Genomic DNA, 83,904 nt, shown 5'->3' with positions numbered 1-83,904 from the left:
TTCCCCCCCCTTTTTTCTTAATTGCTAACCACCCCCGCGTCCGGGCGCCCGACCCGGCCGGCGCGGCCGCGGCCGCCGGCCGAGACGGAACATCCCCGCGTCCGCGGGGCCGACCCGGGCAGGTACGCGGACGCGGAGTGGCGGCAGGGAACATCCCCGCGTCCGCGGGGCCGACGGTGTAGAGCATGGCGAGCGCGCGGGCGACGGCGGAACATCCCCGCGTCCGCGGGGCCGACGGGGTCGACGACGTCCGGGTGGTGCCGGTCGTCGGAACATCCCCGCGTCCGCGGGGCCGACGGAATGTAAAGCCGTCCGGCGAGGAAGGGCGGCGGAACATCCCCGCGTCCGCGGGCCGACCGGTAGTCCAGCTCACACAACGCCCTGACCATGGGAACATCCCCGCGTCCGCGGGGCCGACCTGTACGCCGCCCACACGTTCGGCGACCACTGGGGAACATCCCCGCGTCCGCGGGGCCGACGGCGACCCGAAGTCGATCCTCGCGAACAACATGGGAACATCCCCGCGTCCGCGGGGCCGACATCTCCTCCGCCACCCTCCGGTGGCCGCCCAGGGGAACATCCCCGCGTCCGCGGGGCCGACTGGATGGTCGATCACGCCCAGATGGTGATCGGGGGAACATCCCCGCGTCCGCGGGGCCGACGCTTCCTCGGCCGTCGTCGGATAGGGCGCGATCGGAACATCCCCGCGTCCGCGGGGCCGACAACTCCGGGAGCACGTAGTCGGTCGCGTGCCCCGGAACATCCCCGCGTCCGCGGGGCCGACCCTCTTCGGGGGGTTGAGGGTCAGCGACCCACCGGAACATCCCCGCGTCCGCGGGGCCGACGCCACGCCGACCTTGAGCACCGCGTTGGCGGGCGGAACATCCCCGCGTCCGCGGGGCCGACATGCTCAGCGTCCCGATGGCGAACTGCTCTGGCGGAACATCCCCGCGTCCGCGGGGCCGACTTCGCCGGGCGCTTGGGCCACAGCCTCTTGACCGGAACATCCCCGCGTCCGCGGGGCCGACGGAGTAGTAGTCCTGCAAGCAGTCCAGCTCGTCGGAACATCCCCGCGTCCGCGGGGCCGACTCGCATGGTTGCCGGTCCCTGATCTGCGGATTTGGAACATCCCCGCGTCCGCGGGGCCGACTCGCATGGTTGCCGGTCCCTGATCTGCGGATTTGGAACATCCCCGCGTCCGCGGGGCCGACTTACTCATGTCTATGGCCGGGCATACGTGGGCAGGAACATCCCCGCGTCCGCGGGGCCGACGCGTACGACGGCGATGAGCCGCTCACCCTCAAGGGAACATCCCCGCGTCCGCGGGGCCGACCGAGCCGGACCGACCTCACGGCCCCAGGGCCCCGGAACATCCCCGCGTCCGCGGGGCCGACTGAGGAAGACAAGATTCCTGTCACCCTCAACCATGGAACATCCCCGCGTCCGCGGGGCCGACGTCCGCGCCACGAACACCGGCCGCCGCGGCGACGGAACATCCCCGCGTCCGCGGGGCCGACACGTTCCTGAGGCTCCTGAGGGCCCTAGGGATCGGAACATCCCCGCGTCCGCGGGGCCGACCGGCCGCGAGAGTCCGTTCTCTCCGTCACCTGGGGAACATCCCCGCGTCCGCGGGGCCGACACCCGGGACGTCCATGTAAGCGCGGTCCCCGAGGGAACATCCCCGCGTCCGCGGGGCCGACATCCGGACGCCGGCCCACACCACCTCGCCCAGCGGAACATCCCCGCGTCCGCGGGGCCGACGTACTCGACCCCATGACCGGCCAGCCGGTGAGAGGAACATCCCCGCGTCCGCGGGGCCGACGCCGGGCGGGCCCGGCAGCCGCCGCACACCCGTGGAACATCCCCGCGTCCGCGGGGCCGACGCGTTCGGCCGGGCCGCGCTGAAGCTCGTGGAGGGAACATCCCCGCGTCCGCGGGGCCGACGCCGAGGCTGCCTACGGCGAGCTGCAGGCCGGGGGAACATCCCCGCGTCCGCGGGGCCGACCTCGCCCGCGACCTGTGCGACGTCCTGGCGGAGGGAACATCCCCGCGTCCGCGGGGCCGACTCGACCGCGGGCGCCGTCTGCACCCCGGTCAACGGAACATCCCCGCGTCCGCGGGGCCGACCAGGGCTTGCACCAGGCGGACAAGCCGTCAAAGGGAACATCCCCGCGTCCGCGGGGCCGACGTGCAACAACACGCACCAACCCGAAAAGGGGGAGGAACATCCCCGCGTCCGCGGGGCCGACGACAGGCCGGCAGGTGGCCAAGCTGCAGGAGTGGGAACATCCCCGCGTCCGCGGGGCCGACTCGTCCAGCGGGATGCCGAGCAGCTCGGCGACAGGAACATCCCCGCGTCCGCGGGGCCGACTTGTCGAACCCGGTCGCGGCGATCGTCATCAGGGGAACATCCCCGCGTCCGCGGGGCCGACTCCCTGAACGCTCAGGAGTTCGCGCGCGATTGGGGAACATCCCCGCGTCCGCGGGGCCGACGGTGGGCGGACCGCCGTCACCGTCGTCGGGCCGCGGAACATCCCCGCGTCCGCGGGGCCGACGCCCTGACGGATGATCTCCTCTGACTGACGGATCGGAACATCCCCGCGTCCGCGGGGCCGACCTTGCCCGCCGCCCACCAGGCCAGCCGGAGGCCGGAACATCCCCGCGTCCGCGGGGCCGACCACCCCACAAGGGTGGGCTCTTGGGTCTTCCCGGGAACATCCCCGCGTCCGCGGGGCCGACCCGGCCGCGAGGCCAGTGGTGGAGCGTGGCACGGGAACATCCCCGCGTCCGCGGGGCCGACCGGCTCTGCGTCGATCAGCTCCTGACAGCGCCGGGAACATCCCCGCGTCCGCGGGGCCGACTGCAGGCGGGAGGTCGGGCTCGACGAACACCGCGGAACATCCCCGCGTCCGCGGGGCCGACGAGCGTGAAGGCGACGTCCAGGCTCAAGTTGAGGGAACATCCCCGCGTCCGCGGGGCCGACTGGTCGCCGACAAGTTCAGCTTCCCGCGCCTGGGGAACATCCCCGCGTCCGCGGGGCCGACCCGCGTTTCTCCGTCGCCGCGTCGATGCTGGACGGAACATCCCCGCGTCCGCGGGGCCGACGAGCGGCAGAGCCTCGCCCTGGACACGGCAGTCGGAACATCCCCGCGTCCGCGGGGCCGACTCCTGGTGGTCATGCGCGGGTCTCCTCAGGGTCGGAACATCCCCGCGTCCGCGGGGCCGACGTCCGTCTCTGGGGTGATGGCGGCGAGGGCGGCGGAACATCCCCGCGTCCGCGGGGCCGACCTCGGGCCCGCGCCTTGATCTCTATAAGAACAAGGAACATCCCCGCGTCCGCGGGGCCGACGTCGCCCGGCTGACGGTGCGAGGCGACCCCGACGGAACATCCCCGCGTCCGCGGGGCCGACTCCTTGGCAGCCTGCGTCTCAGCAGGCGCGTCCGGAACATCCCCGCGTCCGCGGGGCCGACACTTGCTGACCTGGGGCGTTACCGGGCGGGCCTGCCGATTTCCTTCGGGTGTGTAACAGCAGCCTGCTCTGTCACCAGTCTGTGCCCCTCCTCGAAAGTCGCCACCTGCTAACGCTGAGGTGTAGCCGAACGATATCGCGGATGTGTCCGCCCACTCTGTTTTGTCGGTGGCGCTGTCTAGGCTGCGGGCTTGATGGAAGGAGGTGTGATGACGTGGTATGACGTGCTTGGATACAACCAGACCCTGATTGGGCAACTTGGGGCGCTTTGGGGGAAATCGCGCCTTAAGGCAGGTGGCAGGACAAATCTTCTGCTCTCGCACCTCTTGGACACGGCGGCGGTGGCGGAGCGGATTTGGGATGGCTATCTGCCGCCATCAACGAAGCATGTCTTGAACGAGCTTTCGGGCGAGCGAGGAAAGACGTTTTTCACCTGGATATGCGGCGTGCATGACTGCGGCAAGGCGACGCCGGCGTTCCAGCGAGTGGACGCTGAGGGAGCGGCAGCCGTCCGGCAGGCCGGGCTGCGCTGGGACGAGGCGAGGGTCCAGCGGGCTCGATGGCGGCACGACAAAGCCGGGGGAACCCTCGTACGACGTCTGTTGCGGGACGCAGGCTGGGCGCCTGAGCAGATCGATTGGCTGTGGCCACTGGTTGCCGGTCATCACGGCACGGTGCCTTCGGTGGGCACACTGGAGGGACTGCGGACCGCGCGAGGTGAACCTCAAGGCAAGGGGCTGGCCTGGACGCAGGTGCAGTCGGCGGTGGTGGATGTCTTCACGCGGTTGGTCGGGTTCGCCGATCTGGCCGACGTGCAGCCGCAGCAGGTCCCCAGCCGAGCGGTGCAGTTGCAGCTCAGCGGCCTCGTAGTGATGGCTGACTGGATCGCCAGCGACGAAAGGCATTTCCCTGGCGTTGACGATCTGGCCGACGTGACGATGCAGGGGGCCAGAGACCGCGCGGCGAAGGCATGGGAACGCCTTGGACTACGGGGTGGCTGGGGAAAGTTGGCGCTGCCTGCCCCCGAAGTGTTCGCTCACCGATTCGGCCAATCGCCTCGCCGGTCGCAAGAGCTCGTCCTCGACGTAGCGCGGCGGATGCCGAGGCCTGGCTTGCTTGTTGTCGAGGCGCCGATGGGCGAGGGCAAGACCAAGTCAGCGCTGGGCGCGGCTGAGGTGCTGGCCGCGCGGTTCGGCGCCGATGGCGTGTTCATGGGGATGCCGACGCAGGCGACCAGTGATCCGATGTTCAGCCAGGTCCGCGCCTGGTTGAACAAGATCGACCCGGAGCTGGCCGGTCAGGTGGCGCTGTTGCACGGCAAGCGCATGTTCAACAAGGAATGGCAGAGCCTGCTGGACGGTTCGGACTCCGACCCTGACAGCTACTTCGACGGGATTGAGGAAGACGACCTGTACGGCCTGGCCGACTCGCCCTTCGGCGGCGAGCGGATGGCGGAGCGGCAGGCGCCGGCGGAATGGTTCTTGGGCCGTAAGCGCGGACTGCTCAGCCCGTTCGTGGTGGGCACCATCGACCAACTGCTGTTCGCGGCGACACGGACAAAACACGTGATGCTGCGTGCCGCCGGGCTGATGGGCAAGATCGTGGTCCTGGACGAGGTCCACGCGGCCGATGTGTACATGTCGCAGTTCTTGCTGGAGGGTTTGCGCTGGTTGGGGCAGGCAGGGGTATCGGTGGTACTGCTGTCCGCGACGCTGCCACCCGCCCAACGCCGCTCCTTGGCCGCGGCCTATCTCGCCGGGGCGGCATCGACGGAGACGTTCGACATCGAGAAGTTGCCGACGCCACAGGGATATCCCAGTGTCACCGCTGCATGCCTCGTCGATGGACAGGCGGTCTACGACGTAGCCGACACGAAGCAGTGGCGACCGGATCTGCACGTGAAGGTGACCGTCCACCCAGAGACGCCCAGTACGAAGCAGGAAGAGGCGAGCGGGCAGGCCGAGGCTGCGATCGCCGATCTGTTGCAGGACCGGCTCGCGCAGGGCGGATGCGCTCTGGTCATCCGGAACACCGTGCCGCGGGCACAACGTCTCTACAAGGCATTGCGCGACCGGTTCGGCGACCATGAGGTGCGCTTGCTGCACGGACGCATGACCGCGCGCGACCGGGCGGAGGGCACAGAGCAGTGCCTGCAACTTCTGGGCCCGCCGGGCAAGGACGGACCGAGGCGGCCTGATCGCCTGATCCTGGTCGCGACGCAACTGGCGGAGCAATCCTTCGACGTGGACGCAGACGTGCTGGTCACCGACCTGACGACAATCGACCTGCTGTTGCAACGGCTCGGTCGGATCCATCGTCATGACGGAGTGCCACGCCCGTCGCTCGTACGTCAGCCAGAAGTGATCGTGACGGGGTTCGCGCCGAGAGGTGAGGACGCGCCGTGGATTCTCAATGCGAGTGAAGCCATCTACCGCCGCTACCTGCTGCTGCGTACGGCCGCCTTGGTCTGCGCAGCCGACGGTGGTGAATGGTCGGTGCCGAGCCAGGTGCTGCAGCTGGTTGAGCAGGTGTATGGCGAGGCTCCTGACGTGGTCCCGCCCGCCTGGAGCAAGGACGAGCAGCAGGCCCGCGAAGAGTGGGTGTCCGAGCAAGAGAACAGGGCCCGAAGCGCAGAGCACTTCTTGCTCACCCAGGCCGGTGAGCACACGAAGGCCACGCTGGACGGTCTGCACCATGGCGCAGCTCCCGGCAGCCTGGCCGAGCACAAACTTGAAGCGGTGGTACGGGACGGCGAGCGCAACGTCGAGGTGATCCTCGTGCGCCAGGACCAGCGGGGGTATCACACCATGGCGGGCAGATGGCTGGGGGTCAACGGCGAGGTCGTTTCAGACGACGTCGTGGAAGAGGCACTCGGCGCCACGGTCCGGCTCCCCTCCAAGCTGACCGAGCCGGCCGAGCGGGACCTCGCACCGCTGGACGGCTGGCGAAGCCACCCCTGGCTGAAACACAGCAAGGCGCTGATCCTGGCAGCAGAGACTCCCACCATCCTCGGCGAGTACGAGGTGCAGTATGACGACGAACTGGGACTACTCGTGGACGGTGGCCCTCGACGCCCCACCCGAAAACATGCATGACACATGGGCGCGCGCCGGACGCCCTGAGACAGGGGCGCAATGAAGGCGGCCCGGCTGGTGGAGGCTTGATCCCCGCATTGCGGGGCCGATATGTGCCCGAAACACGACCACGGGCCATCCCCGCGCCATGAAGGTCGAAGGGCCAAGCGACTCCACTCTACGGATTCGCCAGACGGAATGACGTCAGATGTGGCACGCTCCAATCCGCACCCTCTAAACACGACCAATTAGAGGAGCTAGGAATGTCCGGTTATGACTTGATTGATTCGCCATGGTTGCTTCCACGGCCATGCGGTGAGACCGCTCAAAAGCCTTACTCATTGCGTGAGACGCTGCTCCAAGCTCATCTTCTCGATGCGCTGGAAGTGGACGTTCCTACGCAAACTCCCGCGCTCATACGTCAGGTACTTCTGCCCGTTGTCGTGGATGCTTTGGGACGCCCTTCCGATCGCAAGGAATGGGCACGCCGTTTCGCTAATGGACGTTTCACCGATATCGAGCAAAAGGCGATCAGCGCCTACCTGGACGAGCATCGATCCCGCTTCGACCTGTTCGATCCAGAGGCCCCATTCGCCCAGGCCGCCGGGCTGCACACGGCCAAGCAGGAGACGAAGGGGACGGCCCTGCTGGTCGCCACCCAGGCGTCCGGGAACAACGTGCCGCTCTTCTCGTCCCGCACGGAGGGGGACCCGCTGCCCTTGACGCCTGCCGAAGCAGCCCGGTGGTTGCTGCACGCGCAGTGCTGGGACACCGCCGGCATCAAGTCCGGTGCGGCGGACGACGGCATGGCGAAGGCCGGCAAAACGACAGGCAATGTCACTGGCCCGTTGGGTGCGCTCGGAGTGGTCGTCCCGATGGGCCGCACCTTGTTCGAGACGCTGATGCTCAACATCCCGATCGGTACGCAGGCGGCCGACGATCTGCCGCAGTGGCGGCGTGCCCCGATGTCAGGACAATGGACGACTCGGCACGCCACCGGACTACTCGACCTGTGGACCTGGCAGGCACGCCGGATTCGCTTGATCCCCGAAGACACCGAGCACGGCCTTCGAGTCTGTCGAGTGGTGCTGTGCGCAGGCGACAGGCTGCAGGCTCTCCCGGAATGGGAGCCGCACACCGCGTGGTCCTTCGTCAAAGATCCGAAGAGTCCCACGGGCACGCAGCGTCGGCCGCGTCGGCACCTCCCCGGCAAGGCCGCCTGGCGTGGCATGGAAGCGCTGCTGGTCGCGGAACGGCAGGACGGTGACGACGGAACCGAGACTTCGCGGCTGCTGAGCCAGCTCGCCGATCTTCAGGCCGAGGGCGCTCTTCCCTTCGACTACCCGCTGCAGGTGCAGACGATCGGCATGGTCTACGGCACCCAGTCCGCCGTCGTGGAGGATGTGCTGTTCGATTCGATCCCGCTGCCGATCGCCGGGCTACGAACCGAGACCGACACCTACACCACGCTGGTCGAGGTGACCGAGCAGGCAGAAGATCTGGCCAAGGCGGTCAATGGCCTGTCGGCCGACCTGCGACGTGCGCGGGGAGCCGACCCGATCCCCTGGAACAAGGGGCAGCGTCCCGGCGAGTTCGTGCTGCACGCGTTGGACCCCCTGGTGCGACGCTTCCTGGTCGGGGTTCGGACCAGTGCCGATGACCCGGACCAGTTGGAGCGGGGGCACACCGCCTGGGAGCAACTCGCGTACTGGAAGACCCAGGACGTGGCGGAGAGGCTGCTCGCCACGGCCACCGGCAGCGAGTTCGCCGGGCGTGTGGTGAAGAAGGACAAGACGGAGTACGTCTACCGGCTCGCCTCCGCCGAACAGAACTTTCGCCAGCAGCTACGTGCCGCCCTCCCCCGATGGGCCCAGTCCGTACGCGATCGGCCGGACGACGAGCCTGGAGAACTATCCGCCTGACGGGCCCCAGCCAGTCTGAAGACGAGGACAACATGACCTCTCCCAACGATCACATCGTCCGATACTGGACCCGATACGTGGCCGCTGACGGCACCTGGCGCAAACAGGGCCCGCCACCAGGGGAGGACCTGGCCGCCTTCCGTGCGGGCCTGGGCCGTCCAGCCGGCACGGTGCCGGCCCTCTGGCCGTACTACACCACGCCCATCGACGACCGGCTCGCCAAGCAGGGCAGGGTGTCACACGAGCTGGCCGCCGAACACGCCGCGCTCGCCCTGTTCGGCCTGCACCAGCAGTCCCGCTCCGACCCCATGCATCGTCCTGACGTGCGGCTGGGGCAGGCTCTTCGGCGGCTCCACAAGCAGTCGGAGCAGGACAAGGGCTTCGTCCGGGAGGCGGTGGATCGGCGGGTCGACGCCGCCGCCTCAGCAACCCAGGTGTCGGCCTTCCTCACCCACCTGCGTGGCCTGATCTCGCAGCTACGGACCGTCGGCGTGCCGCTCGACTACGACTGGCTGCTTCGTGACATCCGCGCCTGGCAGCGGCCCGACACCCGGCAACTCGCCCGCCGTCGGATCGGGCTCGATTACTACGGCTGGCAGCCGCCCGCGAAGACGCCTGCGGATCCGACAACCGCCCCCGCATCCAGCCCGCAGTGACCAACACCCGATTCATCCCCTGATTCGATCCGGAGCCCTCCATGGACAAGCGTCTGTACGTCGATGTGCACATCATCCAGACCGTCCCGCCCGCGAACCTGAACCGAGACGATCAAGGCAACCCGAAGGAGGCCTACTACGGCGGGCATCGCAGGGCCCGGGTCTCGTCACAGGCATGGAAGCGTGCCACCCGCACCAGCTTCGCCGAGCACACTGACGAACAGGATCACGCAACGCGGACCAAGCGGATAGCGGCCGAACTCGCCACCCGGCTGGCGAAACGTACCGGCCTGGAGATCGAACAGGCCACTCGCCTGGCCACCGCCCTGCTGCAGCCGTTGGGCATCAAGCCCGGCAAGAAGGCCGGTGACACCGCCTACCTGCTGTTCTTCGGCTACCGGCAGCTGGAGGACATCATCGACCTGGTCGCCGACCAAGCCACCGACCTGATCGCCCTGGAGGACGAGGAGCTGGCCAAGTCGGTAAAGGACCTCCCGGTCGCCGCGAAGCTCCAGCAGGGCCATCCGATGGACGTGGCGTTGTTCGGACGGATGGTCGCCGACATCCCCGCCCTCAACGTCGACGCCGCCGTCCAGGTCGCGCATGCCCTGTCCACGCACGCGGTGGACCTGGAATTCGACTACTACACCGCCGTGGACGACGAGAATCTCAGAGAAGAGACCGGCGCCGGCATGATCGGGCAGATCGGCTTCAACTCCGCGACCCTGTACCGGTACGCCACGGTCAACGTACCCAAGCTGATCGAGAATCTCGGCGATGACGAGGCTGCCCTGACCGCGGTCCACGCCTTCGTCGAACACTTCGCCCGCTCCATCCCCTCCGGGCACCAGAACTCCTTCGCCCACCGCACGCTGCCCAGCCTTGTCGCCGTGGTGGTGCGCGAGGACCAGCCGGTCAACCTCGTCTCCGCCTTCGAGAAGCCGCTCCTGCCCGAGGAGGACGGCGAGGGCCTGGCCGCGGACTCAGCCGTCCGCCTGGCAGTGGAACACGACCGCGCCATCCGGCAGTGGGGCGATACTCCCGCTCACGTCGCCGTCTGCCATACGTTCGACCCCGACCAGCACACCGGGGAGCGGCTTACCACGATCTTCGGCGCCAACACTTCCTTCCCCACACTGGTCGCGGACCTCCGCGCCAAGCTGGCTGAGCGCATCCAGCAGGCCCGATGACCGCCACTCAAGCCACGCTGGTCCTGCGCTTGGCGGGCCCGCTGCAGTCCTGGGGCGACCGCAGTACGTTCAACCGGCGTGAGACCCGCCCCGAACCCACCAAGAGCGGAATCCTGGGGCTACTCGCAGCCGCTGCCGGTCGGGCGCGAGAAGATCGCCTGGACGACCTGCTCGGCCTCCAACTGGCCGTGCGCGTCGACCAGCCTGGCAGCCTGCTGCGCGACTACCACACCGTCAGCGACTACAGAGGACGCCCCCTTCCCCAGGCAGGGGTGTCGGCGAAGGGCGTGCAAAAGCCCACGTCGCCGGCCAAGCACACGCACGTCACTCAGCGCTTCTACTTGCAGGACGCGGTGTTCCTCGCGGTGGTGCACGGTCCTGCCGGTCTTGTGGAGACGTTGGCCGAGGCCGTCCAACGTCCGGCCTTCCCCCTCGCGCTGGGGCGCCGTTCCTGCGTCCCCACCCAGCCGCTCTTTCTCGACGTACGGCCGGACCCCATGCTGGACGTACTGAACACGGTGCCCTGGCAGGCCACGGACACCGCCCGACAGATCTACGCCCGCGACCGGGGACGACCTTCCACCATCGATCTGGCCGCCACCTGGGACGATCCCGCCGGAGAAGACTCGCTCACCGACGTCCCGTACTCCTTCGCTCCACGCGAGCGCCGCTTCAGCAGCCGCCGCGTCCGGCACCAGTGGATCACCATCCCGACCGGATTCGCCAAGGCCGACCGCGCTGGGGACGGCCCCCGAAACCACGACCCGTTCGCTCTCCTGGGTTGGTGACCTGAGACATGACCTACCTGTCCCGTATCAGGATCAACCCGCTCCGCGAGAAGAGCCGGTTGCTGCTGGCCAGCCCGCACGCCATGCACGGCGCTGTCATGTACGGCATCCCTGATGCGCCGACCGAGCAGCGCATTCTGTGGCGGCTGGATGCCGACGATCCCCGTCGGCCGATGTTGTTCGTCCTGACCGGCACTCGGCCCGACTGGAGCCATCTCGTCGAGCAGGCCGGCTGGCCCGACGCCGACGGCACGCACGCCGCCATCCGTGACTACACGCCGCTTCTCGCCCAGATCGCAGTGGGTCGCGAATTCGCCTTCCGGCTCACCGCGAACCCGGTGCAGAACACCTCCAACCCCGTCAAACCCACGGAGACCCAGCTCGAACGAGCTGTGGAGGCCAAACGGCGTTCCTTCCGGATCGGTCACCGCACGGCGGACCAGCAGCTCGGCTGGTTCCTCTCCCGTACCGAACGGTGGGGCTTCGAGGTTCCCCCTTCGCGCACCGACCCGCCGGGACTTGGCCTGGAGCCTGGAGAGGGAGAGCCGGCGACGCCACGCGAAGTACGCATCACCGCTCGCGCACGTCGCTCCTTCCGAAAGAAGAACAACGGCGGCAACCCGGTCGTCCTGCACACCGCCACCTTCGAGGGGCGGCTGCGCATCACGGACACCGCCGCGTTCACGGACCGGCTTCTGCACGGGATCGGGCCGGCCAAGTCCTACGGCTGTGGCCTGCTCACCCTTGCGCCTCTCCCCGGTCTCCGGCAGGAGAGGTGATGGCTGACATCTGGTGGAAGGCACACCCTCACGATTTGCATCGCATCGCCGACCGCGTCTCAAGCGTTTACATCGAACGCAGTCACATCGACCGCGACGAGAACGCCGTCGTCGTCATCAACAAGAGGGACACCGTCCGCATCCCTGCCGCGATGGTCGCCGTCATGCTCATCGGGCCCGGCACCCGCATCACCCACGGCGCGGTTCAGCTTCTGGGTGACTCCGGCACGGCGGTGTGCTGGGTCGGCGAGCAAGGCGTCCGTCTGTATGCGTCTGGACTGGGGCCCAGCCGCGGCGCGGGCCTTCTCTACCGTCAGGCCTGGCTCGTCACCCGTCCCAAGGAACGTCTCGCCGTCGCCCGCGCCATGTACGGCATGCGTTTCCCCGGCGAAGACGTCTCCGCGATGACGATGCAGCAATTGCGCGGTCGGGAAGGCGCTCGCGTCCGCAAGCAGTATCAGCACCACTCCCGTCGCGCCGGCGTTGCCTGGAACGGCCGCGACTACCGCCCTGGGGATCCCTTCGCGACCGGCGACGATCTCAACCGCCTGCTGTCAGCCGCGAACACCGCCCTGTACGGCATCTGCCACGCCGTCATCGTCGGTCTCGGCGCCAGCCCTGGTCTCGGCTTCGTCCACACCGGCTCGGCCACCTCCTTCGTGATGGACATCGCAGACCTGTACAAGGCCGAGTACACCATCCCTCTCGCGTTCGACCTCGCCGCCAAGGGCTTGACCGAAGAGCGTGACGCTCGCCTCGGCCTCCGGGACCGAATCGCGGAAACCAAGCTACTCGGCCGCATTGTCCGCGACATCAAGGCCCTACTTTCTCCAGATGGCTCCGAAATTCCAGAGATCGAGGTCAACGAACTCTGGGACGAGAAGGTGGGCGCCGTAGCTGGAGGCGTCAACTGGGCCGGAACCGAGGAGTTCCCGGAGGATCCTCTCTTCGTCGAGTTCGCGCAGGCCACTATGGGCGAAGAACACATCGCCGTGATCGGCCCAGAGTTTGACGACGAAGCCCACGACCGTCCTCGACGTCGTAACGGAGCGGCCGACACATGACCGTCATCGTTCTCGTCGCCGCTCCAGAAGGCCTCCGCGGTCACCTCACTCGCTGGATGGTCGAGGTCAACGCCGGTGTGTTCGTCGGCAACCCCAGCAGACGCATCCGCGACCGCATCTGGACACTCCTCGCCAACCGCATCGGCGACGGACAGGCCGTACTCGTCGAACCGGCTGCGAACGAACAGGGCTGGGCGATACGTACTGCCGGGAAGGATCGTTGGTACCCCGTCGACTTCGACGGATTGATTCTCTCGGCCCGGAATCGACGATAAAGCCGCAGCTCAGCAAGTGTCCGCCCCGCACGCGCGGGGATCCTCCGGCAGATCACAAGACCTATTTGGCTCTATCTGCGTCCGCCCCGCACGCGCGGGGATCCTCCCAGCAGGCCAACGATAGCGATCACGATGAGTTCGTCCGCCCCGCACGCGCGGGGATCCTCCGGCGCGGGACTTGCCGTCTCCGGAGTCCGCGATGTCCGCCCCGCACGCGCGGGGATCCTCCAGCACCGACGACGTCGTAGTCGTCCGTCGTCATGTCCGCCCCGCACGCGCGGGGATCCTCCGCGCGGCACCGCCGTCGAGACGTGCACGAAGACGTCCGCCCCGCACGCGCGGGGATCCTCCGCAGTACGCCGACGCATTGGTCCGGGGACTCTCGTCGGCCCCGCACGCGCGGGGATCCTCCCAGGGATCGCATGCGCATGTCGGTGCTGTCCCAGTCGGCCCCGCACGCGCGGGGATCCTCCTACCTGGCGCGCTGCGCCCGCATCGCCTGACCCGTCGGCCCTGCACGCGCGGGGATCCTTCCGCGCACGAGGTGATGGACATCATCGCCTACGCGTCGGTCCCGCACGCGCGGGGATCCTCCCGTGTCACCCTTGCGTACGGTGTACGTCCGCACGTCGGCCCCGCACGCGCGGGGATCTTTCGGGCGTCGAAGGGTCTGACGAGGTTACGGCGGCGTCGGCCCTTCACACGCGGGGATCTTCCGCTGCCGGAGACGAACTCGTCGGCCCTGCACGCGCAGGGTTCTTCCGCGGTCTTCGGCCTTGGGGTCCAGGTGGGAGGAGTCGGTCCCGCCCGCGCGGAAATCTTCCCCGGAATCGGCCGTCCCAACGGAGCTCGTGCGCGTCGGCCTCGCATCGCGCGGGGATCCTCCCCTGTACGGCACCATCGCCGACGCCCTCGCGCGGTCGGCCCCGCACGCGTGGGGATCTTCCTGCGGTGACGGTGGCCATGACGATCCGGGCGACATCGGCCCCGCACGCGCGGGGATCTTCCCTGGGTGGTCGTGGAGTTGTCGGTGCTGTAATAGTCGGCCTCGCACGCGCGGGGGTCATTCTGGTCAGGGCGGCGGCTGCCTTACGCCAAGAGGTCGGCCCCGCACGCGCTGGGATGTTGCCTATAGCAAGGACATGGCCCGGCTGACGATCCAGTCGGCCCCACCGCGCGGGGATCTTCCCCTTCTTTCCCCAGAGTTGATTACCATCCGGGTCAGGTTCGTACGTACGGCGATCTTCCCATGACGAGCAGGTCGGGCCCGCCCGCGCGGATCGCTCCGGCTCAGTATGCGTGCGAGTTGCAGAAGCGCATGTTGACCCCGAATACGAGATCGGTCGGCCACGCAGTCGCCGGGGAGTTGTTCGGCCATCAGGCCGTCGACGGTGGGCGGGAATGTAGGGAGTGCTCTTGGAGAGGAGTCACGGGAGCCAATTTGGGGAGCCACCGGCTTGCGACTCCTTCAGTCGTTCCGCCTCCTCCTTGGAGCCTTCCAAGAGGTAGGAAGCACCCCGATCGACTCACATCGACCTACCCGGACCTACCTGTCTTCCTTCGCATCGAAGGGGTCAGGGGTTCGAATCCCCTCATCTCCACCCAGGGCCGTTCTTGAGACGGCCAGACTGAAGTTGACGGGATCCCGTCTGATCATCGCGATCAGGCGGGATCTTGTCGTTTCAGGAGTTTCCGAATCGGGTTCGTCCTGGTTTGGGAGCCGCGGAGCGGGTGTCCGGGGAGGCCCGGGTGGTGTCTGGTCGTTGGTGGAGGTCGGAGTTCGCGTCGCTGGGCATGGCGATGCCGGCTCCGGGCTGGGTGCTGCGACAAGGTGATCTGAATTGCGCGTTATGGGATGGGTGATGGCCGGCTCCGGCCCGTGAGTGGCGTGCGGTTGAGGTGCTCTGCTGGGATCTCGAAGGTCTCGGCGGATGCGTCGGGCTCGTCTGGGGGCTGGTGGGTGTGGCGCCAGGCGTCGAGGAAGTGGTCGTTGGCGACGGTGACGAGCAGGGCGACCAGGATGGTCTGGGCGACGCGGCCGTGGGCGAGCCGGTTCTTCGGGTCACTCAGGTCGAGGTCGTGGCCCTTGAGGCGGCCGTTCAGTCCCTCCGTCATCGCTCTGACGGTGGAGTACGTCCCCCGCCACGATGGGCTGAGGTAGGCCAGGTCCTGGCGGAATTTGTCGAGGTGGCCGAGGTCGTCGGGGTGCAGGGTGATGGTCTGCTGGTGGCAGATCTTCGGCAGTTCGCGGGTTTTGTGGTCGGGTGCCGGGGGCAGCACGCGGGGTTTGGCCGCGGGGTGGGCGGCTCTCTGCCGGGCGTCGGTCAGGTCGACTGCGGTGGCGCGGATGGGCCCGCGCTCGTGGAGGCGGTCGAAGTGGGGGCAGGTGACCGATGGGGAGGTGCCTGCTGCCGGGCATTGGAAGCGGAGGGTGCCGCCTGTATTCGCGCTTTGCTTGAGACGCAGCAAATACGGCTCTCGCGCGGCGATCAGCGCGGTGAGTTCCTCCGACGGGGCGCGGATGGCGGCGTCGTCCAGGCCGGTGGTGGCCTGGGCGAGCCTGTCGGGCATCAGTGGGCAGGCAGGGGAGCCGTCGATGAGCAGGGCGCCGTGGGCGCTGCCCTGCACTCCCCGCTGATCCACTTTGTAATCGAGAGCGAGTTTGTAGCCGAGTTCGCGTGCGGGCCGGGCGAAATGATCGGCGGCCTGATCGGTGTAGGCGCGGTCGACGACGGCGAAGGCGGCGGGCAGGCCGAGCCCGGCCAGTGGGCGCAGAGTGGTGATGGCGTCGGCGCCGATGTGTTTGTGTGGGGTGTCGAGGACCAGGCCGAGCGCCAGCTGCGGGAAAGAGCCGGGAGTCGAGCGGGTGCGGGCGGCGACGGTGAGGGTGGCGCTGTAGCCGTACTCGGGTGGGCCGTTTCCGGCCGAGTGGTGCCAGCCCGCGGTGATCTCGGTGGAGGCGATGAGTTCTCCGGTGGAGCGGCGGGCGCGGGGTGGGCGGGCGAAGACCGGGGCGGCGGTGGTATCGATGCCGACGTCGCCGCGGAAGTGACGGAGGTAGCCCCGGCCTTTGGCCCAGCGCACCGGGGTGAGCACCAGCGCGGTGACGATGTCCTGCAGCAGTTCCCGCTTATGCGAGTGTGCTGGGTCGTCATTCTCCCAAGCGGTGGCCAGCGCGTCGGCCTGGTGCTGGGGCAGACGGGTGCGCCGATCGTGGCGGGCTGGATCCAGCACGGTGGTCAGCCGGTCAAAGGCCCGGTAGAAGCGGCGGGAGGAGGCGAGCACCTGGTGGATATCTTCGGGGTTGATGTCGGGCAGGCCGAGCCGGTGGCGTGCGGCGGCGGTCAGACAGAACGCGGCGATCCGCCAGGCCTCGACGAGCGTGGTCTTGCCGGTGTGGTTGATGGACAGCAGCAGGCAGGTCAGCACCGCGGCGATGGGCAGCCCGGGCGGGCCGGGCCTCTGGCCGAGTTCGGCGTGGATCAGCGGCATGATGCCGGAGTCGTCCAGCAGCCGGACGTAATGACTGACGACGGCGTCGGGAATCTGTGCCGTCTGCTTGGCAGGAGGCCGGGGCCGGGTGGCTCGGGCTCGGGTGGTGCGCGGCGGCCAGGCGCGTGGCTTCGCCGTACTCAACGGGCCTGTTCGTCGGGCCTGCCGCGCAGCAGCGCGACTGCGGTGGGCTGGTCCAGGGCGGGGACGAGATGTTGGTAGCGGGCCAGTGCGGAGGTGCTCATTCCGGCCGCGGCGGCCACCACGCCCAGGTCGATGCGGGCGCTCAGCAGTTCGACGATCCAGGAGGAGCGCAGTCGGCGCACCGACAGGGTGGGCAGGCCAGCGGTCGGGGTGTGGCGGGCTGTCCAGGAGCTGAACAGGTTCTTGGCGTGACGGGCGGCGCGCCGGGGCCGGAAGATGAAGGCGTCGCCGGGCCGGTCGGCGGCGTGGGCCAGGATGTCCTCCCAGGTGGCGCGGCAGACGATCAACCGGTCTGTGCCGGGGACGGCGACCACGACCGCGCCGCAGTCCAGGATGCGCAGATGCCCAGTGCGGACGGCGGCCACTTCTCCAGAGGTCAGACCGCAGCCGAAGGCGAGCGCCATCAACGACAGGGCGTCGGTGCGCGCCTGGCCGGGCAGGCGTTCGGCCCAGCCGCGAAGGCGGCCGAGCTGGGCCGGCGAGTACGGCGGGCTGACCTTCTTGGGGGCTTTCATCGGCGGCGGCGCCTGTTCGCCGCGCTCCAGCCAGGCCAGCGTGGCGCGCATGTGCCGCAGCCAGCTGCGATAGGTCTGCGCCGAACTCGGCGCCAGGTCGGTGCAGCCGGTCAGGACGAACGCGTCGATCGTCTCGTGCCGCAACCACACCTCCGGGTCATCCGGCAGACCGGAGCGGTGACACCACACGGCCAGACGGGTGGTCGCGGTGAGCAGCCGTTCCACCCGGTAGGGGGAGCGGTCAGCGCTGGCGGCGACCAACATCCGCACGTGCCCAGCGATCTGTTCCCATTCCGGCGGCGCCTGCTGCGGCCGGTAGCCGGTGATCGTAGCCGAGGTTTCCGCGTCGAGGGTCACACCCCACCCATAGCGGCAGAACAACCTGCCGTTACTGAGCGCGACGACATCCACCGAAAGGAGCCGTTTGTCATGGTCGGAGGACGCGGGCGGTCCCGCTCTCCCCGGGAGTTGGCCGACCACCCGGAGAACTGGCCCCACGCGGACCTGTCCGGCCACCCGGCCGCTGCTGTCGTCCAGGCCATCGCCGCCGCCCTGCAGCAGGTGATGGCCGAGCAGGGCTTGAGTTTCCGTCGGCTGGCCGAAGTCAGTGGAGTGAACCGGCAGACCGTCAACGACGTGGCTGTCGGGCGATGCTGGCCAGACGTGGCCACCATCGCCCAGTTGGAGGCCGGCCTGGCCGTCCGGCTGTGGCCCATCGAGCCTCTTCCGTCCCGCTCCTGCGGGGGAAGCTGACGAGCGGCGAGCACGTCTTCGCCCTGCTGGGGGCATCGTCGATCCTTCCCGCCATGTCCGCCTCATCGGCGGGCATGGCGAAATGCGGGCTCGACGCCTCTCCCCAAGACACCTCATCCGGGTTACTCTCGGGAATGCGGGAGCCACTGTCAGTTAGAACCTGGAGGGTGCTCACGCAACCCCGGGTGCCGCCGAGGGCCTAATCTCGGCGGCACCCGCTTCAGTCGGTCACGATGCCGAAGCCGTGCCCCCCTCCCAGGCCGGGGCGTTGCCGTTCACGCCCGAGGCGATCGCGTAGGTGCCGCCCTCGCAGCGCACCAGCCACCCGTCGGCGGCCAGGCGCAGCAACCGCGAGCGCATCGACTCCACCTTCCCCCGCTCATCCGGCTCGCCCAGTGCCACGACCACATCCCGCACCCGCATCGGCCGCTGCGCCGTGGCCAGCAACGCCACCGTCTGCCGGCGCACCCCCCGCAACACCGGCAGCGCCGCCACGTCCCCCGGCTTGCCTTCGCTGTCCTGCGCCGGTTGCGCCGGGTCGCCTCCCGCGGCCTTCGCCTTGTGCCCGCCATCGAGCTCGCCATCGTGCTCGTCGTCCTGGGTCGACAGGGCCAGCAGTGTTTCGCGGGTGATGGACAGACGCCGCAGTTCTTCCTCCGTTGCAGCCAGCTGCTCGCGCAACTCGGCCGTCTTCTCAGCGGCAGCCGCCTCGGCCAGGGCCAACCGTTCCAGCAGTGACGTCACATCCGCCTCCGCGAAAGGACGCAGATGCGCCCGTCCGATCCGCTTCACGCCATGTGGCCCTACAACTCCACACTGTAAGCGGGGAAGTGCTGGCAGTCACTACCACAATCAAGATCAACACCTGTTCGAAGCGAGGTGGCCAGACGGATCACTCGTTTCACGTGCCGGGTCCACCGCTGGATCACGAGGCGGTGGCAAGGAATCGCGCGACCGCGCCCAGCCACGCCTCCGGCTGATCGATGTGCGCCATGTGCCCCGCCTCCTCCAAAACGACTGAATCCGTGCAGGGCGTCAACGGCACCAACGAGGCCGGAAACGTCATGTCATAGCGTCCGTGAAGCAAGAACAGCGGCACCCCCGACAACCGCTCAACAGCGTCGGGATGGCGGGCCGAAGGAAACCGGCCCTCCTGCCAGGCCCGCAGATAGCTGCTGGTGAAGGTCACCTGCTCCAATCGTTTGAGGTAATCGGGGAGCGACTCCTCCCGCCAGACGTCCAACGGAGCGGTCGAAAACGCCTCGGCCCGTGTCAGGTCTGCCCCTTCCAGGGGCGAGGTGTCCCAGATCGACGGGTGGGCGGCGTTGCGGCGCTCGTACTCCTCCCATCCCTCAAACGCGTCCGCCGGCACCGGCAGAACGCTGCTGGAGGCAACGATCAGGCGGCGGACCAGGTGGGGAGCCTGAATAGCCAACCGCTGCGCGATGAGACCGCCATAGGAGAAGCCGAGCACGTCCACCTGTGACGCGCCGATGAGTTCGACGAGATCGGCCACCATCGCGTCGGGAGTGAGCGGCTCGGTGACAGGAGAGCGGCCGCACCCGCGCAGGTCGGGGAACAGCAGACGATGCTCGCCGGCCAGCCTGTTCAGCGGCTCCACCAAATAGCTGTGATCCCAGTCGGGGCCACCATGGATGACCAGCAATGTGTGATCCGCGGGCCCGTCGAACTCTCGTACGTAAAGACGCATGCCAGGATGCTAGTCACCGGGCAGGCGGGCTGGGAAACGATCAATGCCGACCTGGGAAGCGATCTTCGCCAGGGCGTCATCGTCGCTGTTCAACCACACTTGTGAACGCCCCACCCAGGTCAAAGGCCGCTTCCCGATTGTGGGAGGCGGCCTTTTGCGTTGCTGGGTGACCAGCTGGGCGACTATGCCTCACGGGGTGGCTGCGGCCTGCCATCCGTCGTATTGGCCGTGGTGGCGAGCCGCCAGGTCGTCGAACAGGTTGCCTGTCTCCCGTACGAAGTCGGGTGAGATCACGGCGTTCGCCTCGCAGGTCACCGGCCAGCTGTCAGGAGACTCCGGGGAAGGCTTCCCGACCTCGGGGCGCAGGCCATAGCCGGCGCCATGGGCCTCCTTGGCGATGCTCTGAGCGGCGTCAAGGGTCGGGGCGTACAGGTGGAAGATCACATGACGAGGCTGCTCAAGATCAGCCCCTGCCTTGGTGAGCTGATGCATGACCATCAGGTCCTTGTGTTTGATACCGAGCTCCGGTGACCGCTCTTCCAGATTGACCTGCTCTTGCTTCTTTCTCCGGAACGGCCGCATGCGACATCCTTCGTATCCTTGTTCGGATTGGTGATCATAGTGATGCCGGGAAGATCCGGTCCATCACCTCTGCTCCTTCCAAGGCATTGGGCGGAACTGCTTGCGGTAGACGGTCTCGGTGACGGTGGTGGTGCGGTGGCCGACCAGTGTGAGATGGCTTCGATGGTCGTGCCTGAGTCGGAGAGCAGTGAGACCAAGCTGTGCCGGATCTCGCGGGGCGTCCATTTCGGGGCAGCCGTGTCCTTGGAGATCAGAGGTACATGCCGTCAGCGGAAGGCTGCGGTGTTGCGGTTGGCCCAGTCGGCGAAGGTGGCGGGGGCGCGGCCGAGGATCTTCTGGACGTCGGGGCTGACGGTCTGTTCGCGCAGGGTGGGGGTGCCGAGGATGTCGAGGGTGGTGTCGGCCACCGGGGCGGGCATGAAGGTGAGCATCTGGGCCAGGGCCTCTTCCCGCGTCTGGTCGATGAAGGCGACGGGCTCGCCGATCGCGTCCCCGATGGCGGCCGCGCGCTGGCGTGGGGTGGTTGGCGTGGGGCCGGTCAGCTCGTAGATCGCCTTCGTGTGGCCCGGCTGGGTCAGGGTGGCGGCGGCCACGGCGGCGATGTCGTCGGGGTCGATGACCGGGAGGCCGACCTCGCCGAAGGGCGCGGCGATCGTGCGGGTCGCCTTGACGGACGATGCCCAGGCATAGGCGTTGGAGGCGAAGCCGCCGGGGCGCAGGATGGTCCAGTCGGTACCGGACTCCATGACGACCTGTTCGAAGGCGGCGAAGGCCCGCCCGTGTGACAAGGAGTCCGGGCGGGTGGCCACTCCCTGGGAAGAGAGCAGGACGATCTTCCCGGCGTCCGCGAACTGGGCGACGACCCGGGCGGGGTCGCCGGCCATCATCAGGTCCCCGCCGACGAGGAGGAAGACCGCATCCGGCGCGGAAGGCATGTCGGCGGACGACTGGGAGAGGTCGGCGGCGACCGTGCGGACGCCGGGCGGCACGTCGCCATTGGTGATGCGGCGGGAGACGGCGGTCACTTCATGGCTCTCCTCCGCGAGGATGCGGACCAACGTGCGGCCGACATTCCCTGTGGCTCCCGTGACAACGATCATGATGAACACCTCGATGAGAGAGTTAGTTGGCTGACTGACTGATGAGAACGTAGCACGACTGGCGCTCCGATAGTTAGTCAGGTGACTGACTTTTAGGAGTCTGTCCGAGCTCAGGAGATGGCGCCGAGGGAGGGCTCGTGAGGGGCGGCGGTTGAAGACGTGCACCAGCAGGGCGCTGAGGGTGCCACAACCTCGCGGCGAAGCCGTGTTCGAGGACTGTCGCGCACACCGAGCGGGGGAGGGACGGTGTTGGTTCGGCCGGTTTGTAGCGAGCAGGTGAGGGCGCTCGGCCTGCCTTTGAAGTGGCTCACTGGCCCGGGTGTGAGTGCGAAGGGGGCAAGCCGGCCGGGGACGCTCGGCTCGGGTGGAGGGATCGTCGTAGTGGCCCTCGCCGGAGCGGTAGTTGCGCTTGCCCGCCGGTCGGTCAGCTGGGAGGTGTGGAGTGGCGGGCGCGGTGGCGGCGTACTGCGTCTCTGTTGGCGCACGAGGGGGAGCAGTAGCGCTGACGTGCGGTGCGTGAGGTGTCCGCGAAGATCGTGTCGCAACCGGTGGCAGCGCACCGTCCGAGCCGGTCCATGCCCCGGCTGACGAGGTGCATCGCCGTGCCGACCGAGATGAGGGCGAACAGCACCGCGCCGAGCGGCTGCAGGTCGTCGCGATAGTGCAGGTGCCAGCCGTGGGCGTGGTCGGTCAGCCGGGGGTAGGCGGCCGACCGGGCCAGCATCTCGTTGACCAGCTTGGCCTTCTCGCGTTCGCCCGTGGCGTCGACGACGTTCGTCCAGGCGGCGATGACGGCGAGGGTCTGGTCGAGATCCGACGGTTCGACCGGGCGTTCCAGCACCAGACCGGCCGTGCGGCAGCGGTGGGCGAGTTCGTCGGCGCTCGCCGGTGGGCGGTTCGCCAGTTCCGCGGCGAAGTTCACCACGTCCGCGCCGTAAGGGTTGAGGTGCACAAGGTCATTACATCAGCCTGTACGTCATGACGCGAACAGCAACGGAGCAGGATGTTCCGGAACTCGTCCGCCTCCGGGCGCTGCTCTTCGACGACCTCGGCGACGACTTCTTCCACCCCGCGGACGCCGACGACGACTGGCGCGACGCGCTGGCCCGGATCTTCAGGCAGAAGCTGGCCGAACCCGACTGCCGGATCCTGGTCGTGGACGGCGACACCGGCCTGGCCGCCTGCGGCATCGGCACGATCGAACAGTGGTTCCCCGGCCCCCACTCCCGCAACGGGAGGATCGGCCACGTCATCGGCATGGTCACCGACCCGTCGTACCGGCGGCGCGGGCACAGCCGGGCGATCATGCTCGGTCTGCTCGACTGGTTCCGCGACCGGGACGCCGTCCGGGTCGATCTCACCGCCTCCCGCGAGGCGGAACCGCTCTACCGGCGACTCGGCTTCGCCGACCACCCCGACCCCCTGTTGTGCTGGAAGCCGTGAGGGCGTCGCGATACCGCTGGATGATTCTGGGGGCCGCGACCTTCACGCAGGCCGCGGCCGCGTTCTTCGTGCAGGGCATCGGCGCGATGAGCGTCCACCTGCAACGAGACCTGAGGCTCAACACGACCCAGCTGGGCCTGCTGCAGTCGGCGGCTCAGCTGCTTCCACTTGCCGGACTGCTCGTGGCGGGACGGCTGCTGGACCGCCACGACGAACGCTGGGTCGTCGGGATCGGCGCTCTCGTGGTCGCCGCCGCGCTGGCCGCCGGCAGCGCCGCTCCGGGGTACGTCTCCTTGGTCGTCGTCCTGCTGATCGTCGGGGCCGGGTACAGCGCCGTTCAGCCGGGCGGGAGTAAGTCGGTGGCGTCCTGGTTCGATGCTTCGCAGCGTGGTCTGGCCATGGGCATCCGTCAGGCGGGGCTTCCGCTCGGCGGCGTCCTCGCCGCGTTCGCGCTGCCCGCGCTGGCGACGCGCTTCGGCTGGCGATCGACGCTCGTGGCCGGCGCGCTCGTCGCATTGTCGGGCGCCGTCGTCTTCATGACCTTCTGCCGCCGCCCACCGGACCGCCGCCCACCGGACCGCCGACCACCGGACCGGCGTGCGGTGCCGGCCGTGTCCCGCGTGCGGCTGGGGCGGCTGCGCGAACCGTACCTGAAGAAGATCGTCCTGTCCGGCACGAGCATGGTGTCGGTGCACAGCGGCGTGGGCGTTCTCACCGTGCTGTATCTGCACGAGGTGGCGTCCATGGACGCCGCCTCGGCGGCCCTGGTTTACGTCGCGGTCCAGTGCGCGGGCGCGCTGGGCCGCATCTGCCTGGCGGCGTGGAGCGACCGGCACAGGTCCGGCCGCTACGCCTGCGTCCTGACCTGCCTGGCCGCCGTGATCATCGGGATGACCGTGCTGGCCACCCCCGTCGGCCGATCCTCCGTCGCGGCGTGCCTGCTGTTCGTCTGGCTCGGCTTCTTCGGAATCGGCTGGTACGGCCCCTGGGTCGCCTACGTCGCCGAATCGGCGCCGCCGGACCACACCGGATCCGTCCTCGGGCTGGCCATGGCCGTCAGCCAGGTGGCGATCGTCCTGGCGCCGCCCGTGCTGGGCCTGCTCACGGATCTGACCGGCAGCTTCGCGCCGGCATGGGCGCTGCTCGCCGCGCTGACCGCGGCCACCATGGCGGCGACCGCCCGCTCGTGACCAGTTCGGACGGCCGCGTCCTCCTGCCGGAGCGTCACCAGGGCAGTGGGCCGTCCTCGCTGAAGAAGCCGCCGGTCGGGCCGTCCTCGCCGAGGGTGGCCAGGCGCACCACCACGGCCGCGCCCTGCGCCGGGGTGAGGAAGCCGCTGTGGCCGTTGATGTCGGTGTCGACGTAACCAGGGGCGGCGGCGTTGACCAGGATGTTCTCTTTGCGCAGCTCGTTCGCGTACTGCAGGGTCAGCGCGTTCAGCGCGGCCTTGGACGGCGAGTAGGCCGCTGACGGTAGCCCCGACAAGGGCCCGTCGACCTCGGCGGTCAGCGCCAGCGAAGCGGCGTGGCTGGAGAGGTTGACGATCCGGGCGGCGGGGGATCGCCGCAGCAGCGGGAGCACCGCGTTGGTCACGTTGATCACTCCGAGGACGTTGGTGTCGAACACCTCGCGGACCAGCTCCACGTCCACGGCGCTGGGGACGCGGTCGAGGGCGTCCTGGGGCGCGGCCTGGCCCGATCCGGTGACGCCGGCGTTGTTGACCAGCACGTCGAGGCGGCCGAAGCGGTCGTCGATCCAGGAGGCGGCCGTCTGGGCGGTGGCGGGGACGGTGACGTCCAGTTCGAGCGCGTGTGCGTCGCCTCCCGTGGCGCGGATCGCCGCCGCGGTCTCCTCGCCGCGGCCCGCGTCACGGGCGCCGATCAGGACGGTCACCTCCTGTGCGGCCAGCAGTTCGGCGACCGCGCGGCCGATTCCCTTGTTCGCGCCGGTGATCAGGGCCACCTTCGGCTGTGACGTGTGCTCGTTCATGGGTTGGACTTCCTTTCGTACTGGGCGGGTGGTGTCCATGGAGACTCCGCTCCCCGGGATCCTGTGACGCTGTGACCGTGTGGTGTGCGTCACCTCCGCGTGAGTGGTGAGCCGGCTCGTCTCTACGCCGTCAGCCGGCGCACGGGGGACACCTCGCGCAGGTGGACCAGCACGTCGAACGCGGCGGGCAGGGAGGCGACGGCGAGGTGTTCGGCCGCGTCCCTGGAAGGGTCGTAGACGCCGCTGATGACGCGGACTTTCATCGGGCCGTCCATCCCGCCGGCACGCAGGTCGAGCCAGTGGGCGGCCTGGCCGGTGGCGCCGAGGCGGGCGTCGAGCCAGTCGGAGGGCGGTTCCGGGACGGTGACGGCGCCGAGGTCGCCGTGGTGGAAGCCGATCGCCGCGGAGACGTAGCCGGTGCCGTAGTGATCGCGCAGCACGCTGCCGACGGTGGGCTGGGGGCCGCGTCGATGCGCCAGGCCCAGGGTCGCCGGAGCCGCGGCGGTGTGCGCGATGCCGTCCCAGTAGGCCACGCGGCGGCCGGTCCGGTGCTGGTGGCCGACGATCGTGCCGGCCCAGGTCCGGGCGTCGCCGGCATAGTCGTCGCGGCCGGCGACGCTGCGCCGGTGGAAGTCCGCGATGAGGCGCATGCGCTCCAGGACGGGGTCGCCGGGCAGTTGCTCCACGATCGCGAGGGCGTCGCGGGCGTGTTCGGCGAAGGGGCGGCCCGGGTGCAGGCCTCTGGCCCGCTGCACGTGCTCGTCGATCTCATGTGCGGTACGGATCGGCTCCAGGTGCGCGGCCAGTTCGGCCAGCCGGTGCGGGGCGGCCCGGCGAACGTGCTCCATGACGGCGTCGTAGTCGGCGGGCCGCGCCTGGGCGGGTTTGACGCCGAAGATCCGGACCTGGTCGTCCGGGTGGTCCTCGTTGGAAACGCGGACCCACTCCAGCGCGGCAGCCATCTCAGCGGTGCGCCAGGGCCGCCAGGCGCCGGCCAGCGCGGACGACGCGGTGCCCGCGCCGCCGGTGACGTACGCGTCGAGGGCCGCCCCGACGGAGGCGTCGTCCTGCACGGCCAGCGCACGGAAGCCGTGCCTGCGGACGAGGCGGCGGAAGAGCTGGTCGCGCACCTCGAAGGTCTCGTGGGCGAACCTGGTGGACTCGCCGAGCCCGGCGACGGTCGCGCCGGTGGCGATCGCGTCGGCCAGGTCGTCGAGAGCGGTCTCTGACATCACGGAGGTCATGCCGGAACTCCTTGGCGGATCGGTTCGAGCGCCCGTGACCAGGCGACGACGTCGTTCAGCAGGGCGGTGAGGGCGGCGTGCTGGTGCGGGGCGGGAGTGAGGTCGCCCGGCTCGGTGGGGGCGGAGAAGGTGAAGTCGTGGTGCAGGGACAGCGCCACCTGGCTGCGTACGGTGGCGACCTTCAGCTCGGCCAGGATCAACCGGAGGTGTTCGACCGCGCGGGTCGCGCCGTGCAGGCCGTAGCCGACGAAGCCGGCCGCCTTGTCGTGCCACTCGGCGTAGACGAAGTCCAGGGCGTTCTTCAGGGCGCCGGGGATGGAGTGGTTGTACTCCGGCGTGACGAACACGAACCCGTCGTAGCCGGCGATCGTCTCCGCCCAGCGGACGGTGTGCGCGTTGCCGTACAGGCCGGACGCCGGCGGATGCGGCTCGTCCAGCAGCGGCAGGCCGAAGTCGGCGAGGTCGATGATCTCGAAGCCGGTCGCCGGCTGCTCCCGCGCGGCGACCTCGGCCACCCACTCGGCGACGGCGCGGCCGCGGCGGCCGGGGCGTGTGCTGCCGACCACGATGCCGATCTTGGTCATTGACGTCTCCTTGGTCGAAGGGCGTTACATCGATCGGTGTAGAAGCTACGCCGATCGGTGTAATGAATGCAAGTGTCGGTGTAATCGGCTAGGGTCGGGGAGCGTGACCGAGAGAAGGAAGCCGGTCGGCCAGCCGGACAAGCGCCGGGCGATCATGGCCGGGGCGCTGACCCTGTTCGCCCGCGACGGCTACATGCGCGCCGGGCTCGACGCGATCGCCGCCGAGGCGGGGGTGTCCAACCGCACCATCTACAACCACTTCACCGACAAGGCCGAGTTGTTCCAGGCGGTGATGCAGGAGAGCACGCAACGGGTCGCGGACACCATGGTCGACATCATCGACCGCCACCTGACCAAGGTGATCGATCTCGAACGCGACCTGATCGACTTCGGGCTGGCCTGGCTCGGCGTGCTGACCTCCGACCTGGCCCCGCACTTCGCGCTCATCCGCCAGGTCAACGCCGAGACCGAGCACATCCCGCCGGCCGCGCTCAAGCTCTGGCAGGAGACCGGCCCCGGCCGTACCCGGCGCGAACTGGCCGAACGCCTGCGCCGGATCGCCGAGCGCGGCGCCCTCACGATCGACGACCCCGCTCGCGCGGCCGGGCACCTGATGCTGCTCATCTCCGCCGACAACCTCACCGACCGGGCGGACCTGCACAACGAGGACGCGCTCCGGCAGATGGTCGCCGCAGGAGTTTCCACCTTCCTCTACGGCCATGCGGTCGGACGGGCCGCCGGGAAAGGGGCTTCCGAGTAGCCCGAATGCCGTCTTCGATGTCCAGGTGTCCAAGGAGGGGTGTATGCCGACTTTCGTCCCTGCTCGTGACGGGGAGCGCATGCCCGTGCGTTCGAACGGCCAGGACTGGCTGGTGTCCTGGCACCCGGTCGACGACCCGCAGGAGGGCAGGTCCAACGGCGCCGCCGGGGTCTGCGTGACGGCCGCCGATGAGCTGGTCCTCATCAGTCACGACGGCGAGCACTGGGGTTTCCCCGCCGGGCGGCCCGAAGGAACGGAGACGATCGAGGAGACCCTGCGCCGGGAGATGCTCGAAGAAGCGTGCGTCACGGTCATCGGCAGCCGCCTGCTCGGGTACTCCCGCAGCGAATGCGTGCGCGGGCGCGAACTCGGTCTGGTCCTCGTCCGCTCCTACTGGCGTGCGGACGTCCGGCTTGAGGAATGGGCGCCGGAGTTCGAGATCCGGCACCGGCGGGTGGTTCCGGAGTCCGAGGCGAAGAAGTACGTCCGCGATCCCGACCTGGCCGCGACCCGGATCTCCTTCCGCGCTCTGGACGAAGCCGTCGCCTAGGAGAACGCGGCGGCGCAAGGACCGCCGCGTTCCGGTGGAGGACGGGGGTCAGCCGGCGGTCTCCTCGTCGCGCGGGAAGAAGGGCAGCTCGATGCGTACGCGGTCGGCGGCGGCGAGGATCTTCGCCGCGTCGTCGACCGGCGGGTGGATCGCCTGGTTGATCCGTACCTTGATGTCCTTGCCGTCGGCGCCCGAGGCCATCACCCTGCGGTCCCAGCCCCGGGTGAAGATCCCGCCGGCGTCGCCGAGGTCCAGGCAGGTGACGTACGGGCCGGGGATGAAGTCGCGCGGCGGCACACCGAGCAGGTCGGCCGCCGCGTTGTACCCGGCGACCTTGCCGAGCGGAGTGGCGTGCTGGCACGCCTGCATGACCGTGTGCTCGGCGTCGAACGCCGCCGCCGCGGTGTCCCCGGCGGCGAACACCTCGGGGAGCGCGCGCAGCCACCGGTCCACCGGTATCCGGCCGAGGTGGTCGAGCTCGCCGGAGATCTGCCGGGTGAGCTCGCTGGCCCGCATCCCCACCGACCAGACCACCGCGTCCGCCTCCACCTTGGTGCCGTCGGACAGGACGGCGTACCCTTCGCCGACCTCGGTCACCGTCGTCCCGAGACGGCGTTCGACACCCAGCTCGTCCAGTGCCGCCTCGATCTCCGGACGCGGGCCGGGGCCGAGCTGGTGCGCGACCACCGGCGACCGGTCCACCAGCAGCACCCGGCCCCGGACGGCCAGCGCGGTCGCGGCCTCCAGGCCGGTGAACCCGGCGCCGACGACCACCGCCGTGAAGTCCTCCCGGTCACGCAGGAAGCCGGTGAGCCGCCGGGCCCCGTCGAGGGTGTCGATGTCGAAGAGCCGTTCGGCGCCGGGCAGGTCGCGGGACCGTACCAGCCGGCTGCCTGCCGCCAGCACCAGGCGGTCGTAGCCGATCTCCACGCCGTCGGCCACCACCGTGCGGCGGCCGGTGTCGATCGTGCTCACCGAGGCGCGCAGGTGCCTGACGCCGATCGGCCCGAGGATCCTGCGCAGCTCCACCTTGGCCAGGTCGGGCTCCGGCTCGTACAGGCGTGGCCGCAGCACCAGGTGCTCGTTCGGGGCGATGAGCGTGATGCGCAGGTCAGCGGCGCCGCCCGCCCGTTCGCGTGCCAGCGCCGCGCCCGCCGCGCTCCACACGCCCGCGAAACCGCCACCGATGATCACAACGTGTGCCATTGTGTCGTCCTCTCTCAGTCTCGCCCCTGGTGATCCGGGGGCGGCAGGGAGACAAGACAGCGGGCTCAGATGTGACCGATGTGGGGGAACTTTTCGGGATTGGCCAGTCTGCGCAACGTCGTGATCCGTCCGTCGGCGATCTCCACGGTGTCGAGCCAGACCAGTTCGCCGCCGCGGTAGGTCGCCAGGGCCGGCTGCCCGTTGACCTCGACGATCTGGAACGCGTCGGGACGCCTGATCTCGATCTGCCGGACCGCCAGCAGGGCGATCGTCCCGGCGCCGTGGACCGGCCTGCGCGCGGCGGTCACCCTGCCGCCGCCGTCGGCGACGTAGACGGCCTCGGGGTGCAGCAGCTCGACCAGCTCAGCCAGGTTCCCCGCGTCGGCGGCCGCCTTGAACGCCCTGAGCAGGCGTTCGGTCTCGGCCTTGGACGCCCGGGGCCGCTCCTTGACCGCGGCGACCCGCGCCCGCGCCCGCGAGGCGAGCTTGCGGCCGGCGGCGGGCGTGCTGCCGAGCACCTCGGCGATCCGGGCGAACGGGAAGTCGAAGACGTCGTGCAGCACCAGCGCGACGCGCTCGGCCGGGGTGAGCGTCTCCATGACCACCAGCATCGCGGTGCTCACCGACTCGTCCACGAGCACCTGAGCGGCGGCGTCGGGCACGGTCAGCAGCGGTTCGGGGAGCCAGGGCCCGACGTAGGACTCCCGCCGGACCCGCGCCGACCCGAGCACGCTGTAGGACGCGCGGGCGGCCACGGTCACCAGCCAGGCCCGCAGGTCACGCACGCCGGACAGGTCGGCCGCGGCGGCACGCAGCCAGACCTCCTGCGTCACGTCCTCGGCCTCGGCGACGCTGCCGAGGATCCGATAGGCCGCCCCGAACACGGCGGGGCGATGCGACCGCCAGTCGGCCGGCGCACCGCTCGGCTCCACGCTCCGCCCCCAGCCCTACTCGGATCGGTGTTCGACCGCCGATTCTAGGGTCCTGCCGCGACCAGGGGGCAGACCGGCGTGTGCTTCGCCGATACTCCCGGACCTGGTTGACGCGGTTGGCCGCCCTTCGCAGGCCGGTGGGATGGAAGCCGGCTGTTGAAGTGAATACCAAGAATGACGTGGGGATGGCGTTCAGGAATGTTCTGGAATCGGCATTTCTCTTGCCTCCTCACTGCTCTTTGCCGCGTCGGTCAGGTGCGGCCCTTTTAGCCTGGGCTAAAAGGCATTGTGGCGTGTGTTCCAGGTGGGGCAGGCTCTCCGTCATCGGGGCGAACAGGGCCCGGTGAAATGTCGCCGTGGTTCCGCACGGCCGGAGAGGACGAGAAATGTTCGGAACGGGAAAGCGGACGAGGAAACTGCTCGCCACGGCGGCCGCCACCTGCGCGGCTCTGACGATCGTGGCCACTCCCGGCCCGGCCGCCGCGTCGGCGTCGGCCTGGTGCCAGTCGAGCTACCTGGTCTACAAGTACTGGAAGTCGGACGGCACCATCGGCCGCTGGAGCCAGAACTGCAGTGGTGACCACTCGCTCAATTCCAAGGGTTACAAGCTGGAGCCCGGCGGCTGGTCGGGTTACATCGACTACAGCGATGGCACCTGGGATTACTTCTGTGATTTCCAGGACAAGTGGCTGGGCAAGCGGGTCGTCAATATCACGATGGCCGCCGCGAAGATCGAATACTGCATCAAGTAGTGACGCGGCAGGCGAGCCGGGCGGTCACCTGGTGGGGCGCAGGCCGTCCAGCAACACGGTGAGGTAGGCGTCGGCGAGGGCCGGTGAAGGGGCTGGGCGCGGGCGACGGCCAGGGCGGTCCGGCCGAGAAGCGTCGTGACGACGGCGGGGTCGATGTCGGGGCCTGGACCAGGACGAGCGGGGTGTGCGGGTCGCCTTCGAGCACGCGCCCGCCCGCACGTTCGACCTGGTCGTCGGCGCCGACGGCATGCACTCCCACACGCGGCGGCTGGCCTTCGGGCCGGAGGAGGAGTTCGTCCGGCACAAGGACCACTACTTCGCCTTCGCCGACGCCGACGCCGCGCTCGGGGAGGACCGCTGGGTCACGATGTTCAACACGCCGGGCCGCATGGCCGGCATCTACCGGTCGGGCAACCACACGCGGGCCAAGGCGTACTTCGTCTTCCGCTCGGCGCCGCTGGACTACGACCACCGGGACGTCGCCGAGCACAAGCGGCTGGTGAGCCGGACGTTCGGGGGCGAGACGTCCTGGCGTACCCGGGAGCTGCTCGACTCGGCCCTGGCCGACCCCGGCTTCTCCTTCGACGCGCTGGGCCAGGTGCACATGGACTCGTGGTCGGAGGGCCGCGTCGTGCTCGTCGGCGACGCCGCCTGGTGCGCCTCGCCGGCTTCGGGGGCGGGCGCGGAGCTGGCCCTGGTGGGGGCGTACCGGCTGGCGGGGGAGCTCGCCGCCGCCGGTGGTGATCACCGTGTCGCCTTCGCGCGGTACGAGGCCGTCCATCGTCCGCTGGTGGCCAGGAGGCAGCAGATCGGCCCGAACGTCCGGCTCATGGTGCCGCGAACCGAGGGCGGCCGAGGCGTCCGGGACACCCTGGCCCGCCTCCCGATCCTGAAGGCCATGGGAGCGGTGGAACGCCACGTCCAGACCAGGAACACCCGTCCCTTGCCGGACTACACCCGGTCCGGTAGCGCGGCCGGGAGCAGGCGGTCGGGGGTGGGGTCACTTCGGGCCGGTCAGGCGGCGTTCGCCTGCTGTGGTGAGGACGAAGACCTGCCAGTTGTAGTACGCGTAGTACGCGCGCGGGTCGCGGCGCATCTGCCGGGCGTGCAGGAGGACGGCGTCCACGTACGTCTGGGACGGGTTGTAGGCGTGCAGGGCCCGCCGGTAGTCGCGGGGCGCGCCGCTGGCGTGGAGGTAGTTGGCCGCGCCCATGACGGCGTCCCGGGGGTTCTGGACGTCGCCGCCCAACCCGTACGCGCGCCAGGTCGCCGGCATGAACTGCATGGGGCCCTGGGCTCCGGCGTGGCTGTCGGCGCGGACCCGTCCGAACTTGGTCTCGACGAACATCACCGACGCCAGCACCTCCCATTCCACCCCGAAGCGGCGCTCGGCCCGCTTGAAGTGGCCGAGCAGTTCCGCGGCCGGGCGGGCCGCCTGGACCTTGAACACGGCGGACGGCTTGATGGGCCGGGTCAGGGCGAGCAGTCCGCGCAGGGCGCTGACGTTGTCCTTGGCCTGGGCCGCGAGGGCGGCGGGCAGGCGGGCGAAGGCGCGGTCAGCCAGAGCGCGGTGGCGGGCGGCGTGGCGGTAGAGGCGCTGCTGGTAGAGGGCCAGGAGTTCGACGTCCCGCGGCGGGGCGCCCGTCGAGGGGCGCCAGCGGTCGATGGCGGCGTTCAGGGCGGTGGTCGTGTCGCGGAGGGCCGTCGCCAGGCGGGCGGGGTCGGTGGGGAGCGGCGCGCCGGGGGCGGGGAGCGCCTGGCCGGCGGAGGCGCCGGCGCTCGCCGTCGCCGCCGGGGCGGCGTCCGTCGCCTTCGCGGAACCCGAGGAGGGGACGGAGGACGAGGCGGGGGAGGGTGAGGAGGGGGCGGCGGTCGTGGCCGTGGCGCCGCATCCGCTCGTCCCGGCGACTGCCGAGCTCACCAGCAGGAGACAGGCGAGCGTACGTCCCCGGCCGGTGCGGGGCTTCGGCGGGCGGGCGCGGAACGGGCGTCGGAGGTCGTCCATGGTCGGCCAACCTACCGGCATCACGGCTTCATACCGGACATCTGACCCCGTATCGCTCCAGTGGGCGGCACCCGGCACCTGGGATGCGTACGCTTCTTCCAAGGCGGCGGCGTGGCCGGGGATCGGCCGGGTAGAAGAGGAACCACCGGGAGGTGAGCGGCATCGACGGCGGAGCAGACGAGACGAGCTGGCGAGGGCCCCGGCTGCGGGCGGAGACGAGACAGGCGGACGGGTGCCTGGTCATGGGGTTGAGCGGGGAGCTCGACTTCATGCAGAAACCCGAGTTCCGGCAATGGGCGCTCGGCGTCGTGACCGGCGGCCACGACGACGGGAACAGCGGGAACAGCGGGAACGGCGACAGTGCGGCGCCGATGGTCGTGCTCGACCTCAGGGGCATCGAGTTCTTCGACTCGACAGGGCTGTCCGTCGTCATCGCGCTGTGGCAGCGGGCGCGTGACGCCGGCGGCGATCTGGCCGTGGCCGCGCCGCCGCCGATCTGCGCCAACATGATGCGGCGTACGGGGCTGGCCGACCACATCGCCATGGGCGACACGGTGGCCGCCGCGGTGGCCGGGGCGGCGACCCTGCGCCGCACGAGAGGCGACACCGCCGGCCGGGCCGCGGCCGGCTGAACCGGCCGGCCCGGTCACAGCGGGCGGAAACGGGGGTCAGTCCTGGGTGGAGGAGCGCTGGGTGACGGCGGCCGGGGCGCCGGTGAGGTGCTCGTACGTGCCGCTGACGTCCAGCAGCCGCTCCAGCACCCGGGGGCGCTGCTCCAGGTGCAGCCGGGTGCCGGCCGTCACGGCGTGCTGGTGGATCATCAGCAGCGCCGACAGGCCGCTGGAGTCGCAGAAGTGCAGGCCGTCGAAGTCGAGGTGCAGGTCGGTCAGGCCGCCGTCGGCGAGCGCGGCGAGGGCTGTGGTCAGGAGCTCTCGCGCCGTGTTGTAGTCCAGGTCGCCGGTGATGGCGACGCGCAGCACCCCCGGGTGGGGCGTGGCCTGGACGAGGGTCAGCGGGTCGGGGGCGAAGGCGGTCATGCGATCTTTCCGTGGCCGGGGAGCGGGGTTGCGTCGGTCGGGGAGGCCGCGGCGCGCACGGCGTCGCGCCCGTGGGTGATCAGGGCCGAGGCGCGCGGGAAATCCTCCAGCCGCCTGCCCAGCAGGTCGAGAGCCGGCAGCAGCGTGCCCGCCGGGACGCCGCGCGCGGTCAGGACGCCGGCCGTCCAGGTGAGGAACCGGGTGAACAGCCCGGGGTCGTCCACGTAGAGCGCGGCGGCCAGGAACTCGACGATGTGCAGGATGTCCTCGGCGGTGTGCCGGCGTTGCTGCGGCGTGTAGTCCGCCATCGCCGGGACGCGTTCCTCCAGGCCGCCCATGACGTCCCTGACCAGGCTCCGGGCCGACCGGCTGACCATGGTGTACTCCTGGTCGTCCAGGTGCGGCAGGTCGTCCACGGCCTGGCGCGGGGCGACGGGGCGGGGCAGCGGGCCGGCGGCGAGCCGGTCGGCGGCGGCGGCGCCGTCGGCGGCCCAGGCGTCGGCGCCGAGGAGGCGGGCGTAGAGGCCGTCCGGTCCGAACGCGGCGCCGCCGGCCATCACCGGCGTGCCGGTCGCCTGGCAGGCGGTGATGGCGGCGTGGGCGCCGGGCAGCCGGGTGGGGATGGAGCTGGACAGCGCCACCACGTCGCAGGCCGTGCGGTGGAGGTGGGTGATGAGGTGGGGCGTCGGCACCTGCGCGCCGAGGTAGTCGACCCGCCAGCCGCGCAGCCGCAGTACCTCGGCCAGGATGCGGGCGGGCATGGCGTGCCACTCGCCGTCGATGCAGGCGACGGCGATGCGCCCGAGTGCCGGGCCGTTCGCGGCGGCGGCGCGGGCGGCGGGGTGGTGGGCGAGCGCGGCCAGCACCCGCTCGTTGACGGCGGTGGCGGTGTGCTCCTGCGCCACGGTGATCTGGTTGCTCTCCCACTCCTGGCCGACGCGGGCCTGTACGGGGGCGACCACGTCCAGCAGCAGGGTTTCCAGCGAGATGTCCTGGTCGAGCGCGGCGAGCGCGGCGTCCGTGGCGGCGTACTCGTCGCCGGCGACAGCGGCGTCCCAGAGTTTTTCGCGCCAGGCGGAGAGTCCGTCTGCGTGCGTCATGCGGTGAACCTTCCCCGTCCCTGTCCTCCCACCGCGCTCAGATGTGCCCCGCGCGGCGCGGTGATGGCGATGACGGCCATGTCATCGTGATCGCCACCCCCTACCCACTGGGACGACAACATCTCCACACGTTCCGTGATCGCCTCGGGCGGCATGCCGCCGCACTGCCGCAACTCCTCCTGCAGCCGCTCGTCGCCGAACATCTCGTCGCCGAGCGGGCCGCCCATGGCCTCGGTGATGCCGTCGGTGTAGAGCAGGCAGGTCTCGCCGGGTTCGAGGACCACGGTGTCGGTGACGCTCGTGACGCGTTCGAGCATGCCGATGAGGGTGCCCTTGGTGCTGGCCACGTCGACGCGCCCGTCGCCGCGCACGACGAGCGGCGGCGCGTGCCCGGCGCTGGTGACCCGGAGCAGGACGCGGTTGCCGGCCCGCTGGATCGAGGCCAGGACGAGCGTGACGAAACGGGAACGGTCGCCGCCCTTGATGAGCACGCCGTTGAGCAGTTCGAGCACGCGCTGATGGTCGCCGGCCATCGGCAGCAGGGCCTGCAGGGTGTGCCGGATCTTGCCGGTGAGCACGGCCGCCTCCAGGCCCTTGCCGGCCACGTCGCCGAGCACCACCAGCGACTCCTGGCCGGGCTCGGCGGGCGGGTGGAGGTCGTAGAAGTCGCCGCCGACGCGGGCGGTGTGCTCCGAGGGACGGTAGCGGGCGGCGACCTCGACGCCGTGCAGGCTCCGCGCGCGGGGCGGCAGGAGCTCGCGCATGAGGGTCTCGGTGATGCCGGCCTGCTCGGCGTACAGGCGGGCGGCCGACATCGCGGCCCCCGCGCGGGCCGCGAACAGCCGCGCGAAGACCTCCTCGCCGTCGGAGAAGGACGCCTGGCCGCTGCCGCGCAGCAGCACGAGCGCCCCGGCCGGGACGCCGTGGCCGGGCAGCGCGGTCACCACCATCGAGCCGATCTCGTCGAGCCCGTCGCGGGCCAGCCAGCCGGGGGCGGCGGCGGGGTCGATCCAGCGGGAGGGCAGCGGCGGGTAGCCCTGCAGCGCCTCGGCCAGACCCGGCACGGCCTCGGGATCGACGGCCAGCTCCTCGCGGACGACGACGCCGTCCGGCCCGCAGTACGCGATGGGGTGCCGGCGCCGGTAGGGCGGCAGGATGACCAGCGCGGCGTCGGCCAGGTGGCGGGCGGCCAGCCGGGCGGTCACCTCCAGGCAGCGGTCGAGGTTGAGCGAGGACAGCAGTTCGCTGGAGGCCTTGTCGAGGAACGACGTCCGCTCGCGTTCGAGGTGCAGGGCCTGGGTGGCGCGGTCGAGGTCGGTGGTGTCGGCCAGCCACCAGGCGATCACGTCGCCGTCGCGGACCGGACGCGCCTCGAACGTGGCCGCCCCGATGGAACCGCGCACGGGAAGGACAGTCTCGGGAAGGGCGACGTCAGGGAGAGGGGTGGTGGCGGTGTGGGCGCGGGAGAGCCAGGCGGGAGCGCTGTCCACCAGCGCCGCGCCGGGGACCGCCCCGGGCAGCAGCCGCAGCGCCGCGTCGTTGGCCTGGACGATGACACCCGCGGTGTCCACCACCAGAACCGGGTAGGGGGCGCCACGCCACACGGCCCCGGTCTCGTCCTGTCCCGGACTGCTCGTCAGACCTCTCAAAACAACGAGCCCGCCGCGACGGGCCCTGCCTCCCTGAATCGTGGTTGCTTGTGCACCTTCTTCTCCCCACTGTAGCCGAGGCCCGCCCACCGCCCCAGCCGCGGACGGCCCGGCCGAGCGGGGCGGTGCTCGGTTGCGCGCCGGGCCCCGCAGACGCGGCGGACGCGACCGCCGGCGCGGCGGCGTACGTGGTGCGCGGCAAGGTGGTGAACTCGGCCGGCCGGTCCAGGACGATGACCCCGGTCGGCCCGCAGGTCACCGCCGACTTCGAGCAGAGCGGGACCAACCAGCGGATCAGGCTGGAGGTCAGGTTCGGCTGAACCGGCCGAGCCGCGAAGGGGCGGACACGGTGGGCGGCGGACCGATATAATGATCATGCATCCCGGCGGGCAGGCGCTCCCGGGATCTTGCATGTCATGTCCTCCACACCTCATCGCACGCTGCTCGCCGCGGCCGTCCCGCTGTTCCTGTCCATGAGCGCCGGGATCGTCGCCCAGCTGGTCACCACTTCCCTCCTCGGCCGCCAGGCCACGGCCCAGCTGGCGGCCTTCGCGCTGGTCAACGCTGTGCTCACCCCCGTGACGGCCGCGGTGTCGGGCGGTCTGCGGGGGATGGCGCCGTTCGTCGCCGCCTGCCGGGATCGTCCGGCGGAGGCGCTGCTCGTCCTGAAGGACGCGCGGTGGCTCACCGCCGGTCTCGGCGCGGCCGGCGCGGGGGTCATGCTCGGCGTCCCGGTGATCGCGCGGATCGGCGGGGCGCCGGGCGAGGTGGTGGCCGAGTTCGGGGCGTTGCCGCCGCTGCTGGCGCTCCAGGTGCTGCTGTACTCGGCGGGCAGCGGCGCCGGCGGCGTGCTGGTCGCGCTCGGACGCGGCCGCCTGGTGCTCTGGTCGAGCCTGTCGAGCACGGCCACGGGGGTGGTGTTGCAGCTCGCCCTGGTGCCGCGGATGGGCGTCCAAGGGAGCGGGGTGGCGCTGGTGGCGTCCACCGCCGTGGCCGTGGCCGTGTCCAACACGCTGCTGCTGCGCCTGCCCGAGCTGGCCGGGCGGTCGCCGTGGCCGGGCCGCCCGCGGTGGCGGGAGATCCTGCGGATGGCGCGGGTGGGCGTCCCGATGTCGGCCACGCTCGTCCTGAAGTTCGCGGTCATGGGCGGGGTGACGTACGCCGCCGCCCGGACCGGGGCGCAGGGGGCGGCCGCGCACGCGATCCTGCTGTCGCTGCACGGATTCCTCGGGCTGGCCGCCGTCGCGGTCGCGCAGGCCGCGACGCCGGAGATCGCCAGGGCGGCCCTGCCGGGCGAGGCCCGCAGGCTGAACCGGGCGGCCCTGACGATCGCCGCCGCCGGTGTGCTGGCCGGCGGGCTGGTGCTGGTCCTGCTGGGGAAGGCGGTGCTCGGGCTGTTCACCTCGGACGCCGCCGTGCTCGCCGTCGCCGTCGGGCTGGTGCCGTTGTCGGTGGTGCACGCCCTGGCCGACCACTGCGCGATCGTGATGTCGGCCGGGCTGACGGCGCTCAGGCGGTCGTCCTGGACGCTGGGGTCGGCCGTGCTGGGGAACGGCCTGCTGGCGTCCGTGGCGGGTCCGGCGGCGGGGGCGTGGGGGCTGCGGGGCCTGTGGCTGGCGTTGATCGCGGGTTCGCTGCTCGTCGTCGCGACGCAGACGGCCGGATTCCTGCACTACAGCGCGCGCCAGCAGGAGTTCAGCGCGCGCTAGAAGGGGGAAGGGGGCTCCGGCGGGCGGAGCCCCCTCGCGTCAGGGGCGGTCCTGGGTCAGGACGCTGGACAGGAACGCCCTGGTCCGCTCGTGCCCCGGGTTGGCCAGCAGCTCGGCCGGCGGGCCGCTCTCGACCACGACCCCGTCGGCGAAGAAGGCCAGCCGGTCGCCGACCTCCCTGGCGAAGGCGATCTCATGGGTGACCACGACCATCGTCATGCCGTCGGCGGCCAGGCCGCGCATGACCTCCAGCACCTCGTCCACCAGCTCGGGGTCGAGCGCGGACGTGGGCTCGTCGAACAGCATCAGCTCCGGGCTCATCGCCAGCGCCCTGGCGATGGCGACCCGCTGCTGCTGGCCGCCGGAGAGCTGGTGGGGCCGCTTGTGCGCGTGCGCGGCCAGGCCGACGCGCTCCAGGTGCTCCATCGCGGTCGCCCGCGCCCGCTCCGCCGAGACCCCGAGGACGTGGACGGGGGCGCAGGCCACGTTCTCCAGGGCGCTCTGGTGGGCGAACAGGTTGAACCGCTGGAACACCATGCCGATCCGGCGGCGGAAGACGGCGAACTCCTTGGGCGTCCACGGCCGGTAGCGGCCGTCGCGCAGGCTGTGCCCGACCTCCTCGCCGAGCACCCGCAGGCTGCCGCCGAGCACCGGCTCCAGCCCGTTGACGCAGCGCAGGAAGGTCGACTTGCCCGATCCGGACGGCCCGATCACGCAGCTCACCTCGCCCGGCGCGACGGTGAAGTCGACGCCGTTGAGCACCTGCGTGTCGCCGAAGCCCATGCGCACGCCCGTGGCGTGCACGACGGGGCTCACGCCGCCGCCTTCGGCAGGATCCGGGCCGCGAGCCCGCCGCCGCGGACCAGCCGTACGGCCTCGGAGCCGAACCGGCGTTCCAGGCGGCCCTGGAGGAAGGTCGCGACGGCGGTCATCAGCATGTACCACAGGCTCGCCACGATGAGCAGCTCCATGATCAGGTTGTTGGCCTTGTAGATCTGGCTGGCGTTGGTCATCAGGTCGTGCCCGGCCACCACGTAGACCAGCGAGGTGGTCTTCAGCATGGAGATGAACTCGTTGCCGGTGGGCGGGATGATGATCCGCAGCGCCTGCGGCAGCACGATCACGCGCATGCGCTTGGCCGGGGTCATGCCCAGCGCGTACGCGGCCTCGGTCTGGCCGTGGTCGACGGCCTGGATGCCGGCCCGCACGGTCTCGGCGAAGTACGCCGCCAGGTTCAGCCCGAGCCCCAGCATGGCCGAGGTGAACCCGGTCATCACCTCGTTGGTGTCCCACTTGACGCCGATCATGGTGAACGGCACCTTGAGCACCAGCTCGGGGAACAGGAAGGCCAGGTTGTACCAGAAGATGAGCTGCACCAGCACCGGCGTGCCGCGGAAGAACCAGATGTAGAGCGTGGCCAGCCCGCTGAGCACCGGGTTGTGCGACAGCCGCATGATCGCCACGGCGACGCCGAGCACCAGCCCCAGCACGGTCGCCAGCACCGAGATCTCGATGGTGACCCAGACCCCGGCCAGGATGCGGTCGTTGAACAGGTATTCGGCGACCTTGCCCCAGTCGAGGCGCGGGTTCACCACGACCAGGTAGACCAGCCAGCCGGCGATCGCCGTCACGACGGCCGCGGCCGCCAGGCGGCCCCAGTGGCGCGTCCTGGCGACCGGGACATGCTCCCCGGACGGCCCGGTGAAGGGTTCCGTGCGCATGGTCACTTACCGCCGTTGACGACAGCGGACTGGACGGCCAGCTTGTCCAGGTTCCACGCAGTCAGCAGCTTGGCGTACTCGCCGCCGGTGATGAGGGAGTCGAGCGCGCCCTTCACCGCGTCGACGAGCTCCTTGTCGTCGGGCTTCATGCCGATGCCCCACGGGCTCTCGGTGCCCTCCAGTGCCATCGCCTCGACCTCCAGCTTGGGGTCGGCGGCCTTGCTGGCGGCCACCACGTAGTCGGTGATGGTGGCCTGTGCCCGCCCGCCGGTGACCTGGATCAGAGCCTCCTGGTCGCCGGGGAACTTCAGGATGTTCACGGCCGGCTTGCCGGCCTTCTTGCAGTCGGCGTCGTACTGCTCGGCCAGCTCCATGGACGAGCCGTTGTCGACGACGGACACCGTCTTGCCGCACAGGTCGGCCGGGCCGCCGATCTTGGCCGGGTTGCCCTTCTTGACCAGCAGACCGGCGCCGGCCTGCACGTAGTCCACGAACGTGACCTGCTTCTGCCGCTCCGGCGTGTCGCTCATCGAGGAGATGACGAAGTCGTAGCGGCCGGTGAGCACGCCGGGGATCTGGGAGTTGAACTCCTCGTCGGAGATGGTCACCTTGGCGCCGAGCTTCCTGGCGATGGCCCTGGCCAGCGCCGGGTCGAAGCCGATCGCCGTCTTGCCGTCGCTCGCGTACAGCTCCATGGGCGGGTAGCCGACGGACGTGACGACCTTCAGGCCCTGCGTCTTCAGGCGGGCCGGCGCCTTGGCGGCGAGCGCCTGGTCCGGGGTGATGGCGTTGATCACGTCGGCCGCCTTCTCCTCGGTGGGGGCCTGGTCGAGCGTGACCGCCGCCGCGCCGCCGTCCGCGGGGGCGGCCTTGCCGCCGTCGTCCAGGGACTGGGCGCCGCACGCGGTGGTGGCGGCCAGCAGCGCGCCGGCGGCGAGGGCGGAGAGAGTGCGGATGTTCACGAGGGGGTGCTCCTTCAGGATCGCTGCCAGCGGACTTCGCCGCCGACGACGGTGGTGAGGACCTGGGTGCGCAGCACCGCCGCCGGCGGCTCCAGGTACGGGTCGGTGTCCACGGCGATGAAGTCGGCGAGCATGCCGGGCGCGAGCACGCCCTTGCGGTCCTGCTCGCCGGCCGCGTACGCGGCGCCGAGGGTGTGCGCGGTGATCGCCTCGGCCATGCTCAGCCGCTGCTCGGGCTGCCAGCCGCCGGCGGGCGTGCCGTCCTGCCGGGTACGGGTGACCGCGGCGTACAGGGCGGCCCACGGGTCGGGGCTCTCCACCGGCGCGTCGGAGCCGAAGGCCAGCGCGACCCCGGCGTTGAGCATGCCTCGCCAGGCGTAGGAGGCCAGGTCGTGGCCGGCGAGCAGCGAGTCCACCAGGGCGATGTCGGTGGTGCAGTGCACCGGCTGCATCGAGGCGACGACGCCCAGCCTGGCCATCCTGGTCAGGTCCTGGGGGCGCAGGTGCTGGGCGTGCTCAATGCGGTGCCGCAGGCCGGCGGTGGGCCCGATCGCCTCGTAGGCGTCGAGGACCAGCCGGTTGGCGCGGTCGCCGATGGCGTGCGTGGCGACCGCGATGCCGGCCGCCGCCGCCTTGCTGAAGATCCGCACGAGGTCTTCGTACGGGGTGACCGCGATGCCGGTGTTGTCGTGCTCACCGGCGAACGCCTCGTGCATGTGGCAGGTGTGCGAGCCGAGCGCGCCGTCGCTGAACACCTTGACCGGCCCGGTGCGGACCCAGTCGTCGCCCTGGCCGGTACGGCGGCCCTCGGCGATGGCGGCCTCCAGGGCGACCGTGGGGATCGCCTTGTGCACGCGGATCTTCAGCTCGCCGGCGTCGCGCAGCTCCAGGTAGGCGGCCCGGCAGTCCTCGCCGTCGATGTCGTGCACGCTGGTCAGCCCGAACGACAGCAGCTCCTCCTGGCCGGCGCGCAGCAGGTCGCGCAGGTCGCCGGAGACCATGAGTGCGCGCAGCGGGTAGGAGGCGGACTCGCGCAGGATGCCGGTGGGCTCCCCGTACGCGTCCCTGACGATCTCGCCGCCGACCGGGTCGGGGGTGGAGGCGTCGATCCCGGCCATCCGCAGGGCGGCGGAGTTGGCCCAGACGGTGTGGCCGTCGACGTTGGGCAGCGCCACCGGCAGGTCGGGGCAGACCGAGTCGAGGGCCTTGCGGTCGGGCTGGACCGGCGGGTTCCAGATGTTGCTGTTCCACCGGCCGCCGAACAGCCACGCGCCCGGCCGCAGGGTCGCCGCGTGCTCGGCCACCTTGGCCAGGGCCTCGTCCAGGGAGCGCACGTCGCGCAGGTCGACCGCGCCGAGGCTCTGGGCGTACTGGGCCGTGTGGATGTGGGCGTCGTACAGGCCGGGCAGCACGGCGGCGCCGTCGAGGTCCACCAGCTCGGCTCCCGGGCCCGCCGCCGCGCGCACGTCGGCCTCGGTTCCGACGGCGACGATCAGCTCGCCGTCCACGGCCATGGCCTGGGCGGCGGGGGCGCCGTTGGTGCCGGTGCGAATGGTGGCGTTGCGGTATACGCGCATGTCATGGATCTCTCAGGGGTTTGGGGTGGGGTGGTGCGGCTCACTGTAGAAGTGGCGGAAAGAAGTAGGAAGCGATATAAACACGACATTTAGCAGCGCTGAGGGCAAGGAACGCTTATGCTCAAGCCAGAACATCTGCGCACACTGCGTGAGGTCGTGCGTCTGGGGTCGTTCGCGGCGGCGGCGAACCGGCTCGGTTACACCTCCTCGGCCGTCTCCCAGCAGATGGCCGCCCTGGAACGGGAGACCGGCGTGCGGCTGTTCGACCGCTTCGCCCACAGCGTGCTGCCGACCAGCGCGGCGGAGGTGCTGGCCAGGCAGGCCGAGACCGTGCTGGCCGACATCGAGCGCATGGTGGCCACCGTCCAGGCGGTCCACCGCAACAGCGAGCCGCAGATCCGGCTCGGGCTGTTCCCCAGCTTCACCGGCGTGCTGGCCGACGTCATGCGGCGGATGGAGCCGGAGGACCGGGCCGGGATCCGGCTGTCGGTCGCCGAGTCGTCGCAGCTCATCGCCCGTCTGGGCAGCGGCGGCGAGATGGACGCCGCGGTGGTCTACCAGGTCGGCAACACCGGGCTGTCGTGGCCGTCGGTGCTGAACAGGCGGTGGATCGCCGAGGACCGGTACCGGCTCGTCCTGCCCAGGCTCTGGCCGGACCTGTCGCCGTACCGGGCCGAGCAGCTCGTGGACCTGCCGTGGATCATGCACCATCCGGCCAGCAGCGACGCCACCCTCTTCGAGGCCCTGTTCGCCCACTGGAGCCTGCACCCGCGGGTGGTCTGCCACTCCGACGACTTCAAGATCACGCTGTCGCTGATCGGCGCCGGCGTGGGCGCGGCCCTCATCCCCGACCTCGCGCTGCGCGGCCACGGCGAGGACGTCGTGGTGGTCGACGTGCCGTGGCTCAACATCAGCCGCAGCATCTTCACCCTGGTCCACCCCGACCGCGAGACCGCCCGCCTGCAGTGGCTGCTGGACGAGCTGACCGTCTGAACCGCCTCTCGACGCGGCCGGGGCCCATCTGCCAGCATGTGCCGGATCATCCCCCCGGGCCGCGGCCACCTGGCGTCGCCGTGCCCGCGCAAGGCTAAGGAGATCCTCCACCGTGGAACGCGAGGCGGCGATCGCCCAGTCCGCCGAGGCAATCCGCCTCCACAGCGGGCACCACATCCTCATCGAGGCCGGCCCCGAGCCCGTCCTCGACCGCCTCGGGCGCGCCGGCCGCCGCACGCCGGACGGCCCCCTGCGGAACTGGACGTACGTCGTCAAGGACATGATCGACGTGGCCGGCCTGCCCACCACCCGCGGCTCCGCCCTGTACGGCGCCGAACCGGCCCTGACCGACGCCCGCTGCGTCGAGCTGCTGGACGCGGCCGGCGCGCTGCTGGTCGGCAAGGCGAACATGCACGAGTTCGCCTGGGGCGTGACCAGCGAGAACCCGCACTGGGGCGACGTCGGCAACCCGCGCCACCCGCACCTGACCCCCGGCGGTTCGAGCGGCGGCACCGCCGCGGCGCTCGCGGCCGGGATCGCCCGGTTCGGGCTCGGCACCGACACCGGCGGCTCGGTGCGCATGCCCGCCGCCTGCTGCGGCGTGGTCGGCCTGCGCCCGCGCTCGGGGGCCGTGCCCGCCGCCGGGGTGGCGCCGCTCGCCCCGGCCTTCGACGTGGTCGGCCCGATGACCACCTCCGTCGCCGACTGCGCCCGCGTCTGGCAGGCGCTGACCGGCGAGGCCGTCGAGCCGCCCGACTCGCTGGCCGGGCTGGTCGTGGGTGTCGCGGAGGGCTGCGACCAGGCCGGGGACTTCGCCGAGCTGGGCGCGCGGCTGCGCGAGGTGGCCCTGCCCGCCGAGGTGCTGGAACCGTACTGGACGATCGTGGGCGCGCAGGCGCGCCGGACCCACGAGGGCACCTTCCCCGAGTGCGCCGCCCGCTACAGCCCCGGGGTACGGGCCAAGCTGGCCGCCGCCGGCGGCGTCGGCCACGAGGAGTACCGGCGGGCCGTCGAGCGGCTGGCGGCGCTGCGGGCCGCGTTCGCCGCCGCCGTCGAGGGCATCGACCTGCTGGTCATGCCGACGCTCGGCGCCCCCGCGCCCCGGGTCGGCTGCGACGAGGCCCGGGTGCGCGGCGAGGTCGGCCGGATCACCGCGACGGTGTCGGCGCTCGGCCTGCCCGCCCTGGCCGTCGGCGACCTGCAGCTCGTCGCCACCAGCGAGGCCGCCGTGCTCCGGGCGGGGACGTGCAGGGAGGCCCGCGGCGGGACGATCCCCGAGCCCCGCTGACCCCGAGGATCCGCTGGTCAGGCCGCCCGGGGCAGGCTCCACGGATCCACCGGCACCACCTCGGCGCACCGGCCGTACGGGTCGAGCAGCCGCCCGTACAGCTTCGACTGGCGCAGCACGATCTGCCGGTCGGCCACGGTCACGTGCGGGAAGCGCTCCTCCAGCCGCACCACCAGCGGATGCAGGTCGGCCACGCCGTGCAGGCCCACCGTCAGCAGCATGTTGCGCGGCCCGGCGAGCGCCGCGCACGTACGCGTCTCCGGCCAGCCGAGCAGCGCCCGGCCGGTCTCCTCCAGCAGCGCGTCGGGCATCCGCAGCCACAGCAGCGCGGCCGAGTGCCAGCCCGCGTGCGAACGTGCCAGGTCGCAGCGGAAGTCGAGGTCGCCGGTGGCCACCAGCCTGGTCAGCCGGCGCTGCACCGTCCGCTCGGACGTGCCCACCGCCCTGGCCAGCTCGGCGTAGGGCGCGCGGCCGTCGGGCAGCAGGGCGGTGAACAGCCGCCGGTCGATCTCGTCCATCTCCCTGGTCGACTCCGGCGCGGCCGGCCGCCTGGCCAGGGCGGCGGCGGTGCGCGGCGGCAGCACCCGCAGCCGCCAGCGGCACGACGCCTCGAACACCCGCGTGGCGACGTGCGTGCGGACCTTGGCCACGCCCGGCACCCGGGGCAGCGCGGTGAGCACGTGGTCGGCCAGGGCCGGCATCGACGGGGCCACGGCGATCACGAACAGGTCGTGCCCGGCGGCGACGTGCTGGACGGTGATCAGGTGGCGCTCCCGCGCCAGCGCCGCCGCGACCTCGGCCGCCGCGCCGGCCGCGCAGTCGATCTCCAGGAACGCCATGCTCAGCGCGTGCATCTGGCGGGGGCCGAGGGCGACCGTGGTCCACGCCTCGCCGGTGCTCGTGAGCCGCTGCCAGCGCCGCGCCGCCGTCACCGGGTCGGCCCCGACGGCCGCCCCCACCTCCACCCAGCTCGCCCGCGGACTGATCTGCAGGGCGTCGATGAGCTCAAGGTCGGACTCGGCCAGCAACGACGGCGGCTGCACGCCGGAATCCTGCACTGATCCTCCCCTGATGTCCGATTGCTGCGTTCCAGCGGTCGGGACACCCTATACCGGGATCCTGGGCCCCGACCGCCGTCAGGCGCAGCCATCGGGAAGGGAGACCCGCGGATGACCTCGCTCGGCCGGGCCAGGATGGTCGGCGTGCTGGGCGGCATGGGCCCGGCCGCCACCGTCGACTTCTACGGCAAGCTCGTGGAGGAGACCGCCGCCACCGGCGCGATCGGCGACCAGGAGCACGTGCCGGTCGTCATCTGGGGCGACCCCCGCGTCCCCGACCGGTCGACGAGCCTGCTCGGGCAGGGCGAGGACCCGACCCCGCAGTTGCGGCACGGCGTCGGGGCGCTCAGACGGGCCGGGTGCGAGGTGCTGGCGGTGCCGTGCAACACCGCGCACGCGTTCGTGCCGCGCCTGGCCGAGGAAGCCGGGCTGGAGCTGGTCAGCATCGTCGAGGTCACCGCCGCCGCCCTCGCCGCCGACGGCGTCCGCGCCGCCGGGCTGCTGGCCACCACCGGCACGCTCCGCGCCGACCTGTACGGCCCCGCGCTGCGCCGGCACGGCGTGACCCCGATCGAGCCGGACGAGCCCGGCCAGCGCGAGGTCATGGCCGCCATCGCCGCCGTCAAGGGCGGCCGCGCCGGCCGCGAGCACGCCGACGCGCTGGCCGCGCAGGCCCGGTCGATGGCCGCGCGCGGCGCGCGGCGCGTGGTGGCGGCGTGCACGGAGGTGCTGCTCGCCCTGGACCCGGCCACGGTCCCGGTCCCCGTCGTGGACCCGGCCCGCCTGCTGGCCCGCGAGGTCGTCCGCGTGGCGCTGGCCGCGCGCGCCTGAACCGGACTTCTTTCACTTCCGCCTCTCAAGTCACATCCAAGCCACTTCCAATCTCCGGATGGTGGGCTTGGCGCATGAGCTGAGGACGTGCCCGCACGTCCGCGAGCCGGGGGGCTCGCAGCTCGATGTGAAGGGAGGTTACGACCATGAGCAAGAAGATCGTGAGTCTGGACGATCTGGGTGACGAACTGGCGGTGATCGAGGAGGCCGATCTCGGCCTCGTCGCGGGCGGCATGCCGATGCAGCGCTGCTACGGCACCAACGGCAACCCGCCCACCGACTGGGTCTCCGACTACTGACAGAGACGATTCGCGGTCGCGTGGGAGGGGAGCCCGCTCTCCTCCCGCGCGACTGGGGGGACACGTGCTACTGATTCTGAGCGAGCCCGGCGACGCGACCGTCGACCTGGTGCTGCCCAAGCTGAAGGCCCGGGGCGCGGACGTCCTGTGGTGGGATCCGGCCGAGTACCCGTCCGCGGCCGGGCTGACCGCGCGCTTCGGCGCGGACGGTGAGGAACTGGCCCTGACCAGGGACGGGCAGGTCTTCGACCTCTCCGGCATGACGGCCGTCTGGACCCGGCGCCCCGGACGACCGCGCGCCGCGGACGACGTCACCGCGGAGGACCTGCGGGCGCGGGTGGGCGAGCTGTCGGAGTGGTTCACCGACGGCTTCTGGGACCTGCTGGACGCGCGCTGGCTGCCGGCCCGTCAGCCGGTGCTGCGCAGGGCGCACAACAAACTGGTCCATCTGGCCCTGGCCCGGCGGCTGGGCTTCGCCGTGCCCCGGACGGTGATCACCAACGACCCGTCCGAGCTGGTGCCCGCCTACGAACACGCGGACGGGCGGCTGATCGCCAAGGCGATGGAGCACACCGTGTTCGAGATCGACGGCGGCGCGCACGCCGTCTACACGACCGTGGTCACCCGGCGGTCGCTCGGCGGCCGGGGGCGGATCGTCCACGAGCCGGTCATCCTCCAGCCGTACGTGCCCAAGGCGGTGGAGCTGCGGGTCACCGTGGTCGGAAGGCAGGTCTTCACCGCCGAGATCGCCTCCCAGGACTCGCCGCGCACCCGCGACGACTGGCGTCACTACGACTTCGCCCGCGCCCGCCACAGCGTGCACCGCCTGCCGGACGACGTCGCCCGCCGCTGCGTCGACCTGGTCGCCGCGCTCGGCCTGTCCTTCGGCGCGATCGACCTCATCCTCACCCCCGGCGGGGAGTACGTCTTCCTGGAGATCAACCCCAACGGCCAGTGGGCCTGGATCGAAGACCTGACCGGCCTGCCCATCAGCGACGCTGTCGCCGACTGGCTGACCGCCGGAGAAACGGACGCGCAATGACTCAGCTCTCCCTCGGGCCGGCCCTGGAAAGCGGCGTGAACCTGCTGCACGGGCTGACCCGCCGGCGTTCGGCCGTGGAGGAGGCCCGCCGCACCGCCGCCGCCTGGGCCCAGGCGCACCCGCGGCTCGGGGCCCAGCTCGTGACCAGCCCGCGTCCCGGCTCGCCGGTCGTCGACTACGACCTGCTGCTCGACCACCCGTCGGGCGGCACCATCATGCTCGGCGTGCAGGCCGAGGACGGCACGTCCTGGCTGGTCGACCACTCGACCCACTGGGCCGCCGGTCACGTGCTGAGCGTGGACGGGACGCACGTGTCGGTGTCCGAGGCGATGCTCATGCTGCGTTCGCTGGCGCGTCCCGGGATGTCGCCGCAGGAGGAGCTGGTCCGGTTCTGCGTGCTGCGCAACGCCGCCCAGCAGGAGGAGGTCGGCCTGGCCGACGTCCAGGCCGCCGCGGACGGGTTCCGCAGGCGGCGCGGGCTGCTCGGCCACGACGCCATGATGGAGTGGCTGGACCGGATGGGCATGACCGCCGAGGCGTTCCACGACCACATGACCATGACCGCCAAGGACCAGCGGTTCCGCGCCCGGAAGCGGGCCGAGCTGGCTCCGGCGTACCTCGACCGCCATCGTGACCGGTTCGCCCAGGTACGGGCGGCCTGGGTGCTGTCGGACGACCCGGTCGAGGCGGCCGAGCTCGACGGGCCGCTCGCCGGCCGCTGGGACCTGCGGCTGACCAGGGCCCGGACGCGGGCGGGCGAGTTGCCCGTACCGCTGCGGGAGGTGCCGGCCGGTGGCGCCGCCGGCCCGGTCCCCTACGAGGAGGGCTTCCTGACCGGCCAGGTCGTCGAACGGCAGGAGGCCGTGGCGGACGCGGCCACGCTGAAGGCCGCCGGCCAGGCCGCCTTCGAGGAGTGGCTGACCGGCGCCGCCCGGGAGGCCCGGATCACCTGGCACTGGCTCTGACGCGTCCGGCGCCCGCAGCGCCGGACCATTTGAAGTGATTTCTCCGGGCATGTCGGTGCCTTCCGGTACTGTGCCGCAGGTGCGGCGGATGATCACCTCTCGGGGTTTGTGGTGGGCGCTCGCGGCGGCGGCCGTGGCGGTGGCGGCGGTCGTGTTCGTCCGCCGCTCGCGAACGCCGTACCCCGCCCTGCCCGGCGAGCGCCCGGCTCCGCAAGGACCGCCTCCCGAGCAGGACGGGCCGCCGCCGTGGCCGCCCGTCCCGATCCTCGGCACGCCGACGAAGGCGGACCTCGAGCGCTACGCCACCAGACCGGCCGGCTTCTTCGACCACCCCGCCGTCGCCGCCTTCTTCGCGGACCGGCAGCCCCTCGACGGCCCCACCCGGCGGCGGCTGAACCGCTGGGCCATGGTGGCATTGGCGGTCGTCCTGCTGGCCGGGGGCGCGCAGGTCCTGGAGTCGGCGGTGTTCTCCAAGGGAGGGGACGCCGCGACCGAGGCCGAGCACCCGCCCTGCGCCCAGGCGTACGCGGACGCCGGCGTCCGCTGCGCGACGGACCTGGACGTCGAATGGGGACGAGCCGCGGAGCCGGTTCCGGTCGAGCAGCAGCGCGCCGAGTCCCAGGAGCCGCCCCTCGCCCAGGAGGCCGTGGACGCCGACTGCACCCCACGGACGGCCGAGCCGCACGTACGCGCGATCAACCCCAAGGTCACCCGCGCGGTCAACCGGCAGTGGCGGCGGATCGAGACCTGGCTCAAGGCCAACGCCCCCAAGAGCTACCGCACGCTCGGCGGGCCGGGACGGGCGAGGACCATCGCGGTCGCCGAGGCGCAGACGGGCCTGTCCTTCCCCGACGACCTGCGGGCCTCGCTGCTGCGCCACAACGGTTCCGCCGGCACCGAGGCGACCTGGCCCTTCGGTTTCCTGGGCAACGTGAACGCGACCATCCGCCAGATCCGTGACGAATGGCGCACCCTGTGCAAGATCGACGCCACCGACGACTCGGACGACCCCCGCACCGAATGGTGGGACGGACGCATGATCCCCGTCGGCTCCGACGGCACGGGCAACAACCTGGTGATCGACTCCGTGCGCCGCGACGTCGGCGAGACCGACCACGAGGGCGACATGAGCTTCACCCCCGGCGGGATCCGCATCCGCTCCTACCACGCCCTGCTGAAGGCGACCGCCGACGCCCTGGAGACCGGCGGAACCGTCGGCTACTGGAAGCCCGAGGCGGTCGCCGGCGAACTGCAGTGGCACATCCCCTGACCCGCCCACCGCCGTCGACAGCGCCGCGCCCGGGTGTCACGATGCAGGGATGATCACCCCCCAGGTCATCGCTCCCTCCGCGCAGATCGTGGCCAGAAGGCTGGTGCTGGCCGGCGCGGCGGGGATCGTCCTCACCGTCGCCCTCTTCGCATGGGCCGCCCTGACGCCGGACCTCATCCCCTCGTTGGGGGCGCGCTACTGCGGCGAGTACACCGGCTGCATCGGCTACCTCTTCCTGACCTGGGAGTACGGCCGGTGGGTCGCGCTGGTCGCCGCCTGGCCGTTGCTGCACCTGCTCCGCGTACGCCCGGCGTGGCAGGCCACCCTGATGGCCGCGCTGTACCTGGTGGCCATCTGGCAGGTGGCGCTGCTGCTCATGCCGGCCGACTTCGTCATCGGGTTCTACCTCATCGTCCTCAGCGGCGTGATCGCCTTCCCCGCGGCGGCCTGGACGACCATGCCGCACCTGCCGCGCGCCATCCGGTTCGTCACCGCCGGCATCGCCCTCGCGGTCTGCGTCGTCACCTGGTCGTTCGTTCAGTGACGCGCAAGCGGGCCCGCCGCCCGCTCCTAGTGATCGCCAAGACGTCCCCAAGTGCCTCCTGCGACCGTGAGTGCGCGACATTCACCACGACAGAGGGGGGACGTTCCCAGATGAACGACTTCGAGACCGGCGCCCGCGAGCTCGACGACAACGAGCTCGCCGCCGTCACCGGCGGCATGTGGGCCAACTACGACTGGATGAACTACGACTGGCGCGACGCCGTCATCGACGCCCTGCCGTAACCACGCGGCACGCCGCCGGGGCCGCCTCACCCAGGGGCCCCGGCCTCACGCCCGATCAGGGCCGGCCCATCGTCCGGACCAGGACGGTCGCGGTCGCCGTGGCCACGACCTCGCCGCCCGGGCCGAGGAGCTCGCCGGCGAGGAAGCAGACGTCCTTGCCGCGCCTGACCACGCGCCCCCGCCCGACGAGCCGCCCGGGCCGCGCCGGCCGCAGGAACTGCACATGGAGGTCGAGGGTCGGCGCGAACTGGCCCTCCGGCAGCGTCGCCACCAGCGCGGGCCCCAACGTGTCGTCGAGCATCGCGGCCAGGAAGCCGCCCTGGACCACGCCGACCGGGTTGGCGAACTGCTCGCCCGCCCGGAACGCCACCTCGATCGTGCCCGCCTCCGGATCGACCTCGACGAGCTCCCAGCCGAGCAGCGCCGCCGCCGGCGGCGGCGCGACCCTGCCGGCGACCATGTCCCAGAACATCCCGCGCCTGTCCGCGTGCGTGGTCATGCCCGCCATTGAACAGCCCGCCGCCGACAGTCCGGCGGCCATGGGCTAGGACCCCAGCTCGGCGAGGAACCCGGCGACCGGGCCCAGCGTGATCAGGCCGCTGCCCGCTCCGGCCAGCTCCGCCGCGGCGGGGGCGAGCGCCCGGCGGGCCCGGTCCGCCGCCCGCCGGTCGCCGACCGCGACGGCGGCCCGCGCGACCAGGCACCACATGGCCTCCAGCAGCAGGTCAGGGGGCGGCTCCGGGATCCGGCCGACCGCCTCGGCGGCCTGCGCGCCCCGCCCCTCCGCCAGCAGGACGAGCGGCCGCACCCACGGCTCGTACGGCCCCCACTCCACGTCGCCCCCATCGGCCTCGCCCAGGACCGGCAGGCCGTGCCGCACCCGTACGGACAGCAGCGCCAGCGGCAGCAGCCCCCGCCGCAACCCCGGCATGCCGACGTCGTCCAGCCGGGCCGCGGCCGCCCGGTAGGCCGCCTCCTCCTCGGCCGCCGGAACCCGTCCGCCGGCCGCCTCCCGCACCACCCGGTACCAGTCGGTGAACAAGCTGACCAGCGGCAGCTCGTTCCGTTCCGCCAGCCGGTCGGCGGCGGACGCGTGCCGGTCGGCGGCGCCGAAGTCGCCGAGCGCCCCCAGCGCCTGGACGCGCACGAGATGCCCCAGCACCTCGTACGTGACCAGCCCGTGCCGCGACGACAACGCGACCAGCTCGGCCCCGATCCCGTCCCGGTAGGAGGCCAGCCCCGCCCGCTCGAACGCCTGCATGAACACCCCGTTGAGCGCGAACGCCAGCAGCGCCGGGTCGTCGAGGCGGCGGGCGATGCGCTCGGCCTCGGCGGCGGCCAGCGGGCCGCGGGCCGACCGGACGCCGCGCGACTCGACGGCGATCGTGGCCAGCAGCCGCGCCCGCGCCGCTTCGGGCGCGCCGGGCGGCAGGCCGGCCAGGGCCCGTTCCGCCGCCGCGACGACCTGGGCCGCCTGCCCGGGGTCGTCCGACCGGGTCCAGATCGCCGGGACGTCGTAGGCGCCGATCACCCGGGCGGTCAGCTCCGGGTCGCCCAGTTCCTCGGCCGCCGCGATCGCCGCCGTACGGTGGCCGCGGGCCGCCTCCAGGCCGCCGCCCCCGGTCACCGCGAGGTTGCGCAGCAGGCCGACCGTCGACTCCAGCCGCGCCCGCGCCCCGGCCCCCACCGTGCGGTCGTACGCCTCGGCCGCCTGCGCCCACACCCGGGCCGTGGCGTCGGCGGGGGCGGCCAGGCCGCGGTCCTGGTGCAGGATGTCCGACTCCAGGCGGCGCAGCGGGGGCCCGGGGTCCACGCCGAGGTGCTCGGCCAGCAGCGTCCGCGCCCGGCGCAGCACCGCCAGGGCGTCCCCCTGGCGTCCGGTGCGGTAGAGGGCGAGGGCGAGCAGCCGCCAGGCGTCCTCCCGCCAGGGGTGCTCGGCGACGTGCGAGTCCAGGTCGGCGACGGTCTCGGCGGCCCGGCCGAGCGCCAGTTGCGCCTCGGCCCGGCGTTCGACGGCGTGCAGCCGCAACTCGGTCAGGCGGGCACGTTCGGCGCGCGCCCAGTGCTCGTCGGCGAACTCGGCGTAGGCCGGGCCGCGCCACCAGCCGAGCGCCTCCGTCAGCCGGGCCGGTTCCGGCGGGCCGGCGGTCACGGCCTGTTCGAAGCGCCAGGCGTCGACGGCGTCGGGCGCGGCGCGCAGGGCGTACCCCGGGCCCTCGGTGACCAGCAGCCGGGCGGGGGCGCGCGGCGGGCGCGCGGGCTCCAGCGCCCGGCGCAGGGCGGCCACGAACGTGCGCACCGCGCCCACCGCGTCCGGCGGCGGATCGTCCCACAGGTCCGCCACCAGCCGCGTCACCGGGACGACCCGGCGCCGGGCGACGATCAGACGGGCCAGCACGGCACGGTGCCGCGGCCCCTTCAGCGGGATCGGCTCACCCTCGTCGTCCCAGGCCGCCACCGGCCCCAGCACCCCGAACACGCTTCCCATCCTTCCTGCTCACCGGATGCTCATCCGCCCCCGGCACGCTGGTAATCGACCCGGTCACCCATCGAAGGAGGGCACCTCATGACCACCATCCCCGGTTTCGAGCACCGCCGCGTCCCCGTCGCCGACGGCGTCACGCTGCACGCGGCCGTCGGCGGCTCGGGCAGCCCGATCGTGCTGCTGCACGGCTTCCCGCAGACGCATCTGATGTGGCGGCACGTCGCCGCCGACCTGGCCGCGGACCACACCGTCATCTGCCCCGACCTGCGCGGTTACGGCGCCAGCGACAAACCGGCCGAGACCGGCCCGGACGTCTACTCCAAGCGCACCATGGCCGCCGACGTGGTGGCCCTGGCCGCGGCGCTCGGCCACGAGCGCTTCGCCCTGGCCGGGCACGACCGCGGCGCGCTGGTCGCCTTCCGCGCCGGCCTCGACCACCCGGCGGCGATCACCCACCTGGCCTGCCTCGACGTGCTGCCGACCCTCGACATGTGGGACGTCATGCGCGGCGTCACCGCCTCCGTCGGCTTCCACCTCTTTCTCATGGCCCAGCCGCCCGGCCTGCCCGAGCAGCTCATCGGCGCCAGCCCGGACGCCTTCTTCGGCTACTTCCTCGACCTGTGGACCAACGACCCGGCGGCCATCCCGGCCGAGGTCAGGGCCGCCTACCTGGACGCCTGCCGGGCCGCCGTGCCGTCGATCGTGGCGGACTACCGCGCCTCGGCCGGGATCGACGTCGAGCACGACCGCGCCGACCTGGCCGCGGGCAACCGGCTGGGCATGCCGGTGACCGTGCTCCAGCAGGACTGGGGCGCCGCCCTCGGATACGACGCCGCGGCGCTGTGGCGGGCCTGGGCGCCCGACCTGCGGCACGACACGGTCACATGCGGACATTTCATGGCCGAGGAGTCTCCCGCCGAGATCGCCCATGCGCTCCGGGAGCTCATGGCCCGGTAGCCGCCCCTCCTGGTCGGGGGCCGTCTCGTAACTTAAAGTAATTGACATGTCACGGTAAGTTATTCGACAATGGCAGCGCCAATGAGGTCGTCCTTCCGGCGGGAAAAGTACGGGCCGGAAAGCCGAGTACGCGACGGAGTAGAGGCGCTCGCCAGCATGTTGCACGCATTCATCGTCGGGATGGGCAGATCCGGCGCAGGGCTGCATCTGCCGTCCCTGGCCAAGGTGCGCGAGGCGGCCCCCGGGCTGCTGGCGCCCGACCCGGTCGTCGTCCTCGACCCCCTCCTGCCGCCCGGCGGGGTGCGGGGAACGGTGACGGCCGGGTCGCCCGAGGAGGCCGCCGCGCTGGCGCCGCCCGACCGCACCGTCGTGCACCTGTGCACCCCGCCGCACGTCAGGGCCGGGATGCTGGCCCGGCTGGCGCCGCTCGGCTACCGCAAGTTCATCGTGGAGAAGCCGCTCGCGCTCGACCTGGTCGGGCTGGCCGCCGTGGCACGGGTGCGCCGGCGCTGGGACCTCGACCTCACGGTCGCCACCCACTGGCTCGACAGCACGCTCACCGGCCGGCTGCGGGCGGCGATGCGCGCCGAGGAGTTCGGCCCCCTGCGGCACATCCGGGTCGTGCAGAACAAGCCCAGGTTCACCCGCAGCGCGGCGCGTCCCGACGCCACCACGGCCTTCGACATCGAGATGCCGCACGCGCTCGCCGTGGTGCTCAGCCTGGCCGGCGGCGCCCGGATCTCGGAGGCGTCCTGGGAGGACATGGTCACCGAACGCCTCCGGCTGCCCCGGCTCGGACGGGCCAGGCTGCGGCTCGACCACTACTCGGGCGTGCGCACGGAGATCGACTCCGACCTGACCTCGCCCGTCCGGGAACGCCGCATCACCCTGCACTTCGACCGCGGCACCCTCACCGGTCACTACCCGTGCAGCGACGCCGACCACACCGCCCAGCTCAGGGTGGCCACGGCCGAGGGCGAACGGCGTACGGTGTTCACCGACGACGCCCTGCCCGCCTTCCTGCTGGCCGCCTACCGCCGCTACGCCCGCGCCCGCCGCTCGACCGGCGCGCTGCCCGTCCAGGTCGACGCCGTGCGACTGCTCACCGAGGCCAAGCACCTGTGCGCGGCGCACGAGCCGGGGCGTGAGGAGGCGCCGCGTGCAGGCACCACCTCCTGAGCTGGCCGGCATCGGCGACGAGGCCGCCCCCGATCTCGACGGCCAGCTCGCCGCCGTGGGGGAGCTGGGCTGGAACCGGCTGGAACTGCGCACGGTCGACGGCGTGCCGGTCGCCGCGCTCGGCGAGCAGGCGTTCCGGCGCGCGGCGCGGCGGCTGCGCGAGGCGCGGGCCGAGGTCGTCGCGGTCGCCTCGAAGATCGGCGACTGGTCGCGGCCGGTGACCGGCGACTTCGCGCTCGACCTGGCCGAGCTCGACGTGCTGGCCCGCCGCTGCCCGGTGCTCGGGACGCGGCTGGTGCGGATCATGTCCTTCCCCTCGGGCGGCCTGCCCGAGCCCGAGTGGGGGCGAAGGGTCCGTCACCGGCTGCGCGAGCTGGCCCGCCGGGCCGAGGACGCCGGGCTGCTGCTGGTCCACGAGAACTGCGCCGGCTGGGCGGGCGACCGCGCCGACCGCATGCTGGACCTGGTCACCGGGATCGGCAGCCCGGCGCTGCGGCTGCTGTTCGACATCGGCAACGGCGTCGCCCACGGCTACCCGGCGGCCCCGATGCTGCGCGAGGTCGTCCCGTACGTCGCGCACGTCCACGTCAAGGACGCCGTCACCGGCCCCGGCGGCGAGGTCGTCTACGTGCTGCCCGGCGAGGGACGGGCGGGCGTCGCCGAGTGCCTGCGCCTGCTGTCCGCCCACGGTTACGCCGGCGCCCTATCCATCGAGCCGCACCTGCGGTTGCGCCCCCACCTCGACGACCCGGGCGCCGGCGACCGGGCCGCGTTCGTCCGGTACGGGCGGGCGCTGGAACGGCTGGTGGGGCAGGTCGATGGACGTTGACGCCGTGCCTCTCGACGCGGCGGAGCGCGACCTGCTGCTGAGGCTGCTGCGGCTGCCCACCGCGGGCCCGCTGGAGACCGGACCGGCCGGGCCGCCGCCGCGGCTGCGCGAGGCCCAGGAGCAGTACGCGCGGGCCGCCGCGGCGCTCGGCTTCCGCACCGTGCGGCACACCTCGGTGCGCCCGGCCGAGCTGGACCGCGCCGACGTCCCCGCGCCCGTGCGCGAGGCCCTCGACCTGCCCGGCTTCCTGGACGGCCAGCCCAGTCTGGTGCTGCGGCTGGGCCCCGGCCTCCCGGCGTCCCGCACGGTGATGTTCAACGTGCACCTCGACACGGTCGCCGGCGGTGGACCGGCCCGCTTCGACGGCGAGCGCTTCCACGGCCGCGGCGCGATCGACGCCAAGGGCCCGGCCGTCGCGCTGCTGGCCGGGCTGCGGGCGGCGCGCGCGTGCCGTCCGGCCATCGGGCGCGAGGTCGGGGTGCTGATCCAGGCCGTGGCGGGCGAGGAGGGCGGGGCCATGGGCGTGCTCGGCACCCGCCCGCTCGTCGAACGCGGCTACGTCGGGCGGCTCAACGTCTTCTGCGAGCCCACCGGCGTACGGTTCCTGCCGCGCAGCACGGCCGCCGCCACCGCGCGGATCGTGGTGGACGGCGACCACGCCGTGGACGACCGCCCGGCCGCCGGGCACAACGCCACGGTCCTGCTCGGCTTCCTGGCCCAGCACCTGGCCAGGGCGCTCGACCCGGACACCGTGTGCGTGGCGGGCCTGCACACCGGCACCCGCCACAACCAGGTGTACGGCCGCGGCTCCCTCCTGCTCAACCTGCCCTACGCCACGCCCGCCACCGGCCGCCGCCTGGAACGGGGCCTCGCGCGCGCCCTGGACGACGGGCTCGCGGCCTTCGCGGCGGCCTTCGGCGGCACCGCCCTGTTCGCCAGGACCGCCCGCGACGCCAGGGCGGTCACCCGGCTGGAGTGGCGCAAACGCGGCCTGCCGGTGCTCGACGACCGCGACGCGTGGGGGCACGCGCTCCTGCGCGACCGGGCCGGGATCCCGCCCTGGCCCGCCGGAGAACCGGCGTTCACCTGCGACGCCATCTGGATGGCGGGCGTCGGGGGCGCCTGCACGGTCGTCCTGGGGCCGGGCGACCTGGCCGGCAACAACGCCCATGCCGAAGGGGAGTTCGCGCGGGCCGCCGAACTCGCCGGGTTCGCCGCCGCCGTGGCCCGGCTGATGATCGCCTTCACCGACGACAGGATTGGACGAGGAGCATGAACCCCACCGCCTCACCCGCGACGGACGCACCGCCCGCGCAGCCGTACCCGCCGGTCCCGGCCGTCGCCCGGCCGGCGCGGGTCGCCGTCCGGGTGCGCCACGACGACCTGCTGGACTTCGTCGCCGCCGTGTTCACCACCCGCGGTCTGGCCCCGGAACGCGCCCGCGAGGCTGCCGCCGCGCTGTGTTACGGCGACCTCGTCGGCATGACCTCGCACGGCCTGGCCAACCTGACCCGGCTCTACCTGCCGCTGTTCGACGAGGGGCGGGTCGATCCGCTGGCCGAGCCGTCGGTGCTGGCCGACCGGGGCGCGGCCGTGCTGCTCGACGCCGATCGCGCCCTCGGGCTGTGGGCCGCCGGCCTGGCCATGGAGATCGCCGCCGGCCGCGCCTCGACGTACGGCGTCGGCCTGGTCTCCGTACGCGGGGGCACCCATTTCGGCTGCGCCGGGCACCACGCGCTGCGCGCGGTCGAGTACGGCATGGTCGGCGTCGTCGCGAGCAACTGCGGCCGCCAGCGCATCGCCAGGCCGCCCGGCGGCGCGGTGGCGATGCTGGGCACCAACCCGATCAGCGTCGCGGCCCCCGCGGGCGGGCATCCGCCGTTCGTGCTGGACATGAGCACCACCGCCATGCCCACCGGGCGGGTCAGGCAGGCCGCGCGGCACGGCGAGGCGCTGCCTGAGGGGGTGCTGGCCGGCGACGACGGCGCTCCCGTGACCGACGCGGCGGCCTTCGACGAGGGGCGGGCGCACCTGCTCTGGCTGGGCGGCCAGGCGGGACAGTACAAGGGCTTCGGGCTGGGGGTGGCGGTCGAGGTGCTGGCCGCGCTGGTGTCCGGCGCGGGGCTCGGCGCCCACCCCGACGCCCACGACGGCGACGGCGGCCCGAGCGGGCGCGACGACGACATCGGCTTCCTGGCCCTGGCCGTCGCGCCGGGGGCGTTGCGCGAGGGTGTGGAGGGCGACGCGGCCACGATGTTCGGGGCGCTGCTCGGCTGCCCGCCCGCCGACCCCGTCTCGCCGGTGAGCTATCCCGGCTGGCACGAGCATCGCCGGGCCGAGGAACACCGGCGCTCGGGCGTCCCGCTCGGCACGGACCTGTACGACGAGCTGGCCGCCCTCGCCGCCGCCACCGGACTCGACGCCCCCGCCCCGGTGGTGGCGCGGTGAGCGCCCGGCTGCGCGTCGCGGTCATCGGGCTCGGCGTGATCTCGCGGTTCTACCTGGCGGCCCTGCACAGCTCGTCCGGGCTGCGGCTGGCCGCGGTGTGCGACACCGATCCGCGCGTCCTGGAGGGGCACCGCGTCCCCGGCTACCGCGACCACGTCCGGCTGCTGGAGGAGGAACGGCCCGACGCCGTCGTGGTCACCGTCCCCAACGACCTGCACGCCCGGGTCTGCGCCGACGCGCTGGAGCGGCGCATCCCGGTCTGCGTGGAGAAACCGCTCGCCCTCGACGCCGCGCAGGGCAGACGGCTCACCGACCTGGCCGCGAGCTCGGGCGTGCCGCTGTTCACCGCCTTCCACCGGCGCTACAACTCCGCCGTCGGACGGCTGCGCGCGGCGTGCGCGGGCGCCCGCGTCGAGGAGCTGACCGTGCGCTACCTGGAACGCATCGAGGAGCACGCCGGCGACGACTCCTGGTACCTGGACGTACGCCGCTGCGGCGGCGGCTGCGTCGCCGACAACGGGCCCAACGCCTACGACCTGGTGGACCTGCTGCTCGGCCCGGCGCACGTCGTCTCCGCGCACGTCGACCGGGACGCCGCGGGGGCCGACCGGCAGGCGGACGTCGAGCTGCGCGCCGGCGCGGCCCGCGCGCGGATCCTGCTCGACTGGTCCTACCCGGGCGAGCGCAAGGACCTGGAGGTGCGCCTGGCCGACGGCCGCACCCTGTACGCCGACATGCTGGCCGGCCACTCCGGTTTCAAGAACTCCCTGTGGCACGAGTACGAGGGCGTGCTGGCCGCGTTCGAACGCTCGGTGCGCTACGGCACCCCCGACGGCGAGGGCGGCCTGCCCGCCCTGCGCTTCGTCGAGGACGTCTACCGCCTGGAGAAGGCCGGCGCGGGACGGGGTGCCGCGTGAACCCCGACGAGGACGGCCCCAAGACCGCGGTCACCGGGACCCTGCTGAAGGTGCTGGTGCACCGCAGGCAGGACCGCGGCATGCGGCTCGAACCGTACGCCAGCCGGTGCGTGCGCGCCGGCGAGGTGCACGAGCTGGTCGCCACCGACCACACCGAGACCGACGCGGGCGCCAGGATCGACCGGGTCGCCTTCCTGGGCTTCGCCGAGATCGTCGCGGCCGGCGTGCTGGACCGGGGGGACGAGGTGTGGATCGGCGGGCGCCGGGTCGGGGTGCTGCTCGGCTTCGACGGCTGCCACCTGCCCAACCACTACAACGTGCTGATCCACAGCGATCCCGCGGTCACCGGACGGGAGCTGGGACTCATGCCGGGCGAGCCGCTGGTGTTCAGCCAGGCCCTCCCGGACGAACCCGACGAGGGCGGCGCCCGCGTCTTCCGCTGGCCCCTGCTGTAGAGACGCTCGGCCCTGCTGGAGAGACGCCGGAGAAGCTTTCGATTACTTTCCGTGACCTCTGGTTTACCTTCAGTCACTCAGGGTAATCTGTTAATTGCGCACAGTAGTGGGAACCACTCGTTTTCGAGCCCACTAGAGGTCGCGTCCTTCCCCCCGATGATCCCCACCACGGCGGGCGGGCGCGTGTCACGAAAGGACAGACAATGGCTGCGGGCACCAAGACGACCAGCCGGCTGGAAGAGCGCTTCCGGCTCTGGGACAACGACGGCTCCGGCGCGATCGAGCGCTCCGACTTCGAGGACGAGGCCGACGGCATCATCGAGGGCCTGGGCGTGCAGGGGACGCCGCAGGCACACCAGCTGAAGCAGGCGTACCTGGCGATGTTCGACCACCTCGCGGGGGCGGTGGGCGCGTCGCGGCTCGACCAGGAGCAGTTCGTCCAGGCCGCCGAGCGCGAGATCATCAGCAAGGGTGACGCCGGGTTCGCCCAGGTCGTGCGCCCGACCATCCAGGCCATCGTCAACGTCCTCGACCGTGACGGCGACGGCGAGGTCGACTCCTCCGAGATGGCCAAGTGGTTCGCGGCCATCGGGCTCGACGGCCACGTCGCCGACGAGGCGTTCCGGCAGATGGACACCGACGGCACCGGCAGACTCTCCGTCTCCGAACTGGTCGACGCCGTCCGCGACTACCACCTCGGCAAGAACGACATCCCTCTGCTCGGCAGGTGACCTAGGCCCGAGCAGGCCGAAGGGTCGCCCAGAGCCGCTGTCTCCGGGGCGGCTCCGCCGAGGGAGCCGTCCGGGGGCCTTGTCCCCGGGCGGCTCCGCCCGAAGAAGGGGCCGTCCGGGCCGCATCCCCGGGCGGCCCCGCCGCCACCATCGCATCCAGGACGGGAACCTTGGAGAAAACGCTCTCCCCGCCCGGGGGATCGCCGCCCCGCGCCGCCGCCGCTCCCATCCCCTTCTTCTCCCAGGCGGCGACGTTCGACCGGCTGTGGAAAGAGATCCGCGCCGGGTGCGTCGACGTGCTGGACCGCGGCAAGTTCTCCCACGGCGCGAAGGTCGCCGAGCTCGAACGCCGGCTCGCCCTGTGGACCGGCGCCGCGCACGTCGTCGGCGTCAACTCCGGCACCGACGCGCTGGTGCTGCTGCTGCGCGCGGCCGGCCTGCGCCCCGGCGACCAGGTCGTGGTGCCCGCCTACAGCTTCATCGCGACGGCCAGCTCCGTCGTGCTGGCCGGCGGCGTGCCGGTGTTCGCCGACATCGAGGAGCACGGCCACGGCATCGACCCGGCCTCCGTCGAGGCCGTGGCCGGGCCGCGCACCACGATGGTCATGCCGGCGCACCTGTTCGACCGCCTGGCCGACCTGCGGGGCGTGTGCGAGGTCGCCCGGCGGCGCGACCTGACCGTGCTGGAGGACAGCGCCGAGGCCATCGGCATGCGCCTCGACGGCACCCACGCCGGGCTCGTCGGCGCGGGCGGCGTGCTGTCGTTCTTCCCGTCCAAGACCCTCGGGGCCATCGGCGACGCCGGAGCGCTGCTCACCGACGACGACGGCATCGCCGAGACCGCGCGGGCGCTGCGCCACCACGGCCGCGGCGGCCGCACCCTCGACCACTTCCCCGGCATCGCCAACCCCACGATCCTGCCCGGCTGCAACAGCAAGATGGACGACCTCCAGGCCGCCGTCCTGCTGGCCAAGCTCGCCCGGCTCGACGCCGACATCGCCCGCAGGTCCGAGCTGGCCACCCGGTACGACGCGCGGCTGCGCGACGTGCCCGGCGTGCTGGCCGTGCCGGGCGCGGCGCCGCCGCACCCGGGCGGCAACCGGGTCTGCTACGTCTACCTCGTCGAGGTCGAGTCCCGCGACGCCCTGGCGGCGCACCTGGCCGCGGCGGGCATCGGCACCGAGATCTACTACCCGGTCCCGCTGCACCTCCAGCCCTGCTTCGCCCACCTCGGCCACGTCCGGGGCGACTTCCCGAGGGCGGAGGCGGCCTGCGAGCGGGCGCTCGCCCTGCCGCTCTACCCCGACCTGTCCGACGCCGCGGCCGACCGGGTGTGCGACGAGATCGAGAACTTCTACCGAGGGCGGCGCGGATGAGCCGGGTGCCGTTCTTCGCCGCCGACCTGTTCGAGGCCGACCGGGCGACGCTGCTGCGCACGGTCTACGCCGTCGGCACCGGCGAGGCCCAGAAGTTCATCCTGGGCGAGCACACCGCCCGGTTCGAACGCGAGCTGCGCCACCGGCTCGGCGCGGCCGACGTCGTGGCCTGCTCCAGCGGCACGTCCGCGCTCACGCTGGTGCTGGCCGCCATGGACGTGGGTCCCGGCGACGAGGTCGTGGTGCCCGCCTTCGGCTGCGCCCCGCTGGCCGCCACCGTCGTCGGCGCGGGGGCGCGGCCGGTGTTCGCCGACATCGACCCCGTGACGCTCACCGCCGACCCCGCCGCCGCCGAGTCGCTGGTCACCGGGCGGACCAGGGCGGTGATGCCGGCCCACATGTTCTCCGTGATGGCCGACATGCCGCGCTTCCGCGAGCTGGCCGACCGGCACGGCCTGCGGCTGGTCGAGGACTCCGCGCTGGCCCAGGGCGGCACGCTGGGCGGGCGGCCCGCCGGCCGGTGGGGTGACGCGGGCGTCTACTCGTTCGTGCAGGTCAAGACGTTCGGCATGCCGGGGGAGGGCGGGGCGGTGATCACCGACGACCCGGCCCTGGCGGCGCACGTACGGATGCTGCGCAACCACGGCCAGGACGGCGCCCGGCGCTTCCACCACCGCCGCGTCGGCCACAACAGCCGCTTCGACGAGGTGATGGCGGCCTTCCAGCTCCACCGGCTGGCCGGCCTGGACGACCGCCTGTCGCGCCGGGCCGAGATCGCCTCCTACTACTCCCGGCGTTTCGAACCCCTGGCGGAACGCGGGATCGTGGCACCGCCCGTCGGAGGGGACGGGCGGTTCCACTACGTCTACACCGTGCTCACCGAGCACCGGGACGCGCTGGCCGCCTACCTGGCCGCCCACGACATCGCCACCCACGTCTACTACCCGCGCACGCTGCCCGCCCAGCCGGCCTTCGCCCGTTTCGCGCCGCCCGGCGCGTCCTGGCCGGTGGCCGAGTCGGCCGCCCGGCGCAACCTGTCGCTGCCGCTGCACCCGCGGCTCGCCGACGCCGAGGTCGAACGGATCGCCGACGCGGTCTGCGCGTTCGCCCACGGCTCCCCGCAGGAGAACCCATGACCGACCAGGTGGTCACCCGCGGCCTCGGCCCCTACGCGCGGCTGGCCAAGCTCGACATCTACGACTACTACCTGGGCCTGCCGCTGGTGTGGTCGCTGCTGCCGCCGGCCGGGCGATGGCAGCCGTACGCGGTGGGCCTGCTGCTGTCCGTGCTGATCGCCGAGGCGGCCGTGGTGGCCGCGATGGTCGGCTTCGACGACATCACCGGCCACCGCGACGGCAGCGACGCGGCCAACTACTCCTCCGACGCCGCCCGGCGCAGACTGGCCCGCAAACCGCTGGTCGCCGGCACCCTCACCGAGCGGCAGGCGCTGCGCTTCGCCTGGACGGCCACCGCGATCAGCGCCGTGCTGTGGGCCGCGGTCGTGGCCGCCGCCCCCCACCGGCCCGCGTGGGTGGTCGTGACGGCGGCGGCGTGCGTGGTCGCGGCCGTGCAGTACTCGTGGGGGCTCAAGCTCAGCTACCGGGGGTTCCAGGAGCTGTTCCTCGTCGGGCTCGGCTTGGGGTGGGTGCTGGTGCCGTACGGGCTGCTGACCGGGCAGGCGAGCGGGTTCGTGGCGGTGCAGGCGGTGCTCTTCGGGCTCGGGCCGATGATCTTCGGCCTGTACTCCAACACCAACGACGCCCGCGGTGACCGGGCGGCCGGGCGGTTCACCGTCGCGGCGCGGACGTCCCCGCGGGTCAACGCCGCCTTCGTCACCGCGGTGAGCGCGGCCGAGAGCCTGATCGTCGGGTGGGCCGTGGCCGCCGGGGTCGCGCCCTGGTGGTTCCTGGGCGTGCTCGTCCCGCTGGTCTCCCTCCGCGTCACCCAGCTCGTGATCGGGTTCGTCCGCGGAGACGTGCTGCGGGCCCGGCGGGTGGCGATCCGCACCCACCGCGTCACCGTCGGCGTGCTGATCCTGGCCAACCTGGTCCTGGCATGAACGTGGACGTCGCGGTGGTGGGCGCCGGGCCGGGCGGCCTGGCGGCGGCGTACGCGCTGGACCGGGCCGGGCTCGCGGTCCGCGTCCTGGAGGCGGCCGAGGCGGTCGGCGGGCGGATGCGCACGCTGCGGGCGCGCGGCTGCCTGATCGACACCGGCGCCGAGATGTTGCCTTCCGCGGACGGCTACCCGGCCACCTGGCGGCTGATCAGGGCGGTCGGCCTCGACGCGGCGGCCGTGCCGAGGGTGCGCGACGCCGTCGGCGTGTGGCGCGACGGGCGCGTCCATCCGCACGTCGGCCGCCCGCTCGGGCTGCTCACCGGCGCGGGCCTGCCGCCGCGCGCCCGCCTCGACCTGGTACGCCTGCGCCTCCGCCTGGCCCGCGCCCGTCCGGGCCCGGAGGCGACCGTCGCCGACCTGGTCGGGAAGTACCATCCCGACCTGCGCGCGTTCCTCGTCGAGCCGCTGGTCGCCGGGTTCTTCGGCTGGGACGCCGGGCGTTCGTCCGCCGCGGTGTTCGCCGAGCATCTGACGACCACCGGGAGCACCGACACCTGGCACACCTACCGAGACGGCATGGACACCCTGGCCAGGGTGCTCGCCGCCGGGCTCGACGTGGTCACCGGGCACGAAGTGACAGGGGTGGTCCCGTTCCCGGGAGGGGTGCGGCTGGAGTCGCCGCGGGGGAGTGTGAGCGCGCGGGCGGCGGTCCTGGCCGTGCCCGCGCCCGTGGCGGCCCGGCTGCACCCCGGCGCCCCGCCGGAGGAGCGGGCCTACCTGGAGGCGTGCACGTACGCGCCCATGCTCCGGCTCAGCCTCGTCCTGTCCCGGCCGGCGGCGCCCGGCTGGCGCGGGTTCGCCACGCTCGTGCCCGCGGCCGAGGACCCCGTGCTCAACGTGATCACCGTCGACCACCACAAGCACCCGGGCCGGGCCCCCGCCGGCACCGGGCTCATCTCGCTCATCACCTCGCCGCAGGGCACGGCCGCGCTCATGGGGGAGAGCGACGAGAAGGTCGCCGACCAGCTCGTCGGGCGCGCCGAGCGGTTCGTGCCCGGCCTGGCCGGCCGGGTGGCCCGCTTCCACGTGCACCGCTTCCCGCACGGGCTGCCGGAGGCGACGCCGCGGGCGCTGGCGCTGCGGGCGGCGTTCGAGGGGCGTCCCGGGGCGGCGGTCGACTACGCGGGCGACTGGGTCGCCCTGCGGCCGTGCAGTGAGGGCGCGGTCGCGGCGGGGGAACAGGCCGCCGCGCGGGTGCTCGCCCGCCTGTCGTAGCCGCCCGCCCGCCGGAGCCGCCCGCCCGCCGGAGCCGCCCGCCTGTCAACGACGTACGCGCATGGAGAGAAAGCAGATGGCCTTCTTCACCCGGCCCATCGAGTTGGGCACCCTTTTCGACGACCTCGCCGATCGCGGACGCGGGACCGGCGTGCACGTGAGCCGTCCCCTGGACATCGCCCCCCACCTCGGCACCGACCTCGGCCTGCCGGACCTGGCCGAGCTGGTCAGGGAGGCGGCCGGCTGGCTGGCCGCCGCCGGCGCGCGCCGGGGTGACCGGGTCGCCGTCGTCAAGCGCAACCACTGGGACTACGTGCTGCTGTCCTGCGCCGCCGCGCGCATCGGGGCGGTGCCCGCCACCCTGTCCGCCGACCTGCCGCCCGACGTGCTGGAGATCCTGCTCAAACGGCTGGAGCCGGCGCTGCTCGTCACCGACTCCGCCCTCGCGGCCCGGCCCGGCGTGGCCCTCCACGCGCCGCGCACCCTGGTCCTCGACGGCACGGCGAAGGGGCTGCTGTCGCTGGACGACGTCCGCGGCTGGGCCGTGCCGCCGGTGCACCGGCCCGCGCTCGACGACCCGCTGGCCGTCATGCACACCTCGGGGACGACCGGGGTGCCCAAACTCGTCGTGCACTCCACCCGTACGCTGCTGCGCCGCCTGGCCGGGTTCGAGGCCCACCGGTGGCCGGTGCTGGGCAGCCGTCCCGACGACGTCGTGGCGAGCGCCATCTCCTTCGCCCACGGGCGGGCCCTGGCCTGGACCGCGAGCGTGTTGTGGCTCGGCCCCGCCAAGGTGCTGGCCGTCTCCGCGCCCGGCTGGGAGGAGGCCGGCCCGTTCCTGGCCCGGCACCGGCCCACGACGCTGGAGGCGCTGCCGGCCACGTACGTGCGGTGGCAGCGGCGCACGCTCGGCGAGGCCGGCCCGTTCGCGCGGGTACGCCTGTACATCAGCACGTTCGACGCCGTGCACCCGCCCACCGTGCGCGCCTTCCTGAACGCCACCCGGCGCCGGCGGCCGGTGTGGATGCAGGGCTGGGGGCAGAGCGAGACCGGGCCGCTCACCTTCCGCCTGCTCACCCGCCGGTCCATGGCAGGCGACGACGGCCGCCACCCCACCACGCGCGACCTCGGGCGTCCGGTGCCCACGCGGACCCGGCTGCGGGTGGTGGACCGCGAGACGTTGCGTCCGCTGCCGCGCGGCGCGAGCGGGCTCGTGGTCTGCCGCACCAAGGCCCTGTGCCTCGGGTACGTCGGCGAGCAGGAACGATGGCTGGGCAAACGGCTCGGAGGGTGGTGGCACACCGGGGACGTCGGGTCGCTCAGCCGTACCGGCCGGGTGCGGTTCGTGGACCGGGAGACCGACACGATCCCCGGCGCGAGCTGCGTGGAGCTGGAGGACGTGATCGACGACCGGCTGCCCGAAGTGCTGGAGTGCGTGATCCTGGGCGTCCCCGGACGGCCTTCCGTGCCGGTCGTGGTCACCGAGGACGGCGGCCTCGACCGCGACGCGTGGCGGCGGGCCGTCGCCGACCTGCCCGAGCTGGCCGACCCCGTGGTGATCACCTGGGACCAGGTCCCCCGCACCGGCACGGGCAAGGTCCGCAGAACGGCGCTGCGCGAGCTGCTGGGCGAGACCCCCGACACGTACGGCACCGGGCGGTGGACGTGACGCCGGGGTCGCGGGCCGCCGGCCGGGCCGTCGCCGAGCGGGAGGCGGTCGCCCGGCCGCTGGCGGGCGTGGTCGTGCGGGCGCGCGGCGAGTCGGTGGCGCTGCGGGTGGCCGTCCAGCGGTTGTGCGCGCTGGGCTGCGAGGTGCGGTTCGACGGCGCGCCGCCGCCGGACGGGTCGCCCGCAGGGTGGCTGGGGGTCGCCTCCGCGCCGTTCCGCAGGCTGGGGGCGGCGCTGCCGGAGTGCGGGATCGGCTGGTCGGGGCCGGTCGGGGTGCCGATGGCGGGCGAGCGCGACGTGCAGGCGGCCTGCGGGATCGCCCACGTGCACGGGCGGGCCGCCGGCGGGCCCAGGGCGCTGCGCCTGGACTACGCGTCGGTGTGCGCGGGGGTGCTCACCGCCCAGGCGCTCACGGCGGTCCTGCTCGCCCTGCTGCGGGGCGGGCCCGCGCTGGCGGCGCGCACGTCCGTCGCGCAGGCGGCGCTGCTGGCGCTCACCCAGTACATCGCCGTCGCCACCTGTGAACGCTTCGACCCGCCCCTCTCCCCGGGACGCCTGCCGTCCCGGGGAGAGGGGCGGGTGCCGCCGTTCCGGTCGGCGGACGGGGTGCGGTTCGAGATCGAGACGTTCGACGCGGAGCGCTGGCGGCGGTTCTGGGACCTGCTCGGTGCCGAGCCGAGGGCCGCGGCGGCGGGCTGGCCGCCGTTCCAGCAGCGGTTCGCGACGGCGACCTGCACGCTGCCGGCCGGGCTGGGCCGGACGGCCGCCGCCGCCGGTTACCGGGACGTCGTGGCGGCCGCCGCTGACGCCGGCGTCAGCGTGCTCCCGGTACGGGACGCGGACGCGCCACTGGCGCCCCCGCCCGCCTCGCCGTGGCGGCTGCGCGCGCTGACCGAGGACGCCACCGGGGCCGCCGCCGGGACCGCCACCGAGGACGCCGCCGGGGAGCCGGCCGGCCTGCCGCCGCTCGCCCGGGACGCCCGGGGCCCCCTGGCCGGGTTGCTCGTCGTGGAGTCCACCAACCGGGTGCAGGGGCCGCTGGCCGGACACGTGCTCGGCCTGCTCGGCGCGGACGTCGTCCGCCTTGAGCCGCCCGGCGGGGACCCGCTGCGCGGCGTGCCGCCGATGGCGGGGCCCACCTCGGCCCGGTTCCTCGCGCTCAACCGCGGCAAACGCGCCCTCGAAGCCGACCTCAAGTCCGCCGCCGGACGCCGGGCCGCCCTGCGCCTGATCGCCTGCGCCCACGTGTTCCTGCACAACTGGCCGCCCGGACGGGCCTGCTCGTACGGGCTGGACCACGACGACCTCGCGCCCGTCCGGCCGTCCCTGGTGTACGCGCAGGCCGGGGGATGGGCCGAGGCGCTGCCCGCGCCGCAGCCCATGGGCACCGACTACCTGGTGCAGGCCTACAGCGGGGTGGCGGCGCGGCTGGCCGGACCCGGCGAGCAGCCCACGCCGTCCCTGATGACGCTGACCGACGTGCTGGGCGCGCTGATCAGCGCGGAGGCCGTCGTCGCGGCGCTGGTGGCGCGCGCCCGCACCGGCGCCGGCGTCCGCGCCGGGACGGCGCTCATCGACGCGGCCCGCCTGCTGCGCGCCACCCCGCCCGGGACGCCGCCGGGAAGCCGGGAGGCCGCCCCCGTGACGGATCTGGCCGCCATGGCCGACGACCCCGCGTTCCACCGGGTGCTCGACCGTACCCCGCAAGCCGCCTACAGCCGTGCCCCCTGGACGTTCGTGCCAGCCCCCCACCACGAGGAGGCCCTCTGAATGCGTACCGACCCCCTGCCCTGGACGTCGGCCAACGGGATCGTCCTGGCCGACCGCGTGCCCGCGGGCGTGCGCGCGGCATGGACCGCCCGCGGCCTGTGCCCCGGCCTGGACCTGTACAGCCTGTTCAGCCGGCACGTACGCCGCACGCCGGAGCGTGAGGCGGTCGCCGACGAGACCGGCTCGCTCGACTTCGCCGCGCTGGACGCCCGCGTGCGCCGGGCCGCCGCCGCACTGGCCGCCGCCGGGCGGGGAACGGCCGACATCATCGCCGTCCTGCTGCCCAACGGGCGCGACGCGGTGGTGGCCGAGCTGGCGGTGGCCGCCGTCGGCGCGGTGGCCCTGCCCATCCCGCACACGCGGGGGCGGCGCGACATCGCGGGCCTGCTGAACCGGTCCCGGGCGGCCGCGCTGATCACCGTGCCCGAGCTGGCCCTGGGGCTGCGGGCCGGGCTGCCGTACCTGGAGCAGACGTGGACGTTCGGCCCGCCCACGCCCGGCGCCCGATCGCTCGACGACGTGGCCGAGCCGGACGTCCGCGCGTGGCGGCCCGCGTGCCCGGACGCCGAGTGGCCCGCCCGCATCCTGCTCTCCTCCGGCACCGAGTCCGAGCCGAAGATGGTCGCCTACTCCCACAACGCCATGGCCGGCGGCCGGGGCGCCTACCTGCGGGCCGTGCTGGGCGAGGACGGGCTCACGCGCAACCTGCTGCTGGTCTCGCTGGCCTCCTCGTACGGCTCCTGCGGCACCTCCGTCCTGCTGGCCCGGCACGGCGGCACGCTGATCCTGCGCGCCCGCTTCGACGCCGCCGACGCGTTGCGCGCCGTCGAGCGGCACCGCCCCACCCACCTGTACGGCGTCCCGACGATGTTGCGCCGCATGGCCGACTCGGCGGCCGAGGCCGACCTGTCGTCGCTGCGCCGCGTCGTCAGCAGCGCCCAGCCCCTGCACGGCGAGGCCAGGCAGGCGTGCGCCCGCCGGTTCGGCGTGCCGCTCGTCAACGTGTACGGCTCCACCGACGGCGTCAACTGCCACACCGGCCGCGCCCCGGACCGGTGGGCCCCCGGCCTGGCCGGAACCCCGGACCCCGCCGTCGCCGAGATCACGATCCGGGACGCCGAGGGCGAGCCGGTGCCGCCGGGCGAGCCGGGCGAGATCTGGGCCCTCGGCCCGATGACCCCCCTGTGCTACGTCGCCGCCCCCGACCTGGACGACCGCTACCGCGCCCCCGGCGGCTGGGTCCGCACCGGCGACCTGGGCCGCCTCGACCCCGACGGCACGCTGTGGGTCCTCGACCGGATCAAGCGCGTTGTGCTGCGCGGCGGCCTCAGCATCTCCCCGGCCGAGGTCGAACGCGAGCTCAGCGCCCATCCCGACGTCGCCGACGCCTTCTGCGTCCCGGTGCCGGACGACGACCTGGGGGAGCGCATGTGCGCCTGCGTGTCGCCGCGGCCCGGCGCGAGACCGCCGTCCCCGGCCGAGCTGATCGTCTACCTGCGCGAGGAACGCGGCCTGGACCGGCGCAAACTTCCCGAACGGTTCCTCTGGCTGCCCGAACTGCCGCTCGGCCCGACCGGCAAGGTCTGCGCCGCCACCCTCACCCGCCTGGCCGCGCAGTCGGCGGTGCCCGTCCCGCGCAGCCCGATGAGGAGCGGCCGATGAGCCGGACCGCCTACGTGTTCGGCGACCGCCGCGACCACGTCGCCGAACAGCACCGCTGCCTGGAGCTGGCCTACGACCCGATGACCATCGAACGCCTGGCCGAGGCGGGCGTCGGGCCCGGCATGCGGTGCCTGGAGGTGGGCGCGGGCGGCGGCAGCGTGGCGGAGTGGCTGGCCCGACGCGTCGGATCGGCCGGGAGCGTGCTGGCCACCGACGTCGAGCCCGCCTTCGAGCCCGTCGCCCCCCGGCTGGAGGTGGTCAGGCACGACATCGTCCGCGACCCGCTGCCGGAGGCCGCGTTCGACGTGGTGCACGCCCGGCTGGTGCTGCTGCTCCTGCCGGAGCGGCTGGCCGTGCTGGACCGGCTCGTCCGGGCGCTCAAGCCGGGCGGCGTGCTGCAGCTCGACGAGTTCGACATCACCTACGGCCCCGGGCTGCTGATGCCCGACCCGGCCTCGGCCGAGCTCTACGAGACGTTCATGCAGGCCAAGATCCGCGTGATGACGCGCGCCGGGGTGGACGTGGCCTGGGGACGTCACGCGGCGGCGGCGATGCGGCGGGCCGGGCTGACCGGCGTCGACCCCAGGCCCCGGGTGGAGTTGTGGGACGCGAGCTCGCCGGGGGCGCGGCTGGTCACCCACCACACCAGGCACCTGCGCGACCGGTTCGCCGAGGAGGGCCTGACCGACCGGCAGCTCGCCGACGTGCGCGCGCTGCTGGCCCATCCGGACTTCCGCGCCACCTCGTGCGTGACCTACTCCGTGCAGGGCCGCCGTCCCCTGGAGGTGGCGTGATGCGCATCGACCTGCACGGCGCCGCGCCCGGCGTGCACGCCGCGATGGCCCGCTTCGACGCCGCCGCGAGCCGGGAGCTCGACCCCGCGCTCGCCGAGCTGGTCCGGGTGCGGGCCTCGCAGCTCAACGGCTGCGCGGTCTGCCTGGGCATGCACACCCGCGCCGCCCTGGAGGCGGGCGAGGACGCCGAACGCCTGCACAGCCTCGCCCTCTGGCGCGACAGCACCCTGTTCACCGGGCCCGAACGGGCGGCGCTGGCGCTGACCGAGTCGATGACCAGGATCGCCGAGGCCGGGGTGCCGGAGGAGGTGTTCGACGCGGCCCGCGAGCACTTCGACGAGACCGCGCTGGCCCACCTGCTGTGGACGATCGCCGCCATCAACGTCTGGAACCGGGTGGCGATCGCCGCCGGCCCGCCCGCCGGATAGGCGGCTGTGGCACGATCGAGGCATGCGATCCCGTACGGAGGTGGCCTTAGCGGGCCTGATCGTGCTCACGCTGACCGGCGGTTGCGCCGACCCGGCGACCCAGCGGGTGTCCCTGATGAACGACCCGTCCGCGCCGCCGTCGTCCAGCCTGGCCCCGGCCATGCCCCCCGTCGCCACGGACGCCCCGGCGGCCGGGCCGACGCCGGTCCCGGCCCGGCCCAGTCCGAGCGCGACCGGACCGGTCACGCCGACGGGGGTTCCGGTCGCCTCGCTGGCAGAGCCCATGGCGACGGGTGCGCCCTTGAAGGCGACCGGCCCGCCGCGCTTCTTCGTCACCGTGGGGGCGGCTGGTGGCTCGTCCGGCCCCTCCCCGAGCGGGGAGCCGGCGCAGGTGCCGCCCGTCGTCAACGACGCCGCCACCGGTGCGTTCGTGGCGGCCGTGCCGCGGCCCAAGGCGGGCCCCTCCGGCTGGGAACTGGTCGCCGCCGCGCCGGACAACCGCACGTTCGCGCTGGCCGGGGGGACCGTCGGCAAGCCGTTCCGGTTCTTCCTCATCCGGCTGGACGAGGACGGGCGGCCGGGTGAGCCGCGGCTCGTGCCAGAGGTCGAGCCCGAGCTTGATCGGGTCGTGGCGCTGGCGCTGAGCCACGATGGCACCAGACTCGCCTACGCCTGTGACCTCGCCGGAGGCGGCACCAAAGTGGCCGTCCTCGACGTCGCCACCGGCCGGCGCCACGAATGGACCACCTACGGCAAACTCGTGGGCCTGGCCTGGGCGCCGGATGGGCGCCACGTGGCAACAGCGGGGCTCGGATGGGGGATCGGCCTGCTCGACCTGGCCGCTGGCGGGTCCGACCTGCGGAAGGCGTCGCGGCTGCTCCGGTCGTCCATGGAGGTGCCGCTGCCGCAGTCGATCGCCTTCACGCCCGACGGCGGCGCGCTGCTCTACACGGCCGGGTACAACGTCGACCGGCTGTCTCTGGACGGTGGGGAGCCGCGGCTCGCGGCACGGCTGACAGTGCCCCAGGGCGCGCCGCCCCGTCTGCGGCTCAGCATTGACGGCAGCGGCCGGCACCTGATCTACACGCACGACTGGCGCGCCTACCGGGTCGCTCTCGCTGACGGCTCGGCGTCTTCGATGCCGATCGACACGGGCAGCACGCAGCCGAGAGAGGGGCGATCGGCGGTCGCCGCCTGGTGAGGGTCAGGTGCCGAGGTGCTGGGCCTCGTGTTCCCACTGGTCGCGGGGCTGGGTGTGCAGGCGCCAGTAGTGCTCGGCGATGTCGTCGGGGTCGAACGCGGTGCCGGGGGCGACCACGCCGGCCACCGTGACGCTGGCCACGTGCACGCCGTCCGCGCCGTACTCCTGGTCGAGCAGGGTCACCAGGGTCCGTACGCCGGCCTTGCCCAGTGACAGGCTCACGTAGTCCGGCTTGGGATGCGGCATGCCGCCCGTGACGATGAACGTGCCGCCGCCGCGCCCGGCCATCCCCGGGGCCACGTGGGCGGCGGCGGTGAGCGCCCCGACGACGTTGACCGCGTACGCGTCGAGCTGGACCCGTGCCGGCAGTTCCCCGGGCCGGTCGGCCTGGACGATCGCGGCGTTGTACACCACGACGTCGGGCGGGCCCAGCTCGGCGGCCGTCTTGTCGAGCGCGGCGCGCAACGCGTCCTCGTCGGTGCTGTCGGCGACCGCCGTGGCGACCGGCACCCCGTAGGAGGAGAGGGCCGCCGCCGCCGACTCCACCGTCCGCGCGCTGCGCGCGATCAGGCCGACCGGCAGCCCCTCGGCGGCGAACCGGCGCGCCACCGCCTGCCCGATCCCCGGCCCCGCTGCGATGATCACTGCTCCGGACACCTTCATCTCCCATCTGTAGTGGCGACAATGGGGACGATAAAGGGTCACATCCATGTGAAGGTCAACCCGGAGGTTCCATGCGCATCGGCGATCTCGCCCGGCAGACCGGAGTGAGCCGCAGGCTGCTGCGTTACTACGAGGATCAGGGCCTGCTCAAACCGCTGCGCCTGCCGAACGGCTACCGCGAGTACGCCGAGACCGACGTCGCGGAGGTGCGCCACATCCGCGTGCTGCTCGAAGCCGGGCTGCCCACGTCGGTCATCACCAGGGTGCTGCACTGCGTCCACGACGACGGCGCGGACATGGTGCCCTCCTCCTGCCCCGAGATGATGGACAACCTCAACCGCGAGCGCGCCCGCATCAGCGGCGAGATCAGCCGTCTGGCGGCCTCGCGGAAGGCGCTCGACTCCATGCTCGCCACCGCCCGCGAGCCTGCCGAGAGGAAGCGTCCGCCCAGGTGAGAGGATGGACGGCATGGATCTGGGGGCCATCCGGACGATGAGTCGCGAGGAGTGCCTGACGCTGTTGTCCACGGTTCCCGTGGGCCGGGTGGCGTGGGCGCAACCGGGCGGCACGATCATCGTGCTGCCGGTGAACTTCACGCTCGACGCCGACACCGTCGTGTTCCGGATCCCGCCCGGCCGCATCCTGGAGGCGATCGAGCAGCGGGTGCCGATGGCGTTCGAGATCGACGACATGGAGCCGGCCATGCGCACCGGGTGGAGCGTGCTGGTGACCGGCGTCGCGGAGGTCGTCCGGGATCGGGCGGAGGCCGGGCGGCTGGAGCGGCTGACCGGCGCGCCCTGGCCGGAGCTGGCCGATCCGGTGCTCGTCCGGCTGCCGTTGCACCGCATGTCCGGGCGTCGCCTGCCGCTGCATCCGGGCGGGGTGGTGGTCGAGCGCCTCGGCGGGGAGGCGTGAGGCCGCGGCAGGCTCACACCGGCGGGACGAGCGTGAAGTAGCGGTCGAGCAGGGCCCGGTCGCCGCGCACGTCGAGCCGGTCGGCGGGCAGCCGGTGCCACAGGTGCAGCAGCAGGTCGGAGGCCGTTCCGGCGACCTCGACCGCGCCCGTCGAGTCGCCGGTGAGCCGGACGTCGTCGCCGTCGAAGCGCACCGCCCACACCCCCGGCCCGTCGCTCTGGCGGAACAGGTAGCGCTCGCCCGCGCCGGGCGGGGCCTGCGTCCAGGACCGGCGGGCCGGGGCCATCACCTCGAAGACCTGGGTGACGGCGTCGGCGGCGAACGCGGCGTCGATCGGGGCGGCCGGGCCGAGCGCGTTCTCGGCGTCCCAGCGGTGGACGGCCGCCTCGATGGCCTGCATGCGCTGCCAGAACCCGACGGTCTGCTCGGCGGACCACGTCCAGGCGGGGTCGTCGGGGGAGGCGGCGGAGAAGCGCGCGCCGAGCCGCGCGGCGCCCTCGGCGAACCAGTCGAGCACGGCCGGGGGCACCGGCCCGGTGTTGGGGGCGCGGTCGGGGTGGGGCCAGTCGCCGAAGTCCGCCGGCAGGCCGAGGACGGCGACGTCGGCCGGGTCGGGCAGCCCGGGAAGGCGCTCGTCGATGACCGCGTGCACGTGCCGGTGCACCGCGCCCAGGTGGATGACCAGGTCGGCGACCGACCACCCGGGACAGGACGGCACCAGCGGCGCGCCGCCCGACGCCGTCGCCCGCCGCGCGGCCGCCTCGAACGCCCGCACCTCCCGGTGGAAGTGCGCGACATGATCCATGGGCTGGCTCCGATCAGCTGGGTGCGGATGTCGGATGTCGGATGACGTTATGCGCGGGACGGAACGGCTCGAAACTGTACCGGTCAGCCGGTACAGTAACGGCCATGCCACGACCCAGTTCCAAGGACCGGCTGCTCGACGCCGCCGCCGACGTGCTGCTGACGGAGGGCGCGGAGTCGCTCACGCTGGAGGCGGTCGCCCGGCGGGCGGGCGTCTCCAAGGGCGGCCTGTTCTACCACTTCCCGACCAAGCAGGCCCTGGTCGCCGCCATGGTCGGGCGGCTGACCGACGCCTTCGACCAGGCGCTGGCAGCGGCGGGCGGCCGGCCGGGCGACTTCCTGCGGGCGTACGTCCGGGCCACGATCCCCGAACGGCACACCGCCTCCGTCCCGGCCGACCGGGTCACCGTCGCGCTGCTGGCGGGCGTGCTGGTCGACCCGGCCGGGCTGGAGCCGCTGCGCGAGCGGTTCGCCGCCTGGCAGGCCCGGCTGGCCGACGACGGCATCGACCCGGCCGCCGCGACCGTCGTCCGGCTGGCGGTGGACGGCTGGTGGGCCGCCCGCCTGCTCGGCCTCGGCGAACCCGGCCCCGGCCTGCACGAACCCACCCGCCGCCACCTGATGGAGGTCATCGACCGTGCTGCGCGCGACTAAGGCGTTGATGGTGCTGACGGATGTCGGCTTCGTGGCCTACTTCACGATCACCGGCCTTGGCCTGATCCCGCCCGAGTGGGCCTTCGCCGACTATGCCGATCCGCTGATGGCCGACTGGAACTGGTCGTTCCTCTGGATCGACCTCCTGGCCAGCGCCACCGGCCTGACCAGCCTGTGGCTGCTGCGCCGCCGATCGCCCGCGGGCGAGCCGCTGATGCTGGTCTCGCTGGTGCTGACGGCGGCCTCGGGGCTGATGGCGATCGCGTTCTGGACGCTGCGCGGCGACTTCTCGCCCGCCTGGTGGATCCCCAACCTCTACCTGCTGCTCTTCCCGCTGCCGGCGATCGCCGCGCTCACCGCCCGGGGAAGAATTCCGCGCTCTGGACGTATTCCATCGCCCTGACGAACCCGGGGTCGGCCAGGCGGCGCTCCGCCTCCTCGGCGGAGACGTCCTCGATGTGGGTCTGGATCCACCACAGGTTGCCCCAGGGGTCACGCACCCGGCCGACGAGGTCGCCGAAGAACAGGTGCGTGACCTCGGTGACGGACGTGCCGCCCGCCTCGACCGCGCGGCGGTGGACGGCGGCGGCGTCGGGCACGTACAGGCGCAGGAAACCGGGCGTCGCGGGCCATTCGGGCCGGGCGTCGAACATCATCACCACGGCGTCCCCGATCCGCACCTCGGCGTGCTGGACGTCGCCGTCCGGGCCCGACACCCGGCCCAGCTCGACGGCGTCGAAGGCGGCCTTGAGCCAGTCGATCAGCCCGGCCGTGTCGCGCGAGATGAGCCACGGCGTCACGGTGGTGTAGCCCTCGGGGATGGGGTTGACGGTCATGATGTGCCTCCTCGATCGGTGCGTCGGGACGACGTTAGAAAGCCAGTAGGTCAACTCCTGTCCTACATCGGCGGCATTCTTGTCCGCATGACGTCCTTGCGGTTGCTGAACCTGCTGTCGCTGCTCCAGACCCCGCGCGAATGGCCGGGCGGCGAGCTGGCCGAGCGGCTCGGGGTCAGCCGCCGCACGGTCCGGCGCGACGTCGAGCGGCTGCGCGACCTCGGCTACCCGGTGGTCGCCACCATGGGCGCGGACGGCGGCTACCGGCTGGTCGCGGGCGCGGCCATGCCGCCGCTGCTGCTGGACGACGAGGAGGCCGTCGCCATCGCCGTGGGCCTGGTCACCGCGGCCCGGCATCCGGTGCAGGGCATCGAGGAGGCGTCGGTGCGCGCGCTGGCCAAGCTGGAGCAGGTGCTGCCGTCCCGGCTGCGCCACCGGGTGGCCTCGCTCGGCGCCGCGACCGTACCGCTGCCGGGCGCCGAGGGGTTCGACGTCGATCCTGGCCGGCTCACGACGCTGGCCATGGCCGTCGCCAACCGCGAACGGGTGCGCTTCCGGTACCTGGCGGGCGACGGCGCGCGGAGTGCCCGGCTGGTGGACCCGTACCGGCTGGTGGCCGCCGGGCGGCGCTGGTACCTGCTGGCCCACGACCACGACCGGGACGACCGGCGGCTGTTCCGCGTCGACCGCATGGACGACGTACGGGCCACCGGCGCCCGGATCACCACGACCGAGCCGGCGGACCCCGCCGCGTACGTCGCCGCCAAGCTCTACTCGGGCGCGCCCACGTACGAGGCGGTGGTGACCCTGCACGCGCCCGCCGAGGTCGTGGCCCGCGCGATCCCCGGCGAGCTCACCCCGCTGGACGCGGAGACCTGCCTGCTGCGCGCCTCCGCCGACACCCTGGACTGGCTGGCCTTCCGGCTGATCACGCTCGGCTGCGAGTTCGAGGCGCACGAGCCGCCCGAGCTCGTCGCCCACCTTCAGGGGCTGGCCGCCCGGCTCACCCGCGCGAGCGCGCCAGGAACTCCAGCACCAGCGGGCTCGCCACCTCGCGGAACTCCTCGAAGTAGGCGTGCCGCGCCCCCTCGATGAGCCGCAGCTCCGCCCCCGGGACGCGCCCGGCCAGCAGCGGGGCGTTGGCGGCCGGGTTGAACACGTCGTCGGCGCCGTGCACGACCAGCGTCGGCGCGGCGATGGCGGGCAGCACGGCCCAGGCGTCGTGCCCGGCGCTGGCGGCCAGGTGGCGGCGGCGCGCGTGGGCGGGCATGCTCGGATCGCCCACCGTCCGGTACGGCCCCGGATGCGTGGCCAGCCAGCCCGGCGTGTACATCAGCTCCAGCAGCGCCCGCCCGGCGGCGGCCCGGTCGGGTTGCGCGAGCGCCCTGCGCACGTCGGGGCCGCGTTCGAGGCCGTGGACGCCGCCGGGGGAGGTGCACCCGAGCACGAGCGCCCCCACCCGGACGGGATGGTCGGCGGCCAGCCACTGGGCCACCCGGCCGCCCATCGACGTGCCGTAGACGTCGGCGCGGGCGACGCCCAGCTCGTCGAGCACGGCCAGCACGTCTTCGGCGAACCCGCGGGTGGTGTAGGGCTCGTCGGGCTTGTCGCTGTCGCCGGTGCCGCGGTAGTCGAAGGTGATCGTGCGGTGGGCGCGGTCGAAGTCGTCGCGGACCGGGTCCCACCAGCGGTGGTCGTTGGCCTGGCCCTGGAGCAGCACGAGCGCGGGGCCGCTGCCGCGGACCTGGTAGGACAGCTTGACGCCGCCCGTCGTCATGGCGAAAGGCACGCCTTCGATGGTGCCACGGCGACGCCCGTGCCCTTGACGGAGTGAGTACTCACTCCGTACCGTCGGCGGTATGACGAACGAGACGAGCCGGCGGAGAGCGCCGGCGATGAGCCCCGAACGACGCCGCGAGATGATCGTGAAGGCCGCCCTGCCCCTGGTGGTGGAGTACGGCACCTCCGTGACCACCGCCCAGGTCGCCCGCGCGGCCGGCATCGGCGAGGGCACGATCTTCCGTGCCTTCGGCGACAAGGAGGCGCTGCTCGCCGCCTGCATGGCCGAGGCGCTGCGCCCCGACGACACCCTCGCCCACGTGTCCGCGATCTCCCTCGACCTGCCGCTGGCCGACCGGCTGGTGGAGGCGGCCGAGGCGCTGCGCGGCTACCTGGCCAGGATGGGCGCGGTCGCGGGCGCCCTCGCCACCACGGGCGGCCTGCGCCGCCCGGCACCCGGAGGCGAGCCACGCCCGGCACCCGGAGAGGAGCCACGCGCCGCCGAGGGAGGCGAGCCCCGCCCGACCCCCGGAGGCGAGCCACGCGGAGCCGAGGGAGGCGGGCGGCCCGGGTCGGCGCGGGAGGAGTCGATGGCGGCCTCCCGCGAGGCCCTGGCCGGGCTGTTCGAGCCCGAGCGCGACCGGCTCAGACTGGCCCCCGAGCGCCTGGCCGAGGCGTTCCAGTTCCTGGTGATGGCGGCCGGCCGCGGCCCGTCCCCGCTGAGCTCGGAAGAGCTGGTGGACCTGTTCCTGAACGGCGCGCTCGGGGCGGGCGAACGCCCTTGACCGACCTCTACGAGGACCTCGCGCCCCGCCGCCGCACGGCGGTCACCTTCGCCTTACTCGGCTGCGCCTTCCTGGGCATGCTCGACGGCACCGTCGTCGGCACCGCGCTCCCGCGCATCGTCGCGCAGGTCGGCGGCACCACTTCCTGGTACGTCTGGCTGATCACCGCCTACCTGCTCACCTCGTCGGTGAGCGTCCCCATCTACGGCCGCTTCTCCGACCTGTACGGCCGCCGCCGCCTCCTCCTCTCCGGCCTCGCGATCTTCCTGGCCGGCTCCCTGGCCTGCGGGCTCGCCGGCTCGATGGAGGTCCTGATCGTCAGCAGGGCCGTCCAGGGGGTCGGCGCGGGCGCGCTGCTCACCCTGGGCATGGCCCTGATCCGCGACCTCCATCCGCCGCACCGGAGCGAGGGCCTGATCCGCATGCAGACCCTGCTGGCCGCCATGATGATCGTCGGCATGGTCGGCGGGCCGCTGCTCGGGGGCCTGCTGGCCGACCACGCGGGCTGGCGCTGGGCGTTCCTGGTCAACCTGCCCGCCGGGGCGCTCGCGGCCGCGCCGATCGCGGTGCTGCTGCCCGACCGGCGTCCGCCGCGCACCTCGGGCAGGCTCGACGCGGCCGGGATCGCGCTGCTCACCGCGGGCCTGTCGCTGGTGCTGATCGGACTGAGCCTCAAGGGCAACACCGGCCGCGGCTGGAGCGACCCGGCCGTGCTCGGCTCGCTGCTCGGCGGGGTGGCGCTGCTGGTCGCGCTCGTCCCCGTCGAGCGGCGGGCGGACACGCCGGTGCTGCCGCCCCGGCTGATGCGCCGCCGCACGTACGCGGCGCTGCTCGCGGGCGGGTTCTTCTTCCAGGTGGCGGGGCTGCCCGCGGGCGTGCTGCTGCCCCTGTACCTCCAGCACGTACGCGCCTACTCGGCCACGGTCTCCGGCCTGCTGCTGCTCCCGATGCTGGTGGGCATGATCGCCGGGAACCGGCTGACGGCCGTCCTCGTGCTGCGGTCCGGCCGTACCAGGCCGGTGCTGCTGACCGGGGCCGCGCTGGTCACCGGCGGCACGCTCGCCTTCGCCGCGCTCGGGCCGGGCACCTCGCCGTACCTGGTCGGGGGCTGGCTGCTGCTCGTGGGGCTCGGCACGGGCCCGGCCATGGGCGGGCTCACCATCGCCACGCAGGGCAGCGTCCCGCACGCCGACATGGGCACGGCCACCGCGGGGTCGGCGTTGTCGAAGCAGCTCGGCGGCTCCTTCGGCCTGGCCTGCGCCCAGTCGCTCATCGGCGCGCAGGTCAGCGCGGCGGCCGTGGGCTCCACCGTGGCCTGGACCGGCGGCGTCGCGGGGCTGCTCGCCTTCGCCGTCCTGCTGCTGGTCCGCGAGAGCGGGCTGACGGCGCGGGAGCCGGCCGCCGTCCGGGCCTGAGCGGAATCGGACGGCCCGGGAGCCGGCCGCCGTCCGGGCCTGAGCGGAATCGGGGGGAACGCGGGGAATGTTCCTGGGGGGACCCCCGTTACATAGACCGTGGCCGGTGTGTCCAGTGTCCCCGGGCCTCACCTATTGCCTTCGCGGACTACCGTTCGGCTGGAGCCGCGTTGTGCCTTTCGCCGAGAGGCGACCTGCACACCGGTACACGCACACGTGGAAGCCCGCCCTCTCCGGAGGGCGGGCTTTCGCGTCGTTCAGGCCGGGCGGTTCTTCACGTAGTACGGGTCGGTGATGCCGCCGGGGCAGGCCAGCTCCTCGACGTCCAGGTGGGTCAGCTTGGCCCCGGCCTGGTAGGCGCTCTGCAGGAACTCCAGCACGCTCGCCACCGGATCGCCCATGGCCCGCACGTCGTCGTAGCGCAGCACGGCCAGATGGCTGCCGCGCGCGGGCAGCCACTCGGCCTGCTCGGGCAGCAGCGGCTCCCGCTCCAGCCCCGCCGGCTCGGGCGCGGTGTAGGTGTAGAACGCCGGCCAGGGCCGCTCCTTGTCGCCGAACCAGAACCCGGCGCTGATCACCTCCCGGCTGTACGCCTCGCGAGTGACCGGGTCGGCCTCCTCCGGCACCTCGGCCGGGCGTCCGGTGAAGAGGGTGACCGCGATGTCGAACGTGTGCCAGAAGTGGTGCACCGGGCTGACCTTGCCGCCGAAGTCCGCGGCGAACCGGTCGAGCAGCTGCGCCACCTGCGACAGGATCCGCCAGTAGCGGTTGATCAGGACCGGGTCGTAGTGCGCGTGGCGGGTGTCCTCGGCGAACGGCGTCTCGTCGTCCAGGTCGTACGGCACCGCCCAGATCTCCGGCCGGATCCCCAGGTCGGCCAGCGTCTGGAAGAGCCGGGACTGGAACGCCGCCACCGACAGCCCGATCATGCTGAACTCCGCGCTGCGGCCGTCCAGCACGTCGATCACCAGACGGTGGCGGACGAGGTCGAAGTCCACGCAGAACAGCGGCTGCTCGCCGAGCCCGCCCATGGGACGCGTCGTCAGGCCGCGCCCGGTCAGATGGAACGGCACCTGCCACCAATGGTTACGCCGGTTACTCACCGTCAGCCGGATTTTCCCGACGATCTGCGCGAAGCGGTGGAAGGTCTCCTTGGTGTCGGCCCACTCTTCGAGTGGCATGGCCGGAAAGAGCTCCATGTGTCCATCGTAACTACGCTGCGTAACCATTCTTCAGTGGGTCTCCGCTAATATCCGGCTTGAAGGGTGGTTCAAGTCGAGGAGCCGGGGCATGCGGGACACGTTGATCGACATTGGCGAGGTGGCCAGGCGTACCGGGCTGGCCGCGTCCGCCCTGCGCTTCTACGAGCGCAAGGGGCTCATCGAGGCCGAGGGCCGCAACGGCCTGCGCCGCGTCTACCTGCCCGAGACGCTCGACCGGCTGGCGCTGATCACCTGCGCCCGCGACGCCGGGTTCACGCTGTCGGAGATCGCCGAGTTCCTGCGCGCCCGGCCGGCGGACACGCGGCTGCGCGAGCGCATGGCCGCCAAGGAACGCGAGGTCGACCAGCGGGTGCGGCAGCTCACCCGGCTGCGCGACAGTCTGCGCCACGCGGCCGTGTGCGAGCACGACCCGCTGGTCGAGTGCCCCGAGTTCAAGCAGGCGGTGAAGGCCGTCAGCCAGAGCTGACGTACTTGCGCGGGCGCAGGGCGTGCGTGCGCAGCGCGGCCAGGGCCGCGTACTGGCCGGGCCGGTCCATCCGGACGACCAGGTCGTCGCTGTAGGCCAGACCCAGCGCGGTGAGCTGGGAGACCAGGTCGGCGACCGGCGCGGTGACGTCGTCGAGGCTCGTGGCCGGGTGCCAGCCCTCGCCGCCCACCACCTCGGCCACCCGTTCGCGCAGCTGGGCGGGGGACATCAGGACGCCGTCGGCCAGCAGCATGAGCGTGGCCTCGCGGGCCGAGACCTCGAACTCGTGCTCGCCCCTGGCCAGCAGCAGCCGGGTGACCGCCTCCCACATGGCCTCCGGCGAGCCCAGCAGGTGCCGGCCGTAGTCGGTGATGGCCAGCCGGGCGCCGTCGCGGCTGATCGCGCCGAGCTCGCGTTCGGCCAGCTCACGCAGCCGCAGCGCCGCGGGCGAGGGGGCCAGCCGGAGCGGCAGGCTGCCCTCGGAGGCGGCCAGGGACAGCAGCTTGCGCAGGGCGGGCAGGGGTTGCGGCGTCACCGGCGCGTGCAGGCGCACCTCGAACGGCTGCGCCAGCTCCCGCCTGGCCGGGCCGCGGCCGAGCACCCAGCGGTTGAGCCGTTCGCCGTGCACGCGGTTGAGCCAGCTGTCGCCGCCCAGCTCGGCGCGGGGCTCGGTGAGCCAGCGGCGGGTGAGCGCGGTGGGGGGGGTGAGGGCGTGGGGGTGCCCGCCGGGGCGGGCCGCGGGACGCGCGCCGGGCGGACCCCCGGCCCCCCCCCCGCCACCCGCCCCCGAAGTACGAGAAAAGA

The 83,904-nt window shown here is 72.7% G+C and carries 80 protein-coding genes, 2 pseudogenes and 1 CRISPR repeat array; of the genes and pseudogenes, 53 read left to right on the top strand and 29 right to left on the bottom strand.

What is annotated here, in order from left to right:
* Positions 1–86: 86 nt before the first annotated feature.
* Positions 87–3,471: a CRISPR direct-repeat array (repeat unit 28 nt; unit sequence GGAACATCCCCGCGTCCGCGGGGCCGAC).
* 208 nt (positions 3,472–3,679) lie between these two features.
* The 8 genes from cas3 to cas2e all read left to right on the top strand — a co-directional run bounded on the left by cas3 (position 3,680) and on the right by cas2e (position 13,218).
* Positions 3,680–6,565, top strand: a complete 2,886-nt coding sequence (gene cas3, locus ABT158_RS14080) for a CRISPR-associated helicase Cas3' (protein WP_352353133.1) — start codon at positions 3,680–3,682, stop codon at positions 6,563–6,565.
* Positions 6,566–6,807: 242 nt separating this feature from the next.
* On the top strand, positions 6,808–8,466 hold the full coding sequence (casA, locus tag ABT158_RS14075) for a type I-E CRISPR-associated protein Cse1/CasA (RefSeq protein WP_352353132.1): 1,659 nt from the start codon (positions 6,808–6,810) through the stop codon (positions 8,464–8,466).
* Between the two features lie 32 nt (positions 8,467–8,498).
* Complete coding sequence (gene casB / locus ABT158_RS14070) at positions 8,499–9,122, top strand: type I-E CRISPR-associated protein Cse2/CasB (protein WP_352353131.1); 624 nt, start codon at positions 8,499–8,501, stop codon at positions 9,120–9,122.
* Positions 9,123–9,163: 41 nt separating this feature from the next.
* Positions 9,164–10,312 carry a type I-E CRISPR-associated protein Cas7/Cse4/CasC gene (cas7e, locus tag ABT158_RS14065; RefSeq protein ID WP_352353130.1) on the top strand — a complete coding sequence of 383 codons (1,149 nt, stop codon included), beginning with the start codon at positions 9,164–9,166 and terminating at the stop codon, positions 10,310–10,312.
* A complete protein-coding gene (gene cas5e, locus ABT158_RS14060; protein WP_352353129.1) occupies positions 10,309–11,100 on the top strand; it encodes a type I-E CRISPR-associated protein Cas5/CasD in 792 nt (263 codons plus the stop codon). The genes cas7e and cas5e overlap by 4 nt, the downstream gene beginning before the upstream one ends.
* Before the next feature lie 8 nt (positions 11,101–11,108).
* Complete coding sequence (gene cas6e, locus ABT158_RS14055) at positions 11,109–11,879, top strand: type I-E CRISPR-associated protein Cas6/Cse3/CasE (protein WP_352353128.1); 771 nt, start codon at positions 11,109–11,111, stop codon at positions 11,877–11,879.
* Entirely contained in the window at positions 11,879–12,943 is a 1,065-nt protein-coding gene (gene cas1e, locus ABT158_RS14050) for a type I-E CRISPR-associated endonuclease Cas1e (protein WP_352353127.1), read from the top strand. The genes cas6e and cas1e overlap by 1 nt, the downstream gene beginning before the upstream one ends.
* Positions 12,940–13,218 (top strand): type I-E CRISPR-associated endoribonuclease Cas2e, encoded by a 279-nt coding sequence (cas2e, locus tag ABT158_RS14045; RefSeq protein WP_352353126.1) that lies wholly within the window; start codon positions 12,940–12,942, stop codon positions 13,216–13,218. Before cas1e ends, cas2e begins: the two co-directional genes overlap by 4 nt.
* Positions 13,219–15,066: 1,848 nt before the next feature.
* Here cas2e and ABT158_RS14040 read toward each other — a convergent pair.
* Positions 15,067–16,854 (bottom strand): hypothetical protein, encoded by a 1,788-nt coding sequence (locus ABT158_RS14040; RefSeq protein WP_352353125.1) that lies wholly within the window; start codon positions 16,852–16,854, stop codon positions 15,067–15,069.
* Positions 16,851–17,786 (bottom strand): hypothetical protein, encoded by a 936-nt coding sequence (locus ABT158_RS14035; RefSeq protein ID WP_352353124.1) that lies wholly within the window; start codon positions 17,784–17,786, stop codon positions 16,851–16,853. Before ABT158_RS14035 ends, ABT158_RS14040 begins: the two co-directional genes overlap by 4 nt.
* 72 nt (positions 17,787–17,858) lie before the next feature.
* Here ABT158_RS14035 and ABT158_RS14030 point away from each other — a divergent pair, with 72 nt between their 5' ends.
* The gene (locus ABT158_RS14030; RefSeq protein ID WP_352353123.1) at positions 17,859–18,182 is read left to right on the top strand and encodes a helix-turn-helix domain-containing protein; all 324 of its coding nucleotides are present in this window, start codon (positions 17,859–17,861) and stop codon (positions 18,180–18,182) included.
* 228 nt (positions 18,183–18,410) lie between these two features.
* On the opposite strand, the gene ABT158_RS14025 is transcribed toward ABT158_RS14030, so the two are convergent.
* From ABT158_RS14025 to ABT158_RS14005, 5 genes are all read right to left on the bottom strand, one after another.
* On the bottom strand, positions 18,411–18,926 hold the full coding sequence (locus ABT158_RS14025; RefSeq protein WP_352353122.1) for a hypothetical protein: 516 nt from the start codon (positions 18,924–18,926) through the stop codon (positions 18,411–18,413).
* A 181-nt stretch (positions 18,927–19,107) separates the two neighbouring features.
* Positions 19,108–19,893, bottom strand: coding sequence for an alpha/beta fold hydrolase (locus ABT158_RS14020; RefSeq protein ID WP_352353121.1), 786 nt, complete (start codon positions 19,891–19,893; stop codon positions 19,108–19,110).
* A 189-nt stretch (positions 19,894–20,082) separates the two neighbouring features.
* Complete coding sequence (locus tag ABT158_RS14015; RefSeq protein ID WP_352353120.1) at positions 20,083–20,475, bottom strand: ribonuclease E inhibitor RraB; 393 nt, start codon at positions 20,473–20,475, stop codon at positions 20,083–20,085.
* Positions 20,476–20,741: 266 nt separating this feature from the next.
* Entirely contained in the window at positions 20,742–21,575 is an 834-nt protein-coding gene (locus ABT158_RS14010) for an SDR family oxidoreductase (RefSeq protein WP_352353119.1), read from the bottom strand.
* 424 nt (positions 21,576–21,999) lie between these two features.
* Positions 22,000–22,527 carry a CGNR zinc finger domain-containing protein gene (locus ABT158_RS14005; RefSeq protein WP_352353118.1) on the bottom strand — a complete coding sequence of 176 codons (528 nt, stop codon included), beginning with the start codon at positions 22,525–22,527 and terminating at the stop codon, positions 22,000–22,002.
* Between the two features lie 26 nt (positions 22,528–22,553).
* Between ABT158_RS14005 and ABT158_RS14000 the strand changes: the two genes are divergently transcribed.
* Together ABT158_RS14000 and ABT158_RS13995 are read left to right on the top strand one after the other, a co-directional pair.
* On the top strand, positions 22,554–23,018 hold the full coding sequence (locus ABT158_RS14000) for a GNAT family N-acetyltransferase (RefSeq protein ID WP_352353117.1): 465 nt from the start codon (positions 22,554–22,556) through the stop codon (positions 23,016–23,018).
* Positions 23,015–24,208, top strand: a complete 1,194-nt coding sequence (locus ABT158_RS13995; protein WP_352353116.1) for an MFS transporter — start codon at positions 23,015–23,017, stop codon at positions 24,206–24,208. The genes ABT158_RS14000 and ABT158_RS13995 overlap by 4 nt, the downstream gene beginning before the upstream one ends.
* 34 nt (positions 24,209–24,242) lie before the next feature.
* Here the strand turns inward: ABT158_RS13995 and ABT158_RS13990 are convergent, their stop codons facing one another.
* The 3 genes from ABT158_RS13990 to ABT158_RS13980 form a co-directional block, all read right to left on the bottom strand.
* On the bottom strand, positions 24,243–25,007 hold the full coding sequence (locus ABT158_RS13990; protein WP_352353115.1) for an SDR family oxidoreductase: 765 nt from the start codon (positions 25,005–25,007) through the stop codon (positions 24,243–24,245).
* Between the two features lie 122 nt (positions 25,008–25,129).
* Positions 25,130–26,251 carry an erythromycin esterase family protein gene (locus ABT158_RS13985; protein WP_352353114.1) on the bottom strand — a complete coding sequence of 374 codons (1,122 nt, stop codon included), beginning with the start codon at positions 26,249–26,251 and terminating at the stop codon, positions 25,130–25,132.
* A complete protein-coding gene (locus tag ABT158_RS13980; protein ID WP_352353113.1) occupies positions 26,248–26,835 on the bottom strand; it encodes an NADPH-dependent FMN reductase in 588 nt (195 codons plus the stop codon). The genes ABT158_RS13985 and ABT158_RS13980 overlap by 4 nt, the downstream gene beginning before the upstream one ends.
* A gap of 103 nt (positions 26,836–26,938) precedes the next feature.
* Here ABT158_RS13980 and ABT158_RS13975 point away from each other — a divergent pair, with 103 nt between their 5' ends.
* Together ABT158_RS13975 and ABT158_RS13970 are read left to right on the top strand one after the other, a co-directional pair.
* Positions 26,939–27,595 (top strand): TetR/AcrR family transcriptional regulator, encoded by a 657-nt coding sequence (locus ABT158_RS13975; RefSeq protein WP_352353112.1) that lies wholly within the window; start codon positions 26,939–26,941, stop codon positions 27,593–27,595.
* 43 nt (positions 27,596–27,638) lie between these two features.
* Positions 27,639–28,145: an NUDIX hydrolase gene (locus ABT158_RS13970; protein WP_352353111.1), complete on the top strand. Its 507-nt coding sequence runs from the start codon at positions 27,639–27,641 to the stop codon at positions 28,143–28,145.
* A gap of 48 nt (positions 28,146–28,193) precedes the next feature.
* Here the strand turns inward: ABT158_RS13970 and ABT158_RS13965 are convergent, their stop codons facing one another.
* Complete coding sequence (locus ABT158_RS13965; protein ID WP_352353110.1) at positions 28,194–29,351, bottom strand: NAD(P)/FAD-dependent oxidoreductase; 1,158 nt, start codon at positions 29,349–29,351, stop codon at positions 28,194–28,196.
* Between the two features lie 65 nt (positions 29,352–29,416).
* Entirely contained in the window at positions 29,417–30,283 is an 867-nt protein-coding gene (gene sigJ / locus ABT158_RS13960) for an RNA polymerase sigma factor SigJ (RefSeq protein ID WP_352353109.1), read from the bottom strand.
* 386 nt (positions 30,284–30,669) lie between these two features.
* Between sigJ and ABT158_RS13955 the strand changes: the two genes are divergently transcribed.
* Both ABT158_RS13955 and ABT158_RS13950 read left to right on the top strand, forming a co-directional pair.
* Positions 30,670–31,035: a hypothetical protein gene (locus ABT158_RS13955; RefSeq protein WP_352353108.1), complete on the top strand. Its 366-nt coding sequence runs from the start codon at positions 30,670–30,672 to the stop codon at positions 31,033–31,035.
* 163 nt (positions 31,036–31,198) lie between these two features.
* Positions 31,199–31,759: pseudogene (locus ABT158_RS13950) on the top strand (FAD-dependent monooxygenase); the annotation flags it as partial.
* Between the two features lie 276 nt (positions 31,760–32,035).
* Here ABT158_RS13950 and ABT158_RS13945 read toward each other — a convergent pair.
* Complete coding sequence (locus ABT158_RS13945) at positions 32,036–33,040, bottom strand: lytic transglycosylase domain-containing protein (protein WP_352353107.1); 1,005 nt, start codon at positions 33,038–33,040, stop codon at positions 32,036–32,038.
* Between the two features lie 152 nt (positions 33,041–33,192).
* Between ABT158_RS13945 and ABT158_RS13940 the strand changes: the two genes are divergently transcribed.
* On the top strand, positions 33,193–33,672 hold the full coding sequence (locus ABT158_RS13940) for an STAS domain-containing protein (RefSeq protein WP_352353106.1): 480 nt from the start codon (positions 33,193–33,195) through the stop codon (positions 33,670–33,672).
* 36 nt (positions 33,673–33,708) lie between these two features.
* On the opposite strand, the gene ABT158_RS13935 is transcribed toward ABT158_RS13940, so the two are convergent.
* The 3 genes from ABT158_RS13935 to ABT158_RS13925 are packed head-to-tail and all read right to left on the bottom strand — an operon-like array spanning position 33,709 to position 36,751.
* Complete coding sequence (locus tag ABT158_RS13935; RefSeq protein WP_352353105.1) at positions 33,709–34,077, bottom strand: STAS domain-containing protein; 369 nt, start codon at positions 34,075–34,077, stop codon at positions 33,709–33,711.
* A complete protein-coding gene (locus ABT158_RS13930; RefSeq protein ID WP_352353104.1) occupies positions 34,074–35,177 on the bottom strand; it encodes a cobalamin B12-binding domain-containing protein in 1,104 nt (367 codons plus the stop codon). Before ABT158_RS13930 ends, ABT158_RS13935 begins: the two co-directional genes overlap by 4 nt.
* Complete coding sequence (locus ABT158_RS13925; protein ID WP_352353103.1) at positions 35,174–36,751, bottom strand: PP2C family protein-serine/threonine phosphatase; 1,578 nt, start codon at positions 36,749–36,751, stop codon at positions 35,174–35,176. The genes ABT158_RS13930 and ABT158_RS13925 overlap by 4 nt, the downstream gene beginning before the upstream one ends.
* A 125-nt stretch (positions 36,752–36,876) precedes the next feature.
* Between ABT158_RS13925 and ABT158_RS13920 the strand changes: the two genes are divergently transcribed.
* Positions 36,877–37,146: a hypothetical protein gene (locus ABT158_RS13920; RefSeq protein ID WP_352353102.1), complete on the top strand. Its 270-nt coding sequence runs from the start codon at positions 36,877–36,879 to the stop codon at positions 37,144–37,146.
* A 96-nt stretch (positions 37,147–37,242) separates the two neighbouring features.
* Positions 37,243–38,535 (top strand): hypothetical protein, encoded by a 1,293-nt coding sequence (locus ABT158_RS13915; protein ID WP_352353101.1) that lies wholly within the window; start codon positions 37,243–37,245, stop codon positions 38,533–38,535.
* Between the two features lie 39 nt (positions 38,536–38,574).
* Here ABT158_RS13915 and ABT158_RS13910 read toward each other — a convergent pair whose 3' ends face one another.
* From ABT158_RS13910 to ABT158_RS13895, 4 genes are read right to left on the bottom strand one after another with little or no spacing between them, the layout of a single operon-like run.
* Positions 38,575–39,318 (bottom strand): amino acid ABC transporter ATP-binding protein, encoded by a 744-nt coding sequence (locus tag ABT158_RS13910; protein ID WP_352353147.1) that lies wholly within the window; start codon positions 39,316–39,318, stop codon positions 38,575–38,577.
* A gap of 29 nt (positions 39,319–39,347) precedes the next feature.
* Positions 39,348–40,256 (bottom strand): amino acid ABC transporter permease, encoded by a 909-nt coding sequence (locus ABT158_RS13905; RefSeq protein WP_352353100.1) that lies wholly within the window; start codon positions 40,254–40,256, stop codon positions 39,348–39,350.
* A 2-nt stretch (positions 40,257–40,258) separates the two neighbouring features.
* A complete protein-coding gene (locus ABT158_RS13900; RefSeq protein WP_352353099.1) occupies positions 40,259–41,218 on the bottom strand; it encodes an ABC transporter substrate-binding protein in 960 nt (319 codons plus the stop codon).
* A 14-nt stretch (positions 41,219–41,232) separates the two neighbouring features.
* A complete protein-coding gene (locus ABT158_RS13895; protein WP_352353098.1) occupies positions 41,233–42,795 on the bottom strand; it encodes an amidohydrolase in 1,563 nt (520 codons plus the stop codon).
* Between the two features lie 117 nt (positions 42,796–42,912).
* Between ABT158_RS13895 and ABT158_RS13890 the strand changes: the two genes are divergently transcribed.
* Positions 42,913–43,788, top strand: coding sequence for a LysR family transcriptional regulator (locus tag ABT158_RS13890; protein WP_352353097.1), 876 nt, complete (start codon positions 42,913–42,915; stop codon positions 43,786–43,788).
* A 112-nt stretch (positions 43,789–43,900) separates the two neighbouring features.
* Positions 43,901–45,076 (top strand): amidase, encoded by a 1,176-nt coding sequence (locus ABT158_RS13885; RefSeq protein WP_352353096.1) that lies wholly within the window; start codon positions 43,901–43,903, stop codon positions 45,074–45,076.
* A 17-nt stretch (positions 45,077–45,093) separates the two neighbouring features.
* Here the strand turns inward: ABT158_RS13885 and ABT158_RS13880 are convergent, their stop codons facing one another.
* Entirely contained in the window at positions 45,094–46,134 is a 1,041-nt protein-coding gene (locus tag ABT158_RS13880; protein ID WP_352353095.1) for an Lrp/AsnC family transcriptional regulator, read from the bottom strand.
* A 111-nt stretch (positions 46,135–46,245) separates the two neighbouring features.
* Between ABT158_RS13880 and cuyB the strand changes: the two genes are divergently transcribed.
* The 7 genes from cuyB (at position 46,246) to ABT158_RS13845 (ending at position 51,327) form a co-directional block, all read left to right on the top strand.
* The gene (gene cuyB, locus ABT158_RS13875) at positions 46,246–46,965 is read left to right on the top strand and encodes a cysteate racemase (protein WP_352353094.1); all 720 of its coding nucleotides are present in this window, start codon (positions 46,246–46,248) and stop codon (positions 46,963–46,965) included.
* 146 nt (positions 46,966–47,111) lie between these two features.
* Positions 47,112–47,264: a hypothetical protein gene (locus ABT158_RS13870; RefSeq protein WP_352322127.1), complete on the top strand. Its 153-nt coding sequence runs from the start codon at positions 47,112–47,114 to the stop codon at positions 47,262–47,264.
* Positions 47,265–47,328: 64 nt separating this feature from the next.
* A complete protein-coding gene (locus ABT158_RS13865) occupies positions 47,329–48,306 on the top strand; it encodes an MvdC/MvdD family ATP grasp protein (RefSeq protein ID WP_352353093.1) in 978 nt (325 codons plus the stop codon).
* On the top strand, positions 48,303–49,271 hold the full coding sequence (locus tag ABT158_RS13860) for a TIGR04500 family putative peptide maturation system protein (RefSeq protein WP_352353092.1): 969 nt from the start codon (positions 48,303–48,305) through the stop codon (positions 49,269–49,271). The genes ABT158_RS13865 and ABT158_RS13860 overlap by 4 nt, the downstream gene beginning before the upstream one ends.
* An 88-nt stretch (positions 49,272–49,359) precedes the next feature.
* Positions 49,360–50,541 (top strand): SMI1/KNR4 family protein, encoded by a 1,182-nt coding sequence (locus ABT158_RS13855; RefSeq protein ID WP_352353091.1) that lies wholly within the window; start codon positions 49,360–49,362, stop codon positions 50,539–50,541.
* 49 nt (positions 50,542–50,590) lie between these two features.
* Positions 50,591–51,085 carry a hypothetical protein gene (locus ABT158_RS13850; protein WP_352353090.1) on the top strand — a complete coding sequence of 165 codons (495 nt, stop codon included), beginning with the start codon at positions 50,591–50,593 and terminating at the stop codon, positions 51,083–51,085.
* A 110-nt stretch (positions 51,086–51,195) separates the two neighbouring features.
* Positions 51,196–51,327, top strand: coding sequence for a bacteriocin (locus tag ABT158_RS13845; RefSeq protein ID WP_352353089.1), 132 nt, complete (start codon positions 51,196–51,198; stop codon positions 51,325–51,327).
* Positions 51,328–51,382: 55 nt separating this feature from the next.
* Here ABT158_RS13845 and ABT158_RS13840 read toward each other — a convergent pair whose 3' ends face one another.
* Both ABT158_RS13840 and ABT158_RS13835 read right to left on the bottom strand, forming a co-directional pair.
* Positions 51,383–51,826 carry a PaaI family thioesterase gene (locus tag ABT158_RS13840; RefSeq protein WP_352353088.1) on the bottom strand — a complete coding sequence of 148 codons (444 nt, stop codon included), beginning with the start codon at positions 51,824–51,826 and terminating at the stop codon, positions 51,383–51,385.
* Positions 51,827–51,871: 45 nt separating this feature from the next.
* Entirely contained in the window at positions 51,872–53,815 is a 1,944-nt protein-coding gene (locus ABT158_RS13835; protein WP_352353087.1) for an AfsR/SARP family transcriptional regulator, read from the bottom strand.
* 78 nt (positions 53,816–53,893) lie between these two features.
* On the opposite strand from ABT158_RS13835, the gene ABT158_RS13830 reads away from it, so the two are divergent.
* From ABT158_RS13830 to ABT158_RS13745, 18 genes are all read left to right on the top strand, one after another.
* Positions 53,894–54,769, top strand: coding sequence for an alpha/beta fold hydrolase (locus tag ABT158_RS13830; RefSeq protein ID WP_352353086.1), 876 nt, complete (start codon positions 53,894–53,896; stop codon positions 54,767–54,769).
* A gap of 156 nt (positions 54,770–54,925) precedes the next feature.
* The gene (locus ABT158_RS13825) at positions 54,926–55,948 is read left to right on the top strand and encodes a Gfo/Idh/MocA family oxidoreductase (RefSeq protein ID WP_352353085.1); all 1,023 of its coding nucleotides are present in this window, start codon (positions 54,926–54,928) and stop codon (positions 55,946–55,948) included.
* The gene (locus ABT158_RS13820) at positions 55,929–56,777 is read left to right on the top strand and encodes a sugar phosphate isomerase/epimerase family protein (RefSeq protein ID WP_352353084.1); all 849 of its coding nucleotides are present in this window, start codon (positions 55,929–55,931) and stop codon (positions 56,775–56,777) included. The genes ABT158_RS13825 and ABT158_RS13820 overlap by 20 nt, the downstream gene beginning before the upstream one ends.
* Complete coding sequence (locus tag ABT158_RS13815; RefSeq protein ID WP_352353083.1) at positions 56,767–58,053, top strand: M20/M25/M40 family metallo-hydrolase; 1,287 nt, start codon at positions 56,767–56,769, stop codon at positions 58,051–58,053. The genes ABT158_RS13820 and ABT158_RS13815 overlap by 11 nt, the downstream gene beginning before the upstream one ends.
* Positions 58,050–59,225 (top strand): Ldh family oxidoreductase, encoded by a 1,176-nt coding sequence (locus ABT158_RS13810; RefSeq protein WP_352353082.1) that lies wholly within the window; start codon positions 58,050–58,052, stop codon positions 59,223–59,225. The genes ABT158_RS13815 and ABT158_RS13810 overlap by 4 nt, the downstream gene beginning before the upstream one ends.
* A complete protein-coding gene (locus ABT158_RS13805) occupies positions 59,222–60,142 on the top strand; it encodes a Gfo/Idh/MocA family protein (protein WP_352353081.1) in 921 nt (306 codons plus the stop codon). Before ABT158_RS13810 ends, ABT158_RS13805 begins: the two co-directional genes overlap by 4 nt.
* Entirely contained in the window at positions 60,139–60,597 is a 459-nt protein-coding gene (locus tag ABT158_RS13800; RefSeq protein WP_352353080.1) for a DUF6917 domain-containing protein, read from the top strand. The genes ABT158_RS13805 and ABT158_RS13800 overlap by 4 nt, the downstream gene beginning before the upstream one ends.
* A 203-nt stretch (positions 60,598–60,800) precedes the next feature.
* On the top strand, positions 60,801–61,328 hold the full coding sequence (locus ABT158_RS13795; protein WP_352353079.1) for an EF-hand domain-containing protein: 528 nt from the start codon (positions 60,801–60,803) through the stop codon (positions 61,326–61,328).
* A gap of 170 nt (positions 61,329–61,498) precedes the next feature.
* Positions 61,499–62,704: a DegT/DnrJ/EryC1/StrS family aminotransferase gene (locus ABT158_RS13790; protein WP_352353078.1), complete on the top strand. Its 1,206-nt coding sequence runs from the start codon at positions 61,499–61,501 to the stop codon at positions 62,702–62,704.
* Complete coding sequence (locus tag ABT158_RS13785; RefSeq protein ID WP_352353077.1) at positions 62,701–63,840, top strand: DegT/DnrJ/EryC1/StrS family aminotransferase; 1,140 nt, start codon at positions 62,701–62,703, stop codon at positions 63,838–63,840. The genes ABT158_RS13790 and ABT158_RS13785 overlap by 4 nt, the downstream gene beginning before the upstream one ends.
* On the top strand, positions 63,837–64,763 hold the full coding sequence (locus tag ABT158_RS13780; protein WP_352353076.1) for a UbiA family prenyltransferase: 927 nt from the start codon (positions 63,837–63,839) through the stop codon (positions 64,761–64,763). Before ABT158_RS13785 ends, ABT158_RS13780 begins: the two co-directional genes overlap by 4 nt.
* Entirely contained in the window at positions 64,760–66,037 is a 1,278-nt protein-coding gene (locus ABT158_RS13775; protein ID WP_352353075.1) for a protoporphyrinogen/coproporphyrinogen oxidase, read from the top strand. The genes ABT158_RS13780 and ABT158_RS13775 overlap by 4 nt, the downstream gene beginning before the upstream one ends.
* Before the next feature lie 61 nt (positions 66,038–66,098).
* Positions 66,099–67,706, top strand: coding sequence for a class I adenylate-forming enzyme family protein (locus ABT158_RS13770; RefSeq protein ID WP_352353074.1), 1,608 nt, complete (start codon positions 66,099–66,101; stop codon positions 67,704–67,706).
* On the top strand, positions 67,697–69,475 hold the full coding sequence (locus ABT158_RS13765) for a CoA transferase (protein ID WP_352353073.1): 1,779 nt from the start codon (positions 67,697–67,699) through the stop codon (positions 69,473–69,475). The genes ABT158_RS13770 and ABT158_RS13765 overlap by 10 nt, the downstream gene beginning before the upstream one ends.
* Positions 69,476–71,137, top strand: coding sequence for a class I adenylate-forming enzyme family protein (locus ABT158_RS13760; RefSeq protein WP_352353072.1), 1,662 nt, complete (start codon positions 69,476–69,478; stop codon positions 71,135–71,137). It abuts the gene before it with no gap.
* Positions 71,134–71,931 (top strand): class I SAM-dependent methyltransferase, encoded by a 798-nt coding sequence (locus ABT158_RS13755; RefSeq protein WP_352353071.1) that lies wholly within the window; start codon positions 71,134–71,136, stop codon positions 71,929–71,931. Before ABT158_RS13760 ends, ABT158_RS13755 begins: the two co-directional genes overlap by 4 nt.
* Entirely contained in the window at positions 71,931–72,359 is a 429-nt protein-coding gene (locus tag ABT158_RS13750; RefSeq protein ID WP_352353070.1) for a carboxymuconolactone decarboxylase family protein, read from the top strand. Before ABT158_RS13755 ends, ABT158_RS13750 begins: the two co-directional genes overlap by 1 nt.
* Before the next feature lie 22 nt (positions 72,360–72,381).
* Positions 72,382–73,560, top strand: a complete 1,179-nt coding sequence (locus ABT158_RS13745) for a WD40 repeat domain-containing protein (protein WP_352353069.1) — start codon at positions 72,382–72,384, stop codon at positions 73,558–73,560.
* A 3-nt stretch (positions 73,561–73,563) separates the two neighbouring features.
* Here the strand turns inward: ABT158_RS13745 and ABT158_RS13740 are convergent, their stop codons facing one another.
* Positions 73,564–74,205, bottom strand: coding sequence for an SDR family NAD(P)-dependent oxidoreductase (locus ABT158_RS13740; RefSeq protein WP_352353068.1), 642 nt, complete (start codon positions 74,203–74,205; stop codon positions 73,564–73,566).
* An 89-nt stretch (positions 74,206–74,294) separates the two neighbouring features.
* Here ABT158_RS13740 and ABT158_RS13735 point away from each other — a divergent pair, with 89 nt between their 5' ends.
* Both ABT158_RS13735 and ABT158_RS13730 read left to right on the top strand, forming a co-directional pair.
* Positions 74,295–74,678, top strand: coding sequence for a MerR family transcriptional regulator (locus tag ABT158_RS13735; RefSeq protein WP_352353067.1), 384 nt, complete (start codon positions 74,295–74,297; stop codon positions 74,676–74,678).
* A 4-nt stretch (positions 74,679–74,682) separates the two neighbouring features.
* Positions 74,683–75,138 carry a pyridoxamine 5'-phosphate oxidase family protein gene (locus ABT158_RS13730; protein WP_352353066.1) on the top strand — a complete coding sequence of 152 codons (456 nt, stop codon included), beginning with the start codon at positions 74,683–74,685 and terminating at the stop codon, positions 75,136–75,138.
* Between the two features lie 13 nt (positions 75,139–75,151).
* Here the strand turns inward: ABT158_RS13730 and ABT158_RS13725 are convergent, their stop codons facing one another.
* Positions 75,152–75,943: a maleylpyruvate isomerase family mycothiol-dependent enzyme gene (locus ABT158_RS13725; protein WP_352353065.1), complete on the bottom strand. Its 792-nt coding sequence runs from the start codon at positions 75,941–75,943 to the stop codon at positions 75,152–75,154.
* Positions 75,944–76,047: 104 nt separating this feature from the next.
* Between ABT158_RS13725 and ABT158_RS13720 the strand changes: the two genes are divergently transcribed.
* Both ABT158_RS13720 and ABT158_RS13715 read left to right on the top strand, forming a co-directional pair.
* On the top strand, positions 76,048–76,596 hold the full coding sequence (locus ABT158_RS13720; RefSeq protein WP_352353064.1) for a TetR/AcrR family transcriptional regulator: 549 nt from the start codon (positions 76,048–76,050) through the stop codon (positions 76,594–76,596).
* The gene (locus ABT158_RS13715) at positions 76,580–76,999 is read left to right on the top strand and encodes a DUF5360 family protein (protein WP_352353063.1); all 420 of its coding nucleotides are present in this window, start codon (positions 76,580–76,582) and stop codon (positions 76,997–76,999) included. The genes ABT158_RS13720 and ABT158_RS13715 overlap by 17 nt, the downstream gene beginning before the upstream one ends.
* On the opposite strand, the gene ABT158_RS13710 is transcribed toward ABT158_RS13715, so the two are convergent.
* Complete coding sequence (locus tag ABT158_RS13710; protein ID WP_352353062.1) at positions 76,950–77,432, bottom strand: VOC family protein; 483 nt, start codon at positions 77,430–77,432, stop codon at positions 76,950–76,952. The two genes, ABT158_RS13715 and ABT158_RS13710, sit on opposite strands and share 50 nt — an antisense overlap.
* 87 nt (positions 77,433–77,519) lie before the next feature.
* Between ABT158_RS13710 and ABT158_RS13705 the strand changes: the two genes are divergently transcribed.
* The gene (locus tag ABT158_RS13705; protein WP_352353061.1) at positions 77,520–78,527 is read left to right on the top strand and encodes a helix-turn-helix transcriptional regulator; all 1,008 of its coding nucleotides are present in this window, start codon (positions 77,520–77,522) and stop codon (positions 78,525–78,527) included.
* On the opposite strand, the gene ABT158_RS13700 is transcribed toward ABT158_RS13705, so the two are convergent.
* Entirely contained in the window at positions 78,436–79,221 is a 786-nt protein-coding gene (locus ABT158_RS13700) for an alpha/beta fold hydrolase (protein WP_352353060.1), read from the bottom strand. The two genes, ABT158_RS13705 and ABT158_RS13700, sit on opposite strands and share 92 nt — an antisense overlap.
* A gap of 70 nt (positions 79,222–79,291) precedes the next feature.
* Between ABT158_RS13700 and ABT158_RS13695 the strand changes: the two genes are divergently transcribed.
* Positions 79,292–79,996 carry a TetR/AcrR family transcriptional regulator gene (locus tag ABT158_RS13695; protein WP_352353059.1) on the top strand — a complete coding sequence of 235 codons (705 nt, stop codon included), beginning with the start codon at positions 79,292–79,294 and terminating at the stop codon, positions 79,994–79,996.
* Positions 79,993–81,411 (top strand): MFS transporter, encoded by a 1,419-nt coding sequence (locus tag ABT158_RS13690; RefSeq protein ID WP_352353058.1) that lies wholly within the window; start codon positions 79,993–79,995, stop codon positions 81,409–81,411. Before ABT158_RS13695 ends, ABT158_RS13690 begins: the two co-directional genes overlap by 4 nt.
* A 257-nt stretch (positions 81,412–81,668) precedes the next feature.
* Here the strand turns inward: ABT158_RS13690 and ABT158_RS13685 are convergent, their stop codons facing one another.
* Entirely contained in the window at positions 81,669–82,610 is a 942-nt protein-coding gene (locus ABT158_RS13685) for a DUF5996 family protein (protein WP_352353057.1), read from the bottom strand.
* A 91-nt stretch (positions 82,611–82,701) separates the two neighbouring features.
* On the opposite strand from ABT158_RS13685, the gene ABT158_RS13680 reads away from it, so the two are divergent.
* Positions 82,702–83,100: a MerR family transcriptional regulator gene (locus tag ABT158_RS13680; RefSeq protein WP_352326258.1), complete on the top strand. Its 399-nt coding sequence runs from the start codon at positions 82,702–82,704 to the stop codon at positions 83,098–83,100.
* On the opposite strand, the pseudogene ABT158_RS13675 reads toward ABT158_RS13680, so the two are convergent.
* A pseudogene (locus ABT158_RS13675) lies at positions 83,087–83,904 on the bottom strand (hypothetical protein); the annotation flags it as partial. The gene ABT158_RS13680 and the pseudogene ABT158_RS13675 sit on opposite strands and share 14 nt — an antisense overlap.

The organism is Nonomuraea sp. NPDC001636, assembly GCF_040298265.1.
Lineage (GTDB): Bacteria > Actinomycetota > Actinomycetes > Streptosporangiales > Streptosporangiaceae > Nonomuraea.
Note: the sequence above shows the minus strand (reverse complement) of the source record. Positions and strands in the feature narration are given on the sequence as shown.

Coding starts and splice junctions, on each gene's coding strand:
- cas3 (WP_352353133.1), top strand. CDS start 3,680: ATGACGTGGTATGACGTGCTTGGATACAACCAGACCCTGATTGGGCAA.
- casA (WP_352353132.1), top strand. CDS start 6,808: ATGTCCGGTTATGACTTGATTGATTCGCCATGGTTGCTTCCACGGCCA.
- casB (WP_352353131.1), top strand. CDS start 8,499: ATGACCTCTCCCAACGATCACATCGTCCGATACTGGACCCGATACGTG.
- cas7e (WP_352353130.1), top strand. CDS start 9,164: ATGGACAAGCGTCTGTACGTCGATGTGCACATCATCCAGACCGTCCCG.
- cas5e (WP_352353129.1), top strand. CDS start 10,309: ATGACCGCCACTCAAGCCACGCTGGTCCTGCGCTTGGCGGGCCCGCTG.
- cas6e (WP_352353128.1), top strand. CDS start 11,109: ATGACCTACCTGTCCCGTATCAGGATCAACCCGCTCCGCGAGAAGAGC.
- cas1e (WP_352353127.1), top strand. CDS start 11,879: ATGGCTGACATCTGGTGGAAGGCACACCCTCACGATTTGCATCGCATC.
- cas2e (WP_352353126.1), top strand. CDS start 12,940: ATGACCGTCATCGTTCTCGTCGCCGCTCCAGAAGGCCTCCGCGGTCAC.
- ABT158_RS14030 (WP_352353123.1), top strand. CDS start 17,859: ATGGTCGGAGGACGCGGGCGGTCCCGCTCTCCCCGGGAGTTGGCCGAC.
- ABT158_RS14020 (WP_352353121.1), bottom strand. CDS start 19,893: ATGCGTCTTTACGTACGAGAGTTCGACGGGCCCGCGGATCACACATTG.
- ABT158_RS14015 (WP_352353120.1), bottom strand. CDS start 20,475: ATGCGGCCGTTCCGGAGAAAGAAGCAAGAGCAGGTCAATCTGGAAGAG.
- ABT158_RS14010 (WP_352353119.1), bottom strand. CDS start 21,575: ATGATCGTTGTCACGGGAGCCACAGGGAATGTCGGCCGCACGTTGGTC.
- ABT158_RS14000 (WP_352353117.1), top strand. CDS start 22,554: ATGACGCGAACAGCAACGGAGCAGGATGTTCCGGAACTCGTCCGCCTC.
- ABT158_RS13990 (WP_352353115.1), bottom strand. CDS start 25,007: ATGAACGAGCACACGTCACAGCCGAAGGTGGCCCTGATCACCGGCGCG.
- ABT158_RS13985 (WP_352353114.1), bottom strand. CDS start 26,251: ATGACCTCCGTGATGTCAGAGACCGCTCTCGACGACCTGGCCGACGCG.
- ABT158_RS13980 (WP_352353113.1), bottom strand. CDS start 26,835: ATGACCAAGATCGGCATCGTGGTCGGCAGCACACGCCCCGGCCGCCGC.
- ABT158_RS13970 (WP_352353111.1), top strand. CDS start 27,639: ATGCCGACTTTCGTCCCTGCTCGTGACGGGGAGCGCATGCCCGTGCGT.
- ABT158_RS13965 (WP_352353110.1), bottom strand. CDS start 29,351: ATGGCACACGTTGTGATCATCGGTGGCGGTTTCGCGGGCGTGTGGAGC.
- ABT158_RS13955 (WP_352353108.1), top strand. CDS start 30,670: ATGTTCGGAACGGGAAAGCGGACGAGGAAACTGCTCGCCACGGCGGCC.
- ABT158_RS13945 (WP_352353107.1), bottom strand. CDS start 33,040: ATGGACGACCTCCGACGCCCGTTCCGCGCCCGCCCGCCGAAGCCCCGC.
- ABT158_RS13935 (WP_352353105.1), bottom strand. CDS start 34,077: ATGACCGCCTTCGCCCCCGACCCGCTGACCCTCGTCCAGGCCACGCCC.
- ABT158_RS13930 (WP_352353104.1), bottom strand. CDS start 35,177: ATGACGCACGCAGACGGACTCTCCGCCTGGCGCGAAAAACTCTGGGAC.
- ABT158_RS13915 (WP_352353101.1), top strand. CDS start 37,243: ATGTCCTCCACACCTCATCGCACGCTGCTCGCCGCGGCCGTCCCGCTG.
- ABT158_RS13910 (WP_352353147.1), bottom strand. CDS start 39,318: ATGGGCTTCGGCGACACGCAGGTGCTCAACGGCGTCGACTTCACCGTC.
- ABT158_RS13905 (WP_352353100.1), bottom strand. CDS start 40,256: ATGCGCACGGAACCCTTCACCGGGCCGTCCGGGGAGCATGTCCCGGTC.
- ABT158_RS13895 (WP_352353098.1), bottom strand. CDS start 42,795: ATGCGCGTATACCGCAACGCCACCATTCGCACCGGCACCAACGGCGCC.
- ABT158_RS13890 (WP_352353097.1), top strand. CDS start 42,913: ATGCTCAAGCCAGAACATCTGCGCACACTGCGTGAGGTCGTGCGTCTG.
- cuyB (WP_352353094.1), top strand. CDS start 46,246: ATGACCTCGCTCGGCCGGGCCAGGATGGTCGGCGTGCTGGGCGGCATG.
- ABT158_RS13870 (WP_352322127.1), top strand. CDS start 47,112: ATGAGCAAGAAGATCGTGAGTCTGGACGATCTGGGTGACGAACTGGCG.
- ABT158_RS13860 (WP_352353092.1), top strand. CDS start 48,303: ATGACTCAGCTCTCCCTCGGGCCGGCCCTGGAAAGCGGCGTGAACCTG.
- ABT158_RS13855 (WP_352353091.1), top strand. CDS start 49,360: ATGATCACCTCTCGGGGTTTGTGGTGGGCGCTCGCGGCGGCGGCCGTG.
- ABT158_RS13850 (WP_352353090.1), top strand. CDS start 50,591: ATGATCACCCCCCAGGTCATCGCTCCCTCCGCGCAGATCGTGGCCAGA.
- ABT158_RS13845 (WP_352353089.1), top strand. CDS start 51,196: ATGAACGACTTCGAGACCGGCGCCCGCGAGCTCGACGACAACGAGCTC.
- ABT158_RS13840 (WP_352353088.1), bottom strand. CDS start 51,826: ATGACCACGCACGCGGACAGGCGCGGGATGTTCTGGGACATGGTCGCC.
- ABT158_RS13835 (WP_352353087.1), bottom strand. CDS start 53,815: ATGGGAAGCGTGTTCGGGGTGCTGGGGCCGGTGGCGGCCTGGGACGAC.
- ABT158_RS13830 (WP_352353086.1), top strand. CDS start 53,894: ATGACCACCATCCCCGGTTTCGAGCACCGCCGCGTCCCCGTCGCCGAC.
- ABT158_RS13825 (WP_352353085.1), top strand. CDS start 54,926: ATGTTGCACGCATTCATCGTCGGGATGGGCAGATCCGGCGCAGGGCTG.
- ABT158_RS13815 (WP_352353083.1), top strand. CDS start 56,767: ATGGACGTTGACGCCGTGCCTCTCGACGCGGCGGAGCGCGACCTGCTG.
- ABT158_RS13810 (WP_352353082.1), top strand. CDS start 58,050: ATGAACCCCACCGCCTCACCCGCGACGGACGCACCGCCCGCGCAGCCG.
- ABT158_RS13795 (WP_352353079.1), top strand. CDS start 60,801: ATGGCTGCGGGCACCAAGACGACCAGCCGGCTGGAAGAGCGCTTCCGG.
- ABT158_RS13785 (WP_352353077.1), top strand. CDS start 62,701: ATGAGCCGGGTGCCGTTCTTCGCCGCCGACCTGTTCGAGGCCGACCGG.
- ABT158_RS13780 (WP_352353076.1), top strand. CDS start 63,837: ATGACCGACCAGGTGGTCACCCGCGGCCTCGGCCCCTACGCGCGGCTG.
- ABT158_RS13775 (WP_352353075.1), top strand. CDS start 64,760: ATGAACGTGGACGTCGCGGTGGTGGGCGCCGGGCCGGGCGGCCTGGCG.
- ABT158_RS13770 (WP_352353074.1), top strand. CDS start 66,099: ATGGAGAGAAAGCAGATGGCCTTCTTCACCCGGCCCATCGAGTTGGGC.
- ABT158_RS13760 (WP_352353072.1), top strand. CDS start 69,476: ATGCGTACCGACCCCCTGCCCTGGACGTCGGCCAACGGGATCGTCCTG.
- ABT158_RS13755 (WP_352353071.1), top strand. CDS start 71,134: ATGAGCCGGACCGCCTACGTGTTCGGCGACCGCCGCGACCACGTCGCC.
- ABT158_RS13750 (WP_352353070.1), top strand. CDS start 71,931: ATGCGCATCGACCTGCACGGCGCCGCGCCCGGCGTGCACGCCGCGATG.
- ABT158_RS13745 (WP_352353069.1), top strand. CDS start 72,382: ATGCGATCCCGTACGGAGGTGGCCTTAGCGGGCCTGATCGTGCTCACG.
- ABT158_RS13735 (WP_352353067.1), top strand. CDS start 74,295: ATGCGCATCGGCGATCTCGCCCGGCAGACCGGAGTGAGCCGCAGGCTG.
- ABT158_RS13730 (WP_352353066.1), top strand. CDS start 74,683: ATGGACGGCATGGATCTGGGGGCCATCCGGACGATGAGTCGCGAGGAG.
- ABT158_RS13725 (WP_352353065.1), bottom strand. CDS start 75,943: ATGGATCATGTCGCGCACTTCCACCGGGAGGTGCGGGCGTTCGAGGCG.
- ABT158_RS13720 (WP_352353064.1), top strand. CDS start 76,048: ATGCCACGACCCAGTTCCAAGGACCGGCTGCTCGACGCCGCCGCCGAC.
- ABT158_RS13710 (WP_352353062.1), bottom strand. CDS start 77,432: ATGACCGTCAACCCCATCCCCGAGGGCTACACCACCGTGACGCCGTGG.
- ABT158_RS13705 (WP_352353061.1), top strand. CDS start 77,520: ATGACGTCCTTGCGGTTGCTGAACCTGCTGTCGCTGCTCCAGACCCCG.
- ABT158_RS13695 (WP_352353059.1), top strand. CDS start 79,292: ATGACGAACGAGACGAGCCGGCGGAGAGCGCCGGCGATGAGCCCCGAA.
- ABT158_RS13685 (WP_352353057.1), bottom strand. CDS start 82,610: ATGGAGCTCTTTCCGGCCATGCCACTCGAAGAGTGGGCCGACACCAAG.
- ABT158_RS13680 (WP_352326258.1), top strand. CDS start 82,702: ATGCGGGACACGTTGATCGACATTGGCGAGGTGGCCAGGCGTACCGGG.